Source organism: Kitasatospora sp. NPDC002522 (assembly GCF_053595195.1).
Window position 1 is genome coordinate 1 of the sequence record NZ_JBSFXE010000018.1, and the last position, 84,435, is coordinate 84,435.

Sequence of the window (84,435 nt, forward strand, 5' to 3'; positions counted from 1 at the left end):
CTCTTGTAAAGCGGGGGTCGTCGGTTCGAACCCGACAGGGGGCTCAGTGAACCACCCCGGATGAGCTGCAGGTTTGGCCTTCTAGGGGCTTCATCGCCGGCCTCGGACTTGTCGTCCGAGGCCGTTTGCGTGAGCGATGCGTGAGCGGATGGCCTGGTCGGGTCGGTTGCCGCCGTGGACTGGGCAACCTTGCGCGGCCTGTTCGCTCGGGGGACAAGCCGGGCCGCCGCCTCTGCGATCGCCCGGTCGACCTGCGGGAGCAGGGTCGTGTACGTGTCCGAGGTGATGCCGATCGAGGAGTGGCCGAGCATCTCCTTGATCGTGTGAAGGTCCGCGCCCGCCGCGTGAGCGAGCGTGGCCGCGCCGTGCCGGAGGTCGTGCAGCCGGATCGGCGGCAGGCCGGCCTCCTCGGCCACCTCGCGGAACCGGTCGGTCACGGCGGTCGGGTGCAGCCACTCGCCGTTCTCTTTGGTGAAGACCCGGCCGGTCTCGACCCAGGCGGTGCCCCACCTCTCGCGGTCGGCCCGCTGCCGCTCGCGGTGCGCCTCCAGGACGGACACCGTCTCGGAGTCGAGGGCGATCGTGCGGGCGCCCGCGTCCGTCTTCGGGTCGTCTTCGTAGACCGCCCAGCCGTCCACGACGAGCTGCTTGGCCACGGTGAGCAACCCCGACTTCAGGTTGGTGTCAGCCCAGCGCTGACCGCACGCCTCGCCGCGTCGCAGCCCCCGGAAGGTGATCAGGTGGAACAACGCGTAGAGACGCTCCTCGGCGGCCTGGTCGAGGAACAGGCCCGTCTGCTCCGGCGTCCAGACCATCACCGGGGACGGCCGCTCGCCGGTGAGCTCCCAGTGCTCGATCCGCTCCTTCGTCCACACGAGCGGCTTCGGGCGCTTGGCGGCCTCCAGCTCGACGTGGGACGCCGGGTTGAAGGTGATGATCTGCCGTCGGATCGCGGCGTTGAGGCCGGCCCTGAGCGTGGATCGGATGCGCTGGCAGGTCGACGCGCTGACGGTCCGTCGGAACGGCTCCATCCCGGCGATGGCGGTCTTGAGAGCCTTGCGCTGCGCGCGGAACTCCTGACCCTTCCAAGGGATCTGGGCGAGTTCGTCGATGGCGGCCCGCCGCTGGGCGTTCGCCTCGGCAATCTCGACGTTCTCCTCCTCGATCGCGGCGAACATCTCCTCCAGGTGCCGGACCCGAAGGCGGTCGAGCCGTATGTGGCCGATCCGCGGCTTGAGGTAGAGCCGGATGCTGCTCTCGTCCCGGCTGATCGCGGTCTGTCGGCCGCGCTTGCCCGCCAGCCACTGGTCGAGCCACTCGCCGACCGTCAGCCGGTTCTGGAGGTCCTGGCCGGAGGCGAGCCGGCGACGGGTCTCCTCGACGTCTGGCAGCGGCGCCTTCTCGTGGGCGACCTTCTCCAGCAGGTCGGCTATCTGCGCGAGGCCCTCAGGATCATCCGCGTCCGGGATGTGCAGCAGCTCGCGAACCTGGTCGAGATCGGCCTGGGCGGTCTTCCGGGACTCATAGCCGGAGCGGTTGAAGGACCGGCGTGAGCCGTCCTCGCGGTTGGGCAGCTCCTGGCGCACCGCGTAGGAACCGTGCTTGCGGCTGCTGAGCTTCGGGCAGGCCTTGCCGAGCGGCTTGCCGGTGTCGGCGTCCCGGCAGTAGCAGCGGTGGTAGGTGGAGCCCTTCATGGGGTTTCCTCCTTCATCCGGTCGTCCTTGTGGTCGGTGTCGAGGAATACGAGGTGGCTGGGGAGCGGAGGGGGAGTCAGCCCCAGCTCGCGCATGCGGTGTCGGATCGGCACGAGCTCCGAGCGAACGGCCTTCACGAGGCGGCCGAACTTGGCGTCGGCGCCGTGCGGCCAGTCCTCCCTCGCGCCGAAGAACTGGAGCTGCCAGGCGTCGTGGTGCCCGGTCCGGATGCGGTGCTCGACGCCCGCGTGCTCGCGAAACACGGCCGCGTCGCCGAAGTTCAGGTCCTCGCCGGTGAACCAGCTGAACGCCGTCCACGGGTCTCGGCTCTCGTGCGGGAGGCAGTCCGCGTTGGTGCTCCCGCCGAGCGGGAAGACCAGGGCGGCCGGCGGCGTGTCGACCGCCTTGGCGAGCACGAGCAGCTCCGGGACGGTGAGGGTCAGCCGACGTCCGGACTCCCAGTTCGCGATGACGTTGCGCGGGATGGGGTGGCCCAGCTCGTCACAGGCGTTGGCCAGGTCCTGCGCGGTCATACCCAGCTCCCTCCGGCACCTACGAACCTCGGCGATCACGGTTCTCGTGACCTGCGCCGACCAAGATTCCACTTCGTCGTGTGTCATATCGACACTTTATTGCGATGCAAGCTGCTCCTCGATCCCGGACTTACCGGGGCCGCCGACCGGGGCTCGCCCCCGTGAATGGAGACAGCTGTGCGAACTGAGACGGGCAACAAGGAGCTCACGGGCATGAGCCGGGCGGAGCTGCTCGCGTTGCCGGCCGCCATCGACCTGGACACCGCCAACCGCGCGATCGGCCTTGGCCGCAGCAAGGGCTACGAACTGGCGAGGCGGGACGCCTACCCGTGCCGCGTGCTGCGGTTGGGCAAGAAGTACCGGGTGATCACCGCAGACCTCCTGCGGCTGCTGGGCATCGACGTCGCGCCGGACGGTGCAGCGGCGTGACGACAAGGCCGCAGGTCGGGCCACGAGCTTGTCTGCTGTGGGAGGACTGCCACCGGAGCAGTGGATCTTCCGTCAGGGCGGTCGTATCGTCGCGTCGCCCGCCGGTCGCAAACCGGCGCAACGCACTCCACCCGCCTGCGAGTTGAGCCAAGTCGGCTCGTCGGCTCGGCAGGCCGGGAACGCGATGGCCCTCGGTGCTACGAACACCGAGGGCCGGGCGAAGTCCCCAGATCAGCGAATCAGTTCAACCGGTGGCAGCGCGACGGTCGAGGTCGTGCGCACCAGCGAGGAGCTTCACCGTGAACTCTACTTCCCGCCAGCCTGCATCGGGAGACCCAGCGAAGGGCTGGCCCGCCGTTGCCGTCCCCGGTCAACCCGGTCACTACCGACCGGCGGTCGGTCAGAACGACATACTGACCGACCGGACTGACCGGGAGCCCGGTGCCTTGACCGGTCAGATCACCGCTGACCCGGTCAGTGCCCCGGCAGGACAGGTCGGTGACCCGGACGTCTTCGGCGGGATGACCGGAAGCGGCGACCTGCCGGTCACTCCGTCATCGCCGGGAGCCGAGCTGCTCTGCGAACTCCGATCCGCCATAGCTCGCTTCGTGATCCTCCCGTCCGAGCAAGCTCTGGATGCCGTGACGCTGTGGGTTGCCGCCACCCATCTACAGCCCGCTTGGCAGCATGCCCCGCGTCTTGCCGTGATCGGCCCGGCCAAGCGCTGTGGGAAGTCTCGGCTGCTCGACATCGTCACCGAGACCGTGCACGACCCACTCATCACGGTCAACGCGTCCTCGGCGGCCATCTTCCGGTCGATCACCGACCAGCCGCCGACCCTGCTCGTGGACGAGGCCGACACCATGTTCGGCACCGTCAAGGCGGCCGAGAAGAACGAAGACCTTCGGGGCCTGCTGAACGCCGGTCACCAGCGCAATCGCCCCACCCTGCGGGTGACCGGCCCGGACCGCAAGGTGGTCAAGTTCCCCACCTTCGCCATGGCAGCCCTGGCCGGTATCGGCGACCTCCCGGACACGATCATGGACCGGTCAGTGGTCATCCGCATGCGCCCCCGGGCGCCGGGCGAGCGCGTCTCCTCGTACCGTTCCGACCGGGACAACCCGGGCCTGCGCGAACTGCGCGACGGCCTCCATGCCTGGCTGGTGCCGCTGACCGACGCGGCGACCGACATGGAGCCGCCCATGCCGGTCGATGACCGTGCAGCTGACACCTGGGAGCCCTTGGTGACGGTCGCGGACCTCGCCGGAGGTGAGTGGCCGGTGCGTGCCCGCGCGGCCTGTCGTGCCATGACCGCCTTCGAGTCCGGGCAGGACGAGGACGGCGGCCTGAGGACGAGGATCCTGGTCGACATCCGCCGCGTCTTCGCCGCCGGTGGCAACCCGGACGCCCTGTCCACCGAGCACCTCCTGACCGCCCTGAAGGCCGACCATGAGGCGCCGTGGGCCGAGCACGGACCGACGGGGCTGAGCGCCCGTGGTCTGCAGCTCCTGCTCAAGGACTACGGCATCGGCTCGATGAACATCCGCTTCCCGGACGGCGTGCAGCTCAAGGGCTTCACCCGCAACGGTTTCCTCGACGCCTGGAGCCGCTACTGCCCCGAGCCCGCTGAGCCGCATACCGCTAACGGCAGCTGACTTGCCGCCAGTCGTACCACCCGTCCCCGCCCAGCTCAGGGCGGGGACGGGTTCGTTCTCCGCAACGGGTGCTGTCGTCCCGGGAGCGCCACCCGTACCGCCTTGACCAGGTGTGCAACGCGTGGGACGAGTGCAACGCGGTGGGCAGCGGACGGATTCTCAGTCGATCTGCTCGATGGCATGGGCGACAGCGCCAACGGCGCGAAGAGCGCTGGCAGCTGCCCGAGCTGCGTCTTCGGGTTGGTCTTCGAGAACCGTCGTTGGAAGCTGGCCGATGAGGAGTTTGCCGTGCCACAGACTGAGCCCGGTGAGCCGGCGGATCTCCTTCAGCACGTCCATGGTGCGGGTGCCAGGATCGGCCAGCACGACGCTGTACGGCACGTCGTCACAGACCAGCGTGAAGTACCTGACTTCGCCGCCCATGCCCCCTCCAACTGCCGGTCCTTGAGAGCCTAGCCCCACACCGTCGAAGGCGAAGAGGGCCGCACGCGGAGCAAGTTGTGCGGTAAGCGCTGCTTACCGCGAGCCCCGGCCAGCCGGAGCAAGTTGTGGGGTAAGGAGTCCTTGCCCCGGGTTCTGCTGGGCCGACGGCGGAGCAGCCGAGCCTGGCGGGCCGAGGGCGGCCGGACTTGCGAGCGGCTTGGAGCACGCGCCACTGCCTGTAGCTCACGCCCTTTGCCCGCCACCCCGTGCGCCTGTGCGCTCTCCCAGTGCCTCCCTGCCCGTCGATACCGTACGCCGCTGTGGCTAATAAGAAGAGAACGAACGGCCTTTGGCGCTACTGGGGGCTGATTGCTTTCGTCGTTGCTATGACCGGATGGTTGACCGCTGACTTCGGGCCCCTTGCGATCACAGCTCTGTCGGCGCTGAGTCTCCTGTGGTTTCTCTTCCAAGCGCCAGTCCCGTGCGCTGCGCTGAATCGTGGCGAGGCGCAGACGTGCCGCAACAACGGCCGCGGTGTTCTTCGGGGTTGCCATATCAAGCAGCATCAGTGGCAGAAGCTGAAGGGGCTCGTCGTTCGGCGTCGATGGCGAGAGATATCGGCGGACCTCTTCCCCAACGCGACTACCAGCCTCGCGAGCCTGGGCGCGATCGTTGCCCTCCTGTCGTCAATCATCGGCGTGGTGAAGTCCCTTACTGGTAAGAGCTGATGTGTGCTGGAGGCGATCGCACAGACCAGCCCCCACCAGCTGAGTGGGCAGAGCAAGTTGTCGCGTTGTATATCCCAACGGCTACTCGACAAGATTCCCCCGGCCGGAGGGCCAGGGGTTGGTGATCTCGGAGAGCCGCCTTCGCAGGGGCTTCTCCAGATCGAGGTTGTCGCCTCGGGTGGTGGTCTGCAGGAGTTCGGTGATGACCACGAGTTCGGCGAACGACCCCGTGGGAGTGTCGAGGATGTGCGCGAGCCGCCGCCTTATCTCGGCCGCGGTGTCGGGCACCAGGAGGCTGTAGGAATGCAGGAGCGCGGCGTCGTAGCCGGCGGGTGCGGTGCCCCAGCCTTCCCAGTCGAGGATCGTGAGGGTCGGGCCGGTGAGGTTGGCCCAGTGCAGGTCTCCGTGCGCGGTCGTCCAGGCGGGCGCCTTGGTGTCGACCGCCCTGCCGAGGTACTGCGGCAGGGCGCGATCCAGGTACTCCTGACGGACCGCCACTCGGTTGCTGGGGACTGCGGCGATCGCGTCGAGGGCGGTGCTGAGCGCGTCCCACCAAGCGTCGTCCAGGTCGGGGGCCTTCCGGAGGGTTGGTTCGTGGGTGGTGATGGTGGAAATGGTGATCTTGTCGTACAGCTCTGCCAGGTAGCCGTGCTCGCCCTCGGTCCAGGTACGCCGCTCCCGCAGGCGCGGCCGGGGAACCGCAGGAGGCATGAGCCGTTCTGCCTCCTGCGGTCCTTCCCAGAGCTTTCCACCGGCCTTGTCGGCCGGGGCGGACGCCAGGCGGAGCCAGCCCTCGCCGGACGCCGTGGCAACCGGGCGGCTGAGGGTACGCCCACGCCAGCCCCACGCTTCGCGCAAGCCGATCGGCTTCGCGTCGAGCGCTGTTGCGGCTATGGCGTGCATCCCGCGCATCCGCTCGGCGATGTCCGGCTCAGGTTCCGAGTACATCAACGACCTTTCGCAGCACGTCCGGAGACAACGGCGGGCGGCCGACGGCATCGGCGGCCTGCGTCCAGTGTTCCGGATTCCCCGTTGACAGAAGCACGCGTTTCACTCCGGTGGTCGAGGCGACGACGGCGAGGGCAGCCTGCGCGGGCGTGCTGCCGGGGCTGATCAGGTCGGTCAGCTCACGGGTCACGATGCCGGGGATCTCGCCACCGTGGAGCGGGGCGGAGGCGAACACCTCCAGTCCCGCATCCAAGGCATCGACCAGCGGGCCGTGTCCGTCGAGGGCCTGGGCGACGGCGCCGAGGTGGACGAGGGAGATGGGGAGTTGGATCGCCCGCAGGTGGTGCTGCGGGCCGCCGGCCTTGGTCGCGAGTTCGAGCAGGGCAGACACGTCGAAGAGCCCGCTGCTGAAACCGCGCCAGGTCGCCACTCCGTAGGAACTGATGACGCGCTGGCTGCACGCCTCCTCCAAGGCGAGGAACGCAGCGTAGAGCCGATCGGCGATCTCGTCTTCCTGACAGTCGTGTTCCGGGTTATGGAGGAACACCAGGTCGGGGACGTGGCCGAGCATGCGCTTGCTACGGGCGACCTGCCAGGCGATGTAGTCCGGCGCTAGGCAGTGCCCGCGCTTGGCATCACCGGCGGTGAGCGCACCAGCGCGTACGCCGATCCGCCGGGCACTGGGAGGGACGAAACCCACCTTCGTGGAGACGCCAAGATCCGGATAGGCCGCCAGAACCAGAGCCAGTGCCGCCTCCGCCCGGCCACCCTCGTAGTTGGGTGCGGTATCCACCCAGTCGGCACCCCTGGCAGCGGCCCTCACCGCGGCCTCGGCCACATCGCGACAGCGGTAAGTGCCGAGGCCCAGCTGGGCGGTCATCGTGGGCCTCCGATCGCGGCGGCCTGGCCGTCGACCAGCTCCGTCACGACACCGGCAGCCTGGCCGAGAGTGATGCCTGCGGCCTGAGCGAGATCGGCCAGCCGGTAAGACTCTCCGTCGGCGAGGAGCGCGAGCATCGGCTCGGCCTTGGCAGCGAAGGTCCACTCCTCGCCTCCGGCGGTAAGCCGGACTGTGCCATCGGGCCTGGTCGCGAGCGCGGGCCGCGTGGTGACCAGGCGTACCTGCAGGTCGGCATCCGGTGGGGCCGCCGTGATGTGGGGCAACGACGGTGCGAGCCGGGCTCGCTCGGTGGCGTCGCGGGCGGAGAAGAAGCGGGCGATCAGGTCGTCGCTCTTCAGCTCGGTCTCGATGAGCTTGCCGATCGTGTCGAGGAAGGCGCGTTGCTCCTCGGCGGCCCCGAAACGCGGGACATCCGCTCGGATGGCCTGGTGAGCACGCAACATCTCCAACAGCCAGGTGATCAAGTCGGCCCCCGTCGTGCTCTGCAGCCCGCATGTGACGTGCAGCGAGTGCTGGCCCTCGGAGGCAGCGACGGCGTGCCACCAGCCCCGAGGCAGATAGAGCACATCGCCGGCGGTGAGGACCAGATCGGCGACGGGCTCCTCGGGCGGTGGCTCGGGCGTCTCGACGTCGCGGTGCATTGGCAATGCGCGGGTGGGGCCGTAGACGCGCCAGCGCTTCGCGCCGTCGAGCTGGACGACGACCACGTCGTGATCGTCCCAGTGGACGCCGAAGCCCTCGGTGTCGGTCCAGGAGGCGTACAGGTTGACCTGCACGCCGGTTCGCAGCCAGCGCTCCAGCTGGCCGGCCAGAGTACCGATGCCGGGGTGGAGTTCGTCGACGGCATCCAGGACCAGCGTGGCACCCTCGGCGAGACGCTGGTGCAACTCGGAGGGCTGGAGCTGGTGCCAGACGGTGCTCCGCCGGGTGGTGATCGGCCGGGAGTAGGTGTGCGCGGGCACCTGCTCCCCGTTGGCGGCGAGGCGGAAGCGAGGGGGTTCGAACCGGTGGTGGGTCAGGATGGTGTTGAGGTCATCCCAGCTCATCAGCCCGGCGAGCGACGCGGCTTCGCCGCGTGCGACCTTGAAGCTGCGGCCGAGCGTCTGGGCGAGGAAGTCATCCCCGCCCAGACGCTCAACCACCGAGAAGTGCTCGGCGGTCATCGTGATGCAGCCGTCAGTCGTTGGTGTCGGTTCGGCCGGTGGAGCCGCCGTCCGACGGCTGCTCGCCACGCGAGCGGGCCGCGGCGACCTTCGTACGGGCGACCAGCAGGCCGTCACCCTCCAGCTCGGCGGTGGTGGTCGTCAGGTTCTCGGGCATGAAGTACTCCTTCGAGGTCATGGGGCGGGCCGACTGCCCGGCCCCGTCTTCGGTGCTGCGATGGATCCCGTGGCCCAGGCAAGCTGTGGCGGGGAACGTCAGGTGTGTACGCCGCATCGCCGTTGGCAGTGCGGCCACCTGTATCCCTCCCGCCCGAGGTAGGCAGGAGGAAGTCTCGTCAGACGTCGGTCGGCACGACTTCCTGTGTGCTCGGGGCAGCGGCCCGCACCAGCGCGGTCAGTCGTTCGTCCCCCGACACGGCGGCACTGGTGCCTACCTCGAACCAGACCCGCTTGCCAGCGGGGTCCGGCTCCGCGCCCCAGTCCGTCGCGAGCGCTGCCACGAGGAACAGCCCTCGCCCATCGGTGGCTTCGAGGTCGACCCCGCCGGGGGCCGGCAACTCGTGGCTGCCGTCCAGCACCTCGACGCGCAGCCGCTCACCGTGCCAGGACACGGACACGACGCACAGGGCGTGCGTGTGGGACACGGCGTTGGTGATCAGCTCGCTGGAGAGCAACTCGACGTCCCGGAGCGCGTCCTCCGCCAGCGGCACGTCCCAGTCGCGGACGGTCCGTATCACCCGGCGCCGGGCGTCCGGGACGGCCTCGGCACTGGGCAGCACGCTGAAGCCGAACGGGGCGGGCGCGGTGGTCTGGTGGGTGGCGACGGACATGCGCGCGGACCTTTCACAGGGGACGAGGTCGGCATCGGGCCGATTCGCGCCGGGATTCACCCGACAGGGATCTACAGAACTACCTCCAAAGCCGCTGAACCAGAGCAGAATTGATGCGGCATTGGGGGATCCGTGCTGCAAACCTGGTTATGACCTGGCTTGATGCGGTTACAGGCGAACTGACGTACCACTGGAGGACTTGGGATGGCGCCCAGGAGGTCCCGGCTGGTCCAGCGCCGGGAGGCCGTCGGCCACACCCAGGAATCGCTGGCCGAGGTACTCCAGGTGGACCGCTCGACCGTGGGGCGGTGGGAGAGCGGTAGGGGCACGCCACAGCCGTGGATGCGGCCGAGGCTTGCCCGGGCCCTGCGGCTTTCGGTCGACCAGTTGGCTTACCTGCTGGCACCCTCCGGAAGCACCGAGCCAGTTCCACTTCCGCCTGGCGACGACGACGCCATTGCTCCTGTGCCTGCCCTGAGCGGGGATCACGGTTGTGGTCTCGTGGCGGCAGTAGCGGCCGACTCAGCGGAGTCCGCAGGCTTCCTCCGCTTCGCGAGCGCCTCCAATGTGGATGACACGCTGCTGGAGCAGATCGACGCGGACATCGCCAGGCTGGCGGGGGACTACGTCAGTAAGCCCGTATCCGAGGTCTTCCACGACATCGGGGCTCTCCGACGCGGGGTGTTCGACCTACTCCACGGCCGCCAACACCCCTACCAGACAAGTCATCTCTACCTACAGGCCGGACGCCTCTGTGGTCTGGCCACGCATGTTGCACTCGACCTTGGTCAGTACACAGCTGCCGCTACGCATTCGCGAACAGCCTGGCGCTGTGCGGAGTCAGCCGGCCACAACGGCCTTCGGGCCTGGATCCGGTCTGTCCAGTCACTGATCGCCTACTGGCAGCAGGACCATCGCCAGGCGGCCGAGTTGGCCAGGGCCGGGTTGCCGTACGCGGACGGTGGGACGATCGCAGCCCGCCTGCTCAGCCTCGAAGCACGGGCCACTGCGGCGCTGGGCGACAGCGCGAGCGCGCTCCGAGCGGTAGAGGCGGGCGAGGCAGCAAGGAGCACTATGGCCGCCGTGGATCTCCCTGGCGTGTTCACTTTCCCAGAGGCAAAGCAGTACGCCTACGCCGGCACAGCCCTTCTTGCCCTGGGCAGCCAAACTCACGTGAACCGCGCCATCGAGGCGTCTTCCAGGGCCATCGCCATGTACGAGTCCGCACCGCGGCAGGAGCAGTCATCCGGCGACCTACTAGCCGCCCACCTTGATCTCGTCAACGCCCATCTCGCACACGGCGACCTCGACGGCGTGCAGGAGAAGCTCTCGGTGGTGTTGGACGCCGCACCGGACCGGCGAACGGCGAGCATCTCAAGCCGCCTTCGGGCGCTGAGCACTCGTCTCGCCGAGCCTGCCTACGCAGGCTCCCCGATCGTCCTGAGTCTCCGTGAGAATGTCAAAGATGCCTGCTCTCGACCCGCACTCACGCACCCTCCGGAGCCGCCACAGTGACGAGCAACACCGCACAGCAGGACGCTGCGGTCGCCGACAAGGCGATCCTCGCGAACAGCGCCTACGCCGACGGGCGCCACTTGGCCGCCCGCCAGTCGATCTACCAGTGGCAGCAGCCGCAGTACGACCTGCCCGGGCTCGTCGTCGAAGAGCTGGCCGGCACAAGCGGGACCGTTCTCGACGTCGGCTGCGGGAACGGCAAGTTCGTCAGCCGCCTACACAAGGACCGGCCGGACCTTCAGGTCGTCGGGACGGACATCTCGGCGGGCATCCTCGCTGACGTCGCGAAGCCGGTCGTGGTCGCCGACGCCCAGGTTCTGCCCTTCGCCGATGACAGCGCCGACGCCGTGCTGGCCTTGCACATGCTGTACCACGTCAGCAACATCGAGGCCACGATCGAGGAGCTGGCACGCGTCTGCCGGCCTGGCGGCATGCTCATCGCCTCGACCAACAGTGACACGGACAAGCAGGAGCTGGACCAGCTCTGGGCCAGGGCCGCAGGAGACGTCCTTGGTGTTCCCGAGGGGCCGGCCCGAGTTTCCCTCAGCTCTCGCTTCTCCCTGGAGAAAGCCCCGGTCTACCTTAGGACGGCGTTCAAGGACATACAGGTGAAAGAACTTCCCGGCATCATCGAGATCAGTGACCCCGCCCCGATCGTTGCCCACCTGGCTTCCTACGAGGCGTGGGCTGACCAGAGCGGCGTCCCGTTCCACGAGACCGTCAGCCGGGCGGCCGAGATTATTGCCGCCACAATCGCGACTGAGGGGTCATTCAAGATCGCGTGCCGGGGCGGCATCATGGTCTGCTATCCATAGGGACGGTGAGCATCAGGCGCATCATTGCTTAGAAATAAACTGGTTTGGGAGCCCAGCCGAGGCAGGCGTTGAGCACCGAGGTAGGGTCACGGTTTCTAGCAGGTCGTGAGGTGACTTCTTTGGCATGGCGACAGGACCGGCTCGACCCGGCATCCATCGCCTGTCATCCGCCATTCGCGGCGCACTCACGTCATCGCCAATAGACGATCGTCCCCCGGACGCTGCCCGCCAAGCCATGCTCACAAGGATTGCATTGCGAGCATTATGGGACCCTGGGTGCAGGGAGGTTGATCGTTCGAATACACATCGGCTGACTCACATGACTCCTAATCCACTCGTGATGCCTGTCCATCGGCGGCTCGATCGAAATTGACCCGCCCTCAACAGTGATGCGGAAAGTTCCGGCGCAGGATGTTCCGGCCGAGCGCCCGGCAGCCGGCCAGTTCGCGAGATGGCCTTTCGATGCTTGAGGCGGGAGAGACGCATGGCAGTTCGTGGAGAGTTGCGTGCAAGCCATCCGCACAGACGGGAAATTTGTTCGGATCTCGTCGACTACTTCGCGCAGTGGATTCGAATACTTTCCCCTCCCTAGTGAGAAAATGACAACCTCGGGCGTGATGGCATCGCAGAGAAGTTTGGCAAACTGTTCTTCCTGAGCTGCGCCACTATGGCCGCCATGGTGGGGATAGACCAGGGTGTGTGAGTTTAGGTCATCGCCGCGCTGCAGCAGATCCTCAAGCCCAGAAGCGTCAAGATCGCCCGGCAAAAACAAGGCAGGGTGTCCGTCGAGACTCACTTGCAGAACGACAGACATGCCGTTAGTCGTGATCTCTGGGCGGAATTTCCCCCTGGCTCCGGGGCCGTGCCCGATATCACGAAGCGTTGGATGTAGGATCCTGATACCAACTCGGTCCAGCGAGAGTTGCGAACCATCGGCGTTGCTTATGCCGATGCGCACTAAGAGTTGCCCAGAGTCGACCTGGTCTGTGAGGATAGCTAGAAGCTCATCCCATTTTCTTGTATCTTTTGAGCTGTCGGAATTCGCCCACACAGTCCCAATCTGGAAGCGGCGATTAGTTACCAGACGGAGAGCTCCTTGAATGTGATCTGTGTCTGCGTGGGATAGCACAAGGTGCTCGATCCGGTGGATTCCTGCATCGACAAGGGTGCTGTAGAGAAGCTTGTCGGATTTTGCGTCGACCACGACACAGCGGTTGCCGTCGCGTAGCACAGCAGAGTTCCCGTGGCCGACGTCGAGAATAACCGCCTCGACAGTATTGATCACGGCTGTCGGATTTAGCGCGGCCGGAGCTTGAAGCGTCGTCATCAAGCCCTCCACTCGGGTGGTGGGGTAGGGGCAGGCCGCAGGTTTCGGAAAAATAACTCGGCCTCATGCTCGGCGTAGAAATTTACCTCGCCAAGGAAGATCTGGTCGATGAGTTCAACCGAACGCACTCGATGGGCCGGTGGAAGGAGTGCAATAGGGATCGTCACCGGGACATCCGGCTGCCAGGCAGTCACCGTTACATCGAGGGTGGGTCGCCCAATATGGTCGTGTACATCAACCACTCGGATTGGCGTGAGGAACCCCTCTCGCTCTAGCAGCCTCTGACCTGCGACTTCAGCTTGCGCCACCTGAATACCTTCTGCAATGGCTTCGACGGACCCCGGCCCTTTTTTGACGATTCGTGGGATGCTATAGCGCCACTCTCTGATGGACGTAGCTTCGTCATCCTCGACGTAGGCGCTATAAAGAATCGCTGGCAACCCGCGTTCGTTGGCACGTGCAACAAGCTCGGCGCCATCGAAGGTGACGCCGCCGCGAGGATGCAGACGGTGGTCTGAGATCAAGGCATGACAGCCGCGCCCTAGAATCTCATCCAAAATATCGTCAATGCTCCGCGGGCCGCGGAGAAGCATTGAAAAGACCGAGAAATCAAGATCTTCAACCTGGTCGCATGCCCTAGCTAGATCATCTTCGCGGTCATCAACAACGGCAACCTGGAAGTCCTCATGAACGATCACGCGTTCTTGTCCCTACCTATCGCGGCCATCGGCTTGTCGGGGAAGGCGTACATGGAAGGACGCCCCTCCTAGCTCACCATTCGCCTCAGCTGACAGGTCCCCGTCCTCCAGAACCGTTTTTTTGCCGTGGAGATCGGCGACGATGTCTTTCACGATTGTCAGGCCAAGGCCGGTTCCGTCGGCGCTGCTGCCTTCGCCAGGAAGCCATATATCCCGTAGTGAGATTCCTTGGATTCCTGGGCCGGAATCAGCGACGTCGATAGTCACGTGATCGTTCTCGATACGGGTCCTAATCAGAACTGCCCGCTCCCGAGATGTATCGCCACGAGTGAAAGATCGAGCAGCGTTGATTACGAGGTTTGCGAAAATGGACTCGATATCTGCTGCTGGAGTTAGGACTCGGGCAGGTTGGTCGCACAGGTCTAGGTCAAGCGCAATATGCCAATCGGAGAGGTAGCCGCCGAACATTTCGACAAACTCGTGGCACGCCTCATTGAGATCAACTACTGTGGCGCGACGCTTCTTTCTCTGCAACATCCGGAGCGGAAGTCTGGCGAACGAATGAATCGAAGCAGCAGTGCTCTTTGCCCGACCTAGAGTCTTTTCGATCTTTTTTGCAAATGCATCGTCACCGAGGAGTGCCCTGGTGCGGCGTTCCACGGTGTCTAGGTCTTGACTGAGGCCTCCGGCGGAGCCGATGGATTCATGGGCGAATACTGCGGTACTAATCCCCACGGTGGCGAGGGAGCGGTAGAGCAGTCGATCTCGTTCGAGCTCCTTGATGAGAACATTCTGACTCTGTACCAGTTCGGCAACTTGCCTGCGCTGAACCGGCGGGAGTGCGTCAAGGACCGAATCAACCTTTCGCGCAGCTTCTTGTTTTGCTTTCCTGGCAGTTGCTGCAGCCCCAGTTCGCTCGCTTTCGCGGCGACCTAGCCGGACGCGTGCCGCCCAGTCGGTCGCGCGGGCAGCGAAGTCGCGCAGTTCAATGAAATGGGAATTCTCCTGGAATCCCATGCGATCGGTTTTGGGGATTAGCAAATTGTCGGGATCGTCAACGCTCATCCGGCCGATGCTGTTATTTGTACTGGGGCGCTCTTCTGGGCTACGAACCCTAAGCAGGTTGAGGTCGAGCCAGTCGAAGCCTTGATCGCCGTACGGGTGAACGCGGAGGCCGCGATGAAACAGGTGAACGCCGCCAACAATTCGCAGCCAAGGACGGAGGTCAGTATATTTTCGGCGAGAGTGCCGTGCGTCAAAGGAGGGCTTGTCGAGGATGAACATCCAAAGCTCAAAAGTGGCAGCTGGTGCGTGATACATCATCGGCGCCTCGTAGTGGCCTCGATGCTTACGCAGTGCCACGTCTCCGTGCTCGCCTCGGGCGATTACCTCGCCCTTCCAGTTGTATAGAACCGCACTGGCCATACCGTCTTCGTCGAGAGATGCTACGAGCTTGTATTCGGTTTCATCGAAGAATCCCCGATTCACTGCCTCGGACATGAGAGCGAACTGTGGCGCGTTGAGGGAGGTGGTGAATCCAGTGTCTTCATCGTCGAAGAATCCGGTAAGTAGCCGCATTGCCCTTGAGAGCCGCTCCATCTGGGGCTCGTCGAACCCTTGGCGGAGCTGATACACCGTGATGGTAGTTCCGGGCGCCTGATCGGTCCGTCGGGTGTCGACGGCCAGTTCCACTTCCTCTACCGTCTCGGCGGAATCGTAGTCCGACCAATTGATGTGAAGGACGTGGGCTACTCCAGGTTGGCTGCGGGGCCGGCTGACGAGTTCGACCCTCCTGCCGAGTCGTAGGGCCGCGAGACGCCCGAGGCCCTTCTCACCTACCTTGCGCCTGAGGCTGGCTGTCATGGGCGAAGTTGTCTTCGTGGAGCGCCCGATGAGGAGGAAGGACTCAGTGATGTCCTCTTCGGTCATCCCGTCGCCGTTGTCCTCCACGACCAGTGTCCCGCCGGCCTGTGAAGCGTTGTCCAGCGTGACAGTGCAGTGTGTGGCGTCAGCGTCGTAGGCGTTGCGGACGAGCTCGATGACACCCAGGTCGGGGTGTGGGATGAGCTCCTCGCCCAGGCGAGCCAAGATCTCTGTAGCGAACCGCAGGTGAGTGCTCAAGGATCCCCCTCCGAGCTGGGCCGACCCCAGGGTTCCATGGTCGACCAGACTGCTGCAGAATAGCGTCTGGCTGATCGTCAGGACCAGCTGTCCGCAAGGTTGCTAGGCAGTCGAGAAGGGGAGCTCGTGCGAACAGCTGGTTATGCGATGTTCACAGACCAGCTGAGGCTGCTGGCATCTGACGTCGCTAGGGGTGCTTGGGGCCGCGTCGAGCAGGACGTTCACGCAGCACTCAACGGGCAGGCCGCGGAGCGACTGCGGGCGCTAGTTCCTCTCCAAGTCAGGCGCGAGGAGGGCGCGTTCTTCAGCGGTGGTGAGGTGCGCTCACGGTTTGCAGAGTTGATCTCCGGGTGTGAGGCTGGTGGTCGGGCTGCCGCCTACTGGGATCCAACGTGTGGTGCTGGCGACCTCCTCCTGGCAGCAGCAGCGCAGCTACCTACGGGACCAACCCTTGGACACACGCTTCGCTTGTGGGGTTCTGCCCTTCGGGGCGAGGATCTTCAGAGCCCGTTTGTTGAGGTAGCTCGGCTAAGGCTCTTCCTTGCCGCGGCTGCGCGGCACGGCGGGGAGAGCGGGCGGTCTGGTATCAAGCTTGATGATGGTCTTCGTGCGTTCCGCCGGGTAAGGGTCGCTGATGGGCTGGCCTCGCTACGGTCGGCATCTGGCTATCAGGGGCACATGCTTCTCAACCCACCCTACGGATCCGTATCAGCTAGCGGTGACTGTGACTGGGCAACGGGATCAGTCTCCCAAGCTGCTGTCTTCGTTCTCGCTGGAGTACAGGCACTTGGACTGGGGCAGCGGGTCTCGGCGATCTTGCCCGATGTGCTTAGGAGCGGAGCTCGTTACGAGACCTGGCGGGGACGACTTGAAGGTGCCTTGAGCGTCAAGCGGGTAGACCTGTATGGACAGTTCGATGCTCATACGGACATCGATGTGTTCCTGCTTGATGGTGCTCGAAGGCGGCGATTGAAGACGCCGGCCCCCAGTGGGCTCTGGTGGCCAGCACCTATAGCAGAGGCTCGTGTTGAGGAGGCTTTCGAGATCAAGGTTGGACCGGTGGTGGATAACCGTGACCCCCACCATGGCCCAGAGGCGCCCTTCCTGACAGCACGGGACCTCGCGGAGGTAGAGGCAGGGCGAGCCACTGGGCGGACTAGGCAATTTGCGGGTCGTCTCGTAACTCCGCCGTTCGTTGCTATTCGCCGCACGTCCCGGCCGGGCCTGGGTACGGGTGGTGGCGCCCGCGCTGCCGGCGTGCTTGTTACCGGGCGAACGCCCGTAGCTGTCGACAACCATCTGATCACTGCGAAGCCAAAATCGGGTGGGGTCAAGGAGTGCCGTCGGCTGTTGAAGGTGTTGTCGTCGGAGGAGGTTTGCGAGTGGCTGGACCAACGCATTCGCTGCCGCCACCTGACGGTGGGCGTGGTTCGTGCGCTGCCATGGCCGGCACGAACTCGGTAGGGAGGTTCCACCGATGGGGTGGTTGGGGCGCATGGCGTTTCTGTCGGGCTACTCGGTCCGCGTGAGCTATGCGTGAGCGGACGGGCTGGCACGAGTCGTCTTGAGTCAGAAGCGCGAAACCTGCCGCATGGCGCTGACCAGCAGATTCAGCACCACGCGGCATCAGGCGTCACGTACCGTCATGATCCGGGTTCGTCTTGTAAAGCGGGGGTCGTCGGTTCGAACCCGACAGGGGGCTCATCTCTTTGCGCACGTCAATGACTTGCGAACGCAGAAAGGCCCCGGACCGATTGCGGTCCGGGGCCTTCTGACATCTCAAGCCGACATCAGCGGGTGGGCCGGCGGTGCTTCAGCAGCCGGTCCATGTGGCTCATCGCCGCGCGCTGGTTGTCCTGCACCACGTGGGCGTAGACCTCCATCGTCACCGATCTGGCTGTGCCCCAGGATCGCCAGAGGCTACTGGCGCACCGTCAGGGTCCGCCGCTCCAGGTCGATGTCCTGCCACCGCAGGCCCAGGATCTCGCCGCGCCGCAGGCCGAGCGCCACGGCCAGGACGAACGCTGGGTAGAGCGCGTCCGTGCGAGCGCCCTCCAAGAAGCCGGTTGCCCGGCTGGTGGCGCCGTGCCCTCGGGCAGGCACTCCCGGGCCAGGGCTCCGCCAGAACCGGCGGGTGAGCCTCCGCCTTGCCGCGCATACCGCCCCACCTCATCGATGGGTGCCTCGCCAACACCGGCCTGATCATGGACAGCTGACTGCCCCAGGCCGGCATCACGAGTTCAAGTTCAGTAGTAGCAGCAGGACTCGTTTGCCGAAGCGCGGCACTTGTTGGTCCCACCTAGGTTGGGACAGCGGAGATCCAGTGAATTGGATCTCCACCGTGCTGTACCGACGAAGGAGGAACGCATGGCAGGCAAGGCTAGCGTCGTGTTCGCCCACGGCTTGTGGGCTGACGGCTCGTGCTTCGCAAAGCTCATCCCCGCACTCCAGGCTGAGGGTCGCGAGGTCTTCGTCTCGCAGCACGGCCTCGACTCGCTCGAAGGCGACGTCGCCTGTGTCACCCGCGCGATCGACCACGTGCCCGGCCCGGTCGTGCTCGTGGGCCACTCCTATGGCGGAACGCTGATCACCAAGGCGGGTGTGCACGACCGGGTGGGTGCCTTGGTGTACATCTGCGCGCTCGCCCCGGACGACGACGAGACCTCGACGCAGCACTTGGGCGCATTTCCGAGCTCGCCGGTTTTCGAGCACCTCGAGGTGGCCGACAACCGCATCTACCTCAAGGAGTCGGGCATTGGCCACTTCTGCGGTGACCTGCCGCTGGAGGAGCAGAAGCTCGTGCTGGCGACCGCCACCCCGCCGATCGTGGACCTCTTCGACCAGCAGGTGCCCGGCAACGCCTGGCGAGCCAAGCCGAGCTGGTTCATCGTCGGGACCCAGGACCGCACGGTGAACCCGGATCGGCAGCGGGCTTCCGTTGAACGTATGAAGGCCACGGCCGTCAGCCTCGACAGCAGCCACGTCCCGATGCTCTCCCAGCCCGAGGCCGTCCTCGACGTCATCCGCAACGCCGCGAAGACCCTGGACTAGGGCCGAGGACCGCGAGGCGCGCCCCCTGCGAGCACCCGTCCGCGCCGCCGCAGCCGCGCGTTCGTTCGCATGTGACCGTCGATTGCAAAGATCACGACCTGTCGGCCGTAAAGCGGGGGTCGTCGGTTCGAACCCGACAGGGGGCTCAGCGCCAGATGTGACGGAAGGGCCGGCTCGCGAGGTTTGATCCTCGGAGGCCGGCCCTTTCGGCGTTGTCGGAGGCGATAGGCCGTCAGTCCCTCCGTGCCTCAACCGCGCTGCCGGTGATGACCAGGTCCCGGGCTGCTGGTCCTGCCTGCAGGTCGCTCCAGGCCGGGCACTGAGGGCTGCGCTTATCTGAGGGAAAGTCAGCCCGCACATCAGCCAGTAGGGCACAATTCCCGACCAGCGCACCCACGAAATCCGCACTCACTGGGACCCTCATGTCTTCCTACGGTCAGCCCTCCGTGCCGCCGATCGGCCCTCCGCCTGCGCCTCCGTACAGTCCTCCCCCCGGGCCTCCGTACGGTCCTCCGCCTCTGTATGGCGCGCCACTCATGCAACATCCGCCGCGCAGCAAAGCCGGCATAGCCGGTCGGATCGCCGCGCTGCTGTTCTTGCCGCCGCTCGGCTCCGCGTGGGCATGGTCCTCCACGCGCCTCAGCCGTGCTCAGCGAGCCCTCATCGTTGCCGGCTGCTGCCTGTGGACGCTGATCCTGATCGGCTCAAGTGGCGACAACCATGACACCGCCGGCACGACACCCGCTGGTTCCGTGAGCAGTGCGTCGGCCAGCGCTGCACCCAGCAGTACGCCCAGTCCCGCGGCGTCGTCGTCTCCGGAGCCCTCCCCGAGTCCGTCGTCGGCGTCGCCGTCGCCGTCGTCGTCGGTATCGGTCGCGGAGAGCCCGGCTGCGGCTCCTGCCGCCGTGGCCACGGCGCAGGTGGGGGAGAGCACACCCGCGACGTCTCCAGCCGGGGCCCCGGCCACCACGCCGCCCGCGCATGAGACGGTGCCGCCACAGCCTCCGGCGCCTGAACCCACTCACACCAGTGATGGCGGCGGAGGTAGCGCGCAACAGGGTGTGCATTACGGCGCGTTCTGTGCCCCCCAAGGGGCGGTCGGCGTCTCGGACACCGGAGGCGCTGCAGTGTGCAAGCCCGCCAAGGACGGTCGGAACCGCTGGCAGAAGCCATGACCAGTGCACTGGGCCCGACCCCTCTGGGCCATGCCGTAGTCGTGCCGGGTAGGAACGCGGCCGCGTGGGAGCAGCTCCGGCGGTACCCGTCACGCGGACTCGATCTGCGAGAGGCTTGAACAGCGGATATGCCGCACGGGTGTTTCCGGGTCAGCGGCGGCGGGTGGTCGGGAGCATCTTCAGGACCGTCCGGGTGGCGGTGCGGCGGGTGGGTGGCGGGACCGGGCAGCGAGGCGGCTGCGCGATGTCATCCGGAGTGCTGAAGCCTGACGCTGCGTCAGGCGGTGGTTGTCGGGACCGGGGCGTGGTCCTCGTCCGGGGTGGGGGCGATGCGGTGGACGAAGGTGGCGGTGAGGAAGGCGACGACGGCGGAGACGATCAGGAGGGGGGCCGAGTCGGCGGCTTGGGCGCCGAGGAGGGCGGTGGTGAGGACGGTGCTGGTGACGGGGAGGCGGGTGACGGCGGCGGTGCTGGCGGCGAGGCCCGCGGCGAGGCCCGCTTCGATGCCGAAGCCGGGGAGGGCACCGGCGGCGATGCCGAGGGCGGCGCCGATGAGCACAGCGGGGAAGATCGGGCCGCCGCGCATGGAGCCGAGGGCGATGCCCCAGCCCAGGCCCTTGAAGAGGACCAGGGCGAGCAGGGCGCCGATCGACCAGGACTGCGGGTCGGCGGCGAGCTGGCCGAGGGCGATCTGTCCGGAGAGCGCGGCCTCCTCGGGGGAGCGGCCGGTGGCGAGCGCGTAGCCCGTGATGCAGACGCCGACCAGGGCGGCGCAGAGCACGGTGCGCCCGGCGATGCGGTGGGCGGTGAACGCGGCGGCCCGGTAGCCGAGGGTCTTGCAGGCCACCATCACCAGCGCGATCACCACGGCCGTGGGGATGCCCCAGAGGAAGTCCCCCGCGTCCGGCAGTTGCGCCTGGGGCACCGACGGCAGTTCGAGCGCGCCGATGGCCAGTCCGGTCCAGTGTCCGAAGCCGGTGAAGACCAGCGCGCCGATGCCCGCGGAGAGCAGGCTGGGCAGCAGCACCACGGTGAGCTGGGCGCCGCCGAGCCCGGCGGCCTCGAGCATCATCACCACGGCGACCAGCGGGCTGCCGAAGATGGTGGAGATCGCCGCGGTCGAGCCGGCCGCGCCCAGCACCGGGGCGAGCCGGGGGCTGGCGGAGCGTTTGGCGGCGCTGACCGTCAGCAGGGCCAGGCCGCTGCCGAGGGCCATCAGCGGCGCCTCCGGACCGAGGACGGTGCCGAGCGGCAGGCAGGCCAGCGCCGCGAGTACCACCGACGGCACCTCGACGGGCAGGGTGGGCGGGCCGCCGAGTCCGTGCACCGGGATGTGCCCGCCCCGGCCCGGCATCCGGGTCACGATCGGCACCAGCAGCAGGCCGGCCAGCAGCAGCGCGGGCAGCGGCCACCACCACGGCGCGCGGCTGTAGCCCAATTGCTCCGGGAAGCTCTCCCACACCCAGTGCTGCAACTCGTGCTCCAGGCTGACGAAGCCGAACGCCGCCAGCGAGACCGGAATGCCGACCAGACCCGAGATCAGCAGCAGCCGCCCGTAGCCGGGAGTGAGGAGCAGCTCGCGCAGGCTGGGCGGCTGGGACGGACCGGCGGCGGCCTGCTCTGGCATCTGCGCTCCCAGTACTTCGTCGACCGGCGGTGCGGGATCCGCCGGGCACATGTCCTTCGACCGTCCGACGTCCAGCCGAGCGCGGCCAACGGGGTGAGCCGAACGGGCGAGGCGCACACCCGAGCGGGCCTGCCGGGCCGGTCGTACGGTGGACGGAGGGCGGGGTACGGAGGTCGACCAGAGGAGGACGAGATGCCCGGTTCGATGACCATCGGACACACCGACGCGCTGGTGATGCTCAGCCACGCCGACGCCGAACGACTCAGCTCCATGCTCGCCGGACTCTCCGCCCTCGCCGCGGGCGGACAGCTCTCCGAGACCCAGCTCGCGGCCCTCTGCGGCGGCGACCCGGCGGACCGCGCCGAGCTGGCCTCCTGGAGCCGCACCCTGTCCGGCTACCTGCGCGAGCACCTCTGACCGGGGCGGCATGCGGCTTCGCCGGAGGCAGGCAGCGACGAGCGCCTCCGGCGGAGCTGTGGGGGGAGGGGAGAGGGGGGCGCGGCTGGTCGGAGGCGGGGGGCATGCGGCTTCGCCGGAGGCAGCGACGAGTGCCTCCGGCGGAGCTGTGGGGGAGGGGAGAGGGTGAGGCGGGGGTGGGATGTGGCTCTGCCGGGGCCCGGGATCGGCGGGTGCCTCCGGCGGGGCTGTGGGGGAGGGGGACGCGGCCGGTTGGAGGCTGGGGGTGGCATGCGGCTCTGCCGGGGCCCGGGATCGGGGGGTGCCTCCGGCGGAGTTGTGCGGGGAGGGAAGGGGGGAGGCGGGGTGCTGCGGAGGCCTTCAGTGGCTGGAGGCGGGTCCGGTGGTCGGGGGCCGGTAGTAGGTTTGGCGGCATGGAGCTGTCCTGGGTGACCGTGGCGACGCCGCTGCCGAGTGGGGTGATGCGGTTCGGGGTGACGGCGGACGGGGTGGCGGTGGCCAGCTATGCGGGGGACAGCTTCGCGGGGCGGCCGATCGGGGTGCCGGAGTGCACGGACGAGCGTCGGCGGGGGCTGGTGACGGCTCGCGTGGGGGAGTACTTCGCGGGCCGGCGGCGGGAGTTGGGGCTGCCGCTGGACTGGCGGTTCGCGTCCGGCCCGCACCGGGCGGTGCTGCAGTGCCTGTTGGCGGAGGTCGGCTACGGGCGGACCATCACGTACGGCGAACTCGCCGCCCGTAGCGGGGTGTTCGGCGGGCCGTCCGAGCCGGGGGTGCCGGCCCGGACGGTGGGGCAGATGATGGGGGCGAACCCGCTGCCGCTGCTGGTGCCGTGCCACCGGGTGGTGGCCGCCGACGGCCTGGGCGGCTTCGGCGGCGCGTGGCACGGCGTGGAGGTCAAGCGCTGGCTGCTCACCCTGGAGGGCGCCCTGCCGGCGACCCTGGACTGGGACGGTCCGGCGGGCTGGGACGGTCCGGCCGGATGAGCCTTCCGGTGTGGCCTACAACGCGGCTGCGGCGTGCAGGAGTTCACTCGCGACGGGCACCCGCTCCAGTGCGGGGGCGGCGGCCTGGCGGGGCAGCAGTGCCTGGATGGTGGGCACCAAGGCGTAGTCGTCGAGGGTGAGTTCGCCGGTGCTGGGGAGCAGCGGGCGGGCGCCGAGGGCGAGTTCGATGGCGGCGGCGGGCAGGTTGAGGCCGCACAGCCGGACCTGGTGCAGGCCGCCGGAGGGGCGGGTGTTGACGTCCAGCACCACGGGGCGGCCGCGGTCGTGGCGGAACTGGACGTTGGAGAGGAAGCCGACGCCGAACTCCTCGACCAGGCGGCGGGCAGGTTCCAGGTAGGCGGGGTCGACGGTGAAGCCGCGGCGGCGGCCCTGCTTGGTGCGGCCGATCGCGGCGAGGACCCGGCCGTCCGGGTCGGCCAGGCAGTCGACGGAGACCTCGGGGCCGCTCAGGAACGGCATCACCAGCAGGTCGGCGGGCTCGGTGGCGGAGTCCAACGCGGCCAGCACCTGGTCGAGTTGGACGCTTGCATCGACGTACCCGGCGAGCCGGCGGAGGCTGAACGGCTCGCGGGTGAGCACCCGGAAGCCCTCGCCGCCGGCGCCGCTGGCGGGCTTCAGGCAGGCCTGGGCGCCGGTGGCCTCGATCTCCTCGACGGCGGCGAGCAGTTCGGCCGCGTCGCGGGCCGGGCGCCACATCGGGGTGGGCAGGCCGACGGCGTCCATCGCCTCGTAGCCGTCGACCTTGCTGGTGAAGAGGGCGATCGCGGCGGCGGGCGGGCAGACCAGTACGGTGCCGAGGGCCTCGAATTCCCGTCGGCGCAGGGAAATGGCCAGCTGGTGCAGGCGGGGGAGGAAGACGTCCACGTCGTGGCGCGCGCAGAATTCCAGGGCGAATTCCACGTAAGCGTCGGGGGAGAGGCCGTCCGGTTCGAGGATGCCCAGGTCGGCGGCGGCGAGCACCGGGGAGTCGGGATCGACGTGGGTGGCCAGGACCTGGACCGGGCGTTGGGCGGCCCGCAGCAGGTCGATGAAGAAGACGTTCTCGGCGTAGGTACGGTTCAGCCAGACGCGGACGGGCGCGATCACGGAGGTCTCCCTGAGAAGGGCATGCCGATGGGAGGTCACCGACCTGTCCGCACTGCCTGTGGCGCCGGTCACCATGCCGGTGAGGGGGCCACCTTAGCGCTGTTCCGCAGCGATTCGAACAGCGGGTCGGCGAGCTGCGGGAACACCTCGAAGCGGGGGTGTCGACGGGGTGTCCGGGCGGCCCCGCGGAGGGCACCGGAGATCGAACGGTGATCGAACGGTCGCACCGGTCGCACTATTAATTTCGCACAACTGAATCACCCTCACGAGTGATTGCCGCCTCACCTGAATGGACGTCAGCATGGTTGCCGCAACGTGCCGTCGACACGATCAGGGGCCCCTCGGAAATGACGACCGAAACGACCGCCGGAATTCCGCAGGCAGGGTCGCAGACCAGCCTCTCGGTGGCCGCCGCCCGCAATCTGGCGTCCACCAGCAAGTCCGCGCCGCAGATGCAGGAGATCAGCAACCGCTGGCTGCTGCGGATGCTGCCGTGGGTCGAGGTCTCCGGCGGCACCTACCGGGTCAACCGACGGCTCAGCTACGCGGTCGGCCGCGGCCGGGTCAGCTTCGCGCAGACCGGCGGCGCGCTCCGGGTGGTGCCCCCCTCGCTGCGCGAGGTCCCGGTGCTGCGCGGCTTCCCGGACGACGCGCTGCTGGAGGAGCTCGCCGGCCGTTTCGTCCAGCGCGACTTCGCGGCCGGCGAGGTGCTGATCGAGCAGGGCCGGGAGATCGACGAGGTCTTCCTGGTCGCGCACGGCAAGGTCAACAAGATCGGCACCGGCCGGTACGGCGACGCCACCGTCCTGGGCACCCTCGCCGACGGCGACCACATCGGCGACGAGGCGCTCACCCTCGCCGACCGCCGCTGGCCCTACGGCGTCAAGGCCGCCACCGCCGGCACGGTGCTGGTGCTCTCCTGGCCGGCCTTCCAGGAACTCGCCGACCGCTCCGAGGCGCTGCGCGCGCAGATCCTCGACTTCATCGCCGACTCCCAGCTGCCGCAGAACCGCAAGGGCGAGGCCGAGATCGGCATGTCGGCCGGCCACGCCGGTGAGCACGAGCTGCCCACCGCCTTCGTGGACTACGAACTCTCCCCGCGCGAGTACGAGTTGAGCGTCGCGCAGACCGTGCTGCGGGTGCACAGCCGGGTCGCCGACCTCTACAACAAGCCGATGAACCAGACCGAGCACCAACTCCGGCTCACCATCGAGGCGTTGCGCGAGCGCCAGGAGCACGAGCTGGTCAACAACCCGGAGTTCGGCCTGCTGCGCAACGCCGAGTACGACCAGCGGATCCAGACCCACTCCGGCCCGCCCACCCCGGACGACATGGACGAGCTGCTCTGCCGCCGCCGCAGCACCCGGTTCTTCCTCGCGCACCCCAAGGCGATCGCCGCCTTCGGCCGCGAGTGCAGCCGCCGCGGCCTGTACCCCGAGGCCGTCCAGGTCGATGGCAAGACCGTGCCCAGCTGGCGCGGCACCCCCATCCTCACCTGCAACAAGATCCCGCTGGTCGGCAACACCACCTCGATCCTGGCCATGCGGGTCGGCGAGGACAACCAGGGCGTGGTCGGCCTGATCCCCGGCACGCTGCCGGACGAGGTCGAGCCCGGCCTGAACGTCCGCTTCATGGGCATCGACGAGAAGGCCGTCATCTCCTACCTGGTCAGCGCCTACTACTCCGCCGCGATCCTCGTCCCCGACGCCGTCGGCGTGCTGGAGAACGTCGACACCGCCCACTGGCACTGACCGCTCCGAGGGGGAGGACCACCATGGCCATCACCGCACCCGAACGCGACCGGCACGGCGACAGCGCAGGCCCCGAACACCAGGAGAGCGGACGGGACGCCGCGGAGGCGGTCGCCCTGCTCACCCGGGCCCGGACCATCGTCGACCCGGCCCTGCGCGCCGCCGTCGACACCCTGCCCGACTCCATGCGGCTGGTCTCCGGCTACCACTTCGGCTGGCTGGAGGCCGACGGCACCCCCAGCGCCGGCGGCTCCGGCAAGGCGATCCGCCCCGCGCTGGTGCTCGCCGCCGGCCAGGCCGTCGGCGGCCACCCGCAGGACGCGGTCCGTGCCGCCGCCGCGGTCGAGCTGGTCCACAACTTCACCCTGCTGCACGACGACGTCCTCGACCGCGACCACACCCGCCGCCACCGCCCCACCGCCTGGCGGGTGTTCGGCACCACCGGCGCGATCCTCGCGGGCGACGCGATGCACTCGCTCGCCCTCCGAATGCTCGCCGAGGACCCGCACCCGGCCGCGGCCGCGGCGGTGCGCCGACTCGCCGACTGCGTGGTCGAGTTGTGCGCCGGCCAGCAGGCCGACTGTTCCTTCGAACAGCGCGCGGACGTCACCCTGGCCGAATGCCTGGCGATGGCGGAGGGGAAGACCGGCGCGCTGCTCGGCTCCGCCTGCGCGATCGGCGCGCTGTACGCGGGGGCGGACGTGGCGACCGCCGACGCGATGGACGCCTTCGGCCGCGAGATCGGACTCGCCTTCCAGCTGATCGACGACCTGATCGGCATCTGGGGCGACCCCGCGGTGACCGGCAAGCCGGTCGGGGCCGACCTCGCCGCGAGGAAGAAGTCGCTGCCCGTCGTGTACGCGCTGCGCTCCGGCACGCCCGCGGGCGAGGAACTCGCCGAGCTGTACGGGCTGGGCCGACCGCTCAGTCCTGCGGAGCTGGCCCAGGCCGCGGACGCGGTGGACCGGGCGGGTGGCCGTGCCTGGGCCCAGGGCGAGTCGTGCGAGCGGATGGCCGCAGCCATCAGCCACCTGGCCACGGCAGTGCCGGACCCCTCCCAGGCGGACGAACTGCTGGCGCTGGCGGAGCTGGTGACACGCCGGACCTATTAGGCGGACGGCGGGGAGAAGACAGGGGCTCGGGGAACTGCGAGGTGAGTGGCGGACGGTCTGAAGTCGGCTGTGGGTCTTGGAGACGTCCATGCGCCGGGACCTTGCAGCGCCCTGTGACCCTGGCCGCCACGCACCCCCGCCGTTCCCCGGGCCCCTAAAGAATCCCCGAGCCCCTTAGGAAAGGAGCTGGCGCTCCTTTTCGGGGTCGATCCCCAGGGGGGTGTCGAGTTGCTGGTAGGTGACCTCCTTGCGGCCGCCTGATTCGAGCCAGGTCCAGGTGTCGCGGACGGTGTCGAGGAGGGGGCGGGGGCGGAGACCGGCGGTGACGGCTTTGGTGGGGTCGGCGTGCCAGGTGCCGTGCCAGCCGTCGATGGTGGGGGCCCAGATGGGGAGTTCGACCCAGGGGGCGATGTCGGCGGCGAGGAGGGTGGCGTCGGGGGTCCAGACGAACTCGGCGTCGGAGCCGGTGACGGTGCGGCAGGCGGTGAGGAGCTCGCCGGTGGTGGTCGCGCCGACGGGGGCGGTGGTGACGTAGCGGCCGGTGAGGCCCTGTTCGGCGACCAGCAGGCCGAACGCGGCGAAGTCGCGGGCGTCGATCAGGCTCATCGGGTTGTCGGGGGCACCGGGGGCGAGGACGCGGCCGCCGCGGGCGATCCGGTCGAGCCACCAGGGGAGGCGGCCGATGGGTTCGTGGGGGCCGATCAGCAGGCCGCAGTTGAGGATGGCGGTGGGGCCGAAGTTCTCGGTGAGGGCGCGTTCGCAGCCGGCCTTGAGGGCGTTGCTGAAGGGCTGGTCGGCGGGGACGTCGCCGGGGCAGTCGTGGGTGGGGGAGTTCTCGTCGACGGGCAGGGCGGGCCAGTCGGCGAAGGCGTGGACCGAGGAGACGAAGCTGTAGTGGTCGGCGCGGTCGCGCAGCAGCCGGGCCGCGGTGGCGACGTCGTGCGGTTGCTGGCCGGAGGTGTCGATGACGGCGTCCCAGCGGCGTCCGTCGACCAGGCGCCGCAGGTCGTCGGCGCTGGTGCGGTCGCCGTGGACGGCTTCGACGCCGGGCAGGTCGGTGCGGCTGACGCCGCGGTTGAAGGTGGTGACCCGGTGGCCGCGGGCGAGGGCCTCGGCGGCGTAGGCGCGGCCGAGGAACTTGGATCCGCCGAGCAGAAGGATGTCCATGCCGGTCAGCCTGTCCCGGGCGGCGGGCGGGTACCCGCACGTTCACTGGGAGCGGAGCGACGGGGCGTCAGCTGACGGGGCGTCGGAGGGCCGAGGTGCCGGGCGGGGGTGGGGCGCATAGCATCCGGGTGTACCGGTTTGTCTGAGTGTTCCCTTTTGTCGGGGGAGAAGGGTGGTCGGCATGGGCAATCCGGCGATCGTGGATCCGGCGACGGTCCGGCAGACGGCGGCGGACGCCTGGGTGTGGGGCTATCCGCTGCTGGAGAACTACCGGACGATCTACCCGCAGGCGATCGACGACGCGGACCCCCGGTACGTCGGGGGTTTCGGCACGTTCCGGCACTACCCGCACCCGTTCACCCCGGACAACACCGACGTGGTGACGCCGAACAACGACACGCCGTACTCGTGGGCGTGGCTGGACCTGCGGGCCGAGCCGTGGGTGCTGGAGGTGCCGGCCACCGAGCGGTACCACGTGCTGCCGGTGCACGACCTGGACACCGCGTACGTGGGCTTCGTCGGGTCGCGGACCACCGGGAACGGCGCCGGTCGGTTCCTGATCGCCGGGCCGGGGCACCGCTCCGAGCCGCCGGAGGGCTTCGACGGGGTGCTGCGGGCGGACACCAACCTGGTCGGCATCCTCGGGCGGACGTACCTGGCGGGGCCCGCGGACGTGCCGGAGCTGGAGCGGGTGCAGGCGGGGTACGTGCTGAAGCCGCTGAGCGAGCACCTGGGGACGCCGCGGCCGGTCGCGGCGGAGCCGGTGTGGCCGGTGTGGCGGGGCGAGGAGGTGCTCGGGACGCTGGAGTTCTTCTCCTACCTGGACTTCCTGCTGGGCTTCTTCCCGGTGCTGCCGGCGGAGGCCGAGCTGCGCAGCAAGCTGGCCGAACTGGGCGTCGGAGGCGGCGACTTCGAGCCGGCCGCGCTGACCGCGGAGGTCCGCGAGGCGCTGCTGGCGGGCATCGCGGACGGCCGGGCGCGGCTGGCGGAGGCGGCCGAGGGGGCGACCACCGGTGCGGGGCTGTTCGGCACCCGGGAGCAGCTGGGCACCCGGTACCTGGACCGGGCGCGCGGCGCGTTCAAGGGCCTGTACGGGCTGCCGGAGGAGGAGGCCTGGTACGGCGGCTGGGTGTCGCAGGAGGGCGGCGGGAAGCCGGTCGTGCTGCACTTCCCGGCCGGGGGGCTGCCCCAGGCGCGGTTCTTCTGGTCGGCGACCGTGTACCGGCTCCCGGAGCGGCTGCTGGTCGCCAACGAGATCGACCGGTACTCGATCGGCGACCGCACGCCGGGGCTGGTGTACGGCGCGGACGGGTCGCTGACCCTGTACGTCCAGCACGAACGGCCGGGCGGGCCGGCGGAGTCGGCGAACTGGCTGCCGGCGCCGGAGGGCCCGTACTTCGTGGCAGTGCGCGCGTACGGCCCCGGGCCCGAGCTGCTGGACGGCCGTTGGCGGCTGCCCGAGCCCACTCTCCGCTGAACCCGCAGAGCAGGAAAGGACGTTCGCATGGCTGACGCCACGCCCGAGATGCTGGCCGCCGACGCCTTCGTGTACGGCTACCCGCTGGTCGCCGGCCTGACCATGGTGGACACCTTCCACCGCAAGGGCATGAGCTCGATCGGTGCGACCGCGTGGAACACCTTCGGGCACGCCGCCCAACTGGCCACGCCCGACTCGGCGTTCGTGTCGGTGAACAACGACACGGTGTACTCGGTGGCCCCGCTCGACCTGTCCGGCGGGCCGTTGCTGCTGCACGTGCCGGACACCGGCGGGGCGTACGACGTGCTGCAGTTCATCGACGCCTGGACCGACAACTTCGCCTACGTGGGCCGCCGTTCGTCCGGCACGGCGGAGCAGACCTGGCTGCTGGCGCCGCCGGGTTGGCAGGGCACCCCGCCCGAAGGGGTACCGGTGATCAGCTCGCCGACCACGGTGGCGGCGATCGCGGTGCGCAACGCCTGCGCGGGGCCTGAGGACCTCGGCCGGGTGCGGGAGCTGCAGCGGGGGTTGACGCTGACTCCGCCGGCGCCGGTCGGCGTCCTGGCCGGGCTGCCGGAGCCCGATCCGGGGGTGCCGGAGGCGCTGGCGCTGCTGGAGAAGCTGCGGGTGTGGGCGGCGGCGTTCCCGCCGGCCGGGCCGGACGTCGAGTACCAGCAGCGCTTCGCCCCGATCGGCCTGCTCGACCAGGGGCGCTCGCCGTACCTGGACGGGCCGGCCGAGTGGACGGCGGCGCTGGCCAGGGGCCTGGCGGCGGGCCGCGAGCGGGTGGAGGCGGCGACCCGGCAGTCCGGCGAGGCCACCGGGGAGTGGACGGCCAACCTGCACCTGTTCGACTACAACGTCGACTTCCTGGGCCCCGGCACCCGGGACGAGCCGCAGTGGCGGACCGCCGACCGCCGGGCCGGCTACCTGACCCGTGCGGTGGCCGCCCGGATGGGCCTGTGGGGCAACCACGCGTACGAGGCGGCCTACGCGACCACCTACCACGACGCGGACGGCGTCCCGCTGGACGGCTCCCGCGCCTACACCCTGCGGTTCGAACAGCCGCCGCCGGTCCACGCGTTCTGGTCGGTGACCATGTACGGCGTCCCCGAGTACCTGCTGGTCGCCAACGAGATCGACCGGTACTCGATCGGCGACCGCACACCGGGGCTGGTGTACGGCGCCGACGGGTCGCTGACCCTCTGGCTGCAGCGCGAACGGCCGGACCGGGCCGAGGAGTTCGCGAACTGGCTGCCCACGCCGGAGGGCGGGTTCCGGCCGATGGTGCGGATGTACCAGCCGCAGGAGGCGGTGCTGGACGGCAGCTACCGGCTGCCGATGATCCAGCCGCGCTGACCGGGAGGAGGGCACGGCGATGGGCGAGGCGATCGGGCCGATGCTGGCCTCCGCGGTCGGCATCGCGATCTCCCCGCTGCCGCTGATCGCAGTGGTCCTGATGCTCGCCACCCCGCGCGGTCGTGCCAACGGGATCGCGTTCACGGCGGGCTGGGTGGCGGCGCTGGCGGCGGTCACCGCGGTGGTGGTGGCGGCCGGCTCCGGCATCGGGGCCGGCGGGGGCGGGTCCGACTGGTCGTCCTGGCTGAAGCTGGCACTGGGCGTGCTGTTCCTGCTGCTGGCGGGCCGGCAGTGGCGCGGCCGCTCGCGGGAGGGGCACGTCACCGAGCCGCCTAGCTGGATGCGGGCGATCGACGCCTTCACCCCGGCGAGGTCCGCGGGTCTCGCGGCGGCCCTGGTCGCCGCCAACCCGAAGAACCTGGTGCTGGCCGTCGGCGGCGCGGTCTCCATCGCCACCAGCGGTGCGAGCGGCGGCGGGAAGGCGCTGGCGGCGGCCCTGCTGGTGCTGATCGGCTCGCTGTGCACCACGGTGCCGCTCGGGGTGTACCTGCTCGGCGGGGACGGGGCGGCGAAGGTGCTCGGCGAGTGGAAGGCGTGGATGGCCGCGCACAACGCGGCGATCATGCTGGTGCTGTTCGTGGTGCTGGGCGTGAAGTACGTCGGCGACGCGCTCTCGGGCCTGACCGGCTGAGACGGCCGCGCCGCAGCCCCGTACCCCCGGCACACCTCGGCCGGGACGGAGTCGTTCCCGCCGACCCCGTCCCGGCGGCTCACGCCGGGCGGTCGCCGCCGGGCACGCACCTCGCCGGCTTCTCGTCGGACGCCGACCTGGCGTGATGCGCAAGGCGCGCCCCCGCCGGGGAGGTGAGGGACTGCCGACGGTCCGTCAGGACGGTGACGGGTGGCCGGGCACGGGTCCGTGGAGGCGATGGACTGCCGACGGTCCGTCAGGACGGGGTCGGGGCCGTGGGGGACGGGCTCGTGGGGGTGGTGGTGGACGGGGTCGGGGAGGGGGCGGGCGGCGTGCTGGGGGTGGGGCTCGGGCTGTGGGTGGGGGTGCTGGGCTCGGGGGTCGGGGAGGGGTCGGGGGTCGGGGTGCCGCTCGAGGTGGGGGTGGGCTGCGGGGTCGGGGTGGCCGGGTCGGTGGGCGTGGGGTCGGGGGTGGGCAGGCCGCGGTGGTCGGGGCCGCCCTCCAGGGTGACGACGGCGGTGGACGGCGGCAGGGCGAGGCGTGCCGTCCACTGGGTCTGCGGGGCGCGGGTCTCGTCCACGGTGACCGTGACGGTGATCCGCTGGCCGGGGGCGAGGGTGCCGGAGTCGCGGCTCAGCCGCAGCCAGTCGACGTCCATGACGGCGTGCCAGGCCAGCGGGCTGCCACCGGAGTTGGTCAGGGTGAGCACCGTGCGGTTGCCGTACTCGCCTGCCTCGACGGTCAGTTGGGCCGGAGCGGGGGCGGCCGGGCGGGACGGCTCGGCGGCCAGGGTGGGGCTGGAGAGCCGGGCCGAGCCGTGCGAGGGCACCGGGACGGCCGGGCCCTGGACGGTCGGGAGGGACGTTTCTGCGGCCACCGCACCGGCCAGCTCCAGCGTGCCGACGGCCGGCGGCAGCGCCGCTGCCGGGACGTCCGGGGCCGGGCCGCCGGCCGGGGCGGCCGCGTCCGGCGAGTCGACCCGCACCGAGGAGACCGCGGCGGCCGGGCGGCCCGCCCCGCCGTCCCGGTGCGCGCCCCACAGCGCCACCACCGGCGCGGCCAGCACCGCCGCCAGCACCCCGGTGGTCACCATCCGCTGCCGGACCGCCGAGCCGCGCACCGGCGCGGGGGCCCGGTGCCGGGGGAAGCCGCGCTGGTCGAACCTGGGCTCCTCGCCGGGCCCCGCCTGCGCGGCCCGGTGCCCGGCCGCCGCGCCGGACAGGAAGGCCGCACCCGCCGAGCCGCTCGGCAGCCGGTCCGCGGCGCCGACGCCGAGCCGCACCCGGACCGGCGCGGACAGCAGCGGCAGCCCCGGCAGTCCGGCCAGGCCGTGGCCCAGCTGGCCCGCCACCCGCTCCGCGGTGCCCCGGCAGGTCGGGCACTCCACCAGGTGCAGCACCAACTCCCGGCGCAGCGCGGGACCCAGCACCCAGCCCCGCCAGCTCTCCGCGCCGACCCCGCCGAGCTGCGCCAGCTCGGGGCAGCTGCCGACGCCGAGCACCAGCAGCGCCGTCCTGGTCCGGCCGACCTCGGCGCCCGCGGCGTCGAGCAGCGCCGCGGCGTCCGGCGCGGCCAGTCCGAGCACCGCGGCGACCTCCTCGGCGGCGAGCCGGTGGCGGACCGCCAGCTCCAGCGCCTCGCGCTGCTCCGGGTCGGTGCCGGCCGCCTCCGGCCAGGCCAGTGAGGCGAGTTCGCGGCGCCGCTCGCGGGCCAGCGAGGGGCTGACGGCGGGCCGGGGCGGGGACGGCGGCGCGTCGCCCGCGCGCTCCAGCCGGGCCAGGCAGCGGTGCCGGGCCAGCGCGTACAGCCAGGCGCGCTGCAGCGCCGGGTCGGTGAGGCGGTCGCCGTGGCGCAGGGCCAGGTCGCGGACCTCGGTGACGGCCGTGGTGGCCGCCTCGTGCTCGCAGAGCACGGACAGGCAGTAGGTGAACAGCCCGTCGACGCTGGCGGCGTACGCCCGCAGGAGCGGGGACGGGCCGACGGGGCTCGGGTGGCTGGGGGTCACCCGACCGACGGTAGGCAGCACGGAGCCGCCGCCGGCCGATTTCGGCGGTTTGTACTTCTTTCGGGTAACAGGACCGTGCCCTTGTTCGTGTGGACGGGCGGCCCGACCGGCGCGGCGATGTCGGCGCCGCCCGCTACCGTTGCCCGCATGCCTCCCCGCGCCAAGACCACCGCCAAACCCCGCCCGGCGTACCGCTGCACCGAGTGCGGCAACCAGGTGCCCAAGTGGGTCGGCCGCTGCCCCGAGTGCAACGCCTGGGGCACGGTCGAGGAGTACGGCGCGGTGCCGATCCGGACCACCGCGGCCGGGCCGGTCTCCTCGCCCGCCAAGCCGATCGGGCAGGTCGACGGGCAGGTCGCCACCGCCCGCTCCACCGGCGTGCCGGAGCTGGACCGGGTGCTCGGCGGCGGCCTGGTGCCGGGCGCGGTGGTGTTGCTGGCGGGCGAGCCGGGCGTCGGCAAGTCCACGCTGCTGCTGGACGTCGCGGCCAAGGCCGCCTCCGAGCGGCACCGCACGCTGTACGTCACCGGCGAGGAGTCGGCCGGGCAGGTCCGGCTGCGCGCGGACCGGATCAACGCGCTCTCCGACCACCTGTACCTGGCCGCCGAGCAGGACCTGGGCGCGGTGCTCGGGCACATCGACGCGGTGAGCCCCGGGCTGCTGATCCTGGACTCGGTGCAGACCATCGCCTCCGCCGAGCTGGACGGCGCCCCGGGCGGACCCGCGCAGGTCCGCGAGGTGGCGGGCGCGCTGATCCGGGCGTCCAAGGAGCGCGGCATGGCGACGCTGCTGGTCGGCCACGTCACCAAGGACGGCCAGATCGCCGGCCCCCGCCTGCTGGAGCACCTGGTGGACGTGGTGCTGTCCTTCGAGGGCGACCGGCACGCCCGGCTGCGGCTGATCCGGGGCGTCAAGAACCGCTACGGCGCGACCGACGAGGTCGGCTGCTTCGAACTGCACGACGAGGGCATCGTGGGCCTGGCCGACCCGTCCGGGCTGTTCCTGACGCGCCGTGACAAGCCGGTCGCCGGGACGTGCCTGACCGTCACCCTGGAGGGCAAGCGCCCGCTGGTGGCGGAGGTGCAGGCGCTGATGGTGGACTCGCAGATCCCCTCGCCGCGGCGCACCACCTCGGGCCTGGAGTCGCCGCGGATCGCGATGATCCTGGCGGTGGTGGAGCGGCACGGCGGGGTGAAGCTCGGCAAGCAGGACATCTACACCGCCACCGTCGGCGGGGTGAAGCTCACCGAGCCGTCCGCGGACCTGGCGATCGCGCTGGCGGTGGCCTCCTCCTCGACCGACACACCGCTGCCGAGCAACCTGGTGGCGATCGGCGAGGTCGGCCTGGCCGGCGAGGTGCGGCGGGTGACCGGGGTGCAGCGACGCCTGGCCGAGGCGCACCGGCTGGGCTTCACGCACGCGCTGGTGCCGCCGGACCCGGGCAAGGTCCCGCCGGGCATGAAGGTGGTGGAGGTCTCCGACATCGGCGAGGCGCTGCGGGCGATCCCGGGCCGCCGCCGCCCGTCGAAGCCCCGTCAGGAGGCCGCGCCGCAGGGTGCCGCGGCGGGCCGGGGCGCCGTCCGGGAGCGGGTTCCGGAGCCGGCCGTGGCGTACGCCGACGAGCTGATGACGGGCTGGGAGCCGGTCGACTCGGACGAACTCGGCTGACCCACGTCCCGTTATTGCCGCACGCAGTTAGACTTCACCCTGTCTAATCGCCATCAAGTGCAGTAATAACAGACAGACCGTCGGCCCAAGGAGTCACGTGGCAGCCAGCGACCGGGCGGACAAGTCCCCCCGCGAGGAGGCCCTGCTGCGGGCTTCCCTCAGTGCCATCGCGCCCGGCACGGCGCTGCGGGACGGACTGGAGCGGGTGCTCCGGGCCAACACCGGCGGCCTGATCGTCCTCGGCTTCGACAAGGGCGTGGACGCGCTGTGCACCGGCGGTTTCGTGCTGGACGTCGAGTTCACCGCCACCCGGCTGCGCGAACTGTGCAAGCTGGACGGCGCGGTGGTCATGGACAAGGACCTCACCAAGATCCTCCGCGCGGGCGTGCACCTGATGCCGGACGCGAACATCCCCACCGACGAGACCGGCACCCGCCACCGCACCGCCGAGCGGGTCAACCGGCAGACCGGCTTCCCGGTGGTCGCGGTCTCGCACTCGATGCGGCTGATCGCGATGTACGTCAACGGGACGCGGCGGGTGCTGGAGGACTCCACCACCGTGCTGTCCCGGGCCAACCAGGCGCTGGCCACCCTGGAGCGCTACAAGCTCCGGCTGGACGAGGTGGCCGGCACCCTGTCCGCGCTGGAGATCGAGGACCTGGTCACCGTCCGGGACGTCTCGGCCGTGGTGCAGCGCCTGGAGATGGTCCGGCTGATCGCCGGCGAGATCGCCGGGTACGTGCTGGAGCTCGGCACCGACGGCCGGCTGCTGTCGCTGCAACTGGACGAGCTGATCGCCGGCGTCGAGCCGGAGCGCGAACTGGTGGTCCGCGACTACTTCCCGGACCGGGCCGCGAAGAAGGGCCGCACCGTCACCGAGGTGCTCTCCGACCTGGAGGCCCTCACCCACGCCGAGCTGCTGGACCTGCAGACGGTCGCCAAGGCGCTCGGCTACACCGGCACCCCGGAGTCGCTGGACTCCGCGGTCTCGCCGCGCGGCTACCGGCTGCTCGCCAAGGTGCCGCGGCTGCCGAACACCGTCATCGAGCGGCTGGTCGACCACTTCGGCGGTCTGCAGAAGCTGCTCGCCGCCTCGATCGACGACCTGCAGACCGTGGAGGGCGTCGGCGAGACCCGGGCCCGCTCGGTCCGCGAGGGGCTGTCGAGGCTCGCCGAGTCCTCCATCCTGGAGCGGTACGTCTGACCGTCCGTCAGTCCCCGGCGGGCGGTGAGTCCTCGGCGGCCTGCGGCGGGGTGACCGCGTACACCAGCGCGAACAGGTTCACCTCGACCGCGTCCGGGTCCGCCGAGTCGTCGTTCGCGAACAGTTCGTCGAGCGCCTCGTCCAGCCGGGTGCGCAGCAGCCGCAGCCGCTCCGGGGTGAGCCTGACGGTGGCGTGCGCGAACTTGCTGGGCCGCGGGTTGCCCTGGGACGCCGGGGTGAGGTCGATCCGCCCCGCCAGGAAGTGCCGCTGGAAGTCGGTGCGCACCAGGTCCATCGCGGCCAGGATCGCGCCCAGCGCGGCCGGCGGCTCGTCGCCCTCCGTGTAGACCTGCGGCGACAGCCGCAGGGTCTGCTGCGCCGACCGGTAACGGCTCTCCACGATCCCCGACACCAGCCGGGTCTCCGCGACGAACACCAGCCCGGCCTGCTCCAGCTGCTTGATGTGCCGGTACAGCTTGGTCGGCGCCTCCTCCAGCTCCGCCGCGATCTCCTTCACCGACAGCGGCGTCGGATCGTGCCTCATCAACGCCCCGATGACCGCCAGCCGCAGCGGATCGGCGAGTGCCTTCAACGTCGCGACGTCCGTGACCTCGCGCTCTTTCATCTGATCAACCACGTTCACATTCAGCCACAGCGTCAACGCTTGCGCAATCATTCGCATCCATGCAACCATTCACATCATCGTGAATGGTTGCTCAGGCGTGAACATGCGCCGGGATGTGAACGGGGTGGGCGTGATGACGGTGGTCCAGGAGACTTCGGTCGAGGCGGTCGAGGCGGTGGTGCCGCTGCGGCGGAACTGGCGCTTCCAGCTGCTGTGGGGCGGCTCGGCCTCGGCGATGCTCGGGACGTGCGTGGCGGACACCGCGTACCCCCTGCTGCTGCTCGCGATGACCGGCTCGCCGACCGTCGCCGGAGCGTTCGGCGCGGTGCAGTTCGGCGCCTCGGTGGTCTTCGGACTGCACGGCGGCACGGTCGCCGACCGGTACGACCGGCGGCGGGTGCTGATCGCCGCCGACACCGCCCGGCTGGTCGCCGCGCTCAGCGTCGTCCTCGCGCTGCTCGCCCACCGGTTCACCGTCCCGCACGCCCTGGTCGCCGCCGCGGTGATCGGCGCGACCATGGCCTACGGCGGCCCCGCCCGGATGCTCGCCCTGCGCGCGGTGGTCCCGCCCGAGCAGCTGCGCCAGGCCCTCGCCCAGGACGAACTCCGGGTCAGCGGCGCCGCCCTGGTCGGACCGCCGCTGGCCGGCTTCCTGCTGGGCCTCGGCCGTGCGGTGCCGTTCCTGTCCACCGTCGCCGCCTCCACGCTCTCGCTCGGGGCGTCGCTGGCGGTGCGGTTCGACGGGCGACCCGAGAGCGGTGACGAGGCGTCAGGAGGCGGGCGCGAGAAGGGCGCCGCGTTCGCCGGGCTGCGCTACCTGTTCGCGACGCCGGTGCTGCGCGCCACCGTCCTGGTCGCCCTCGCGCTCAACCTGGCCGGTACCGCCATGCTGCTGACCGTCATGGTCCTGCTGCGCCAGCAGGGCACCTCCACCACCGGCGTGGGCCTGGCGCTGGCCGGCGAGGCCGTCGGCGGCCTGCTCGGCGCCCTGCTGGTCGGCCGCCTGCACCGCCTCCTGCCGCCCGGCGCGCTGCTCCTCGCGGTGGCCTGGACGGGCGCCTTGACCTTCGTCGTGCCCGCCCTGGCGCACGGCCCCGTGGTGGTCTTCGCGGCCCTCACCGTGATGTGCCTGGGCGTCCCCTCGCTACGCGTCATGCTCGACGTGCTGGTCTTCCAGCGGGTGCCCGACGCGATGCGCGGCCGCGCGATGGCCGGGACGATGACGCTGCTGATGGCCGGCATCCCGCTCGGCACCATGGCCGCCGGCCTCCTGCTGGAACTCCTCGCACCGGGCACCGTCCTGCTGGCGCTCGCCGCGGCGCTCGGCGCGGGCCTGCTGCCGCTCACCCTGGGGCGCTCGCTGCGCGGCACCAGCTGGCCGAAGTGACCCGCGGACCCGTTACGGACCCATCGCGGACCCGGAGAGGATGACGCACCGTCATGAAGAGCGTGCCGAACGAACTCCGGTACCGGTCAGGATCTCTGACGGTGGCGCAGCGGTGCTCAGGCGTCCAGGCGGACGGAGGTGCGGGCCGACAGGGGGCCGCCGGCGGGGCCGGTGAGGTCGGCCTGGATGAGGTAGTTGCCGGGCTGGGCGGCGGCCGGGTCGGCGCTGGCGCACTGGGGCTTGGAGCGGGTGCGGTCCCAGTTGAAGGTCTCGGTGAGGCCGTTGTTGCCCGCGATCTGGGCCCAGGTGGCGGAGCGGTCGGTGGGGCAGTCGCCGGAGGACCAGATCCGCTCGCCCGCGCTGGAGGTGACCGTCAGGGTGGAGGCGGCCCGGCCGAGGTCGACCCGGCAGGCGGAGCCGGAGGTGTTGCGGACGGTGAGCGCCAGGCGCGGCCGGTCCTTCGGCTGGTAGGCGTTCTGCGCGCTGGCCAGCTCCAGCGAGAGCTGCGAGGCGGTGCACACCGGAAGGGCCATCACCTCGGCGGTGTTCACGGCCGGCGCGCCGCCGCCCGTCCCGCCCGCGGCGGCACCACCGGCGCCGCCCGCGGCTCCGCTGCCGCCGCCGCTGCCCGCGGGAGAGGCCGAACCGCCACTACCGGCCGAGGGGTTGGTGCCACCGGAGCCCGTGCCGGTGCCGCCGTTGGTCAGGCTGACCTCGCCGCCGCCCCCGCCGGAGACGCTGCCGCCGCCGGTACCGCCGGGGCGGGTGGTGATCGCCGAACCGGTGGGCGAGGCACCCGGGGTGATGGACTGCGCGGGCGCCGGGAGCGGGCTGCCCTGGGCGGAGTTCTTGCGGTCCGAGCCGTTCCCGTCGGAGCCGAACGCCAGCCAGCCGACCACGCCGGCGACCGCCAGCGCGGCGACGAGCACGACGAGGCGACGCCGCCAGTAGATCGAAGCGGGCAGCGGTCCAACGGGCTGGCGCAGAGAGGGCACGGGCAAACAATACGAGACTGTGTGCACCTGTTGACGCATCAACACCGCACCGGGGCCACTTCCTTCACATGATCCGCCATTTGCTCCGGACGGGGGACTCGGCCCCGAAGGCACCGCGCGCTAGGGTCGCCCCCATGGCCACCGAGCACGACCCCGCCGCCGGCGCACCCGCCCTCGATCCCGCCCAGCTGATCGCCGAGGCCCGCCGGGCCTTCTTCACCATGTTCGGCTTCCTGTGCCTGGTCTGGGCGTTCCAGCTGGCGAACTGGCTGATGGACGGGCGGATCGCCCTGCTGCACGGCATCCGCTCGCACGACGTCGGCAGCCTCCCGTACGTGCTGACCGCGCCGTTCCTGCACCTCAACTGGCAGCACCTGGAAGGCAATTCCGGCCCGCTGTTCGTCTTCGGCTTCCTCGCCGCCTACCGCGGCGTGCGCAAGTTCCTCGGCCTGACCGCCCTGCTGGTGGTCACCAGCGGCATGGCGGTGTGGCTGTTCGAGCGGGAGAACGTGGTCACCGTCGGCGCGAGCGGCGTGATCTTCGGCTACTTCGGCTACGTGGTCCTGCGCGGCCTGTTCGACCGGAACCTGATCGACTCGCTGATCGGCCTGGTGATGGGCGCCTCCTTCGCCTACCTGCTGACCACCGCGATCCCCGGCACCCCCGGGGTGTCCTGGCTGGGCCACCTCGGCGGCCTGCTCGGCGGCCTGGTCGGGGCCTGGATCTTCCGCACCCGGGGCCCGCGCAGGGCGGCCTCGCTCAACTCCGGCACGGGCGGCGGCACCGTGCTGCCCGCACAGAACTCCGGCCGGACCGCGGGCAAGAGCATCGGCAACGCCCCGGCCAGCCCGCGCGCCGACCTGCTGAAGGAACTGGACGACCTGGGCCTCTGAGGCCGCCCCGCCCGCCGTGGGAGGATCGAGGGGCCATGGTTGCCACAGCATCGACACCCACCCCCGGCGCCACCGACGCGCTGCACACGACCGTCATCGGCTGGTACGAGGCCAACGCCCGCGACCTGCCCTGGCGGGACCCGGACGCCTCGCCGTGGGCGGTGATGGTCAGCGAGTTCATGCTCCAGCAGACGCCCGTGAAGCGGGTGCTCCCCGCGTACGCCGCCTGGCTGGAGCGCTGGCCCACCCCCGCCGCACTGGCCGCCGACGCCCCGGGCGAGGCCGTACGGATGTGGGGGCGGCTCGGCTACCCGCGCCGGGCGCTGCGCCTGCACGCCGCGGCCACCGCGATCACCGAACAGCACGGCGGCGTCGTCCCCGACGACCACGCGGCGCTGCTCGCCCTCCCCGGCGTCGGCGAGTACACCGCCGCGGCGGTCGCCTCGTTCGCCTTCCGGCAGCGGCACGCGGTGCTCGACACCAACGTGCGGCGGGTCCTCGCCCGCGCGGTCACCGGCGTCGAGTACCCCGCCAACGCCACCACCGCCGCGGAGCGGCGCACCGCGACCGAACTGCTCCCCGCCACCGACGAGCGGGCCGCCACCTGGGCGGTCGCGGTGATGGAACTCGGCGCCCTGGTGTGCACCGCGCGCGGACCCGAGTGCGGGACCTGCCCGCTGCGCACCGACTGCGCCTGGCAGCGGGCCGGCTGCCCGCCGTACCAGGGCCCCGCACGCCGCGGGCAGTCCTACGAGGGCACCGACCGGCAGGTCCGGGGCAAACTGCTCGCCGTCCTCCGGGACGCCCACGGCCTGGTCACCCAGGGCCAGTTGGACGTCGTCTGGCCCGAACCGATCCAGCGCGCCCGCGCCCTCGACGGGCTGGTGGCCGACGGCCTGGTCGAACCCGTGGGGCCCGGAACCTATCGGCTGCCCCAGTAAGAACAACAGGGGCCCGGGGAACGGCGGCGCGAGTGGCTGTCGGGTTGAAGGGCGCGGTGCGTCTGGGTGCTTCTGGTTTCCCGAAGCCTCCAGACCCACCGCGCAGTCGAGACCGACCGTCACTCGCCTCGCAGTTCCCCGAGCCCCTGGCGGGTCTCAGGCCACGCCTTCAAGCGCGGCTTCGGCCTTCGCCTCCGCGGCCTGGGCTCCGCCGCGGAGCGGGACCTCGCGGAGGAAGAGGGCGGCGACGACGGCGATCAGGCTGATCACGGCGCCCCAGAGGAAGACGGTGTGCATGCCGTTGGCGATGCCGTGCTGGATGACCGACAGCTGCTCCGGCTTCATGTTCTTGAGCATGGCCGGCGTCATCGAGGACGTGCTCTGGCTGCCGCCCATGCCGGCGCCCTTGAGGGTGTCGGTGAGGCGGTTGGTGTAGAGCGTGCCGAACAGGGCGACGCCGAAGGAGCCGCCGATGGTGCGGAACAGGGTGGCGGAGGAGGAGGCGACGCCCATGTCCTTGAGGCCGACGCTGTTCTGCGCGACCAGCATGGTGACCTGCATCAGGAAGCCCATGCCGGCGCCGAGGACCACCATGTAGCAGGCGGAGGCGAAGCTGGAGGTGTCCACGGCGAGGGTGGAGAGCAGCAGCGCGCCGCCGGCCATCACCGCGGTGCCGATGATCGGGTAGATCCGGTACTTGCCGGTCTTGGTGATGGCCTGGCCGACGACCAGGGAGATCACCAGCATGCCGAACATCATCGGCATCAGCAGCAGGCCGGAGTTGGTCGCCGAGGCGCCCTGGACGATTTGCTGGTAGGTGGGCAGGAAGGTGACCGCGCCGAACATGGTGAAACCGACGATGAAGCCGATGATCGAGACCATGGTGAAGTTCAGGTTGCGGAACAGGCCCAGCGGGATGACCGGCTCGGCGACCCGCTGCTCGACGTAGCAGAAGCCGATCAGCGAGGCGACGGCGAGGGCGCCGAGGCCGAGGATCTGCTTGGAGCCCCAGGCGTAATCGTGGCCGCCCCAGGTGGTGATCAGGACCATCGAGACGATGCCGATGGTGAGCAGCGCCGAGCCGAAGTAGTCGATCTTCGCGTTGGAGCGGACCTTGGGCAGCTTCAGCACGATGACGATGAAGGCCAGCGCGATCGCACCCAGCGGCAGGTTGACGTAGAAGGTCCAGCGCCAGCTGAGGTGGTCGGTGATGAAGCCGCCGATCAGCGGGCCGCCGATGGTCGCCAGCGCCATGACGGCGGCGAACATGCCCTGGTACTTGCCGCGGTCGCGGGGGGCCACCAGCGCGCCCATGATCGACATCACGCCGACCATCAGACCGCCGGCGCCCAGGCCCTGGACGGCGCGGAAGGCGATCAGCTGGTCCATCGACTGGGAGAGCCCGGACAGCGCCGAGCCCGCCAGGAAGATCGCGATCGAGATCAGGAACGAGCCCTTGCGGCCGTACAGGTCGCCGATCTTGCCCCAGATCGGGGTGGAGGCGGCGGTGGCCAGGGTGTACGAGGTGACCACCCAGGACATGTGCTCGGAGCCGTGCAGCTCGCCGACGATGGTGGGCATCGCGGTGCCGACGATCAGGTTGTCGAGCATGGCCAGCAGCATGGTGATCACCAGGCCGACCATGACCAGGCGGATCTCCTTGTGCGGCCGCTGCTCGAACTCGTCGGCCTTCCCGGGAGCGACTGCCGGCTCCTCTGGAGCGGCCTCGGACTTGGCGGTTGACATCGTGCTTCTCTCCCGGGGCGTGAGGTAGCCGCGGGGCCCCGCGGCTTCACTTACTTGACGACCGGCTAGTGAATCGTCGACCGGCACGGTAAGTTGTTCCCTAGCCGGTCGTCAAGCCAGTTTCAGGGAAGCCGCCCTGGGCAGGGAGAATGCACCGGAAGCGGGTCGTCGTCGCCCGCGCCCCACCGACCGTCAAGGCAGGCCGTCAGGATGACCAGCACCCAGAGCCCGCGCAGCGACACCCGAGCGCGGATCATCGACGTGGCTCTGGAGTTGTTCGCGGAGCACGGGTACGAGAAGACCTCGCTGCGCGAGATCGCCGACCGGCTCGGCGTCACCAAGGCCGCGCTGTACTACCACTTCAAGACCAAGGACGACATCGTCCGCGGCATCGTGGAGAAGATGGCCGCGCCGATCGACGACGCCATCGCCTTCGGCGAGGACAAGCCCTGGTCGCCCGAGCTGCGTGACGAGCTGCTACGCCGCTTCGCGGTCGGGATGGGGGAGCGGGCGCCGCTGCTGCGGTTCTTCCACGAGAACCAGCCCGCGCTGCGGGAGTCCGCGGCCGGGCTGGCGTTCAAGGACCGGATGCTGCGGATGATCACCCTGCTGCACGGGCCGGAGCCGACCTTCCGCGACAAGCTGCGGGCCACCGTCGCGCTGACCGCGGTGCACTCGGCGATGTTCCTGCTGAAGGCGGACCTCTGCGAGGACGGCGAGCACCCGGCCGGCGCCACCTCGCTGAACGAGGCGATGGACGCCGCGCTGGAGGTCGCCCTCGAGGTCGCGGCACGGATCGAGCCGCCCGCGTAAGGACGCGGACGGCTCGGTCGGGAAGCCCGGGGGCGGATCAGAAGTTGGTCGCGCCGTGCTGCTTCAGGTAGGCGATCGGGTCGATCACCGCGGCGTACTTGTTGGCGGTGCGGATCTCGAAGTGCAGGTGCGGGCCGGTCGAGTTGCCGGTGGTGCCGGACTTGCCGATCTGGTCGCCGGCGCCGACGTGCTGCCCGGCCTTCACGCCCAGCTGGGACAGGTGCGCGTACTGGGCGAACCGGCCGTCGGACAGCTTCAGCACGATCTGGTTGCCGTACGCGCCGGCCCAGCCGGAGGAGACCACGGTGGCGTCGCCGACCGCGACCAGCGGCGTGCCGACGGAGACCGCGAAGTCGGTGCCGGTGTGGTAGCCGGCCGCGTACTCGGCGTTGGTCTTGTGGTACGGGTTGCTGATCGACGCGCCCGGGGCGGGCGAGGACCAGGACGGCTTGGCCGGCTCCGGCGCGGGCTGCGCGGCGACCGGTGCGGCGGCGGCCGGCTGCTCGGCGGCGGGCTGCGGGGCGGCCGGCTGCTCGGCGGCGGGCAGCTCGGTGCGCGCGGAGTCCCGGGCGGCGCGGTCGTCCTGCGGCTGCGCGGCGGGCTGCTCGGCGGCCGGGGCGGTGCGGTCCAGGTTGGCGGCGACCGCGACCTCGGCGTGCGGGTGCGCGCCCTTCACCTGGTAGGCGACCGGCGAGCTCAGCTGGACCTCGCCCGGCTGCAGCTGCACGCCCTGCACGGTGAACGCGGAGGCGCCCGGGGTGGTGGGGTGCACGGTCTGCGCGGCGGCGTGCCCGCCGGGGATCAGCAGCGCGCCGACCGCGACCACGGCGGCGCCGCCGGCCAGTGCCTTGCCGGGCGCCTTGCGGGCCGCGGCGAGCCGGGCGGCGCCGGCGCTGCGGACGGAGTCGACGCGCTCGGCGGTGAGCAGGTCGGTGGAGAGCAGGTCGCGGACGTGGCGGGCACTGATCGCCTGGAGAAGCCGGCGGCCGGTGGCGGGGAGAGAACGCATCGGGAGTCGGAACCTCACGGACGGGGCCAGCCCGGGGCCGAGCCGCGGGGACTCGCCGAACTGGTGGAACGACTCCGGTGTAAACGACCTCGGGCCCGGGGCCCAAGAGTGTGACCTACGACGGCGGGTAGTGCGCGGGCCGGTCCGAAGGTCCCCCCGGAGCATCGGACGAAGCGGTCATTCACGCTTCAAACCTCCTATTGCGGGTCGTATGTCGTTCGGGGCCTGTGACCATCACCACCGGACGGCACCCGGTTTGGCGGCGAACCGGCGGGGGTAGGACCGGTTCCCGTACCAGCTGCACCATCCGATCTCCCCCACCCATCGGAGATGATCAGCTGATGAACGACACCACGGTTCAGGAACGCCGCTTCGCCGCCCGCCGACAGGCCGACCGCCTGCTCTCCGGCGGCCGCCCGCAGACCGTCCGCGAGGCGCTGGCCGCCCTCACCGCCCTGGCCGACGACCCGCTGCCGCTCGACGGCCCCACCGACCTCTACGGCGACGGCCTGGTGCGCACCCTGGAGCGGCGCACCGCCGAGCTCCTCGGCAAGCCCGACGCCGCCTACTTCCCGACCGGCACCATGGCCCAGCAGGCCGCCCTGAAGACCTGGGCGGACACCCACGGCCCGACCGTGGCCATGCACCCGCTCTCCCACCCCGAGGTGCACGAGCGCCGCGCCTACGCCCGCCTCAGCGGTCTGCGGACCGTCCCGCAGACCGCCGCCCCGCGCCAGCCCACCGCCGCCGAGCTGGCCGCCCTGGACGAGCCGGTGGACGTCCTGATGCTGGAGCTGCCGCTGCGCGACGCGGGCTTCCTGCTGCCCTCCTGGGAGGAGCTGTCCGCCCTCTACGACGTCGCCGAGGAGCGCGGCTGGCCGGTCCACCTGGACGGCGCCCGGCTGTGGGAGTCCACCGCGCACCTGGGCCGCGGCCTGCCGGAGATCTGCGCCCGGGCCGGCTCGGTCTACGTCTCCTGCTACAAGTCGCTGGGCGGCCACAGCGGCGCCCTGGTGGCCGGCGAGGAGGGGTTCGTCCGCCGGATCAAGGTCTGGCGGCACCGCTACGGCGGCAAGCTGTGGCAGCAGTGGCCCGCCGTGCTGAGCGCGCTGGCCGGGCTGGAGCACGAGCTGCCGCGGCTGGACTCGTACGTGGCGCACGCCAAGGTGGTGGCCGAGGCGCTGGCCGCCGTCCCCGGCGCCCGGGTCAACCCGGAGCCGCCGCACACCCACCAGTTCCAGTTCTGGCTGCCGTACCCGGCCGCGCAGCTGGTCGAGGCCGGGCTGCGGCAGGCCGAGGAGCAGGGCGTGGCGCTGTTCTCCGGCTGGCTGGAGCCGGGCCTGGCGCCCGGCTGGGCGATGACCGAGGTGACGGTGGCCTCCGAGGCCCTCGGGTGGAGCGGCAAGGAGGTCGCCGAGGCGATGGAGGCCTTCCTCTCATTGCTCTGATGCCACGTCAGCATGCCGAAGACCCCCGGAGGTTGGGATACCTCCGGGGGTCTTCGGCGTTCAGTGACGGTGCGTCACCTCACGGTGCGTCACTTCACGGGCTTGACCCGGACCAGCGCCTCGAGCTTGTTCCAGGACTGCCACCAGATCTCGATCTGGGTGTGGGTGTCCGGGACCTGGACGCTGCTGTACGGGTTGGCCGCGTCCCAGTACTTCTGGGTGTGGTCGTTGAAGACCGTCACGCCGCGCTCGCTCGGGATCTTGGTGAGCACGTCGGCCTTGTGCAGCTGCAGGCCGTCGGTGCGCTCGAACCCGAAGGTGGAGTCGTAGCCCTGGAGGCGCGGACGCATCAGGGTGCCGTCGGACCACTTGAGCGCGGTCGGGTGGGCGTCGACCGGGAGGATCAGGCCCTGGCCCGGGTGGTTGGCCACGTTGTTGTCCGTCTGCGAGCCGTCCCACAGCCAGATCAGGACGCCGTTCTGGTTGGCGTAGTGGTCCACCCAGTTCGGCTTGGCGGTCGACCCGAAGACGTACGGACCGCTCTTCAGCATGGCGTCGTACGAGACGTACTGGCGGTTCTCGACCAGGTAGTGCTGGTCGTAGTCCTTGGAGAACTTGCCCGAGATCCGGGAGAAGCCGTCCGCGGTCCAGCCGTTGTCGCCGTTCTCGGCGCCGTCGGTGAACACGGTCGCGCCGTCGGCGGTGATCGCGATCTCGTCCAGGGCCAGGCCCTTGAGGTGGACGCCGCCGTCGGTGGTGTTGTGGAAGCGGAGCTTGACCGCCTTGCCGGCGTAGGCGTCCAGCGAGAAGGACAGGTCGCCCCAGGCGCCGTTGGACGAGCCGTTGATGGCGTTGTCCGGCAGCGCGGTGCCGTTGAAGGTGCCGGCCAGCGCGGTCCAGTTCTTGCCGCCGTCGACGGAGACCTCGGCGTACGCGTAGTCGTAGTCCGTCTCCAGCTCGTACCAGGCCTTCGCGGTCAGCTTGGCCGAGGTCTTGCCGGTCAGGTCCAGGTCACGGGTCACCGAGACGTTCAGGTTGTCGGCGCTGCCGCTCCACCACTCGTTGCCGCCCGCGAACGGGGTGTTGATCTCGGTGGTGACGGTCTTCTTCGGCAGGTCGACCAGCAGGCCCTGCTTGCGCTTGCTGTTGTACTCGGCCGGGCCGAGCAGGTGCAGCGAGTCCTTGCCCGCGGTGGCCTTGTCGAAGTCCAGCCAGCCGAGCTGCAGCTTCGACCAGACGTCGAAGTCGGCGGGCATGTCGCCGATCGAGTCCTTGCCCTCGCCGAGCCAGGAACCCGAGGACATCAGCGACCAGAAGCCGACCGAGTTGTCGATGCCCTGGCCGGAGGTGTCGTACAGGTCCGGCAGGCCCAGGTCGTGGCCGTACTCGTGGGCGAACACGCCCAGGCCGCCGTTCTCCGGCTGCATGGTGTAGTCGCCGACCCACAGGCCGGTGGTGCCGACCGGGGTGCCGCCGAGCTTGTTGTTGTCCGGGCCGGACTTGCCGGCCTGGTTGGCGTACACGTAGGAGCGGTGCGCCCACAGCGCGTCGGTGCCCTGGACACCGCCGCCCGCCGACTGGTCCTCACCGGCGTGGACGATCTGGAAGTGGTCCAGGTAGCCGTCCGGCTCGTTGAAGTTGCCGTCGTGGTTGTAGTCGTACCGGTCCCACTGGTCGTACTGCGCCAGGTCGGCCTTGATGTCCGCGTCGCTGCGGCCCTTGGCCTTCTGGTCGGCGACCCAGGCGTTGATGCCGTCGCGGATCAGGTCCTGCGCGTTGGCGCAGACGTGCTGGCCGCAGTAGTCCGAGCCGTAGCGGGCCTCGTTCCACGGCACCCGCACCCAGTCGGTGACCAGGCCGTCGACCGAGTACCGGCCCGAGGACTGGCGCTCGTAGAAGGTCTTCAGCGAAGGCTTGTCCTTCGCGAAGTACAGGTCCTGGTAGTGCTGCTGGTTGTAGTCGGCCTGCCAGGCGGTGGAGTTGTTGGTGGCGCGGTCCGGTGCGGCGATCTGGTTGCGCGCCGGGCCGGGGGTGCCGCCGTACTTCACCTTGCCGTCAGCGGTCTTGGTGGTGGAGTCCACCTGGTCGCTGAAGTCCACCAGGATGGTGAAGATCTTGTCGGTGCGCTCACGCGAGAGCTCGACGAACTTGTCGCGGCCCAGCTTCACGGCCGTGCTGTCGCCGTGCTTCTCGACCTTGGCGGTGCCGTTGACGACCTGCTCGACGGCGGCCTTCTGCTCGGCCTCCACCTTGTCGGTCAGCGGGCTCAGCAGCTCGCGGGGCACGCTGTCGTTCTGAACAGAGTCGGCCGGGTCCTTCACGACCGGAGTCACCGGCGCGGCGGTGGCCGTACCCGGCAGCAGGCCGGCGCCGAGCGCGGCGGTCACCGCGATGGCAGCCGTGGCTGCGGCAGCCTTCTTGGTTATCTTCAACGTGGTGACGTCCTCCCCTAACCGGCCGGGCTGGTGACCGAACCGGTGAACCAATGCAAGACAGGTGGACGACATTTGACCCAAGGTCCGGTAAAAAAGAAAGACCTTGACCATGGCATGGTCACGCCGCTATGCTCCGGCAACTCAGATCATCTGACGGTACGTCAATCTACCTAATGCGCAAGGGGTTAGCGGCTCGATCGCACCCCAACTCGAGGCGAACCCACCCGTTCGGCCGCCCCAAGGGCCGGATTTCACACCACACGGAAACCTAAACAGTTTTTCAACTGAAGAACCGCCCGTGAAAAAGCCCCGGGCCCCGACCGGTTACGGTCGGGGCCCGGGGCTTGGGCCGTGCTTTGCGGCGCTATTACTTCGTCAGGTCCGGACCGGCCGCCGACACCGCCGCGGGAGTGTCCGCCACCGGGGACTTCTCCTCACCGCGGAAGGTGAACTTGGCTTCCTTGCCCTCGCCCTCCACACCGACCACCACGATGTGGCCGGCCCGCAGCTCACCGAACAGGATCTTCTCGGACAGGTGGTCCTCGATCTCCCGCTGGATCGTGCGGCGCAGCGGACGGGCGCCCAGGATCGGGTCGTAGCCGCGCTTGGCCAGCAGCTTCTTCGCCTCGACGCTGAGCTCCAGGCCCATGTCGCGGTCCTTCAGCCGCTGGTCCACCTTCGCGATCATCAGGTCGACGATCTCGATGATGTTGTCCTCGGACAGCTGGTGGAAGACCACGATGTCGTCGACACGGTTCAGGAACTCCGGGCGGAAGTGCTGCTTCAGCTCGTCGCCGACCTTGGCCTTCATCCGCTCGTAGCCGGTGGCGCTGTCGCCGGTGGCCGCGAAGCCCAGGTTGAAGCCCTTGGAGATGTCCCGGGTGCCGAGGTTGGTGGTCATGATGATGACCGTGTTCTTGAAGTCCACGACCCGGCCCTGGGAGTCGGTCAGGCGACCGTCCTCCAGGATCTGCAGCAGCGAGTTGAAGATGTCCGGGTGGGCCTTCTCGACCTCGTCGAACAGGACCACCGAGAACGGCTTGCGGCGCACCTTCTCGGTGAGCTGGCCGCCCTCCTCGTAGCCCACGTAGCCGGGCGGGGAGCCGAACAGCCGGGAGACGGTGTGCTTCTCCGAGAACTCGGACATGTCCAGCGCGATCAGCGCGTCCTCGTCGCCGAACAGGAACTCCGCCAGCGTCTTGGACAGCTCGGTCTTACCGACGCCGGACGGGCCGGCGAAGATGAACGAACCGCCGGGGCGCTTCGGGTCCTTCAGGCCGGCACGGGTACGGCGGATCGCCTGGGAGAGCGCCTTGATGGCGTCCTCCTGGCCGATGACCCGCTTGTGGAGCTCGTCCTCCATGCGCAGCAGGCGCGAGGACTCCTCCTCGGTCAGCTTGAAGACCGGGATGCCGGTGGCGGTGGCCAGGACCTCGGCGATGAGCTCCTCGTCCACCTCGGCCACGACGTCCATGTCGCCGGCCTTCCACTCCTTCTCCCGCTTGGCCTTCGCCTGCAGCAGCTGCTTCTCGCTGTCGCGCAGGCCGGCGGCCTTCTCGAAGTCCTGCGCGTCGATCGCGGACTCCTTCTCCCGACGCACCTCGGCGATCTTCTCGTCGAACTCGCGCAGGTCCGGCGGCGCGGTCATCCGGCGGATGCGCATCCGGGAACCGGCCTCGTCGATCAGGTCGATCGCCTTGTCCGGCAGGAAGCGGTCCGAGATGTACCGGTCGGCCAGGGTGGCGGCGGCGACCAGGGCGGCGTCCGTGATGGAGACCCGGTGGTGGGCCTCGTAGCGGTCGCGCAGACCCTTCAGGATCTCGATGGTGTGCGGCAGCGACGGCTCGGCGACCTGGATCGGCTGGAAGCGGCGCTCCAGCGCGGCGTCCTTCTCCAGGTGCTTGCGGTACTCGTCCAGCGTGGTGGCACCGATGGTCTGCAGCTCGCCGCGGGCCAGCATCGGCTTCAGGATGCTGGCGGCGTCGATCGCGCCCTCGGCGGCGCCCGCGCCGACCAGGGTGTGCAGCTCGTCGATGAACAGGATGATGTCGCCGCGGGTGCGGATCTCCTTGAGCACCTTCTTCAGGCGCTCCTCGAAGTCACCGCGGTAGCGGGAGCCGGCCACCAGGGCGCCGAGGTCCAGCGTGTAGAGCTGCTTGTCCTTCAGCGTCTCCGGGACCTCGCCCTTGACGATCGCCTGGGCCAGGCCCTCGACGACCGCGGTCTTGCCGACGCCGGGCTCACCGATCAGCACCGGGTTGTTCTTGGTGCGGCGGGACAGCACCTGCATGACCCGCTCGATCTCCTTCTCGCGCCCGATCACCGGGTCGAGCTTGGCCTCGCGGGCGGCCTGGGTCAGGTTGCGGCCGAACTGGTCGAGGACCAGCGAGGTCGACGGGGTGCCCTCGGCGGGGCCGCCGGCGGTCGCCGACTCCTTGCCGCCGCTGGTCTGGTAGCCCGACAGCAGCTGGATCACCTGCTGGCGCACCCGGTTCAGGTCGGCGCCGAGCTTCACCAGGACCTGGGCGGCGACGCCCTCGCCCTCGCGGATCAAGCCGAGCAGGATGTGCTCGGTGCCGATGTAGTTGTGGCCGAGCTGAAGGGCCTCGCGGAGCGACAGCTCCAGCACCTTCTTCGCCCGGGGGGTGAAGGGGATGTGACCGGACGGGGCCTGCTGGCCCTGGCCGATGATCTCCTCGACCTGCTGGCGGACCGCCTCGAGCGAGATGCCGAGGCTCTCCAGCGCCTTTGCGGCGACACCCTCGCCCTCGTGGATCAGGCCCAGGAGGATGTGCTCGGTGCCGATGTAGTTGTGGTTGAGCATCCGGGCTTCTTCCTGTGCCAGGACGACAACCCGCCGCGCGCGGTCGGTGAACCTCTCGAACATCGTTAATCGCTCCTCAGAGCGGTCGGTCAGTTCGGGGGCCGTCCCCGCCCTGTCCTTCCGCATGCTAGTCCCGCTCAGCAGCGCGGCTACGGAACTCCCACGGAGCGGGAGCAACATGCTGCGCGACCAGCCGACACCTTTCCCAACCTGATGCTGGGAGACGGTGTTCCCAGCGGCGGGCCCGATGCACCGGATACCGCTACGCCAACGGCGAACACGTCTCCGGTGGTACCGGGGACCGGTCCCGCCCGGTGCTGCGGCAGGGCTCCATCGACCCCGTCCACCTGCATTCATACCCGGTAATCCGGCGGGTTTCGCGTGGTTTCCGCGGTGGTCCTGTTCGCCTGGCGAGAAGTTCGCCGACCGGGCCCCCGGGGTGACGGATCATCAGGCCGGTCGCGGTTGACGTACCGCCATCCCGGTGGCGGCCGCGTGACCGCCCCGGCCCCTCCAGCGTTGCACAGGTCGTGACCCTGCCGACCACCCCGGCAGTCCGCACCGGCGCGGCGGCCCCCTGGCGCGGATCGGACCGGGTGACCGCGCCGCTACGGCCGGCGCTCGCCGCGCTGGGACGGCTGGACCGGCTCGGCCGACCCACCGGCCCGGTGCTGCGGCACCGCGGCCGGGCCGTCTTCCTGCTCGCCCCCGGCACCGCGGAGGCGGTGCCCGCCCTGCTCTGCTGGCTCGGCTGGGGAGCCGAGCTGCGGCTGCCCATCGAGGCCCGGTGGCCCGCCCCCCACGACGGACGGCCGACGGCGGCGCACCCGGAAACCCCCCGGGTGCCCGCGCCGAGGACGACCGCCGACTGGCTGCGGGTCGGCGCCGTCAGGCCCGTGCTGGACCTGCGCTCGCCCGACCTGCTGCGCCTGCTGGACGCCCTCGCGGACGCCTGCGCGCGGGAGCGGCTGGGCCTGCCGCCCGCGCCCTGAGCCGCGCCCGGATCAGGAGGCGTTGGCCTTCTCGTACGCCTCGCGCACGTTGCTCGGGACCCGGCCGCGGTCGTTGACCTGGTAGCCGTTCTCCTTCGCCCAGTTGCGGATCTTGGCGGTGTCCGGCTGGCCCGCCGCGGCCGCCCGGCCGGTGCTGCGGGTGGTGCCGCCGCGCCGCGGCGCGGTCAGCCGGCCGCTCTGCTTGCGGCCCTTCTCCACGTACGGCGCCAGCAGGTCGCGCAGCTTGTCCGCGTTGTCGCTCTTGAGGTCGATCTCGTAGGCCACGCCGTCGAGGGCGAACGTCACGGTCTCGTCCGCGGAACCACCGTCGAGATCGTCTTCCAGAATGACCTGAACCCTCTGTGCCACGGGCTTCCCTTTCCGCGATAACGATCCATTGCCTGAGGAAAGGAAACCGCCTTTTCCCGGAAAACACAAACCCCCGGTGCGTCCGTGCTGCCCCGGGCAGAGCGTCAGAGCCGGAGCAGCATGCGCGAGTTGCCCAGCGTGTTCGGCTTCACCCGCTCCAGGTCCAGGAACTCGGCGACGCCTTCGTCGTACGAGCGCAGGAGTTCTTCATAGACTTCTGTGGCGACGGCAGCCGGGTCTGCCGTACGATCGTCGTTTTCGCCGATCTCCACGAAGCCGTGTTTCGAGAAGAACGGCACCTCGAACGTCAGGCAGAAAATCCGACGGACGCCGAGCCAGCGCGCGGTCTCCAGCAGCTTCTCCAGCAGGAGATGGCCGATACCGATCCCCGTGCAGACCGGATCGACCGCGAGGGTGCGCACCTCGGCGAGGTCCTCCCACATCACGTGCAGCGCGCCGCAGGCCACCACGCGGCCGTCCTCGTCGCGTTCCGCGACCCAGAACTCCTGGACGGACTCGAACAGTGTGACGGTCGGCTTGTCGAGCAGAATGCCGTCCCGTGAGTAGGCGTCGATGAGCCGCCGGACGGCTCGCACGTCGGTGGTCCGCGCGCGGCGGATGGTGACCTCCATGGCGGGGAACGTTATCGTGCATCGGGCGGCCGGGTCTCCTCGGTATCGACGCCCGCCACCCGCAGGGCGTCCCGAAGGGACTCGCGCTGTTCCGGCGACATCATCCCGAAGAAGTGCACCAGTGCCGCGGCCGGATTGTCACTGGTGGCCCACGCGTCGTTCATCAACGCCGCGGTGTATGCCTCCCGGGAGGAGACCGGCTCATATCTATAGGCGCGCCCGGCGCGCTCCCGGCGCACCCAGCCCTTTCGATAGAGCTTGTCCAGCACCGTCATCACGGTGGTGTACGCGATTTCGCGTTCCGACCGCAGATCCTGCAGAACCTCCCGAACCGTGACCGGGCGGTTCCACTGCCACACCCGGGTCATGATGTCGTTCTCGAGTTCTCCGAGTTGCCGCGCCATAGTGCCGCCCAGGATAGGACCGAAGCGGACAAAAGACGGCAACGGCAAACAAAACGGCGCGCCGTTCCGCCCGGACGGGGGGAACGGCGCGCCGTCGGAAGAGCGCTTATTCGGCCTGCGAACGGGACGCCATCGCCTCTGCGGCGGCGTCCTCCTTGGCCTTCTGCGCGCCGCCCTGGCTACGGATGATGGCCCGCACCAGGAAGGCGAAGCCGACCGCCATGACCAGCGGCGGCACGATCGCGCTGACGTACTCCATCAGTTCACTCCTCGGACTTGTCGTCGGCCGCCGCGGTGGCCTTGGCTTCGGGCTTCACCAGCGGGAAGAGCACCGTCTCGCGGATGTTCTTGCCGGTCAGCAGCATGATCAGGCGGTCCACGCCGAGGCCGAGGCCGCCGGTGGGCGGCATCGCGTACTCCAGGGCGCGCAGGAAGTCCTCGTCCAGCTGCATCGCCTCGACGTCGCCGCCGGCGGCCAGCAGGGACTGCGCGGTGAGCCGGGCGCGCTGCTCGACCGGGTCGACCAGCTCGGAGTAGGCGGTGCCGATCTCGGTGCCGAAGATCACCAGGTCCCACTTCTCCGCGACGCCCGGGATCGAGCGGTGCTGGCGGGTGAGCGGGGAGACCTCGGTCGGGTAGTCCTTGATGAAGGTCGGCTTGATCGCGTTGTGCTCCAGCAGCCGCTCGATCATCTCCAGCACGATCTGGCCGTGGCCCCACTCCTTCTCCCACGGCACGCCCGCGGCGTCGGCGAGCTTGCGCAGCTCCTCGACGGTGGTCTCCGGGGTGACCTCGGTGCCCAGGTGGGCGGAGATGCCCGGGTAGACCGAGACCTCCTGCCACGGCTCGGCCAGGTCGATCTCGTGCTCGGCGCCGTCCGGCCCGACGCCGGTGACCACGGTGGTGCCCAGCGCGTCCCGCGCGGCGTTGACGATGATCGCCCGGATCAGCTCGGCCTGGGTGTCGTAGTCGCCGTACGCCTCGTACGACTCCAGGGCGGTGAACTCCGGGTTGTGGGTGGCGTCCGCGCCCTCGTTGCGGAAGTTGCGGTTGATCTCGAAGACCTTCTCCGCGCCGCCGACCACCAGGCGCTTGAGGTACAGCTCGGTGGCGATGCGCAGGTACAGCTCGATGTCGTACGCGTTGATGTGGGTCTTGAACGGCCGCGCGTTGGCCCCGCCGTGGATCGGCTGGAGCATCGGGGTCTCGACCTCGAGGTAGCCGCGGTCCTCGTAGGTGCGGCGGATCGAGCGGATCACCCGGGTGCGCAGCTGGAGCATCTCGCGCGCCTCGGGGTTGACGATCAGGTCGACGTAGCGCTGGCGGACCCGGGCCTCCGGGTCGGTCAGGCCCTTGTGCTTGTCCGGCAGCGGGCGCAGGCACTTGGCGGTGAGCTCCCAGCGGTCCACCATCACCGACAGCTCGCCGCGCCGGGAGGTGATCACCTCGCCCTCGACGCCGACCTGGTCGCCGAGGTCGATGTCGGTCTTCCAGGCGGCCAGCCGCTCCTCGCCCAGCTTGTCCAGGGAGAGCATCACCTGGAGGTCGCCGGAGCCGTCCCGCAGGGTGGCGAAGCAGAGCTTGCCGCCGGTGCGGGCCAGCATCACCCGGCCGGTGATGCCCGCGCGCTCGCCGGTGGCGGTGTCCGGCTCCAGGTCGGGGTGGGCGGCCCGCAGGTCGGCGATGGTCGAGGTGCGGGGGAAACCGACCGGGTACGGGTCGATGCCGGCCGCCCGGAGCCGGTCCAGCTTCTCGCGCCGGACGCGCATCTGCTCGGGAAGGTCGTCGGTCGCGGGGAGAGTGCTCTGATCGGTCACCCCACCAGGGTAGCCAGGCTGACGGCGCGCTCCGCCACGGGATTACCGGTGCCGCGCCCCGCGGTGCGCGCCGCGCCGGCGCCGCTGGGTGAGGAAGAGGATGACGCCCGAGCCGACGGCGACGGCACCGAGGCCGCCGGCCAGCATCGGGGCGATGCCGGTGGCGCCGGTGGACGCGAGGTCGGAGCCGGGGACGGTGCCGCTCGGGGTGGTCGCGCGGGTGGTGGGCGCCGCGCTGCTCGGGGCGGTGGCGGTGGGGGAGTGCGCCGCGGCGGTGCCCGGCGGGGAGGCCGCTCCGGTCGGCGTGGCGCCGGAGGTCCGGCCGTCGAGGGCGACGGTGGCGGTGTCGTTCGCCTTGTCCGGGTCCCAGGGCTTGCCGCCGTCCCGGCCGTCCTGGCCGATGGACGGCAGGGTCACCACGGCGGAGCCGCCCGCGGCCGGGTCGGCCTCGACGGTGAAGTCGAACAGGACGAAGTAGCCGGACGGGATGACGGAGCCGGTCGCGCAGTCGTAGCGGTCGAGCGAGGCGCTCGGAGCGGGGTCGGCGAGCCGGCAGGCGTCGGGTGCGGCGACCACCCTGGCGGTCTTCGGCAGCTCCACCCGGACGTGGGCGGGCTCGCCGCCGCCGCGCCACCGGATGGCGGCCGGGCCGCTGCTGGTCATGCCGACGGAGAGCTTGCCCTGGCGCTTGGCGGTGTCCGGGGCCCAGGCGCCGAACGCGGCGAAGTCCGCGGAGTTCGCCACCTGCGCGGTGAGCCCGGTGCCGTTGCCCCGGTGGAGGTCGAGCGCGCCGCCCGGCGCGGTCGGGGTCTCGGGCTTGCCGACGGTCAGCCGCGGGCTGCCGGCCGGGCCGGGGGTGAAGTGGTAGCGGCTCAGCGGGCCGGTCCGGTCGGGGGCGGTGGTGTCGACGGCGACGTCCTCGTAGGCGGTGTACGCGGTGGTGTCGACGTGCAGCGCGATCGGGTCGAGGTGGACGCTCTCGCCCGGCGCGACCGTGGAGCCGACGGTGCAGATCACCACCTGGCCGCCGTCGCCGTCGGTGCCGTACTCGCAGTTCGAGAAGCGCGGGGCGAAGGTCAGGTCCATCCCGCCGGTGAAGGTGAAGTACAGCCGGGAGGCCGGGAGTTGGCCCTTGTTGGTGAGGGTGAGGTCGGGCGTCCAGGAGTCGCCGGGCCGCAGGCCGGTGCCGGTCGGGACGGCTGTGAAGGCCAGCCTGCTCCCGCCGAGGGTCACCTTGGTGTCGGAGGCCGTGGTGCCGCTGCCGGCCGCCGCGGTGACGTGCAGGACCGCGGTGGCACCCGCGGTGCCGCCGCCGGCGGGCGCGTACAGCGCGAGCTGCTGGGTGGACGTGCCGTCGACGAGCCAGTGCTGACCGCAGGTCAGCACCTGCATGGCGAGCGTGCAGCCGTCGGGGGTCCGCACCGAGGCGACGCCGGCCAGCGGGGTCAGGTCGACCCTGAACACCGCGCGGGTCGGATGCGTGGTGCCGGGCAGGGTCAGCTTCAGGTCGACGGTGGTGAAGCCGCTGCCGTGGTCCACCGAGGTGGCGGCCGGGTCGACGGCGACCGCGGCGGGGGCGGTGAGGGTCGGGGCCGGGTCGGCCGCGCGGGCCGGTACGGCGGCGCCGCCCAGGGCGAGCGCCGCCAGGGCCGCGGCCGGCCCCAGGGTGCGGGAGCGCGGGATGCACATGGTCTCCCCATGGTGGTCTGTGCGCACAGCTGCGCGCGGCCGACCATAGAGGGAGAAACCGACCGGCGGGAGAACGGGAATCGGACAGTTCGGGGCATGGTCGTTCGTATCGCGGGTGATCTTTACCCAAACGTTGGAAAGCCCCCTCGGGGAGGGGGCTTGGGGGCGGTGACGGTGCGTCAGCCGTCGGTTCCGGTGGCGAGTTCGGGGTGCTCGTCACCGGTGGGCGGTTCGGGGTGCGGAGCGGCCTTCGGGCGGCGGCCGAAGAGTTCCGCCGGGGTCGGCATCCGGCGCGGGCGGGGGCGCTCGGCGGGGGGTTCGGCCTGCGGTTGGGGCTTGGGCTGGTCGCTCATCGGGATCCGTCCTCCAACAGGGGTGGCGGGCTGGGGTTCGGAGGCCGGGCTGGGCACCGCCGTCAGGTGCCGCTGCCCGGAGCCGAGGGAGAGCCGTTCCCGCACCTCCGCCTCGGCGAGCGCGTGGCAGCGCCCGGCGAGCCGCGAGCGGCGGGAGCGCTCCTGCGGGCCGCACGGCTGGCGGGAGAGCGAGCGCAGTGCCGAGAGGTCCTCGGCGGTGGGCAGGTAGCCGTCGGTGACGGCCTCCTCCAGGCGCTCCAGGTAGCCGCCCGCGCTGCCCGGCAGGGCGCCGCGGTAGCGTGCCAGGTCGGCGAGGAGGAAGGCGCGCAGCCGCCCGCCCTCCTGTACGGCCTCGTCGATGGCCTCGGTGAGGCGAAGCGCGTCCTGGACGTCCTCGGCCCACAACTCCCCGGCGGTGGCCGCCGGGAGCCGGTCGGGGAGGGCCGGATGGAGGGCTTGGGCGAGGACACGGCGCAGCACCCGGACTTCGTCGGCGCTGAAGGCCATGCCGCCGCGCGATCCGTGTGGCGTTGGCATGGATCGACAGTACGTGGCGTACGTCCGACTTATGGCGATTGATGACGTGTTTGTCCCGATTGGCCTATGAGAGGCTCATTCGATCCGGAACGCGCCGGGGCCGCACACCCCTGTAACGACACGCCGGGCCATCCGGTCATCCAGGTGTAGGGGAGAACACCGGAACAGGGGAGTCGGACGCGATGGTGACGGACGGTCAGGCGCGATCGGGGCACAACGGCCCGGACGAGGAGTTCAGGGCGTTCGCCGCCGCCCGCGCCGCGGCGCTCTACCGCACCGCCTGCCTGCTCACCGGCGGCGACACCCACCTCGCCGAGGACCTGGTGCAGGACGCGCTCGGCCGGGTCTACCTGCAGTGGCACCGCACCGGCTGGTTCGGCCGCCGCAACCGGATCGACAACCCGGCCGGCTACGCGCACACCGTGCTGGTCCGCGCCTTCCTCACCCACCGCGGCCGGCGCCGCTCGGACGAGCAGCCGACCGCCGAACTCCCCGACACCGCCGCCCCCGACGCCGACCCGGCGCTGCGCCTCACCCTGGTCGACGCGCTCGCCCGGCTCGCCCCGACCGACCGGACGGTGCTGGTGCTCCGCTACTGGGAGGACCGCAGCGTCGAGGAGACCGCGGCGATCCTGAACGCCACGCCCGGCGCGGTGCGCACCCGGGCCTCCCGGGCGCTGACCCGGATCCGCGCCGTCCTCGGCGACGGGCTCGGCACCCTCGCCGACCGCTGATCCGACCGATCGTCAGTTCGCTTTCCACTCCGTTCAGTTCACCGAGAGGATGATCCCGCATGTCCGCAGAAACCCCCGAGCCCGGGCACGAGCAGGCCTTCGCCGACGCGATCGGCCTGGCCGCCGAGTCCTACCGGATCGACCCCCAGCCGCTCGCCGACCTCGGCTGGTCCCGCGGCCGCCGGTTGCGCGCCCGGCGACGCGTCTCGCTGCTGGGCGGCGTCGCCGCGCTCGCCCTGATCGGCGTCGCCGGGGCCGGGGCCATCAGCCTGCCCGGCGGCGGCGGCGGCGCGGTCGGGCCGGGCGCTTCCGGTTCGGCCGCGGCCGCGGTCAGCGGGCCGGAGTTCCAGTCCATGCTGACCGAACTCCTGCCCGCAGGGCAGCTGGTGGAGGTCGGCGAGGCACGCGGGACGGAGAACCCGATCCCGCAGCTGCGGCTGGTCTGGGACGACGGGCACGGCCGCGTGCAGTACCTGTTCTGGATCATGAAGGGCGACGGCGGCCCGACCGCCTGCGATCCCACCGTGATCGCCGGGGACGCCTGCACCGACCGGACCCTGGCCGACGGCACCAAGGTCGTGGTCTACCAGGCCGGCACCCGCCCCGGCGAACCCGCCGGGGCGAAGACCTGGTCGGTGAGCGCCAGCACCGCGGACGGCTACCGGCTGATGCTGCAGGAGTGGAACCGGGTGCCGCTCGCCAACGGCACCCCGGTCACCCGCACCGACCCGCCGCTCGACCAGGAGCGGCTGGTCGCGCTGATCAGCGACCCGCGGTGGAAGCAGGTCGAGCGGTCGGTCCGGGAGGACCGCCCCGAGGACGGACCCGCCGGGATGGTCGGCTCGCCGTCCGCCAAGCCGTGACCCGCCGTCAGGCGGTGGCCGGGCGGTTGCGCTCGAAGATCAGGCGCAGGCCGATCAGGGTCAGCCAGGGCTCGTGGACGTCGATCGAGTCGGCCTCGCCGAGCACCAGCGGGGCCAGTCCGCCGGTGGCGATCACCTGGACGTCGTTGGGGTCGGTGGCCAGTTCCTTGGCCATCCGGTTGACCAGGCCGTCGACCTGGCCGGCGAAGCCGTACAGGATGCCGGACTGCATGCCCTCGACGGTGTTCTTGCCGATCACGTTGCGCGGGCGGGCCAGCTCGATCTTGCGCAGCATCGCGGTGCGGCCGCCGAGCGCGTCCACCGAGATCTCGATGCCGGGGGCGATCGCGCCGCCCACGTAGTCGCCGCGCGCGTTGATCGCGTCGAAGGTGGTGGCGGTGCCGAAGTCCACCACGATGCACGGACCGCCGTACAGGTGGTTGGCGGCCAGCGCGTTCACGATCCGGTCCGCGCCGACCTCCTTCGGGTTGTCCATCAGCACGTGCACCCCGGTCTTCACACCGGGCTCCACGATCACCGCGGGGACGTCGCCGTAGTAACGGCGGGTCACCTCGCGCAGTTCGTGCAGGACGGCCGGCACCGACGAACAGATCGCCAGGCCGGCCACCCGGTCGTCCGCCGAGACGATCGGGTGCGCCCCCATCAAACCCTGGAGCAGTACCGCGAGTTCGTCCGCGGTGCGGCGGGGATCGGTGGAGATCCGCCAGTGCTCGACGATCTCCTCGCCGTCGAACAGGCCGAGCGTGGTCTGGGTGTTGCCGACGTCGATGGTGAGGAGCATGGGGCGCTTTCTGCTTCGAGGGGTCAGGAACTGCGGAGATCCAGGCCGATGTCGAGGATCGGCGAGGAGTGGGTCAGCGCCCCGACTGCGAGGTAGTCGACACCAGTGTCCGCGACCTCGCGCGCCGTGGCCAGGGTCAGTCCGCCGGAGGCCTCCAGCCGGGCCCGGCCCGCCACCAGCTCCACCGCCGCGCGCAGTTGCTCGGTGGTGAAGTTGTCCAGCAGGATCAGGTCCGCGCCGGCGTCCAGCACCGGCGGGATCTGCTCCAGGGTGTCCACCTCGATCTCGATCGGCAGCTCCGGGTACGCGGCGCGGACGGCGGTGAACGCCTCGGCGACACCGCCGGCCGCGACCACGTGGTTGTCCTTCACCAGTGCCGCGTCCGACAGCGCCATCCGGTGGTTGGCGCCGCCGCCGGCCCGCACCGCGAACTTCTCCAGCGCGCGCAGGCCCGGCGTGGTCTTGCGGGTGTCGCGGACCACGGCCTTGGTGCCCGCCAGCGCGTCCGTCCAGGCGCGGGTCGCGGTGGCGATGCCGGACAGGTGGCAGAGCAGGTTCAGCGCGGAACGCTCGGCGGTCAGCAGGTCGCGGGTGCGGCTGCGCACCGAGAGCAGCACCTGGCCGGGCTCGACCAGGTCGCCGTCCTCGACGTGCCGCTCGACCTCGAACTCCTCCTCGCAGACCAGCGAGACGACCGCCTCGGCGACCCGCAGGCCCGCCACGACGCCCTTCTGACGGGCCGTGAAGTCCGCGGTGGCGACGGCCTCGGCGGGCACGGTGGCCACCGAGGTGACGTCCTCGCCGCCGGCCAGGTCCTCGGACAGGGCCATCATCGCCACGTCCTCGACCTCGACGGGGTCCAGCCCGGCCGCCTCCAGCAGCTCCGCCAGCGCGGGGTCGAGACCGGTCTCGTACACCTCGCCGTCGCCGCAGGCACACCCGTCGCCGCAACCGTCGGACTCGGCGGACAGGAGGGGGAGTTCGGAGTGGGACATGAGGGCTGGGCTCCTAGCGGGGAATCGGGGCGCGGGCGGTGACGGGAGGTCAGGCGGGGGTGGAGCGGGTGATGTGGTGCTGCCAGTGGGCGTCGTCGCGGTCCGGGAAGTCCTCGCGCCAGTGGCAGCCGCGGGTCTCCTCGCGGAGGGTCGCGGCGGCGACCAGGGCGGAGGCGACCTGGTGGAGGTTGGTGGACTCCCAGGTCTCGACGGCGGGGTCGGCGGAGTGCCGGGCGTCGGCGAGCGCCGCCAGGCCCTTGGCGGTGGCGGTGAGCGAGTCGGCGGAGCGGATCACGCCCGCGCCGGTCGACATCAGCTGCTGGATCTCGCCACGGGCCTCGGCGGGCAGCAGCGGGACCGGGGTGGCGGCGCTCGCGGCGTCGGTGACCACGGTGCGGGCCGGCAGGTCGCCGGCCGCGTCCCGGGCGGCCAGGTCGGCGGCGATCCGCTCGGCGAACACCAGACCCTCCAGCAGCGAGTTGGAGGCCAGCCGGTTGGCGCCGTGCACACCGGTGCAGGCGACCTCGCCGCAGGCGTACAGGCCCGGGACGGTGGTGCGCCCGTGCAGGTGGTCGGTGCGGACGCCGCCGGAGGCGTGGTGGGCGGCCGGGTAGACCGGGATCGGCTCGGTGACCGGGTCGATGCCGTGCGCCCGGCAGGCGGCCAGGATGGTCGGGAAGCGGTGCTCCCACATCTCGGCGCCGAAGTGCCGCCCGTCCAGGTACACGTGCTGGGTGCCCTGCTCCTGCATCCGGCGGATGATCGCCTTGGCGACGATGTCGCGCGGGGCGAGTTCGGCCAGCTCGTGCTGCCCGACCATGAAGCGCACCCCGTCGGCGTCGACCAGGTGCGCGCCCTCGCCGCGGACCGCCTCGGAGACCAGCGGCTGCTGGCCCTGCGCGTCCGCGCCGAGGAACAGCACGGTCGGGTGGAACTGGACGAACTCCAGGTCGGTGATCTCGGCGCCGGCCCGCAGCGCGAGTGCCACGCCGTCGCCGGTGGAGACCGCCGGGTTGGTGGTGGCGGCGAAGACCTGGCCCATGCCGCCGGTGGCCAGCACCACGGCGCGGGCCAGGATCGCGCCGACGCCGTCGCGCTGGCCCTCGCCCATCACGTGCAGGGTGACGCCGGCGGCGTGGCCGCCGGCGTCGGTGAGCAGGTCCAGCACCAGCGCGTGCTCGATGAGTTCGAGGCCCGGGTCGGCCTCCACCGCGGCGACCAGGGCGCGCTCTATCTCGGCGCCGGTGGCGTCGCCGCCGGCGTGCGCGATCCGGCGGCGGTGGTGGCCGCCCTCGCGGGTCAGGACGATCTCGCCGTCCTCGTCGAGGTCGAACTCGGCGCCGGTCTCGATGAGCCGGCGCACCGCGTCCGGGCCCTCGGTGACCAGCGTCCGGACGGCCTCCTCGTCGCACAGGCCGGCGCCCGCGACCAGGGTGTCCTGCAGGTGCTGCTCGGGGGTGTCGCCCTCGCCCAGGGCGGCGGCGATGCCGCCCTGGGCCCAGCGGGTGGAGCCGTCGTCCAGCACCGCCTTGGTGACCACCATGGCCCGCAGGCCGGCCTTGCGGGCGTTGAGCGCCACGGTGAGTCCGGCCACGCCGGAGCCGACCACGACCACGTCGGTGGTCGTGGTCCAGCCGGGGGCGGGGGCGGTCAGACGGTAGGACATGACTTCAGTCGCTCCTTCAGCGCGCGGCGGCGGTGGCCGTGCCGTTCGAACCACCGTACGCGGCGTCCCCGCGCAGCAGTCCGCTGCCCTCGGGGGCCTCGGCGGCGTCCCCGCCCATGCCGGTGATCCGGTTGTGCTCGTCGACGAAGACGACCTTGGGCAGGTAGCCCTTGGCCTCGGCGGTCTCCATCTGGCCGTAGGCGATCAGGATCACCAGGTCGCCGGGGTGGACCAGGCGGGCGGCGGCGCCGTTGATGCCTATGACGCCGGTGCCGCGCGGACCCGCGATGGTGTAGGTCTCCAGCCGGGCGCCGTTGTTGATGTCGACGATGTGGACCAGCTCGCCGGGGAGCAGGTCCGCGGCGTCGAGCAGGTCCTCGTCGACCGTCACCGACCCGACGTAGTGCAGGTCGGCCTGGGTGACGGTGGCACGGTGGATCTTGGACTTGAGCATGGTGCGGAGCATGGGTCACGCCTCTCTGAGTGCATGCCTGGGGCTACTGCGGGCTGTGCTTACCGGACGATGATGCCGACGTTGTCGATCAGCCGGGTCGAACCGACCCTGGCCGCGACCGCGAGCACCGCCTCGCCCTGGAAGTCGTCCGGCGCCTCCGTGAAGGAGAGCGGGTCGATCAGGGCGAGGTAGTCGAGGGAGATGCCGTCCGCGTCGTCCAGCACGGCGGCGGCCGCCTCGCGGACGGCCTGCGGGCCCTTCGCGCCGGCGTCGCGGCCGGCGAACAGGGCGCGGGAGAGGGCGAGCGCCCGGGAGCGCTCCTCCTCGGAGAGGAAGCGGTTGCGGGAGGACAGCGCCAGGCCGTCCTCCTCGCGGACGGTCGGGACGCCGACGACCTCCACGTCGAAGTCCAGGTCGGCGACCATCCGGCGGATGATCGCCAACTGCTGGGCGTCCTTCTCGCCGAAGACCGCGAAGTCCGGGTCGGTGATGTGCAGCAGCTTGGCGACGACGGTCAGCATGCCGTCGAAGTGGCCCGGGCGGGCCGCGCCCTCGAAGCCCTCGCCCATCGGGCCCGCGGACAGCCGCACCAGCGGCTCGCCGTTCGGGTACATCTCGTCCACCGAGGGGGCGAACACCACGTCCGCGCCCATCTCCTCGGCCAGCGCCAGGTCCGCCTCCAGGGTGCGCGGGTAGCGGTCCAGGTCCTCGCCCGCGCCGAACTGCAGCGGGTTGACGAAGACCGTCACCGCGACCCGGCCGTCCTTGCCGACCTGGCGGCGGGCCGCCTGGACCAGCGCCGCGTGCCCGGCGTGCAGCGCGCCCATGGTCATCACCACGGCGTTGTCCACCGGCTGCTCGTCCGGCCAGAACGCCGCCTCGAACTCGTCCACGGTGCGGGTCAGCACCGCCGTGCGGACCTTGGCGGCCTTCGGGGCCTTCGCCGGGCGCCTGTCGCGTGCCATCAGTGGTTCTCCTCGTTCAGTACGTCCAGCAGCGCCGCCGCCGGTTCGGGCTTGAGCGTGCCGCTCGCCACCGCCCGCTGCGCGGTGGCCTTCGCCATCGCCCGGTAGGCCTGGCCGATGTCCGGGGTCACGGTAGCGAGTTGGGCCAGGTGCTTGCGCACGGTCCCCACGTCGCCGCGGGCCACCGGGCCGGTCAGCGCCAGGTCGCCGGAGCGCAGCGCGTTGTCCAGCGCCGCGCCGAGCAGCGGGCCGAGCATCTGCCCCGGCTCGCCGACGCCCGCGGTGCGCAGCAGCTCCATCGCCTGCGCGACCAGCGTGACCAGGTGGTTCGCGCCGTGCGCCAGGGCCGTGTGGTAGAGCGCCCGGACCTCCTCGGGCACCCAGGCCGGCTCGCCGCCCATCTCCACCACCAGCGCCTCGGCGACCGGGCGCAGTTCCTCGGGCGCCGTCACCCCGAACGGGCAGCCGGCCAGCCGGGCCACGTCCACCGAGGTGCCGGTGAAGGTCATCGCCGGGTGCAGCGCCAGCGGCAGCGCGCCCTTGCGGGTCGCGGGCTCCAGCACGGCCACGCCGTGCGCGCCCGAGGTGTGCACCAGGAGCTGGCCCGGGCGCACCGCGTCGGTGGCGGCCAGGCCGGCCACCAGATCCGGCAGCGCGTCGTCCGGGACGGTCAGCAGCACCAGGTCGGACGCCGCCATCACCTGAGGCGGCGTCACCAGCCGCACGCCGGGCAGCAGCGCCTCGGCCCGCCGCCGGGAGGCGGCGGACACGCCGGAGGCGGCGACCACCCGGTGCCCGGCCAACTGCAGGGCCGCGCCCAGCGCGGGTCCGACCCTTCCGGTACCGACCACCCCGACGGCCAGCCGGGCAGGGCGGTTACCGGGGTCGGAGGGGTCTCCGAAGTCGTGCAGCACAGTTCGCGTTCCAGTCCTCGGCGGGTACCAGACGTACCGGTCCATGGTACGGGGACGGGAAAGGCGGGTGGGACCTCAGAGCACCTCGCCCGCGCGGACCAGGCCGTTCTCGTAGGCCAGCACGACCGCCTGGACCCGGTCGCGGAGGCCGAGCTTGGCCAGGATCCGGCCGACGTGGGTCTTCACGGTGGCCTCGGAGAGGGTGAGCCGGGCGGCGATCTCGCTGTTCGACAGGCCCTGGGCGACCAGCAGGAAGACCTCGCGCTCGCGCTCGGTGAGCGGGCCCAGGACGGGCGAGCCGGGGGTGCTGGACGGGGTCGGGAGCACCTCGGCGAAGCGGTCGATCATCCGGCGGGTGGTGGTCGGGGCGACCACCGCGTCGCCGTTGTGGACGGCGCGGATCGCGGCGACCAGCTCGGTCGGCGGGACGTCCTTGAGCAGGAACCCGGAGGCGCCCGCCTTGAGCGCGGCGAAGGCGTACTCGTCCAGGTCGAAGGTGGTGAGGATGAGCACGTGCGGGGCGCCCACGACCGGGGTGCCGTGCTCGTCCAGGCAGATCCGGCGGGTCGCCTGGACGCCGTCCAGCCGGGGCATCCGGACGTCCATCAGGATCACGTCGACCTCGGCGGTGCGCAGCACGTCGAGGGCCTGCTGGCCGTCGCCGGCCTCGGCGGCGATCTCGATGTCGCCCTGCGACTGCAGGACCATCCGGAAGCCGGTGCGCAGCAGTTCCTGGTCGTCCACCAGCATCACGCGGATGGGCATCGGTGGGGCTCCTTACTTGGACACTTTGAGGGGGAGGACGGCCCTGATCCGGAAGCCGCCGCCGGGGCGGGGCCCGACGTCCAGGCTGCCACTGACCATGCCGACCCGTTCGCGCATGCCGATCAGGCCGTGGCCGAGGCCGTCGGTGCCGCCGCCGACCAGCTGCTCGGAGGTGCTGCCGCGGCCGTCGTCCTCGACCAGCACCTCCAGGTCGCGCTCGCGGAAGTCCACGGCCACCTTGGCCCGGGCCGCCGGGCCGCCGTGCTTGCGGACGTTGGTGAGCGCCTCCTGGACGATCCGGTACACCGTCAGCTCCAGGCCGCGGGGCAGCTCGCGGACCTCGCCGGTGGCGGCGAACTCCACCGGCAGCCCGGCCGTGCGGACCTGCTCCAGCAGGTCGGGCAGCTCCTCGACGCCCGGCTGCGGCACGTACTCCTCGCCGACGGTGTCCGCCGTGCGCAGCACGCCCAGCAGCCGGCGCATCTCCACCAGCGCCTGCCGGCCGGTGGAGGCGATGGTGCCCAGCGCCTCCTTCGCCTGCTGCGGGGAGGAGTCCAGCACGTACGCGGCGCCGTCCGCCTGGACGATCATCACCGAGACGTTGTGCGCCACCACGTCGTGCAGCTCGCGGGCGATCCGGGCCCGCTCGGCGGCGACCGCGACCTTCGCCCGGGCGTCGCGTTCGCGCTCCAGCCGGGCGGCCCGGTCCTCCAGCTCGACCAGGTACGCGCGGCGCACCCGGGTCAGCCGGCCCCAGGCCCAGCACAGCACGAACGGCGTGGTCATCAGCCCGGCCAGGAACAGCTGCCGGCCGAAGTCGCCGCGCTCCGGGGCGTTCATCAGCCGCCACACCGTCAGCGGACCGGCCGCCAGCGACGCGGCCAGCGCCAGCCGGGAGGTCCAGGGCCGGCCGAACGCGGCGCCGGTGTACGCGAAGACCAGGTAGGCGATGCTCGACCCGTTCGGCGCGATCGCCGCCGCGACCTGGCCGAGGCCGACCGCGGTGGCCACCACGGTCATGACGTCCGGCCAGCGGCGGCGGACCACCATCATCGCGGGCAGCACCACCGCCAGCACGATCTCGACCGTGTGCTTGGTCGGGTCCAGCGGCGGACCGTCCGCCGGCGCGGTCTGCTCGACCGCCGACAGCAAGCTGAGGCCCATCAGCAACAGCGCCCAGGCGGAGTCGACCACCATGGGATGTCGGCGGAGCCAGGCGTTGAGTCGATGCACGCCTCCAGCCTAGGGAACCGCAGACCCCGATCAGGTCCGCCGGGAGAGCGATCCGCTGCTACTCCCCAGGGTGGAGACCCGACCGCCGGGGTAACGTCGTCCGCCATGACCTGGATGCGGTGGCGCCCCGCGATCGAGCACGCCCTCTACCGGCCCGACGGCGGCTTCTACCGCCGGCCGGAGGGCCCCGCCGGGCACTTCCGCACCTCCGTGCACGCCTCCCCGCTGTTCGCCGCCGCCGTCGCCCGGCTGCTGGCGGGGGTCGACGCCGCCCTCGGCTCGCCGGCCGAGCTCGCCTTCGTCGACGTCGGCGCCGGCCGCGGCGAACTCACCCTCGCCGTCCGGGCCGCCCTGCCCGCGCACCTGCGCGACCGGGTCCGCCTCACCGCCGTCGAGCTGGCCGACCGGCCCGCCGCCCTGCCCGCCGACATCGCCTGGCAGCCCGAGCCGCCGGCCGGCGTCACCGGGCTGCTGTTCGCCAACGAGTGGCTGGACAACGTGCCGCTGGACGTCGCCGAACCCGGCCCGGACGGTCGGCTGCGGTACGTCGAGGTCGCCGCGGACGGCGCCGAGCGCGCGGGGGAGCCGCTGGCGGCGCCCGACGAGGCGTGGGCCCGGCGCTGGTGGCCGGACGGCACGGGCGTACCTCGGGGCTGGGGGAGGGTCGAACTCGGCGGTCCCCGGGACGCAGCCTGGGCGCGGGCCGTCGGGTCGCTGGAGCGCGGTCTCGCGGTCGCCGTCGACTACGCGCACACGCGCGACGCCCGGCCCCCGTTCGGCACCCTGACCGGGTTCCGGGACGGCCGCGAGGTGGCGCCCGTCCCCGACGGCAGCTGCGACCTCACCGCGCACGTCGCCCTCGACGCCGCCGCCGTCCCCGGCCATCCCACCCTGCTCACCACGCAGCGGGCCGCCCTGCACGCCCTCGGCGTCAGCGGCGGCCGCCCCCCGCTCGCCCTGGCGAGCACCGACCCGGCCGGCTACCTGCGGGCGCTGAGCGGGGCCGGCGAGGCCGCGGAGCTGACCGATCCCGCCGGACTCGGCGCCTTCGGCTGGCTCGCCCAGACCGTCCGCATGCCGGTACCGGACGACCTCGCCGGCCTCCCGGGATGGCAGACTCTCCCCTCATGAAGGACGCGACGGGCATGCGGGAGACCACGGTCGGCATCGGCGCGGGCGCGCAGACGCTCCCGGGCGGGCCGGACAGCACCGACATGGTGCTCAACATCGGTCCCCAGCACCCGTCCACGCACGGCGTGCTGCGCCTCAAGCTGGTCCTCGACGGCGAACGCATCAGCGCCGCCGAACCGGTCATCGGCTACATGCACCGCGGCGCCGAGAAGCTCTTCGAGGCCCGCGACTACCGGCAGATCATCATGCTGGCCAACCGGCACGACTGGCTCTCCGCCTTCGCCAACGAACTGGGCGTGGTGCTCGCCGTCGAGCGGATGCTCGGCATGGAGGTCCCCGAGCGGGCGGTCTGGCTGCGCACCCTGCTCGCCGAGCTCAACCGGGTGCTCAACCACCTGATGTTCCTCGGCTCGTACCCCCTGGAGCTGGGCGGGATCACCCCGATCTTCCACTCCTTCAACGGCCGCGAGGAACTCCAGCACGTCCTGGAGGAGGCCTCCGGCGGCCGCATGCACTACATGTTCAACCGGGTCGGCGGCCTCAAGGAGGACCTCCCCGCGGGCTGGCTGGGCCGGGTGCGCCGCGCCGTCGGCGTGGTCCGCTCGCAGCTGCCGGTCTTCGAGGACCTGGTGCTCGGCAACGAGATCTTCCGCGGCCGGACGGCCGGCGTCGGCGTGCTCTCCCGCGAGCAGGTCCACGCTTACGGTGTAAGTGGGCCGATCGCGCGCGGCAGCGGCGTCGACTTCGACCTGCGTCGGGACGAGCCCTACCTCGCGTACGGCGAACTGCAGGACGTGTTGAAGGTGGCGGTCCGTCAGGACGGCGACTGCCTGGCCCGGTTCGAGTGCCTGCTGGAACAGACCGGCAACGCGCTGGCGCTGGCCGACGCGTGCCTCGACCGGCTGGCGGAGCTCCCCGCCGGCCCGATCAACCTGCGCCTGCCCAAGGTCCTGAAGGCCCCCGAGGGCGAGACCTACGCCTGGACCGAGAACCCGCTCGGCCTGAACGGGTACTACCTGGTGTCGCGCGGCGAGAAGACGCCGTGGCGGCTCAAGCTGCGCTCCGCGTCCTTCAACAACATCCAGGCCCTGACCGAACTCCTGCCGGGCACGCTGGTGGCGGACATGGTGGCGATCCTGGGGTCGATGTTCTTCGTGGTCGGGGACATCGACAAGTAGGGCAACAACAGGGGCTCGGGGAACCGCGAGGCGAGTGGCTCGCGGTCTCAGTCCGGCTGTGGGTCTTGGAGACCTCTATGCGCCGAGACCTTGCAGCGCCCCGGCACCCTTGGCGCCACGCACTCCCGCCGTTCCCCGGGCCCCTAGATGTCCGCTGGGTGTGGGGCGAGGCGGGGGTCGTGGGTCTTGCAGAGTCGGGTGAGGAGCTCGTAGGCCTCGGGGCCCATGAGTTCGGTGAGTTCGGCGCGGTAGGAGACGTAGACCGGGTCGGGGGCGGTGTGGGCTTCGGGGGAGCCGGTGCACCACCAGTGGAGGTCGTGGCCGCCGGGGCCCCAGCCGCGGCGGTCGTACTCGCCGATGGAGACCTGGAGGTAGCGGGTGTCGTCGGGGCGGTCGATCCAGTCGTAGGTGCGGCGGATCGGGAGCTGCCAGCAGACGTCGGGCTTGGTCTCGAGGGGTTCGAGGCCCTCGCGCAGGGCGAGGATGTGCAGGGAGCAGCCGGCGCCGCCGGGGAAGCCGGGGCTGTTGAGGAAGAGGCAGGCGCCGTTGACGCGGCGGGTCTGGCGGTCGCCGTCCTCGTCGAGCATGGTGATGCCGCCGTCGCGGCGGATCCGGCCCTTGGCGTCGGTGCCCTCGGCGTGGTGTTCCCAGATGTCGGGGGTGAGCCGGGCGGCGTGCTCGGTGACGCGCTGCTCGTCGTCCTCGTCGGAGTAGTGGGCGCCGAGGGTGCAGCAGCCGTCGGAGGCGCCGCGGCCGGGCTGGATGCCGTGGCAGCCCTTGCCGAAGATGCAGCCCCAGCGGGAGGTGAGCCAGGTGAGGTCGCACCGGAACACCTGGTCGTCGTCGGCGGGGTCGGTGAACTCGATCCAGGCGCGCGGGAAGTCCAGGGCGACCTCGCGCACGGTGGGCATCGCCAGGTCGACGGTGCCGGCCTTGGCGGTCTTGGCGGACTTCTTGCTCTTCTTGCTCTTCGCGGTCTCTGCTGGTGCCACCCGGCAAGGGTATGGCCTGAGCGGGGTCGAACGGCGTGCGGCGGTGTGCCTTTTGTGCGGGTTTCGGGGTGTTGGTCGGGGATCTGGCGGTCGGTGAAGGTGAAACGGCTGTGAAAAGGACCGGCGGTCTGGGGGCGGGCGGGTCGGGCGGCCCTAGGATGACCCAGCCGGGGGAAGGATGGACGCATCGGGCGTCCGGGCACGGGGGAGTGCGCACCATGGGCGACAAGTTCGTCATCCGGTCGTGGGAAGTCCACGGCGAGGGACGGGAGTTCGAGGCCATCTCGACTGAGTTCGCGGGCGCCGCGAAGCAGTTGGAGAGCGGCCTCGCGGGGCTGGGCAGCCCGTGGGGGCAGGACGCCCCGGGGCAGCCGTTCGGCTCCGCGTACGGCGAGGCCAGGGAGGGTGTGCTGGCCGGGCTGCAGGGGCTGGCGGAGCGGCTGGGCCGGATCGGCCAGGGCCTGCACACCATGGCGGACAATGCCGAGCGCACCGAGTCCGACATCAGCGCCGACTTCAACGCGCCCTCGCTGAACCACCCGGGCGCAACCGGCCACGGCCGCAACGGAGTCTGAGCACACGACCGCCGGGTCCGCCCGCGCCGCACCGACCGCCGAACCGCACCATCCGAAGGGGGAGCACGTGTCCAGGAAGCTGCCGGAGGAACTGGCCCCCGCGCTGGCCCGGACCGGCCACGCGTGGCCGCAGGCCGACGAGGACGGGCTGCGCCAGGCAGCCGGCCTGTGGCGGGAGTTCGGGACCGAGGCGGACCGGCTGGTGCGCCGCGGCGGGGACTCCGCGCAGCGGGTGGCCGGGGAGAACTCGGGCGCCGCGGTGGAGGCGTTCGCCGAGCACTGGCGGCAGTTCAGCGGCGGCGGGCGGGGGCAGTTGGACGACGCCTCGGCGGCGGCCGGGCTGCTGGCCGGGGCGCTGGACAAGGCGGCCGGGGCGGTGGACCACGGCAAGGCCGAGATCATCGCGGTGCTGACCGAGCTGACCGAGAAGATCAAGGCCGCCGACGCGGCGGAGGCCACGGCCAAGGCGCAGATCAAGGAGGCCGGGCAGCAGGCCACCTCGGGCATCGGCGGACTGATCAGCGGAGCGGTCGGGGCGACCGTGGGCGCGGTCAAGGAGGTGGTCGCCGAGGTCGAGGAGGCGGCCGCCGTGGAGAGCGCCAAGCTGAAGATCGGTCAGCTGCTGGAGCAGCTGGGCCGCGACATGGCACAGGCGGTGAAGGCGGTCGCGTCCGATCCGGCCGTCACCGCGCTGGAGCGGATCGCGGCCGCCGACGGCCGCGGGCTGCACGGCGAGCGCCGGGAGGCCAGCGTGGCGGGCCGGGCCGGGCAGATCACCGGGGTACTGGCCAGGTCCGGGGTGTCCCGCTCGGTGGAGGTCGCCGGGGTGGAGAGCGTGCGCCCCGAGCTGAAGGCGGACGGCACCGTCCGCACCGACCACCACGGAAACCCGGTGCTGGTCGGCACCGACGGCCTGGAGATCAAGGGCGTCAAGGGTCTGACGATCACTCAGGGGGCCGACGGCCAGCAGACGGTGGTCGGCGCCGACGGCAGCCCGGTCACCGGCATCGCGCTCGGCACCGACGGCAAGCCGCTGCTCACCTCCGAGGGCAAGCCGCTGCTGGTGGGCCTGGGCGGCGCGCTGCTCGGCACCGGCGTGGTGATGGCGCTCGGCGCCGACGGCCACCCCAAGCTCGGCTCGGACGGCCACCCGGTGCTGCTCGGCGCCGACGGCAGCCAGGTGTCGGGCCTGGTCACCGACCCGAAGGGCCACCTGCTGTCGGGCGGCGACGGCCACGCCGTCACCGTGAACGCGGCCGGCCAGGCGCTCACCCCGGACGGCCGGACCGTGGTGTTCGGCGCGGACGGCAGCCCGATCGCGCTCTCCGGCACCGCCAACGGCATGCCGGTCCCCGGCCTGGACGGCGCCGGCCCCAGCCCGGACGGCACCCAGCCCGGTCTCCACGACCCGCACGGCAAGCAGGACATCCACGGCGGCAAGCACGACCCGCTGGGCGATCTGCTCCCCGGTGGGAAGCCCGACAACGGGAAGCCCGTGCTCGGCAACGCGGCGGAGACCCTCACCAACACCACCAGCCAGCTGCTCAACCCGGACCCCGGTCAGCAGCAGTCCGCACCCGCCGGGTCCGGTGGCCGCGGCCACTGGGACCAGAGTGACCACCGCGGCGCGGGCAACGGCAACAACTCCCCCGTCTCGTACGGCGGTTCGGGCGGCGGCTCGTACGGCGGCCCGTCCGGCGGCGGCTCCGGTCCGTCCGGCGGTTCGTCGGGCCCGGACTACGACCTGCCGATTCCGCCGCGGATCCCCGGTTCGCTCCAGGTCGACGGGGTGCACGCGCCGCCCGCGCCGAGCGCCCCGCCGGTCTTCGACAACGGCGACGTCTGGGGCGGTGGCGGCGGCGGGAGCCACCGCGGCGCGGACCCGGTGTCGGGTGGCTTCGGCGGCTCGGCCGGCTCGTCCGGTGGCGGTTCGTTCCAGCTCGGCCCGGTGGGCAGCGGTCCGGCCGGTCCGGTGGGCGGCGTGCTGCCCGGGGCCGGTGCGGGCCTGCCGATGGGCGGCGGTCCGGTCGGCGGCGGCCCGGTGGCGGGTGCGCCGGTCGCCGGTGCGGCGGGCGGTGGCGCGGCCGGACCGGTCGGCGCTCCCGGCGCTGCGGCCGGTGCCCCCGGGGCGGGCGCGGGTGCGCCCGGTGCGGCGGGCGGCGGTGCGGCCGGTCCGGTCGGTGTGCCGGCGGCGGGGGCGGGAGCCGGTGCGCACGGTCAGGGCGGTGGCAGTGCCGCCGCGGTGATCGGCGTCGGCCAGCAGCCGGTGGGCGGACGGCCGGTGGGCGGCGTCGTGCCGCCCGCGGGCGGCGGCGGGATCGGCCAGCAGGCCCCCGGCGGCCCGGTCCGCTACGACCCGCTGGTGGACGGGCGCCGCCGCGACCTGCTCGACGACTCCGGGCTCCCCGTGCACCCCGGCCAGACCGCCGCGGCCTGGCTGGTGATCGCCGGCCGCGCCCCCGGCCAGGCGCCGCTGCCGGCCGCCCCGGTCCGCGAGCGGACCCTCGCCGACGGCCGCCCGTACGGGCTGCCCGGCGGGCTCGGCCCGGTCGACCCCGCGCACCAGGCCGAGGTGGTGCGCCGCACCCCGGTGCCCGCACCGGACCCGATGGTCGGCGAGTGGATCGAGGTGCTCAACGGCGGCGGCCCCGCCGAGAGCGGACGGTCCAACAACTGCGTGGACGTGGCGCTGTCCGCCGTCGACACCCTCGGCGGCACCCCGACCTGCGCCGCCCCCCGGCTGCCCGACGGCCCGGCGGGCGAGCGCGGCGGCCGGGACCGCGCCGAACGCGAGCTCGGCACCCGCTTCCTCGACCTCGGCGACGGGTCGGACGCGCACGCCAAGCTCGGCCAGGCCCTGCTGGCGCACGGCACCGGCACCCGCGCCGTGCTGCTCACCGTCGACGGGTTCGGCCGCTCGCACACCTGGAACGCCGTCAACCGCGAGGGCGTGCTCAGCTACCTCGACCACCAGACCGGCTACGCCGCGCCCACCCCGCTCTACCCGGCCGACCACGGCCTGTGGGCGATCGCGGTGGACGCCGCCGACCGGCCGATCGACCTGACGCTGCCGCTGCCCGCCACCGTCGCCGTGCCCGCGCAGGCGGCCGAGGCCGTGCCGGCGGCGCCCGAGCCGGTCGGGGTGGCCGCTGCGCCCGCCGGCCCCACGACCGAAGCCGCACCGCCGCGTTCCCGGCTCACCGTCCACCGCACCGCCGGGAGCACCCGCTGATGATCACCCGAGAGCAGGCCCTCGCCACCGCCCACCGCTGGGTCAACGGCGATCTCCCGCAGGAGAGTTCACGGCCTGTCAGGTGCCACGAGTTCGACCTCGGCTGGGTGCTCTGGCCGGAGCCCGCGCCGGTGCTCACCGACCCGCTCACCGGGGTGCGGCGCGCCCCGGAGGAGATCGGCACGGCCTGCGCCGTGGTCGACCGGCACAGCGGTGAGCTCACCGTCTACCCGTCCGTCCCGGTGCCCGAGGTGGAGCGGCTGTACCGGGACCGGCTCGGCGCCGGCAGCCACCGGCCCGGGCAGCCCCCGGTCACCGGCCCCGGCACCCGGGCCACCGTCGGCTACCGCGACAAGCAGGGCGAGCCGCAGAGCCTCACCGTCCGCTCCGCACACGGCCGCCCGCACCCCGCGCTGCGCGCCTGGCAGCAGCTGCGCGGGCAGGGCGTCACCGCCGAGGACGTCCTCGCGGTGCGCACCGACCTGCGGCTGTCGATGCTGCCCGGCGGCTACTGGGCGTACGCACTGGAATCCCAACTGCCAGGCGTCCGCGTGGAGTTCGAGCAGCCGTACGGGCCGCGCCACGACCACCGGGCGGCCGCCGTCCGGGCCCTGGCGGCCCGGGCCGGCACCCCGTACAACCGGGTGCCGCTGCCGCGCGACGTGCCGCCCGCGCAGCCGGAGACCGAGGACGGCCTGGCCAAGCGGCTGGCCGCGCAGTTCGGCGAGGACGGCGTACGGCGCTTCGAGCAGGCCGCCACGCTCGCCGCCGACCTGCCCGAGCCGGTGGCCCGCCCGCTGCAGCACACCGGGCTGCCGCGGGCCGTCGCCGGGTTCTTCGCCCTGCACCACCCCACCGCGGACGGCATCGCCGAGCAGGCCGCGCCGGTCCTGCCCGACCTCGCCGAGCACCTCGCCGCGCTCGGCCGCGGCCGGCGGGCCACCGCCGCCGCCCGCGCCGGACTGCTCGGCCAGCGGGTGCTCGGCAGCGACGGCTGGGCGCTGCTCACCGTCGACGCCGCCCAGGGCCGGATCCGCGCCGTCGACCCGGACACCTGCGAGGCCCGGTACTGCAACGCCGACCTCACGTCCTTCGTCCGCAGCCTGGCACTGCTCGCCGACCGCCACCCCCGGCTGCGCGACCTCACCCCCGAGCAGGCCGGACCGGCCGTCGCCGAGTTCCAGCACGCCCTCGCCGCCCTCGACCGGACCGCGCTGCGCGACCCCGAGAACTGGTGGGCCGTGATCGTCGAACAGCTCTGGGACGGCCTCCTGTGACCCACCCGGTCACCGGCTTGGACTAGGTTGGACGGTTATGCGACTCGGTGTGCTCGACGTAGGTTCCAACACCGTCCACTTCCTCGTGGTGGACGCCCACCCCGGTGCTGCCCCGCTGCCCGCGTACTCGCACAAGGCCGAGCTGCGCCTCGCCGAACTGCTCGACGAGCACGGTGCGATCAGCGAGACCGGCATCGAGCGGCTGATCTCCATGGTCGCCTCCTCGCTGCGCGTCGCCGAGGACAAGGGCGTCGTCGACCTGCTGCCGTTCGCCACCTCCGCGGTCCGCGAGGCCGCCAACGGCGAGGAGGTGCTGCGCCGGGTCGAGCAGGAGACCGGCATCGCGCTGACCGTGCTCTCCGGCCAGGACGAGGCCAAGCTGACCTTCCTCGCCGTCCGCCGCTGGTTCGGCTGGTCCTCCGGCCGGCTGCTCGACCTCGACATCGGCGGCGGCTCGCTGGAGATCGCCTGCGGCATCGACGAGCAGCCCGACGTCGCCACCTCCCTCCCGCTCGGCGCCGGCCGGCTGACCGCCCGGCTGCCCGGCGACGTCGCCGACCCCGGCGACATCCGCGAGCTGCGCCGGCACATCCGCGCCGAGATCGCGGGCGTGGTCGGCGACATCACCCGCCTCGGCCCGCCCGACCACGCCGTCGCCACCTCCAAGACCTTCAAGCAGCTCGCCCGGATGACCGGCGCCGCCCCCGAGGGCGCGGGCTCGCGCGTCCCGCGCAAGCTCACCCGCGCCGGCCTGTCCGCCTGGCTGCCGCGCCTCGCCGCGATGACCCCCGCCGAACGCGCCCAGATCCCCGGCGTCTCCCTCGGCCGCGCCCGCCAACTGCTGGCCGGCGCCCTGGTCGCCGACGCCGCCATGGACCTGTTCGGCCTGGAGGAGCTCGACATCTGCCCCTGGGCCCTGCGCGAGGGCATCATCCTGCGCCGACTCGACACCATGGACGGCAACGAGCACCGGATCGCCATCGAGGCGTAGCCCCGAGGTTCCTGATGGGTAATCCGGTGGCGGTGGTCCGTATGCGCCCCGCTAGACTCCGGCTGCCCTGGACCCGGTGACGGATGCCGGCGTCGGGCATTCCCACAGGGGGGGACGATGAGAGTGCTGCCGTCCGGAAGACCCAAACGCCTCGTGGGCCTGGTGGCCACCGGGGCGTTGCTGCTCGGCGCGCTGGTCGCGCAGAGCAGCAACGCCTTCGCCGCGGCTCCGGCGCCCGCCGCCGCGCAGCCCGCCGCCGCACAGCCCGCCGCGGGCCCGCAGGCCGCGCCGAAGGCGGACCCGGCGGCCGAGCACGCCGCCGCGGTGAAGCAGCTCCAGCTGAGCGACCCGGCGGGCGCCTGCCCGGCCGCGCTCGACCCGCAGACCGTCGTCACCTGCACGGTGCCGGCGTACGGCAGCGCCCAGCTCACGCTGACGCTGCCGCAGCAGAACGACCTGGTGATCCTCCAGGTGGTGTCCACCCAGTCCTCCGTCTACCCGACGCTCACCGCGCCCGACGGGTCCGCGGTCTCCTGCGAGAACGCGCTCGGCGGCGGCTTCGGCTACGGCACGGTCCGGTGCGCCACCGGCCAGGCCGGCACCTACACGCTGAAGGTGTCGTCCAACTACTACACGGACAACCCCGTCGCGCTGTCCTACCTGCCGCTGCTCTCCGCCACCGGCTGCAAGACCGTGGCCCCCGCGGACCGTAAGCTCGGCGCGCCGACGGCCTTCCACGGCTCGCTCGCGGCCGGCAGCGCCGGCGACTGCTACACCACCGACCTGGCCACCGGCGACGTGCTGCGCACCTCCGGGCCGGACTACCGGCTGACCTGGTTCGTCTACGACGGCGCGGGCAAGCAGATCTGCAACTCCTACGCCGTCAGCGACTCCTACACCGGCCTGAACTGCGGCCTCACCGGCCCCGCGCCGTACCGGGTGACGGTCCAACAGAACTCCGGCTCCGCCCAGGAGTACGACCTGCGGATCGCCCGGCTGTCCAAGCCGGAGGGCTGCGCGGTCGTCGACCCGCAGGCCTACGGCGCCGCCCCGGACCTGACCTCCACCGCGCTCTGCCGCACCCTGCGGGTGGCCGCGGCGGGCCGCCACACCTACGCCTCGCTCTCCACCGGGCAGAGCGTCAACGGGCGGCTGTTCGAGGCCGACGGCTCCCTGGCGAGCTGCCAGAGCGGCGACTGCGACCTGGCCCTCGGCGACCACACCTGGGTGCCGGACGCCAACAACCAGAACCTCGGCGCGTACGGGATGGCCTTCCACTCCGGCAAGGAGACCCGCGGCTGCACCGCCGGCGCCGACGACGGCCTGGTCTCCGGACCGGTCACCGGCACCTACGGCGCGCTCGGCCAGCAGCGCTGCCTGACCCTGCCGACCGCGAGCGGGAACGGCCTCTACCTCCTCAACCGCCCGCCCGCGGACGGCGGTCCGGTCGCGGTCGAGGTCGACGACGCCAAGGGCGTCAAGCAGTGCGACAACGGCGGCTCCGGCTACGGCTCGTGCAAGCTGACCGGCACCGCGCCGTTCCGCGCCGTGCTGACCGGCACCCCCGCCCAGCCGTACCAGCTGGTGATCCACCGCACCGGGAACGCGAACGGCTGCGCCGCGTGGCCGCAGTCCGGCTACAACGGCTCCTGGGGCGCGGAGGTCGCGCTGACCGCGAGCGTCCAGAACGCCTGCCTGAGCGTCCCGGCCGGTCAGCACTCGCCCGCCGAGATGCTCGACTACGCGAACAACCTGAACCGGGTGAACGCCGCCGTGTACGTGGTGGACGCCGCGGGCAACACCGCCTGCTCCACCCTCGGCTCGTCCACCACCACCTGCCAGCTGACCGCGGGCACGGCGTACACCGCCATGCTGGTGGGCGTCGGCCAGGCCGACACCTACCACCTGGTGCGCCGGGACATCTCGCCCAGCGCGCCGTGCACCCCGGTCTCCTCCACGCAGGTGGGCGGCCCGTCCACCGCGTTCGACTTCACCTCGGCGCTGGACGCCCGCTGTGTGCGGGTCAGCGGTGCGGCGACCGACAAGTTCTGGCTGAGCGGCCGGACCCTCGGCAGCCGCTACGACCCGTCCACGCTGCTGATGGCGGTGGACGCCGACGGCAAGATCCAGTGCCGCCAGTGGGGCATCTCCTGCAAGGTGACCGGCTCCACCTCGTACGTGGCGGTCGTGGTGGCCTCCGGCTACCAGGACAAGCCGATCCACGCCGACGTCGACGCCTGGAAGGTCGGCGGAGCCGGCGGCTGGGCACCCGAGTGCGCGGCCAACAAGCTGTCGGTGAACGGCTTCCCGCAGCGCAGCGGGGTGCTGACCGAGTCCGCGACCGCGTTCTGCGGCGTGGTGGACATGAAGCCCAACGACGGTTTCACCATCGGCGGTTCCTCCAGCTCCACCACCGTGGAGAACCCGTTCCTGTCGGTCGTCGGGTCCGCGGACTGGGTCGACCCCAACCTGACCTACCAGTGCATGCAGAGCTACGGGAAGTTCGGCGGCTCCTGCTCCGCGCTGTGGAACGCCGTCGGCGGCCAGGCCGTGCTGATCCTCAGCGCCAACAAGGCGGCCACGCCGGTCGAGTACACCCTGCAGGGCGTGCCCGGCGTCGGTGCGGTCAACTCCGGCACGCCGGACTCGATCAGCCCGTCGACCGGCCAGGCCGACACGCTGGTGCCGGCGGTGATCCACGGCGCCGGGCTCAGCATGGCCGGCAAGCTGCAGATCGTCCCGAACAGCTACACCGGCCTGCAGCAGATCAAGCCGGTGTCCCTCAGTGACGACGGCACCACGCTGAACGTGCTGGTCGACACCACCGGTCTCGCGCCGGGCAGCTACGGCCTGAGCAACGGCGGCGGCTACACCTCCGGGGTGCCGTCCCCGGGCTACGTGCCGAACGCGTTCACGGTGACCGCCCCCGCCGCGCCGGCGAAGGCGCGGTTCGTCCCGGTCACCCCGGCGCGGTTCCTGGACACCCGGGACGGCACCGGTGCGCCGAAGGCGCGGGTCGGTGGCGGTGGTGTGGTGAAGCTGCAGGTGACGGGCGTGAAGGGCGTTCCGGCGACCGGTGTCACGGCCGTGGTGATGAACGTGACCGCCGTCGACCCGTCCGAGGACGGGCACGTGACGGTGTATCCGGACGGACGGCCGCTGCCGAACGTGTCGAACCTCAACTTCGCCGCGCACCGGACCGTGCCGAACCTGGTGACGGTGCCGGTGGTGAACGGCAAGGTGGACCTGCGGAACAACTCCGGTGCGGTCGACCTGATCGCCGACGTGACGGGGTACTACACCGACGCGGCCGGGCAGGGCTCGGCGCTGACGCCGATCACCCCGGCGCGGTTCCTGGACACCCGGGACGGCACCGGTGCGCCGAAGGCGCGGGTCGGTGGCGGTGGTGTGGTGCAGCTGCAGGTCGCGGGTGTGAAGGGCGTTCCGGCGAGCGGGGTGACCGCGGTGGTGATGAACGTGACCGCCGTCGACCCGTCGGAGGAGGGGCACGTCACCGTGTACCCGGACGGCCAGTCGCTGCCCAACGTGTCGAACCTGAACTTCACGCCCCATCAGATCGTCCCGAACCTGGTGACGGTGCCGGTGGTCAACGGCAAGGTGGACCTGCGGAACAACTCCGGCTCGGTGGACCTGATCGCCGACGTCACCGGCTACTACGCGGCGACCGGCTCGACCTTCTCGGCGGTCGACCCGCTGCGGCTGCTGGACACCCGCTACGGGACCGGCGCGCGCGCCGGGAAGATCGGCCCGGACGGGATCGTCAGCTTCCAGGTCGGCGGCGTGGACGGGGTTCCGGCCGGTGCCACCGCGGTGGTGCTGAACGTCACGGTGACCGACCCGACGGTCGACAGCCACCTGATCGTCTACCCGCACGGGACGGACCGCCCGGGGGTGTCGAACCTCAACTTCACGCCCGGTGCCACCGTCGCCAACCTGGTGGTGGTCCCGGTCGTCGACGGGCGGGTGACGCTGTACCTGCACGCCGGTGAGACCCACGCCATCGCGGACCTCAGCGGCTACTTCGCGGCCTAGCCTCGGCGGTGAAAGGGCGGCACCCCCGGGTGCCGCCCTTTTCCGTGCCCAAGCGCACACCATTTGTCCGCTCCGTCTCGCTTAACCTGGTCGGCGTGGCGCTTTCCGAGGACGACGACCCGGTGAACGCCGCTGCCCCGGCCCGGCAGCGGCGCGAGCGTCGTGCCGCGCTGCCGCTGAAGGCGGCGCGGGCGGCCCGGGCGGCGCGCCGGAAGCTGGACGAGCGGGCGCCGCTGCTGCGCACCACGGACCGGCTGGTGCTGCCGCCGCATCCGGCGCTGCACGTGCCGGACACCAAGGTGGCGCTGTCGACGGCGTCGGTGTACCCGTCGACCACCGAGACGGCGTTCGACCTGGCGGCGCGGCTCGGGTACGACGGCGTCGAGGTGATGGTCTGGAACGACCCGGTCAGCCAGGACGTGGAGGCGCTGCGGCGGCTCTCCGAGGGGTACGCGGTGCCGATCCTCGCGGTGCACGCGCCGTGCCTGCTGATCACCCAGCGGGTGTGGACCTCCGACCCGTGGACCAAGCTGGTGCGGGCCCGGCGGGCGGCCGAACGGCTGGGCGCGGACACCGTGGTGGTGCACCCGCCGTTCCGCTGGCAGCGGCAGTACGCCAAGGACTTCGTGGCCGGGATCAACCGGATGGCGGGGGAGACCCACGTCCGGTTCGCGGTGGAGAACATGTACCCGTGGCGCTACCGGGACCGCGAGATGCTGGCGTACGCGCCGGGCTGGGACGTCACCGACGAGGAGTACCGGCACTTCACCGTCGACCTGTCGCACGCGGCGACCTCCCGGATCGACGCGCTGGAGATGGTCGACCGGATGGGCGACCGGCTGGCGCACGTGCACCTGGCGGACGGTTCGGGGTCGGGCAAGGACGAGCACCTGATCCCCGGGCGCGGCAAGCAGCCCTGCGCCGAACTGCTGGAGCGCCTGGCCCGGACCTCCTTCGACGGGCACGTGGTGCTCGAGGTCAACACCCGCCGCTCGGCCACGCCGGCGGAGCGGGAGGCGGACCTGGCGGAGGCGCTGGCCTTCACCCGGCTGCACCTGGCCGCGGCCCGGCCCACCGCCTGACGGACCGTCAGGCGGTAATTCGCCGGACAGCGTTGCGGACCCCGCCTAGAGTCAGGTCCATGATCAACGACAAGCCGGTCGAGCCGGTGCGCGCCCACGAGGCGGAGACCAGCGCGGACCCCAGCAGCGTGATGACCCTGCTCGCCGAGAACGCCGACCACACCACGTACCGCTCCAGCTTCGCCACGGGCGCGGTCGGAGCCCCCGCGCACTTCCACACCCGCGCCACCGAACTGTTCTTCGTCCTCGACGGCGCGCTGCGGGTGCTGCTCGACGACCGGGTCGTGGTGCTGGAGCAGGGCGACTTCCTCGCCGTGCCGCCGCGCACCCCGCACGCCTTCGCCGCCGCCCAGGGCCGCACGGCGGACGTGCTCTTCACCTTCACCCCCGGCATCGGCCGCTTCGACTACCTGCGCCTGCTCGGCCGGGTGATGCGCGGCGAGGCCGACCCGGCCGAGATCGCCGCCTCCGCGGAGAAGTACGACAACCACTACGTGGACAGCCCGGTCTGGCGCGCCGAACTGGACGCCACCGCGTGATCGGCCCCACCACGCACGTCCGGCTGGCCCGCCCGTCCCGGGACCTCGCGGCCGCGGAGCGCTTCCACACCGAGGGCCTCGGCCTGACCGTACTGTGGCGCACCACCGAGCGGGTCCCCGGCGAGCACGACCTGGTGATGGTCGGCTTCCCCGGCGGCGGCTGGCACTTCGAGCTGACCCACGACCCCGAGCACCCGCTGGCCCCGACGCCGACGGTGGACGACCTGTTCGTGCTGTACCTCGGTGAGCCGGTCGACGACGCGCTGGTCGAGCGGCTGGTGGCCGCCGGCGGGCGTCGGGTCGCCGCGCACAACCCCTACTGGGACGAGCACGGCGTCACCGTCGAGGACCCCGACGGGTACCGGCTGGTGCTGTGCTCCCGCAGCTGGCAATAGTCGAGAGGACGATCTGATGACCGACGAACTCCGGGCCCACGCGATGTCCTTCGGACCGGTGGCCGCCCAGTACGACGCGGCGCGGCCGTCCTACCCGGACGCGCTGTTCGACGAGTTGGAGCGCCTGTCCGGCCGGTCGCTGCGCGGCGCCGACGTGCTGGACGTCGGCGCGGGCACCGGCATCGCCACCCGCCTGCTGGTCGGCCGCGGCGCCCGGGTGGTGGCGGTGGAGCCCAGCGACGGGATGGCCGCGGTGCTCCGCCAGGCCAGCCCCGAACTCCCGGTGGTGAAGGCCGGCGGCGACGAACTGCCGTTCCACGACGCCTCGGTGGACTTCGTCACCTACGCCCAGGCGTTCCACTGGACCGACCCGAAGCGCTCCGTCCCGGAGGCGCTGCGGGTGCTCCGCCCGGGCGGCACGCTGGCGCTGTGGTGGAACGTGAAGGACCGTCAGGCCCCGTGGGTGCACGCCCAGGAGCAGCGGCTCGCGGCCGCGCTGCCGAGCTACCACTACTACGGCGGAGTGATCGCCGGGTCCGAGGAGTTGACGGCGGCGGGCCTGGAGACCGGGCACGTCCAACTGCGCTGGGAGCGGCAGGTGACCATCGACAGCCACCTCGCCGACCTCACCTCCCGCTCGTACTTCGCGGTGCTGGACGAGCAGCGCAGGGCCCCGGTGCTGGCCGCCGAACGGGAGGCGCTGCTCGCCGAGTTCCCGGACGGCCTGATCCCGGAGCCGTACACCCTGGACCTGTTCGCCGCGAAGCGGCCGTAGCGGTCGCAGCGGAGCCCCGGGGCAGGGGCGCGCCCGTGCTGCCCGCATCGCGGACAGCCGGTCCGGACGCGGGCGGTACGGGCGTAGGCTCGATGGGATACCACGAGTCTGTCGAAGGAGCGGCTCCGATGCCCCAGCTGAGGTCTGACACGGTCACCCAAGGTCGCAACATGGCGGGCGCGCGCGCCCTTCTGCGCGCCGCTGGCGTAGCCCGCGAGGACTTCGGCAAGCCGATCATCGCGGTCGCCAACTCGTTCACCGAGTTCGTCCCCGGCCACACCCACCTGCAGCCGGTCGGCCGGATCGTCTCCGAGGCGATCAAGCAGGCGGGCGGCATCCCG

At 71.5% G+C, this 84,435-nt stretch carries 72 protein-coding genes and 2 pseudogenes; 35 read left to right on the plus strand and 39 right to left on the minus strand.

Annotation, left to right across the window (positions count from 1 at the left end):
* The coding region (locus ACWD4U_RS17235) for a site-specific integrase (protein WP_449787216.1) at positions 1-1,694 on the minus strand (1,694 nt) is incomplete at its 3' end.
* Positions 1,691-2,314: a helix-turn-helix domain-containing protein gene (locus ACWD4U_RS17240; RefSeq protein ID WP_363452382.1), complete on the minus strand. Its 624-nt coding sequence runs from the start codon at positions 2,312-2,314 to the stop codon at positions 1,691-1,693. The genes ACWD4U_RS17235 and ACWD4U_RS17240, both read right to left, overlap by 4 nt.
* A gap of 126 nt (positions 2,315-2,440) precedes the next feature.
* Between ACWD4U_RS17240 and ACWD4U_RS17245 the strand changes: the two genes are divergently transcribed.
* Positions 2,441-2,656, plus strand: coding sequence for a hypothetical protein (locus ACWD4U_RS17245; RefSeq protein ID WP_238863802.1), 216 nt, complete (start codon positions 2,441-2,443; stop codon positions 2,654-2,656).
* Positions 2,657-3,102: 446 nt separating this feature from the next.
* Positions 3,103-4,311 (plus strand): DUF3631 domain-containing protein, encoded by a 1,209-nt coding sequence (locus ACWD4U_RS17250; protein WP_449787217.1) that lies wholly within the window; start codon positions 3,103-3,105, stop codon positions 4,309-4,311.
* Positions 4,312-4,470: 159 nt separating this feature from the next.
* Here ACWD4U_RS17250 and ACWD4U_RS17255 read toward each other — a convergent pair whose 3' ends face one another.
* Positions 4,471-4,734, minus strand: coding sequence for a ribosomal protein L7/L12 (locus ACWD4U_RS17255; RefSeq protein WP_363452384.1), 264 nt, complete (start codon positions 4,732-4,734; stop codon positions 4,471-4,473).
* 320 nt (positions 4,735-5,054) lie between these two features.
* Here ACWD4U_RS17255 and ACWD4U_RS17260 point away from each other — a divergent pair, with 320 nt between their 5' ends.
* Positions 5,055-5,462: a hypothetical protein gene (locus tag ACWD4U_RS17260; protein ID WP_363452386.1), complete on the plus strand. Its 408-nt coding sequence runs from the start codon at positions 5,055-5,057 to the stop codon at positions 5,460-5,462.
* An 81-nt stretch (positions 5,463-5,543) separates the two neighbouring features.
* On the opposite strand, the gene ACWD4U_RS17265 is transcribed toward ACWD4U_RS17260, so the two are convergent.
* From ACWD4U_RS17265 to ACWD4U_RS17285, 5 genes are all read right to left on the minus strand, one after another.
* A complete protein-coding gene (locus ACWD4U_RS17265) occupies positions 5,544-6,173 on the minus strand; it encodes a phosphotransferase family protein (RefSeq protein WP_363452388.1) in 630 nt (209 codons plus the stop codon).
* 220 nt (positions 6,174-6,393) lie between these two features.
* Positions 6,394-7,290 (minus strand): aldo/keto reductase, encoded by an 897-nt coding sequence (locus tag ACWD4U_RS17270; protein ID WP_363452390.1) that lies wholly within the window; start codon positions 7,288-7,290, stop codon positions 6,394-6,396.
* A complete protein-coding gene (locus ACWD4U_RS17275) occupies positions 7,287-8,474 on the minus strand; it encodes a cupin domain-containing protein (RefSeq protein ID WP_363452392.1) in 1,188 nt (395 codons plus the stop codon). Before ACWD4U_RS17275 ends, ACWD4U_RS17270 begins: the two co-directional genes overlap by 4 nt.
* 13 nt (positions 8,475-8,487) lie before the next feature.
* Positions 8,488-8,631 carry a hypothetical protein gene (locus tag ACWD4U_RS17280; protein WP_363452394.1) on the minus strand — a complete coding sequence of 48 codons (144 nt, stop codon included), beginning with the start codon at positions 8,629-8,631 and terminating at the stop codon, positions 8,488-8,490.
* Between the two features lie 178 nt (positions 8,632-8,809).
* Entirely contained in the window at positions 8,810-9,304 is a 495-nt protein-coding gene (locus ACWD4U_RS17285) for an ATP-binding protein (RefSeq protein ID WP_363452396.1), read from the minus strand.
* Between the two features lie 204 nt (positions 9,305-9,508).
* On the opposite strand from ACWD4U_RS17285, the gene ACWD4U_RS17290 reads away from it, so the two are divergent.
* Positions 9,509-10,819 (plus strand): helix-turn-helix transcriptional regulator, encoded by a 1,311-nt coding sequence (locus ACWD4U_RS17290; protein WP_363452398.1) that lies wholly within the window; start codon positions 9,509-9,511, stop codon positions 10,817-10,819.
* Positions 10,816-11,634: a class I SAM-dependent methyltransferase gene (locus ACWD4U_RS17295; RefSeq protein WP_363452400.1), complete on the plus strand. Its 819-nt coding sequence runs from the start codon at positions 10,816-10,818 to the stop codon at positions 11,632-11,634. Before ACWD4U_RS17290 ends, ACWD4U_RS17295 begins: the two co-directional genes overlap by 4 nt.
* Positions 11,635-11,896: 262 nt before the next feature.
* Here ACWD4U_RS17295 and ACWD4U_RS17300 read toward each other — a convergent pair whose 3' ends face one another.
* The 4 genes and pseudogenes from ACWD4U_RS17300 to ACWD4U_RS17315 all read right to left on the minus strand — a co-directional run.
* Complete coding sequence (locus tag ACWD4U_RS17300) at positions 11,897-12,961, minus strand: ComEC/Rec2 family competence protein (protein WP_363452402.1); 1,065 nt, start codon at positions 12,959-12,961, stop codon at positions 11,897-11,899.
* Positions 12,961-13,659 carry a hypothetical protein gene (locus ACWD4U_RS17305; RefSeq protein WP_363452404.1) on the minus strand — a complete coding sequence of 233 codons (699 nt, stop codon included), beginning with the start codon at positions 13,657-13,659 and terminating at the stop codon, positions 12,961-12,963. Before ACWD4U_RS17305 ends, ACWD4U_RS17300 begins: the two co-directional genes overlap by 1 nt.
* Positions 13,660-13,671: 12 nt before the next feature.
* Positions 13,672-15,780, minus strand: coding sequence for a sensor histidine kinase (locus ACWD4U_RS17310; RefSeq protein ID WP_363452406.1), 2,109 nt, complete (start codon positions 15,778-15,780; stop codon positions 13,672-13,674).
* Between the two features lie 1,923 nt (positions 15,781-17,703).
* Positions 17,704-17,841, minus strand: a pseudogene (locus ACWD4U_RS17315) (tyrosine-type recombinase/integrase); the annotation flags it as partial.
* A gap of 306 nt (positions 17,842-18,147) precedes the next feature.
* Between ACWD4U_RS17315 and ACWD4U_RS17320 the strand changes: the two are divergent.
* On the plus strand, positions 18,148-18,831 hold the full coding sequence (locus ACWD4U_RS17320) for an alpha/beta fold hydrolase (protein WP_363452408.1): 684 nt from the start codon (positions 18,148-18,150) through the stop codon (positions 18,829-18,831).
* A gap of 649 nt (positions 18,832-19,480) precedes the next feature.
* On the opposite strand, the gene ACWD4U_RS17325 is transcribed toward ACWD4U_RS17320, so the two are convergent.
* Complete coding sequence (locus ACWD4U_RS17325) at positions 19,481-19,765, minus strand: hypothetical protein (RefSeq protein WP_363452410.1); 285 nt, start codon at positions 19,763-19,765, stop codon at positions 19,481-19,483.
* Between the two features lie 518 nt (positions 19,766-20,283).
* Positions 20,284-21,633 (minus strand): chloride channel protein, encoded by a 1,350-nt coding sequence (locus ACWD4U_RS17330; RefSeq protein WP_363452412.1) that lies wholly within the window; start codon positions 21,631-21,633, stop codon positions 20,284-20,286.
* Between the two features lie 192 nt (positions 21,634-21,825).
* Here ACWD4U_RS17330 and ACWD4U_RS17335 point away from each other — a divergent pair, with 192 nt between their 5' ends.
* Both ACWD4U_RS17335 and ACWD4U_RS17340 read left to right on the plus strand, forming a co-directional pair.
* A complete protein-coding gene (locus ACWD4U_RS17335; RefSeq protein WP_363452414.1) occupies positions 21,826-22,050 on the plus strand; it encodes a hypothetical protein in 225 nt (74 codons plus the stop codon).
* 413 nt (positions 22,051-22,463) lie between these two features.
* The gene (locus ACWD4U_RS17340; protein WP_363452416.1) at positions 22,464-23,033 is read left to right on the plus strand and encodes a methylated-DNA--[protein]-cysteine S-methyltransferase; all 570 of its coding nucleotides are present in this window, start codon (positions 22,464-22,466) and stop codon (positions 23,031-23,033) included.
* Positions 23,034-23,048: 15 nt separating this feature from the next.
* On the opposite strand, the gene ACWD4U_RS17345 is transcribed toward ACWD4U_RS17340, so the two are convergent.
* Positions 23,049-24,140, minus strand: a complete 1,092-nt coding sequence (locus ACWD4U_RS17345) for an ATP-grasp domain-containing protein (RefSeq protein WP_363452418.1) — start codon at positions 24,138-24,140, stop codon at positions 23,049-23,051.
* Positions 24,141-24,487: 347 nt separating this feature from the next.
* On the opposite strand from ACWD4U_RS17345, the gene ACWD4U_RS17350 reads away from it, so the two are divergent.
* Both ACWD4U_RS17350 and ACWD4U_RS17355 read left to right on the plus strand, forming a co-directional pair.
* On the plus strand, positions 24,488-25,891 hold the full coding sequence (locus ACWD4U_RS17350; protein WP_363452420.1) for a family 2B encapsulin nanocompartment shell protein: 1,404 nt from the start codon (positions 24,488-24,490) through the stop codon (positions 25,889-25,891).
* Between the two features lie 23 nt (positions 25,892-25,914).
* Entirely contained in the window at positions 25,915-27,003 is a 1,089-nt protein-coding gene (locus tag ACWD4U_RS17355) for a family 2 encapsulin nanocompartment cargo protein polyprenyl transferase (protein ID WP_363452422.1), read from the plus strand.
* A gap of 174 nt (positions 27,004-27,177) precedes the next feature.
* Here the strand turns inward: ACWD4U_RS17355 and ACWD4U_RS17360 are convergent, their stop codons facing one another.
* A complete protein-coding gene (locus ACWD4U_RS17360; RefSeq protein ID WP_363452424.1) occupies positions 27,178-28,170 on the minus strand; it encodes an NAD-dependent epimerase/dehydratase family protein in 993 nt (330 codons plus the stop codon).
* Between the two features lie 181 nt (positions 28,171-28,351).
* On the opposite strand from ACWD4U_RS17360, the gene ACWD4U_RS17365 reads away from it, so the two are divergent.
* Genes ACWD4U_RS17365 through ACWD4U_RS17375 form a run of 3 tightly spaced genes read left to right on the plus strand, consistent with a single transcriptional unit; the run spans position 28,352 to position 31,697 of the window.
* Complete coding sequence (locus ACWD4U_RS17365; protein WP_363452426.1) at positions 28,352-29,647, plus strand: DUF1254 domain-containing protein; 1,296 nt, start codon at positions 28,352-28,354, stop codon at positions 29,645-29,647.
* Between the two features lie 27 nt (positions 29,648-29,674).
* Positions 29,675-31,006, plus strand: a complete 1,332-nt coding sequence (locus tag ACWD4U_RS17370; protein WP_363452428.1) for a DUF1254 domain-containing protein — start codon at positions 29,675-29,677, stop codon at positions 31,004-31,006.
* 19 nt (positions 31,007-31,025) lie between these two features.
* On the plus strand, positions 31,026-31,697 hold the full coding sequence (locus ACWD4U_RS17375) for a GAP family protein (protein ID WP_363452430.1): 672 nt from the start codon (positions 31,026-31,028) through the stop codon (positions 31,695-31,697).
* Between the two features lie 256 nt (positions 31,698-31,953).
* On the opposite strand, the gene ACWD4U_RS17380 is transcribed toward ACWD4U_RS17375, so the two are convergent.
* Positions 31,954-33,702, minus strand: a complete 1,749-nt coding sequence (locus tag ACWD4U_RS17380; protein WP_363462082.1) for a BACON domain-containing protein — start codon at positions 33,700-33,702, stop codon at positions 31,954-31,956.
* A gap of 147 nt (positions 33,703-33,849) precedes the next feature.
* Here ACWD4U_RS17380 and radA point away from each other — a divergent pair, with 147 nt between their 5' ends.
* Both radA and disA read left to right on the plus strand, forming a co-directional pair.
* Positions 33,850-35,370: a DNA repair protein RadA gene (gene radA, locus ACWD4U_RS17385; RefSeq protein ID WP_363462080.1), complete on the plus strand. Its 1,521-nt coding sequence runs from the start codon at positions 33,850-33,852 to the stop codon at positions 35,368-35,370.
* Between the two features lie 97 nt (positions 35,371-35,467).
* Positions 35,468-36,574 carry a DNA integrity scanning diadenylate cyclase DisA gene (disA, locus tag ACWD4U_RS17390; protein WP_363462078.1) on the plus strand — a complete coding sequence of 369 codons (1,107 nt, stop codon included), beginning with the start codon at positions 35,468-35,470 and terminating at the stop codon, positions 36,572-36,574.
* Between the two features lie 7 nt (positions 36,575-36,581).
* On the opposite strand, the gene ACWD4U_RS17395 is transcribed toward disA, so the two are convergent.
* Positions 36,582-37,199, minus strand: coding sequence for an ArsR/SmtB family transcription factor (locus ACWD4U_RS17395; RefSeq protein ID WP_363462076.1), 618 nt, complete (start codon positions 37,197-37,199; stop codon positions 36,582-36,584).
* Between the two features lie 103 nt (positions 37,200-37,302).
* Between ACWD4U_RS17395 and ACWD4U_RS17400 the strand changes: the two genes are divergently transcribed.
* Positions 37,303-38,586 (plus strand): MFS transporter, encoded by a 1,284-nt coding sequence (locus ACWD4U_RS17400; protein ID WP_363462074.1) that lies wholly within the window; start codon positions 37,303-37,305, stop codon positions 38,584-38,586.
* Positions 38,587-38,702: 116 nt separating this feature from the next.
* On the opposite strand, the gene ACWD4U_RS17405 is transcribed toward ACWD4U_RS17400, so the two are convergent.
* Positions 38,703-39,581 (minus strand): hypothetical protein, encoded by an 879-nt coding sequence (locus ACWD4U_RS17405; RefSeq protein WP_363462073.1) that lies wholly within the window; start codon positions 39,579-39,581, stop codon positions 38,703-38,705.
* Positions 39,582-39,715: 134 nt separating this feature from the next.
* On the opposite strand from ACWD4U_RS17405, the gene ACWD4U_RS17410 reads away from it, so the two are divergent.
* The gene (locus tag ACWD4U_RS17410) at positions 39,716-40,474 is read left to right on the plus strand and encodes a rhomboid family intramembrane serine protease (RefSeq protein WP_363462071.1); all 759 of its coding nucleotides are present in this window, start codon (positions 39,716-39,718) and stop codon (positions 40,472-40,474) included.
* Positions 40,475-40,509: 35 nt separating this feature from the next.
* A complete protein-coding gene (locus tag ACWD4U_RS17415) occupies positions 40,510-41,415 on the plus strand; it encodes an HhH-GPD family protein (RefSeq protein ID WP_363462069.1) in 906 nt (301 codons plus the stop codon).
* A gap of 156 nt (positions 41,416-41,571) precedes the next feature.
* Here ACWD4U_RS17415 and ACWD4U_RS17420 read toward each other — a convergent pair whose 3' ends face one another.
* Entirely contained in the window at positions 41,572-43,161 is a 1,590-nt protein-coding gene (locus tag ACWD4U_RS17420) for an MDR family MFS transporter (RefSeq protein ID WP_449787218.1), read from the minus strand.
* Positions 43,162-43,371: 210 nt separating this feature from the next.
* On the opposite strand from ACWD4U_RS17420, the gene ACWD4U_RS17425 reads away from it, so the two are divergent.
* Positions 43,372-43,974, plus strand: a complete 603-nt coding sequence (locus ACWD4U_RS17425; RefSeq protein ID WP_363451404.1) for a TetR/AcrR family transcriptional regulator — start codon at positions 43,372-43,374, stop codon at positions 43,972-43,974.
* A 37-nt stretch (positions 43,975-44,011) separates the two neighbouring features.
* Here ACWD4U_RS17425 and ACWD4U_RS17430 read toward each other — a convergent pair whose 3' ends face one another.
* The gene (locus ACWD4U_RS17430) at positions 44,012-44,983 is read right to left on the minus strand and encodes a M23 family metallopeptidase (protein ID WP_363451401.1); all 972 of its coding nucleotides are present in this window, start codon (positions 44,981-44,983) and stop codon (positions 44,012-44,014) included.
* 341 nt (positions 44,984-45,324) lie between these two features.
* Between ACWD4U_RS17430 and ACWD4U_RS17435 the strand changes: the two genes are divergently transcribed.
* On the plus strand, positions 45,325-46,431 hold the full coding sequence (locus ACWD4U_RS17435) for a threonine aldolase family protein (RefSeq protein ID WP_363451399.1): 1,107 nt from the start codon (positions 45,325-45,327) through the stop codon (positions 46,429-46,431).
* 89 nt (positions 46,432-46,520) lie between these two features.
* Here the strand turns inward: ACWD4U_RS17435 and ACWD4U_RS17440 are convergent, their stop codons facing one another.
* Positions 46,521-48,863 carry an immune inhibitor A domain-containing protein gene (locus ACWD4U_RS17440; RefSeq protein ID WP_363451397.1) on the minus strand — a complete coding sequence of 781 codons (2,343 nt, stop codon included), beginning with the start codon at positions 48,861-48,863 and terminating at the stop codon, positions 46,521-46,523.
* Between the two features lie 370 nt (positions 48,864-49,233).
* Positions 49,234-51,753, minus strand: coding sequence for an ATP-dependent Clp protease ATP-binding subunit (locus ACWD4U_RS17445; RefSeq protein WP_363451395.1), 2,520 nt, complete (start codon positions 51,751-51,753; stop codon positions 49,234-49,236).
* Between the two features lie 467 nt (positions 51,754-52,220).
* Here ACWD4U_RS17445 and ACWD4U_RS17450 point away from each other — a divergent pair, with 467 nt between their 5' ends.
* Positions 52,221-52,682, plus strand: coding sequence for a hypothetical protein (locus tag ACWD4U_RS17450; protein ID WP_363451393.1), 462 nt, complete (start codon positions 52,221-52,223; stop codon positions 52,680-52,682).
* Positions 52,683-52,694: 12 nt separating this feature from the next.
* On the opposite strand, the gene ACWD4U_RS17455 is transcribed toward ACWD4U_RS17450, so the two are convergent.
* The 7 genes and pseudogenes from ACWD4U_RS17455 to ACWD4U_RS17485 all read right to left on the minus strand — a co-directional run bounded on the left by ACWD4U_RS17455 (position 52,695) and on the right by ACWD4U_RS17485 (position 58,483).
* On the minus strand, positions 52,695-53,051 hold the full coding sequence (locus ACWD4U_RS17455; protein ID WP_363451391.1) for a histone-like nucleoid-structuring protein Lsr2: 357 nt from the start codon (positions 53,049-53,051) through the stop codon (positions 52,695-52,697).
* A gap of 104 nt (positions 53,052-53,155) precedes the next feature.
* Entirely contained in the window at positions 53,156-53,683 is a 528-nt protein-coding gene (locus ACWD4U_RS17460) for an amino-acid N-acetyltransferase (protein ID WP_363451389.1), read from the minus strand.
* Positions 53,684-53,694: 11 nt separating this feature from the next.
* The gene (locus tag ACWD4U_RS17465; RefSeq protein WP_363451387.1) at positions 53,695-54,087 is read right to left on the minus strand and encodes a BlaI/MecI/CopY family transcriptional regulator; all 393 of its coding nucleotides are present in this window, start codon (positions 54,085-54,087) and stop codon (positions 53,695-53,697) included.
* Positions 54,088-54,193: 106 nt separating this feature from the next.
* Complete coding sequence (locus ACWD4U_RS17470) at positions 54,194-54,346, minus strand: hypothetical protein (protein WP_363451385.1); 153 nt, start codon at positions 54,344-54,346, stop codon at positions 54,194-54,196.
* A gap of 4 nt (positions 54,347-54,350) precedes the next feature.
* Positions 54,351-55,904: pseudogene (lysX, locus tag ACWD4U_RS17475) on the minus strand (bifunctional lysylphosphatidylglycerol synthetase/lysine--tRNA ligase LysX); the annotation flags it as partial.
* Between the two features lie 42 nt (positions 55,905-55,946).
* Positions 55,947-57,593 carry a hypothetical protein gene (locus ACWD4U_RS17480; RefSeq protein ID WP_363451382.1) on the minus strand — a complete coding sequence of 549 codons (1,647 nt, stop codon included), beginning with the start codon at positions 57,591-57,593 and terminating at the stop codon, positions 55,947-55,949.
* A gap of 179 nt (positions 57,594-57,772) precedes the next feature.
* Positions 57,773-58,483, minus strand: a complete 711-nt coding sequence (locus ACWD4U_RS17485) for a hypothetical protein (RefSeq protein ID WP_363451380.1) — start codon at positions 58,481-58,483, stop codon at positions 57,773-57,775.
* A 182-nt stretch (positions 58,484-58,665) separates the two neighbouring features.
* Between ACWD4U_RS17485 and ACWD4U_RS17490 the strand changes: the two genes are divergently transcribed.
* Together ACWD4U_RS17490 and ACWD4U_RS17495 are read left to right on the plus strand one after the other, a co-directional pair.
* Positions 58,666-59,217: a SigE family RNA polymerase sigma factor gene (locus ACWD4U_RS17490; protein WP_363451378.1), complete on the plus strand. Its 552-nt coding sequence runs from the start codon at positions 58,666-58,668 to the stop codon at positions 59,215-59,217.
* Between the two features lie 59 nt (positions 59,218-59,276).
* The gene (locus ACWD4U_RS17495; RefSeq protein ID WP_363451376.1) at positions 59,277-60,080 is read left to right on the plus strand and encodes a hypothetical protein; all 804 of its coding nucleotides are present in this window, start codon (positions 59,277-59,279) and stop codon (positions 60,078-60,080) included.
* A gap of 7 nt (positions 60,081-60,087) precedes the next feature.
* Here the strand turns inward: ACWD4U_RS17495 and ACWD4U_RS17500 are convergent, their stop codons facing one another.
* From ACWD4U_RS17500 to ACWD4U_RS17535, 8 genes are all read right to left on the minus strand, one after another.
* Positions 60,088-60,882: a type III pantothenate kinase gene (locus ACWD4U_RS17500; protein ID WP_363451374.1), complete on the minus strand. Its 795-nt coding sequence runs from the start codon at positions 60,880-60,882 to the stop codon at positions 60,088-60,090.
* Positions 60,883-60,905: 23 nt separating this feature from the next.
* A complete protein-coding gene (gene nadC / locus ACWD4U_RS17505) occupies positions 60,906-61,877 on the minus strand; it encodes a carboxylating nicotinate-nucleotide diphosphorylase (RefSeq protein ID WP_363451372.1) in 972 nt (323 codons plus the stop codon).
* 49 nt (positions 61,878-61,926) lie between these two features.
* Positions 61,927-63,543 carry an L-aspartate oxidase gene (locus ACWD4U_RS17510; protein WP_363451370.1) on the minus strand — a complete coding sequence of 539 codons (1,617 nt, stop codon included), beginning with the start codon at positions 63,541-63,543 and terminating at the stop codon, positions 61,927-61,929.
* 16 nt (positions 63,544-63,559) lie between these two features.
* Entirely contained in the window at positions 63,560-64,009 is a 450-nt protein-coding gene (gene panD, locus ACWD4U_RS17515) for an aspartate 1-decarboxylase (RefSeq protein ID WP_363451368.1), read from the minus strand.
* A gap of 47 nt (positions 64,010-64,056) precedes the next feature.
* The gene (panC, locus tag ACWD4U_RS17520; protein ID WP_363451366.1) at positions 64,057-64,962 is read right to left on the minus strand and encodes a pantoate--beta-alanine ligase; all 906 of its coding nucleotides are present in this window, start codon (positions 64,960-64,962) and stop codon (positions 64,057-64,059) included.
* The gene (locus tag ACWD4U_RS17525; protein ID WP_363451364.1) at positions 64,962-65,876 is read right to left on the minus strand and encodes a Rossmann-like and DUF2520 domain-containing protein; all 915 of its coding nucleotides are present in this window, start codon (positions 65,874-65,876) and stop codon (positions 64,962-64,964) included. The genes panC and ACWD4U_RS17525 overlap by 1 nt, the downstream gene beginning before the upstream one ends.
* Before the next feature lie 75 nt (positions 65,877-65,951).
* Positions 65,952-66,641, minus strand: coding sequence for a response regulator transcription factor (locus ACWD4U_RS17530; RefSeq protein WP_363451362.1), 690 nt, complete (start codon positions 66,639-66,641; stop codon positions 65,952-65,954).
* 12 nt (positions 66,642-66,653) lie between these two features.
* Complete coding sequence (locus tag ACWD4U_RS17535; protein WP_363451360.1) at positions 66,654-67,874, minus strand: sensor histidine kinase; 1,221 nt, start codon at positions 67,872-67,874, stop codon at positions 66,654-66,656.
* Between the two features lie 105 nt (positions 67,875-67,979).
* On the opposite strand from ACWD4U_RS17535, the gene ACWD4U_RS17540 reads away from it, so the two are divergent.
* On the plus strand, positions 67,980-69,005 hold the full coding sequence (locus ACWD4U_RS17540; RefSeq protein ID WP_363451358.1) for an SAM-dependent methyltransferase: 1,026 nt from the start codon (positions 67,980-67,982) through the stop codon (positions 69,003-69,005).
* Positions 69,006-69,019: 14 nt separating this feature from the next.
* Positions 69,020-70,183, plus strand: a complete 1,164-nt coding sequence (locus ACWD4U_RS17545; protein WP_363451436.1) for an NADH-quinone oxidoreductase subunit D — start codon at positions 69,020-69,022, stop codon at positions 70,181-70,183.
* Between the two features lie 143 nt (positions 70,184-70,326).
* On the opposite strand, the gene ACWD4U_RS17550 is transcribed toward ACWD4U_RS17545, so the two are convergent.
* Positions 70,327-71,094, minus strand: a complete 768-nt coding sequence (locus ACWD4U_RS17550) for a hypothetical protein (protein WP_363451434.1) — start codon at positions 71,092-71,094, stop codon at positions 70,327-70,329.
* A 299-nt stretch (positions 71,095-71,393) separates the two neighbouring features.
* Between ACWD4U_RS17550 and ACWD4U_RS17555 the strand changes: the two genes are divergently transcribed.
* The 10 genes from ACWD4U_RS17555 to ACWD4U_RS17600 form a co-directional block, all read left to right on the plus strand.
* Positions 71,394-71,750, plus strand: a complete 357-nt coding sequence (locus ACWD4U_RS17555; RefSeq protein ID WP_363451356.1) for a WXG100 family type VII secretion target — start codon at positions 71,394-71,396, stop codon at positions 71,748-71,750.
* 67 nt (positions 71,751-71,817) lie between these two features.
* Entirely contained in the window at positions 71,818-74,982 is a 3,165-nt protein-coding gene (locus ACWD4U_RS17560; RefSeq protein WP_363451353.1) for a toxin glutamine deamidase domain-containing protein, read from the plus strand.
* Positions 74,982-76,259, plus strand: coding sequence for an SUKH-4 family immunity protein (locus ACWD4U_RS17565; protein WP_363451350.1), 1,278 nt, complete (start codon positions 74,982-74,984; stop codon positions 76,257-76,259). Before ACWD4U_RS17560 ends, ACWD4U_RS17565 begins: the two co-directional genes overlap by 1 nt.
* Positions 76,260-76,296: 37 nt before the next feature.
* Positions 76,297-77,250, plus strand: coding sequence for a Ppx/GppA phosphatase family protein (locus ACWD4U_RS17570; protein WP_363451348.1), 954 nt, complete (start codon positions 76,297-76,299; stop codon positions 77,248-77,250).
* 117 nt (positions 77,251-77,367) lie between these two features.
* Positions 77,368-81,303, plus strand: a complete 3,936-nt coding sequence (locus tag ACWD4U_RS17575) for a hypothetical protein (RefSeq protein WP_363451346.1) — start codon at positions 77,368-77,370, stop codon at positions 81,301-81,303.
* A 254-nt stretch (positions 81,304-81,557) separates the two neighbouring features.
* The gene (locus tag ACWD4U_RS17580) at positions 81,558-82,385 is read left to right on the plus strand and encodes a sugar phosphate isomerase/epimerase family protein (protein ID WP_363451432.1); all 828 of its coding nucleotides are present in this window, start codon (positions 81,558-81,560) and stop codon (positions 82,383-82,385) included.
* Between the two features lie 59 nt (positions 82,386-82,444).
* Positions 82,445-82,924 carry a cupin domain-containing protein gene (locus ACWD4U_RS17585; RefSeq protein WP_363451344.1) on the plus strand — a complete coding sequence of 160 codons (480 nt, stop codon included), beginning with the start codon at positions 82,445-82,447 and terminating at the stop codon, positions 82,922-82,924.
* Complete coding sequence (locus tag ACWD4U_RS17590) at positions 82,921-83,319, plus strand: VOC family protein (protein WP_363451342.1); 399 nt, start codon at positions 82,921-82,923, stop codon at positions 83,317-83,319. The genes ACWD4U_RS17585 and ACWD4U_RS17590 overlap by 4 nt, the downstream gene beginning before the upstream one ends.
* A 16-nt stretch (positions 83,320-83,335) precedes the next feature.
* A complete protein-coding gene (locus tag ACWD4U_RS17595) occupies positions 83,336-84,094 on the plus strand; it encodes a class I SAM-dependent methyltransferase (RefSeq protein WP_363451340.1) in 759 nt (252 codons plus the stop codon).
* 128 nt (positions 84,095-84,222) lie between these two features.
* The coding region (locus tag ACWD4U_RS17600; RefSeq protein WP_449787219.1) for a dihydroxy-acid dehydratase domain-containing protein at positions 84,223-84,435 on the plus strand (213 nt) is incomplete at its 3' end.

Bases quoted from the DNA above. Each gene is read 5' to 3' on its own strand.
- ACWD4U_RS17240 (WP_363452382.1), bottom strand. From the start codon at position 2,314: ATGACACACGACGAAGTGGAATCTTGGTCGGCGCAGGTCACGAGAACC.
- ACWD4U_RS17245 (WP_238863802.1), top strand. From the start codon at position 2,441: ATGAGCCGGGCGGAGCTGCTCGCGTTGCCGGCCGCCATCGACCTGGAC.
- ACWD4U_RS17255 (WP_363452384.1), bottom strand. From the start codon at position 4,734: ATGGGCGGCGAAGTCAGGTACTTCACGCTGGTCTGTGACGACGTGCCG.
- ACWD4U_RS17265 (WP_363452388.1), bottom strand. From the start codon at position 6,173: ATGCCTCCTGCGGTTCCCCGGCCGCGCCTGCGGGAGCGGCGTACCTGG.
- ACWD4U_RS17270 (WP_363452390.1), bottom strand. From the start codon at position 7,290: ATGACCGCCCAGCTGGGCCTCGGCACTTACCGCTGTCGCGATGTGGCC.
- ACWD4U_RS17275 (WP_363452392.1), bottom strand. From the start codon at position 8,474: ATGACCGCCGAGCACTTCTCGGTGGTTGAGCGTCTGGGCGGGGATGAC.
- ACWD4U_RS17280 (WP_363452394.1), bottom strand. From the start codon at position 8,631: ATGCCCGAGAACCTGACGACCACCACCGCCGAGCTGGAGGGTGACGGC.
- ACWD4U_RS17285 (WP_363452396.1), bottom strand. From the start codon at position 9,304: ATGTCCGTCGCCACCCACCAGACCACCGCGCCCGCCCCGTTCGGCTTC.
- ACWD4U_RS17290 (WP_363452398.1), top strand. From the start codon at position 9,509: ATGGCGCCCAGGAGGTCCCGGCTGGTCCAGCGCCGGGAGGCCGTCGGC.
- ACWD4U_RS17300 (WP_363452402.1), bottom strand. From the start codon at position 12,961: ATGACGACGCTTCAAGCTCCGGCCGCGCTAAATCCGACAGCCGTGATC.
- ACWD4U_RS17320 (WP_363452408.1), top strand. From the start codon at position 18,148: ATGGCAGGCAAGGCTAGCGTCGTGTTCGCCCACGGCTTGTGGGCTGAC.
- ACWD4U_RS17330 (WP_363452412.1), bottom strand. From the start codon at position 21,633: ATGCCAGAGCAGGCCGCCGCCGGTCCGTCCCAGCCGCCCAGCCTGCGC.
- ACWD4U_RS17335 (WP_363452414.1), top strand. From the start codon at position 21,826: ATGCCCGGTTCGATGACCATCGGACACACCGACGCGCTGGTGATGCTC.
- ACWD4U_RS17340 (WP_363452416.1), top strand. From the start codon at position 22,464: ATGGAGCTGTCCTGGGTGACCGTGGCGACGCCGCTGCCGAGTGGGGTG.
- ACWD4U_RS17350 (WP_363452420.1), top strand. From the start codon at position 24,488: ATGACGACCGAAACGACCGCCGGAATTCCGCAGGCAGGGTCGCAGACC.
- ACWD4U_RS17355 (WP_363452422.1), top strand. From the start codon at position 25,915: ATGGCCATCACCGCACCCGAACGCGACCGGCACGGCGACAGCGCAGGC.
- ACWD4U_RS17360 (WP_363452424.1), bottom strand. From the start codon at position 28,170: ATGGACATCCTTCTGCTCGGCGGATCCAAGTTCCTCGGCCGCGCCTAC.
- ACWD4U_RS17365 (WP_363452426.1), top strand. From the start codon at position 28,352: ATGGGCAATCCGGCGATCGTGGATCCGGCGACGGTCCGGCAGACGGCG.
- ACWD4U_RS17370 (WP_363452428.1), top strand. From the start codon at position 29,675: ATGGCTGACGCCACGCCCGAGATGCTGGCCGCCGACGCCTTCGTGTAC.
- ACWD4U_RS17375 (WP_363452430.1), top strand. From the start codon at position 31,026: ATGGGCGAGGCGATCGGGCCGATGCTGGCCTCCGCGGTCGGCATCGCG.
- radA (WP_363462080.1), top strand. From the start codon at position 33,850: ATGCCTCCCCGCGCCAAGACCACCGCCAAACCCCGCCCGGCGTACCGC.
- ACWD4U_RS17395 (WP_363462076.1), bottom strand. From the start codon at position 37,199: ATGAAAGAGCGCGAGGTCACGGACGTCGCGACGTTGAAGGCACTCGCC.
- ACWD4U_RS17400 (WP_363462074.1), top strand. From the start codon at position 37,303: ATGCGCCGGGATGTGAACGGGGTGGGCGTGATGACGGTGGTCCAGGAG.
- ACWD4U_RS17410 (WP_363462071.1), top strand. From the start codon at position 39,716: ATGGCCACCGAGCACGACCCCGCCGCCGGCGCACCCGCCCTCGATCCC.
- ACWD4U_RS17415 (WP_363462069.1), top strand. From the start codon at position 40,510: ATGGTTGCCACAGCATCGACACCCACCCCCGGCGCCACCGACGCGCTG.
- ACWD4U_RS17420 (WP_449787218.1), bottom strand. From the start codon at position 43,161: ATGTCAACCGCCAAGTCCGAGGCCGCTCCAGAGGAGCCGGCAGTCGCT.
- ACWD4U_RS17425 (WP_363451404.1), top strand. From the start codon at position 43,372: ATGACCAGCACCCAGAGCCCGCGCAGCGACACCCGAGCGCGGATCATC.
- ACWD4U_RS17430 (WP_363451401.1), bottom strand. From the start codon at position 44,983: ATGCGTTCTCTCCCCGCCACCGGCCGCCGGCTTCTCCAGGCGATCAGT.
- ACWD4U_RS17435 (WP_363451399.1), top strand. From the start codon at position 45,325: ATGAACGACACCACGGTTCAGGAACGCCGCTTCGCCGCCCGCCGACAG.
- ACWD4U_RS17445 (WP_363451395.1), bottom strand. From the start codon at position 51,753: ATGTTCGAGAGGTTCACCGACCGCGCGCGGCGGGTTGTCGTCCTGGCA.
- ACWD4U_RS17460 (WP_363451389.1), bottom strand. From the start codon at position 53,683: ATGGAGGTCACCATCCGCCGCGCGCGGACCACCGACGTGCGAGCCGTC.
- ACWD4U_RS17465 (WP_363451387.1), bottom strand. From the start codon at position 54,087: ATGGCGCGGCAACTCGGAGAACTCGAGAACGACATCATGACCCGGGTG.
- ACWD4U_RS17470 (WP_363451385.1), bottom strand. From the start codon at position 54,346: ATGGAGTACGTCAGCGCGATCGTGCCGCCGCTGGTCATGGCGGTCGGC.
- ACWD4U_RS17480 (WP_363451382.1), bottom strand. From the start codon at position 57,593: ATGTGCATCCCGCGCTCCCGCACCCTGGGGCCGGCCGCGGCCCTGGCG.
- ACWD4U_RS17485 (WP_363451380.1), bottom strand. From the start codon at position 58,483: ATGCCAACGCCACACGGATCGCGCGGCGGCATGGCCTTCAGCGCCGAC.
- ACWD4U_RS17490 (WP_363451378.1), top strand. From the start codon at position 58,666: ATGGTGACGGACGGTCAGGCGCGATCGGGGCACAACGGCCCGGACGAG.
- ACWD4U_RS17495 (WP_363451376.1), top strand. From the start codon at position 59,277: ATGTCCGCAGAAACCCCCGAGCCCGGGCACGAGCAGGCCTTCGCCGAC.
- ACWD4U_RS17500 (WP_363451374.1), bottom strand. From the start codon at position 60,882: ATGCTCCTCACCATCGACGTCGGCAACACCCAGACCACGCTCGGCCTG.
- nadC (WP_363451372.1), bottom strand. From the start codon at position 61,877: ATGTCCCACTCCGAACTCCCCCTCCTGTCCGCCGAGTCCGACGGTTGC.
- ACWD4U_RS17510 (WP_363451370.1), bottom strand. From the start codon at position 63,543: ATGTCCTACCGTCTGACCGCCCCCGCCCCCGGCTGGACCACGACCACC.
- panD (WP_363451368.1), bottom strand. From the start codon at position 64,009: ATGCTCCGCACCATGCTCAAGTCCAAGATCCACCGTGCCACCGTCACC.
- panC (WP_363451366.1), bottom strand. From the start codon at position 64,962: ATGGCACGCGACAGGCGCCCGGCGAAGGCCCCGAAGGCCGCCAAGGTC.
- ACWD4U_RS17530 (WP_363451362.1), bottom strand. From the start codon at position 66,641: ATGCCCATCCGCGTGATGCTGGTGGACGACCAGGAACTGCTGCGCACC.
- ACWD4U_RS17540 (WP_363451358.1), top strand. From the start codon at position 67,980: ATGACCTGGATGCGGTGGCGCCCCGCGATCGAGCACGCCCTCTACCGG.
- ACWD4U_RS17545 (WP_363451436.1), top strand. From the start codon at position 69,020: ATGCGGGAGACCACGGTCGGCATCGGCGCGGGCGCGCAGACGCTCCCG.
- ACWD4U_RS17550 (WP_363451434.1), bottom strand. From the start codon at position 71,094: ATGCCCACCGTGCGCGAGGTCGCCCTGGACTTCCCGCGCGCCTGGATC.
- ACWD4U_RS17555 (WP_363451356.1), top strand. From the start codon at position 71,394: ATGGGCGACAAGTTCGTCATCCGGTCGTGGGAAGTCCACGGCGAGGGA.
- ACWD4U_RS17565 (WP_363451350.1), top strand. From the start codon at position 74,982: ATGATCACCCGAGAGCAGGCCCTCGCCACCGCCCACCGCTGGGTCAAC.
- ACWD4U_RS17570 (WP_363451348.1), top strand. From the start codon at position 76,297: ATGCGACTCGGTGTGCTCGACGTAGGTTCCAACACCGTCCACTTCCTC.
- ACWD4U_RS17575 (WP_363451346.1), top strand. From the start codon at position 77,368: ATGAGAGTGCTGCCGTCCGGAAGACCCAAACGCCTCGTGGGCCTGGTG.
- ACWD4U_RS17585 (WP_363451344.1), top strand. From the start codon at position 82,445: ATGATCAACGACAAGCCGGTCGAGCCGGTGCGCGCCCACGAGGCGGAG.
- ACWD4U_RS17595 (WP_363451340.1), top strand. From the start codon at position 83,336: ATGACCGACGAACTCCGGGCCCACGCGATGTCCTTCGGACCGGTGGCC.